Here is a 115,343-nt window from a genome sequence, read left to right on the forward strand (position 1 = left end):
ACATCGTACAAGGAGGATTCGCAGCTGCATCTACAGTTGAGTCTACAAGTGGAGATTCAGACGTAGTAAGTGGTAAGAAAGATGGAAATACTATCACTAGATAATTAGATAGTAGACCTTGAAGAGGTTCGTGAAGCCTCGAAAAACAATATTTCCCATTTTAATGAGAAAATAGGATGGGTTGGAGACCAGTATACAGAAAATGTACGGTGTCAAGTTACAATTCTCAACTATTATTTAGTTGAAAAACTAAATAATAGAAAAAGATGGAAATAGTGTTTTAAAAAGTTTGGCAGCTTATTTCACAATAAAAAGGGGTGTATATATGCACCCTTTTTTTATTTCCATCTTTAAACTTCAAATTTACAAATGTTTATGAATAGCTAAAGCATTTTTTAACCTCGTTTTCACAACAAATTACGGTTTAAAAGTAAAACTTTTGTTGGAGATTTTCCTACTAAAATTGGAATATTTCCAAATAAAGGAATTAATTTTGTAGTATACATTTTTAGAGATAAAAAATGAAACGGTTTAGGTTAAAAGAAAATAGGTCAGCGATGAAAAAGAATAGCTATGAGTACGATGTGGCACTCTCCTTTGCGGGAGAAAATAGGGCTTATGTTGAAGAAGTTGCCAATAGCCTTAAAATTAGAGGAGTAAAAGTGTTTTATGATGCTTTTGAAGAAGCAAGCTTGTGGGGTAAAAACCTTTATGAGTATCTATCAGATATCTATCAGAATAAAGCCAGATATACGGTAATGTTTATATCAGATTTTTACAATGAAAAATTATGGACGAATCATGAAAGAGTTTCAATGCAAGCACGGGCTTTTCAGGAAAGTCGCGAATACATTTTACCTGCAAGATTTGATAATACAGAAATCCCCGGAATCTTAAAAACTGTGGGGTACATTAATCTTAATAATAAGTCACCAGATGAGTTGGCCATTCTAATTGAAAAAAAAATAGCCAGAGATCACAAGTTTTTTCGAAGGAGGTGGTCAAAACTATCAACAATGATAAGTCCAAAGCCCTTCGTTTTCTCTATAAAAATTGTAGATGAAGCTGCCAAAGTGGTAAAAAATGCAAAAGTAGTGTTGGTAGCCGATAATTCTACGTATCTAGAAGGGAATTCTGATGAAAAAGGCTTAGCTCATTTTATAATAAGAACCCGAAAGGTATACACTATACTCATTGCGCATCCCGAATACCCTGCGGTAATGTTTCCTAGTATAAACCCAAAGGAAGACATTGAGATAACTATAGAAAAAACCGAAGGATTTGGTTCTGCAATTATTAACAAAAATGGGCAATTACCCAGTATCACAGGGAAAATTGAACCTGTGCTTACCGGAGACAAAGGGTTTGCGCTATATGCAGATAATATTGCCATTGAAGAAGGAGTTGATCAACCATGTGATTTTGAGTTAAATAAATCTTTATCCTTAGAAGATAATCGGGGAAATATTATACATTTAACCTTTAGATTCTTTCAAGGACGAATTGCTTTGATAGATTACTGTAAACACAAATCAATTTAAACTCAAACTTATCATGCAAAAGATCATCATCTTTTTGGGTCTTGCTTTATTTTGGTCATGCAAACAGCAACCTAAGGAAACGGCAGATACCACTGTTATTAATGCCGTAGAAGAAATTCAAAAACCTAAAAATACCTTTGGTATTGTGATTCATGGTGGTGCAGGAACCATTCTTAAGAAAAATATGACGCCAGAAAAAGAGGCTGCCTATAAAGCTAAATTGGAGGAAGCTATAAAAGTTGGGCATACCATTTTAAAAAATGGAGGTACCAGTCTCGAAGCTATCGAAAAAACTATAAATATCCTTGAAAATTCACCGCTGTTTAATGCCGGTAAAGGAGCGGTTTTCACTGCCGAAGGCACAAACGAGTTAGATGCATCCATAATGGATGGAAGTACTTTAAATGCAGGTGCAGTAGCTGGGGTAAAAACAGTAAAAAACCCTATCAACCTTGCCAAAGAGGTTATGATTAATTCTCCGCATGTTCTTTTGTCGGGATCTGGAGCAGAATTGTTCGCAAAAGAGCAAGGCCTTGAGATTGTTGATCCTTCTTATTTTTTTACTGAAAGTAGAATGAAAGCTCTCGAAAGGGTTAAAGAAAAAGAAACAAATAAAACAGCATCGTTTTATGACCCCATTATAAAAGATTCAAAATTTGGAACTGTAGGCTGTGCCGCGTTAGATAAACACGGTAATCTGGCTGCTGGTACTTCTACGGGAGGAATGACCAATAAAAAGTGGAATCGAATTGGTGACTCACCCATAATTGGAGCAGGAACCTACGCAAATAACGCCACTTGTGCGGTCTCAAGTACAGGTTGGGGAGAATATTTTATTAGAGGTATGGTAGCCTATGATATTTCTGCCATGATGGAGTACAAAGGAATTTCACTTCAAGAGGCTTCAGAAAAAGTCATTCAAGATAAATTAAAGAATCTCGGAGGAACAGGTGGTATTGTAGCTATCGATAATCAAGGGAATGTAGCAATGGAATTTAATACTGCAGGTATGTATCGGGCAACAATGAATGCTGCAGGGGACCTTACTGTAGGGATTTATAAAGAATAATATTAAAAAAAAATAATTTTTAAAAGCTCTGATAATCAGTTTACTGTGTCAGGGCTTTTATTTTTTTTATAAAACTATACGTGTTCATGTTTTTTTGTTCGTCTTAGAGATAATTAAAACAAAAAAATTATGAAACAGTTATTTCTAATCACATTATTAAGTTTTTTGTTTCAGAATTCAATTGGGGCGCAAAACCAATTAATACCCTTAGAAGTTGATCAAAATCCAAATCACGATTTAGCGTTACAATCTATTTCTGAAGATTCTAAACAGGAGATACTACTACAAGGTACAACACTACAAGAAACCTATACCGCTATTGATCCATTAGAGGATAGAAGGCGACGAAGAGCAGAGAGAAAAGAATACCGCTCAAAACGTCGTTTATGGAGGCATCAGGAAGCGATAGAAAGATCGAAAAATACGGTGTATACCTATCATGATAACTTCGGGTTTGCTCCTGGGTTTTATCCAAACACTTTTTATAACAATCGAATATCTGCTCCAGTGGCCATTGGTTTAGGCCTTCTTGATGTAGCACTATGGAGTAGTTGTTTTTGGTAAATACTTCACTTAAATCTAAATAAAATTTCAAAAAAATAGAACTTAAAATATGAGAACAATTAAAATATCACAGTTAGCTTTTTTAGCAATGATCATAGTAATGTCTTCTTCTTGCGCTAGAAAAATTACAAGAGTGGCTCCAGATAGCACCATTGAAGTGAGTGGGAGATGGAATGATACAGATGCACGATTTACAGCCGAAGAAATCACTCATGAATTGATGAACGGAAACTGGGCAAATAACCATGTCTTGAGCAAAGGTAAAAAACCGGTTGTAATCGTAGGGTTGATTCGTAATAAAACTCATGAACATATCGAAAGCGAAACTTTTGTAAAAGACATCGAGAAATCATTAATCGGTACTCAAAAGGCTACAGTAGTACAAGGAGGAAAAATGAGGGAAGAACTTAGAGCCGAAAGAGCAGATCAGCAGAATAATGCTTCTGTTTCAACAGTAAAGAAATTTGGATTGGAAAAAGGAGCAGACTATATGATCCAAGGAAATATCAATTCGATAGTAGACGCTTATAAACGCAACAAAGTAGTGTATTACCAGGTAGATTTAGAGTTGATAGACTTACAGTCTAATGAAAAGGTTTGGATTGGGGATAAGAAAATCAAAAAGTTTGTGAAAAATTAGTTTGTGGGGATGTTTTAATGTTCCGAAGGTGCTTTTGGGGCTCGAAAAAGGGTTACATAGGCAAGAGCCCCAAATCACCTTTGTAAAAACTGGTTTAAATTGTTATAAGCATTTTATTATGAGGCAGGTATGTGTTTTTGTGAGTGTCTTTTCTTTCTTAATACTATTTACAGCATGTGGCACCTATCGCATGAAAACGGATATGTTGCAAGATCAAATCCAACAGAATGATTATGCTAGTGCATTACAAACAGTTGATAACAATAAGTTTTTAAATAAAAAGCGGAACGAATTACTACTATATCTCGAAAAAGGTAAACTAGCGCATCTTAATAACAATTATGTGCTTAGCAATGAATATTTCAATAAAGCAGATGATCTTATAGATCAAAATAGACTTGCACTAGGAGGTAAGGTATTAGGTGTGGTTAGTAACCCAGAACAGGAATTTTATAAAGGAGAAGATTTTGAAAAGGTAGCCATACATTATTATAAAGCCCTAAACTATATCTTCTTACAAGACATCGATGAAGCCTTGGTAGAGGCAAGAAGAATTACGCTTCAACTGCAAAGAATCAATGAAAAATATCCAGCGGGAAAGAAAAACAGATATACCAATGATACATTTGCACTAACCCTTCAAGGATTGCTATATGAATCTTCTGGAGATATCAATAATGCCTTTGTAGCTTATCGTAATGCGATAGATATTTACATAGCAAATGGAGGTGATTATTTTGGGGTTGCTATTCCTCAACAGTTAAAGAAAGATTTCTTTAGAACTGCAGATATCATGGGGTTTGAAAATGAAATAATTCATTATGAAAAGTTACTTGAATTTACATATGAAAGAACAACGCCTAAACCGGCAAATGAGGTAATTGTATTCTGGGAAAATGGATTGGTTCCCTATAAAGATGAAACATCATTTATGTTTACGGTCTTACCAAAGAGTGATACCAATGTGTTTTCTATCTATAATGAAGAGTTGGATCTGTTAATCCCTTTGCCCAACTTATCGAATGATAATAATGACGATTTAGATATTTTTAGAGTGGCGTTTCCCAGATACGTAAAAAGAGAGTCGTTTTACAGGAAAGGGAGTGTACAGATAGATTCTGTGCAATATCCTTTTCAATTAACCGAGAGTTATGAGCATATAGCTTTCAAAACCTTAAAAGACAGAACATATCGCGAAATAGGAAATGTCGCAATACGATTAGCTACTAAAAAGACATCAGAATATATTTTAAAGAACCAGAATGAAGTAGCGGGAACCATTTTGGGTATATTTAACGCTATTACAGAAGGCGCCGATACCAGAAACTGGCAAACCCTTCCAGAACAAATTCATTATACTAGGATACCATTACCTAAAAAACAGCAAAATCTAGAGGTAATTCTGGAGGATAGGTATCAAAACAAAGTCAAGAAGGTAGTACCTGTACCTAATTCTGGAAAACTAAGCTTTACCAGATTGTCAACACCAGAACTACTGTAGGTGTGATATAAGATTCATTCACAAAAACTTTATAATCACTGTTTTCAGGGTAGTCAGAGTCAAAAAAAACCTCTTATTTTGATTTGGGATTAAAATCGTTTGAAGAATTTAATAGGTAATGTATGCAAACTGCTTTCAAAAGTATTGTGGTTTTTTTGTTGGTAATAATAGGCAGCAATATGGCGGCACAAAATAGTGTAGGGATATATAATATGAGTTCTGGGTCTCCAGAGGGAGGAAGTAGCTTAGTCATACTTGAAAATGGGAAATTTGTAATACTATATTTTGGGGGAGCTCAAATAGGGTACTGGAAAAACACTGGGAATAATACCATCTTATTTACCCCTTATAAAGAAGAAAGTAGTTTTCAGGTATACGGAAGGAAAAACAATCTTTTGAAAAATAAGATTAAGATCGCTTTTTTTGGTTTTGAAAACGCTTCAACATTCATAAGTAGCCATACATCCAAGCCAAAGACATTCAAAAGAGTTTTTAATGAAGATGCAAACTGTTTTGCTCCTCTTTATACAAAGGTTTTTGATGCCTATACCAAAGAAATTTATTTTGCGGTTGAGCAAGGGTTAAAAGACCCAGAAGTAGTTAGTTTCGGTACTGAGGGCTATAATGATTTTGTAGCGTATTATATTCCTTCACCCCAAATAGATTCATTTGTTGGTGTTATGAAAGAAGACAAATTATACATAGAAGAAAATGAAGGTGTCGTAAAAAGGGATTTACCCAGTGAAGGTGAAGATATATTGTTTATTAGGGATTTGGCAAATTCTATTGACCAAGTCGAAGATGTCAAAAATTTCAATCCTCAATACAATTCTTTTCAAGCTGAACTACCTTCATATTATGTGTTTGATGAAAGTAAAGGTGCATACATAGATCTTGATGAATATAAGGAAGGTATGGAGCTTGATATAGAGGAATACGATTATGACGATATATCAATTCTATATGAATATAAAAGATGTATCCCAAATATTCGTAAGGCATCTAACATCACAATAGATGAAGGCTCAGTTTTTATAGAAAGATGTGAATAAAATGTAAGCTTTAATTCTTAATCTTAGGAAATAATCCAACAAAACAAAAAAATAGTACTTTTATAAAGTCAACTAAATCCAGTCTTTTATGAGATTATCAAAAATTCTTCTTGGGATACTAGCAGTAACACTCATATTTTCATGTAAAAAGAAAGATGAAGCCGCGATGGCTGTATCCAATGCATCAGAACTAAGTAAATACCATGAATATATTTCTGATATATCTTCTGGCGTTATCTCTGTTCATGATCAGGTTTTTGTAGTGCTTCAAACACCAATCGAAGGTTGGAGCGATAATCAAGAGTTGTCAAAAGATCTTCTTTCTGTATCACCTCGTGTAAGAGGTAAAGTGATTGCTGTAAACAATAGAACTATTTCTTTTCAACCAGAAGAAACCTTCGAAGCAGATACTCAATATACATTTACATTGGATCTAGATGAAATAATAGATGATTTAAAAGAGAACTTAGATGATGAATTTGTTTTTGGTGTTAAAACTATCAAACAACAATTTTCGATTATAACAGATAATTTACAGTCGTATAGTAAAGATTGGCAATACATAGACGGGACCTTGACCACCAGTGACCAACTATCACTTGAGAAAGCAAAACAATTGGTAACAGCATCTCAAAAAGGAAATGCACTCTCTGTAAAATTTGGAGAATCTATAGAAAAAAGTAGGCAGTTTAGTTTTAGAATTGATAGCATTCAACGTTTTGAAGATGATTCTACCATAGAAGTAAAGTGGTCAGGCAAATCTTTTGATATTGATACCGAAGGAGCAGAGGAATTTACAATTCCTGGTAAAAATAATTTTTCTGTGATCAATATTTCTGTAGCGAATGTCGATAATCAATATGTAGAAATTAACTTTTCTGATCCGTTAAAGAAAAACCAGAATTTTAATGGATTAGTAACTATAGGAAGCCAAAAGAAGTTAAAATATACGGTAAACGGAAATGTACTTAAAGTATACCCAAGAAATGAATTAAAAGGCTCTCAGGAGGTGACCATTTTTGAAGGGATACAAAGTACAGATAACTATAGATTAAAAAATACGTATACAGAGAATATATCATTTCAGCAGGCTAAACCCGAAATTAGGTTGTTGCAAAGTGGTGTTATTCTTCCTACATCGAATAACCTGAAATTTAATTTTGAAGCCATCAATCTTAGAGCTGTAGAAGTACAGGTAATTAAAGTATATCAAAATAATGTACTTCAGTTTTTACAGAATAACAATCTAGATGGTTCAAGTAATATAAGAAGCGTAGCAAGGCCTATTGCCAAGAAATTGATTAATCTTCAGGAAAACGCCTCTCTGAATTTGAGCAGGTGGAACGCCTTCGCGATTGATCTCAATGAGCTAATTAATCCAGATCCTGGCGCTATTTATAGAATTGAGCTTAATTATCGCAAGCAATATTCACTATACAAATGTGAAGGAGAAGCTGCCGATGATACTCCTATCGAAGAGCTTACAGATAATTATGATGAAGAAGAAGAATCAAGCTTTTGGGACACTTCACAATATTATTACGACGATTATTATGACTACAATTGGCAAGAAAGAGATAATCCTTGTAGTACTTCGTATTTCAGAGATAAAAAGTTAAGTGCAAACATACTTGCTTCTAATTTGGGAGTGGTGGTAAAAAAAGGCCTAAATCATTCTTATATGGTTACGGTGAATGATATCGTAACAACTAATCCTTTATCTAATGTAAAAGTAACTTTCTACAATTACCAGCAACAGGAAATGGGAGTTGCGACTACAGATGCAGAGGGAATGACTGGTTTCGATGCAGATAGACCAGCATATTTTGCAATTGCCTCTTCAGGGAAACAACAGACTTATGTAAAGCTAAACGATGGTAATGCATTGTCTGTAAGTAAATTCGATGTTGCCGGGGTTCGATTACAGAGAGGAATTAAAGGGTTTATCTTTGGAGAAAGAGGAGTTTGGCGACCAGGAGACACATTATTCTTATCATTTATGTTAAATGATAATGCCAATAAATTGCCTCAAGGGCACCCTGTCAAGTTCGAACTAAGAGACCCTTATGGAAAAGTTACTCATCAGGAAACCAAAACACAAGGAATCAACAATTTTTACAAATTTGTGGTGAATACTTCTGATGAAGCCCCTACGGGAAATTGGTTGGCAAAAGTAATGGTAGGAGGAGCCAGCTTTACCAAATCCTTAAAAATAGAAACTATAAAACCAAATCGATTAAAGATAAAAACCACTTTTGAAGATGAAGTTTTAGAAGCCAATAAGAGTGTTACTGGAAATCTTGAAGCCCTTTGGTTACATGGCGCGGTAGCCAAAAATTTACAAGCAGATATTAACGCGAGATTTAATGCGACAAAAACTAGTTTCAAAAAATTTCCTGGGTATGACTTTGACGATCCTACCAGAAGATTCCGAACCGAGGAGCAACAGGTTTTTCAAGGTAAAATCTCTGGAGAAGGTAAAGCAAGTTTTAGTCTGAAGCCAAAATTACAGAACAAAGCACCAGGTATGTTGAAAGCCGCTTTTATTACCAAAGTGTATGAGAACGGAGGTGATTTTAGTACCGATGTAATTACAAAAAATTATTCCCCTTATAATACATATCTGGGTTTAAGCGCTCCAAAGGGAGATAAGGCAAGAGGAATGTTACTTACCGATACCAAACACAACTTCGATGTGGTTTCTGTTGATGCAAAAGGGAATCCTAAAGCTGTGAAAAATCTTGAGGTATATGTGTATAAGGTAAATTGGAGATGGTGGTGGGATACCTCTGAAGATAATTTGTCTGAATATAATCGAGGGTCATATCATAATGAAGTATTTAAAACGAAAGTGAATACTGGAGCCAATGGAAAAGCCAATTTCACTTTTGAATTGAAATACCCAGAGTGGGGAAGATATTTGGTAAGAGTTGTAGACCCAAATGGAGGACATGCTACCGGAAAAACTATTTATATCGATTGGCCAGGATGGGCAGGAAAATCTCGAAAAAATGATCCTTCTGCTGCCACAATGTTGTTATTTTCAACCGATAAAAATACATATACAGTTGGTGAAAATGCAGTGATTACATTTCCTTCGGGAGAAGGAGGTAGAGCACTAGTTAGTGTGGAGAACGGCACAGAGGTGTTGTCATCTCAATGGGTAACTCCACAAAAAGGAGAGACAAAATTCGAATTGCCTATAATCGATTTGTATACACCCAATGTATACATTAACATCACACTATTACAACCACATGCCAGTACAGCAAATGATTTACCTATACGTTTGTATGGAGTGGTTCCTATCTCGGTAGAAGACCCAAATACCAAGGTACAACCTAAATTAAATATGCCTGATGTATTGAGACCAGAAGAAACAATATCGGTTAAGGTGGGCGAAGAAAATGGAAAAGCAATGACCTATTCGATAGCTATTGTAGATGAAGGGTTGTTAGATCTTACTAGATTTAAAACTCCAAATCCATGGAATAGCTTTTATGCCCGAGAAGCTCTTGGAGTAAAAACCTGGGATATTTATGATGAGGTGTTAGGAGCATATGGCGGTAGTATCAGTCAGATATTTAGTATTGGAGGTGATGCCGAAGCTGGAGGTAGTAAATCGAAGAAAGCCAATAGGTTTAAACCTATGGTGGTATATGATGGACCATACGAATTGAAAGCAGGAGAAACGAAAACGCATAAAATTAAAATTCCGAAATATGTGGGATCTGTGCGTACCATGGTTGTAGCTGCAGATGCACAAAAAGCAGCATACGGAAGCACAGATAAAACTACACCGGTGCGTAAACCGTTAATGGTGTTAACTTCGATACCTAGAAAAATTACTCCGGGAGAAAAAGTAACCATTCCTGTTACTGTATTTGCGATGGAAAAAAAGGTAAAGAATGTAAACGTTACCTTAAAACCAAACAAAGGGTTTACCGTAGTAGGAGATGCCCAAAAACAACTTTCGTTCCCGCAACCCGATGAGAAAATGGCTTATTTTGATATTGAAGTGCTAGAAGGAGCATCAATAACAGAAATAGAGGTGATCGCTTCAGGAAATGGAGAAAAGGCATCATACAAAGTACCTATAGATATTGTTAATCCGAACCCTAAAACGACCGAAGTTACCTCGGTGATTTTAGAACCAAATGGCGAGCAGGAAGTTAGCTTTAATGCCTTTGGAATTGAAGGTAGCAATACTGCTACCATTGAGCTATCATCGTTACCACCAATGAATTTTGAGAGTAGATTAGGGTATCTGATTCGATACCCTCACGGTTGTGTCGAGCAAACTACTTCAGCGGCGTTTCCTCAGCTATATTTGGGAGATGTTTTTGATCTTTCTTCAGAAAAGAAGAATAAAATTCAAAAGAATGTAGAAGCAGCCATCTATAAATTAAAACGATTTATACAACCTAATGGAGGAATGTCATATTGGCCGGGATATTCTAACCCTAATGATTGGGGTACCACCTATGCCGGGCATTTCCTTTTAGAAGCTAATAAGAAAGGGTATGTATTACCGATCGGATTTAAAAGTAATTGGATCAATTATCAGCAGCAACAAGCCAAACGATGGAGAAATGGAAGCAACCATTTGGCACAAGCATATCGATTATATACCTTGGCACTAGCAGGAAGCCCAGATTTATCGTCGATGAACAGGTTGCGGGAAACATCAAACTTATCTAATGATGCCAAATTAAGGTTGGCAGCAGCATACGGTTTGGTAGGCCAAAAAAGTGCAGCCAATCAATTACTTGGCCTTGCCAATATAGATTTCCCATCTAAACGATATAACTATTATACCTATGGTTCTACCAATCGAAATAGAGCAATGGCTTTAGAGACTTTGGTAGCTCTTGATCAAAAAGCAAAAGCGCAGAAAGTAGCTGTAGCTCTGGCCAAAGAATTATCTTCCAAAAGCTGGATGAGTACACAGACTACTTCTTATGCTTTAATGGCTATGGCAAAATATGCAACATATGTGGGAGGAAAAGGCGTGAATGTAAGCTATGTTTTAAATGGAAAATCGTTAACCGCTAACACCCAAAAAACCTTGGGAAGTTCAGGTGATCAAGGTATAAAGAAAGAAAATGTTCTAAAGCTTAAAAACAATAAAGACAATACTATTTTTGTGCAAATCGCAACCAGCGGTATTCTTCCTGTGGGAGAAGAGAAAGTGATTCAAAGTAATCTTAGGGCTGCGGTAGACTATAAAAATAGGGATGGAAGAATAATAGATCCTACGCAACTAACTCAGGGTACCGACTTTGTTGCAGAAGTAACCATTACCAATACAACTGGTTCAAAACTAAAAGATGTTGCGTTAAGTGAAATCTTCCCTTCAGGTTGGGAAATTGTGAATACTAGATTTACAGATTTTGGATCTTTTAGAGCAAACAAAGTTACTCATACCGATATTCGAGATGATCGCGTGAACTTCTATTTTGATCTTAAAGCACGTGAAAGTAAGACGGTAACAATTTTATTAAATGCTTCGTATTTAGGAAAGTATTATTTACCTGGTATACAATGCGAGGCTATGTATGATAATGACTATTTGGTAAGAACCAAAGGTAAATGGGTTGAGGTGGTTAAATAGCTGTTACCATGAAAAAATATATTGTATCCTCAGATAACATACCAAAGGCATCAGAACTACTACAATTGTTTGAACAAACAACATGGGCAAAAAATAGAACCTTAATAGGTGTCGAGTTTTTATTGAGCAATTGTAATAATTATGTTGTAGTTCGAGATGTAGATCATAAATTAATAGGTTTTGGAAGAGCTATTTCTGATGGTGTATATCGTGCTATGCTAGACGATATTGTTGTAGACCAGGAGTATCGTAAACAGGGTATTGGAAAAATAATCGTTGAAGAACTTTTAGTTCAACTAGCAGAGGTAGAACAGGTGTTTTTGAATACGAAACCAGAATTACAAGAATTTTATACCCTTTTTGGTTTTGAAAAATGCAAAGCCTTTACTATGAGTTTGTAAAAAAGATCGTTTTTTTAAGATTAAAATAACAAGGGATATCGTTTTTTTCCATACCATTGCTAAAAGGTAATTTATCAATAGCATGAAGTATTTTATACACTTTTCTGTAGTCATCTTTTTGATTTTAAGCTCTTCTTGCAAACAACAGCCAATATCGGTTAGCAAGGTCACAACGGCACAAAAGAAAATAGATTCAACTCTGGCAGAGAACAAAGCCATAGATTCGTTTATTGCTCCTTATCGCGATCATTTAAATAAGACGTTGGATTCTGTCTTGTGTATTGCAGTAAAAGATCACACAAAAAAAGGAGGATTAGAAAGTACATTAGGCAATTTAATTGCAGATATTTCTTTGCTTCAAACATCTTCGGTTTTCAAGAAAAAATACAGCAAGGATATAGATTTTGTTTTACTAAATCATGGAGGACTACGTGCTCCTATTTTAGAAGGACCCGTCACTGCAAGAACCGCTTTTGAGGTGATGCCCTTTGAAAATGAATTGGTCGTAGCAGAACTATCTTTTGAAAAAGTAAAAGAGCTCACAGTGTATTTGGCACAAAAACAGCGAGCACATCCTATTAGTAATCTTCAGCTAACACTTGATAAAACAACTAAAAAAGCTAAAAATATAAAGGTTGATAAAAAACCTTTGGATCAAGGCAGATCATACTTTGTGTTGACAACAGACTACCTCCAGCAAGGTGGCGATAGTATGAATTTTTTTAAAGACCCTATCGCACTGTATAAAACTGATTATAAATTGCGCAATGCGATGATAGATTATTTTAAATCGGTAGATACTCTTAATACAGCTTTAGATAAAAGAATGTACTATGCAGAATAGAAGAAAATTTTTACAGCAAATGGCTTCTGCTACTGCATTTGCCAGCTTAGGAGGTTTTGGATTAACCTCATGCACAAAATCGGTAACAAAAAGAATTACGATTTTGCATACCAATGATGTACATAGTCAAATAGATCCATTACCTGGGAATCACTATAAATACCCTGGTTTAGGTGGCTTTGCACGAAGAGCCTCTATTATAGAAAGTATTCGAAAAGAAAATCCAAATACATTGCTATTGGATGCAGGAGATATCTTTCAAGGAACACCCTATTTCAATTTTTATGGAGGTGAAATAGAGTTTAAACTGATGTCTAAACTGAACTATGATTTGGCAACCATCGGGAATCATGATTTTGATAATGGTATAGATGGATTGCTTTCACAAATGCCTAATGCGACTTTCGAGTTTGTATCGGCAAACTATGATTTTAAGAATACGGTATTAGATAGTTTTGTGAAACCTTATAAGGTTTTGGAGAAGGATGGAGTAAAGATTGGTGTTTTTGGGTTAGGAATTAAACTTGAAGGGTTAGTAAGCAAAAACTTATATAAAGAAACTCAATATCATGATCCTGTAGAAATAGCTCAGGATATGAGTCGAATTTTGAAGGAAGAAGAACAGTGTGATATAGTCATTTGTTTATCTCATATCGGTTATGATTATAGGAAGAATCCCGATAAGGTTTCTGATGTTAATCTAGCTAAGCGTACAAAGGATATCGACTTAATCATTGGGGGCCATACTCATACATTATTAGCAAAACCTGTAGTTTTTGATAACGCAGTTGGAGAAAAAGTGCTTGTTAATCAGTGTGGTAAGAGTGGAGTTTATATGGGGCAAGTTGACTTTTACCTAGATAACAATGGAGATAAAACTACAAAAGGTAAAACTATTGTAGTTTAAAAGGCCTTTTGCTCAAAGCAATTTAATACACATCAATACTTTATCAGATGATCCTTGAAAAAGCAGTTTTAAATATTAAACCAGGGCAAAGTGAAGTCTTTGAATTAGCTTTTGGGGAAGCCCAAAAAATAATTGTTGCTATGAAAGGATATATCAACCATGATTTACTTAAATGTGTTGAGAAATCAGACACCTACCTATTACTGGTGCAATGGGAAACTATTGAGGATCATGAAATAGGGTTTAGAGAATCACAGCAATATCAAGAATGGAAAAAACTGTTGCATCATTTTTATGAGCCTTTTCCAATAGTATTACATTATACATCAATAGTAGCTACATCTTAATATGCCTCGTACTATTTTTGAAAATATTGTTATTCAAAGATTTGAAAAGGTTACAAGACTAGAGTTTTGTAAATATATGCCTATCCGGTTTTTTGAAATTCTGTTTATAGAAGAAGGCTCTGGTAAATTGGTAATTAACAATCATAAAGTTACCTATGGTGAAAATCAAATATTTATTTTAATTCCTAACGACAAGTACAATTTTGAAATTGAAACGCCTACAACCGTTTCTGCGATTAAGTTTCTCTATAGTTTTTTTAATAATTCCTCTTTAGATGAGAACCACTCGCAACGAAAAGAATGGTTCAAAAAAATAGAAACTATTTTACACAGTGCTAATAGGACATCTCATATTGAAGTAAAATCAAAAACTGACGAAATTAGTATTTACTCATTATTTACCGTATTACTCAATGAGTATAATGATGAACATCTAAAAAGTGAAGTTATTTTAAAATCCACTTTACATACCATTCTACATATTATTTCCAGAAATGTGACCTTTGCCTCTTCTACGGTTTCAGATTCTAAAATTCAGGATATTATTAATTATATTCATTTTCATATTCATGATATAGAAAAACTATCTAAAAAAACATTATCAAGTAAATTTCATATATCAGAGAATTACATAAGCCAGTACTTCAAGAATAAAATGGGTATTGGATTAAAAAAGTATATACTCACCTATAAAATAAAACTGGCTCAGACGCGCCTTAGATATACCGATTCAACAGTTACCGAGATTGCCCATGAATTGGGTTTTACAGACAGTAGTCATCTAGATAAAACCTTTGTTACTTACGAAGGAATAACTGCTGGTGAATATAAAACTAGATTGAAACATCCAGTTTAAACCAATTATCCTCTTTTTTTACTAAATCCTCATTTTTTCTTACCAAAATGTAGGTGTGTCTTAAGAATAACTTTGCACTGTAAAGTTCAATAAACACCTATTATGAGTAATTCACAGGAAGTATTCGAAAGCCATATGAAGGCTGTCAATACACTTAATCCTTCTGTAGTAATAAAGGATTATGATCGCGACGCCATATTTGTTACACCAGAACAAACGTATAGAGGAAGTCGTGAAATTTTAGGTTTCTATAAAGAGTTTCTTCCAAAATTTGAAGGTTTTGAGTTTAAAACCATTAAACAAGAAACCAATGATAGTATTGTCTATTTCGTATGGAATGGACAAAACAAACACATCAATGTACAGTTAGCCGCAGATACTTATATCATTGAAAACGGTAAGATAAAACAACACACATTCGCAGGAATCATAAACTAAATACATAAATTATGGATTATAAAAATTTTCAAACATTCAGCGCAGAACAAAAGGGAGGAATTTTATATGTAACTATTAATTTTGGCCCGGTCAACGTTCAAGGTCAAGAAATGTTGGCAGACTTAAGTAGTCTATGCTTACGATTAGAACGAGATAGAAGTGTTAAAGTAGTTGTTTTTCAATCCTCAAATGATGGGTACTGGGTATGTCACTACGACACCAATTTATTGAGAGATATGTCTCAAGAAGCAGTTCCAAGAAATGAAGTAAAACTACTGGATCTTCAAGCAGTTTTAGAAAGATTAAGTAATGTGCCACAAGCTACCATCGCAAAAATTGAGGGCTTTGCCAGAGGTGGAGGTCATGAAATGGCATTGGCTCTTGACATGCGTTTTGCAGCCCGAGGAAAAGCTAAATTCATGCAAATGGAAGTAGGTATGGGAATCTTACCATGTGGAGGAGGTGCTTCACGTATGGCTAGACAAGCAGGTTTAGGTAAGGCTTTGGAAATTATTCTCGGAGCTAGAGATTGGGATGCAGATGAAGCTGAGAAATTCGGAACGGTAAATAAAGCGCTGGATCCCGATGAGATAGGGGCATATGTTGATGCATTGGCAGAACGTATTGCAAAATTTCCTGCAGAATCCATTGAAGCTTGTAAACGAGCTGTATACGCTTCGATAGATTTACCTATTGCAGAAGCTTTAACCGAAGAGGCTTACCAATTGTATCAGGCAACAAGTAAAACACCCGCGATTAAACGTTTTACAGTAGCAGATGAAAATGGGGCACAATTTGATCATAATAATCAAAAGAATTGGGAAAGTATGTTGATTGACATTCAGGAAATCAATTAAAAGAAAATAAGTCTTTTAAAAGGGTGTTCTTACAAGAATACCCTTTTTTAATGATGCTTCAAAATGTTAAATAGCGCCATTATTAGAGATGTTTTTTAAAATAACCTTTTTAAGATCAGATTTATTTAGTGGTTTATTTACCAAGTCGTTCATGCCGGCTTGCCTGCATTCTTCCTCAACTTCACTTAATTCTGAAGCAGTTAATGCAATAATAGGGGTAGTGGTATTAAACTCTCTAATTTCTAAAGTAGCCTGCATACCGTCTAAAACAGGCATATTAATATCCATAAGAACCAAATCAAACTGGTCTTTTTTTAGTAATTCTACGGCCTCAGATCCATTCTCTGCGATAACGCAGTTGTATCCAATTTTATGAAGCAGCTTTTTGGTTACTATCTGGTTGATTTTATTGTCTTCGGCAAGAAGGATTTTTGAAGTGAAATCTGCTTCGCAATCGTCTTGAATATCATGATCAACATTAGGTTTTACTGTTGGGCTTATTCTTAGATCAAGATCAAAATAGAACTTGGAACCTTTATCTTTACTGCTTTCAAATTGAATACTGCTATTCATAGTTTGCAACAAAGTTTTTACAATAGACAGCCCTAGTCCCGTTCCTTGTTTATTGTCATAAACGCTTCCTACCTGAGAAAATTCTTCAAAAATGTATTCCTGTTGATCTTCGGGAATACCAATACCGGTATCTTCAACCTCGAATCGAATTTTTGCTTTTTTTGCATCTATAGATCGTAGTTGAACACGAAGCCAAATTTTTCCGTTCTCTGTAAACTTAATAGCGTTTCCAATTAAATTCATTAAAATTTCAGAAAGACAAAGGCTATCGATCTCAATAAGTGACGGTATATTTTGGTTATATTCAAGAATGAGTTCATTTCTCTTCTGCGAAGATTGAAATTCAAAAGTTTGCAATATGTTTTTAGATAACGAATGCAAACAGGTAGGGGTTTTTATAATTTCTGTTTTCTCAGAGTCAATTTTGCTTATTTTCAAAACCTTATTAACCAGGTTAAGTAGATAATCTGCCGAAAACTTGAGAGAATTAAACAGTTCCTGATCTTCCTTTGAATTATTTTCCTTTTCTAATAGCAGGGAAGAAATACCGATAACTCCATACAAAGGGGTTCTAAGCTCATGACTAATAGTAGAGATAAATTGGGATTTTATCTTACTTAGTTTTTCGGCCTGTAACTTAGCTTCATTCAATTCTATGTTTTTTAACTCAAGAATGTTGGTAGCTTTTTTCTTTGATTGATACTCTTTGTAGTAAAAAAAAGCGGCTCCCATAAGAAGTAAAAGGCCAAATAAGGATATGTAAATAATAAGCCTGTTGTTTTCATCGATGTTTTGCAATAATGTTTTTTCTCTTTCTGAGGTTTCTAATTTTCTTTCATATTCACCTACCTTGAATCTTATTTTGGCAATTTCTTTATTTTTATCTCTTGCATTTTGAAAGACTTTTATTTCATTTTTTTGCAATTGTTTTAAGTCTTCAATCGCTTTAGAAGGCTCTCCAATATTCTGGTACAGCTCAGATCGATATTGATAAAAGTAGCTTTTGCCTTTTAACCAGTACTTATCTTCATTTTCAAGTAACTTAAAGGTTTTATCGAAATAATATTCGGCCTTTTCAACATCTTTCAGATAGGCAAAGTTTCTAGCTCTTAACAGGTTAAGAGTGCTTATTCCTAGTTGTATACTGTCGGGGATTGTGGCGGCTATACTATCGGCTTCTTTAAGATAAGGAGCTGCTTCATCGTACCTGTCCAGATCCATATAGGTCCAGATTAAATTATGCAGGGCGATTTGATAGTTATTGGTAGGATTAATTTCTTTTCCCAATTCAACGCCTTTTTTATAGTATTTCAGAGCGTTTTCAAAATCTTCATTATCGTCATAGTAAATGTTTGCCAGACCCTGAAAAATATAAGGTAGTAGTTTTTTCGACTTGGTTTTTTTACTGTATTCTAATGCTTTAGACATATTTGTCTTGGCATTTTCATAGTCAATAATCTCATATTGAACGGTTCCCATGATAAAGTATGCATGAGATAAATAATGGTAATGGTTTAGTTCTTGCGCATAGGTAACTGCTTTAAAAGAAAGCTCCAATGCCTCATACATGTTATTTTCTATCCTGTACTGTTGTGCGGTTCTTATTAGCACATCAAGGCTATCAATTCTCTCAAAACTCCGGTCATTCTGAGAAAAGGCCAGTATTGAGAAATTAAAAAGAAGTATACAAAAAGTAATTTTTTTCAACACACGATAGCTTTTGAAATAACAAACATAACCATAGGTCGATATGACATCAAACCAGCTATAAGTCGGTAAAAATTCTAAGTAGAGCCCCTACTTTTTTCCATAAAACCTGAGAAAAAAGCAATAAATAGTTTTTAAGAGGAACTTAAATGTAATGAAATTCTTTGAGTTTTTCCGTAAAATGTAGGAAAAAACGTCAAAAAGAATTGAAAAAATAATACTTTATTTTGCTGGGAATGGTATGAGTTTAGATTAATTTTAGCACTAGTGTATTTTCTATAGGGATAAGTGGTTAAAGATATATTTCTAAAAATAAAAGAATTTGTAAAAAGTCATCCTAAGCGGGTCATGATCACTCTAGTTATCTTGGTCTGGTACTATTTTTCATTACCCAATCCTCTTTTTAAGGATCCCACAGCTACGGTTATAGAGTCCAGAAATGGTGAATTAATAGGAGCCAAAATTGCTAATGATGGTCAATGGCGCTTTCCTCAGACCGATAGTGTTCCACAAAAGTTTAAACAATGCATTGTAGCTTTTGAAGATCAGCAGTTTTTTCGTCATCCAGGCTTTAACCCCGTTGCGATGGGTGAAGCAATGCTAGATAATTTTCAAGCAGGGCGAGTAGTGCGCGGAGGTAGTACGATAACGCAACAAGTTATTAGATTATCAAGAAAAGGAAAAGAGCGAACGTATTTTGAAAAGCTTAAAGAACTCATATTGGCCACGCGATTGGAGCTAGGTGCATCAAAAGAGGAAATCTTGAAATTGTATACTTCTCATGCTCCTTTTGGGGGTAATGTAGTTGGGATTGATATGGCTGCATGGCGTTATTTTGGAGTGCCAGCGTATCAGTTATCATGGGCAGAAAGTGCAACTCTTGCTATTTTACCGAATGCTCCATCATTAATCTATCCTGGTAAAAACCAAGAGAAACTTATAAATAAAAGAAATCGGTTATTGCAAACACTGCTCGAAAAGGGAACTATAGATTCTTTAACCTATAAATTATCAATTCAAGAGACTCCTCCACAAAAACCTTATTTTCTACCACAGTTGGCTCCACATTTGGTAGATAAAGCAGCAAGGCAATTTACAGGTAAAAGATTACAAACCACTATCGATCTAAAATTGCAAAAGCAGGTTAATCAAATTGTAAAACAGCATTACGAAAGCCTATTGCAAAACGAGGTGCATAATATGGCCGTTCTAGTGCTCGATACACGTTCTCGGCAAGTGTTGAGTTATGTTGGTAATAGCCCTACCGATAAAGGACATCAAAAAGATGTAGATATTATACATGCTTCAAGGAGTACAGGGAGTACACTTAAACCTTTGCTTTATGCGGCAATGTTGGATAAAGGAGAATTACTCCCTGAGCAATTGGTCGACGATATTCCTACGGTAATTGCAGGATATACTCCACAGAATTTTGACGAAAGTTATAGTGGTGCAGTACCGGTAAATAGAGCCTTGGCCAGATCCCTTAATGTTCCAGCTGTTCGTTTGTTACAGACATATGGTTTACAGCGTTTCAGAGATGAGATGAATGTGTTCAAAATACAAGGATTACGATACAGTGCAGATCATTATGGTTTGTCTCTTATTGTTGGTGGAGCCGAGGGTAGTTTGTGGGACCTGTGTAAGACCTATGCCGGAATGGTAGGTGTTTTGAATCATTTTGAAGAAACATCTAGTGAATATTTTGATAATGAGTTTGTAGAGCCCACTTATGTACTCGATGAACAAATTAGTTTTGGAAAGAAAAAACAAGAGAAATTGATTTATGGTGCGGGGAGTATCTGGCTTACTTTTGAAGCGATGAAACAGGTAAACAGACCACAGAGTGACGAAGCTTGGGAGTTTTATGATTCTTCAAAAGAAATTGCCTGGAAAACAGGAACCAGTTTTGGGAACCGAGATGCTTGGGCTATAGGAGCGAGTCAAGACTATGTGGTTGGTGTCTGGGTGGGTAATGCCGATGGAGAAGGGCGACCTGAACTAACAGGCTTAAATTCTGCTGCTCCGGTTTTATTTGATGTTTTTAATGTATTACCAAATTCTAAGTGGTTTCCAAGGCCCTATGATGATTTGATAGAGGTTGACGTATGCGTTCAAAGTGGTTTTATTGCTGGAAATGTATGTCCTTCAAAAAAAATGATGATTCCTTTACAGGGGACCAAAACAGGACCCTGTCCCTATCATAAACTTATACATTTAGATCCTTCCGAAGAATACCAGGTAAATTCTTCATGCGAATCTGTAGAAAATATGGTTCATGAACCCTGGTTTGTACTTCCTCCTTTACAAGAATACTTTTATAAGACCAATAATGCAGGGTATAAAACCCTTCCGCCCTATAGACCCGATTGTGTGCAAAAAGAGGAAAACAAAATGGACTTCATATTTCCAAAGGCAAATGCGAAGGTATATTTGCCTAAAGATTTTGATGGAGAAAAGAGCGAAGTGGTTCTTAAAATCGCTCATAATAATCCAAATACCAGAGTATTTTGGTATGTAGATGATCAATTTATAGGGGTTACAAAACGGTTTCACGAAATGCCGATTCAACCTAAGGCTGGTAAACATCTCATTACAGTTTTGGATGAACTTGGAAATGAAATTAAAAGACAAATAGAAGTAAAGGAATAAATCCTGTCAAAGAAATATAGAATAGCTATTTTTTAAAGTTAGTCATTTATGACTAAAAAAGTTGATAACAATATAAAATATTATTACATTTGTTTAAAAAGGAGTACGTGGATACAAAACAAAGAATACTGAATCAGGCTCTTAAAGCCTTCAATAAGTCGGGATATGGTGCGGTAAATCTGTTTGAACTGGCAAAATCTTTAGAAATGAGTCGTGGAAATATGACCTATCATTTTAAAGATAAAGAAGCATTACTGAAAGAGTTGATAGATCAATTATGGGAAAAACTAACAAGCGGAAGAGTTGCTAAAAGCATTCCTTCCTTTCAGAATTTACATCATGATGCCCAGTTATATTATAGATTGCAGCAAGAGTATACCTTTATTTTTCATGACAATCAGGTGTTGATGCACCCTTTGATTGCTAAAAAAATGAAGTCTTTGTGTGAAAAGACAATCAAAGATATTGAAACTGCAATTGCGTTTTCAATTCAGTTAGGGAATATGAAGGTAGAACCAGCTCCTGGAGTTTATAAAAACCTGGCGATTACTTCATGGATGATGATGTTTTTCTGGCGATCACATCAAATGGTAAAACAAGATAAGACCAAAGAAGATGGAGAAAAAGTAATATGGAGTCTCCTATTACCTCACCTTACAGAAAAAGGGTTGGCTTCGTTTAAAAAATTCTTTGGAGAAGATTATTTAACCAATATGGGAGAGGCATTCGATGAGAATATGGATTCTTATTTAACATTTTAACTTTAAATAATGGGTAAATTAAGCATACCAGATTATGGTTCACTTCCTGAATACTTTTATCATTGGGTCAGGGAAAAGCCTAATTACCCTTTTTTAAAACAACCTGAAGGAGCTCTCTGGAAGACTATGACATATCATGAGGCTTGTGATGTTGCCTCTAGAATGGCTAAATGGTTTGAATCGGCTGGGCTACAGAAGGGAGATCATATTGCCATATATTCTAAGAATTGTTATCATTGGATTCTGGCAGATCTTGCTATAATGATTGGGGGCTATGTATCGGTGCCGTTGTATTACAATCTTTCTGCAACGCAATTAGGAAAAGTATTAAAACTATCTGATGCCAAAGCCGTTTTTATAGGAAAGTTAGAAACATGGTCAACTGCTCATGCCGAAGAAATCTCGAATGATATAAAAATCATACGCTTTCCGCATTATAACGGAAATGCACAAATTACACAGGGACAAGTCTGGGATGATATCGTGTTAGATACACCTCCTGTACTAGAAAAGCACATACCTAGCCCGCAAGAACTCTGGACCATACTATTTACGTCTGGAACAACCGGAACTCCGAAAGGGGTGATGCATGTTCATCATACTCCGGTTCAAATTATTAAAGACGACAGTAAAAATGATTGGATTGGTATTGCCAATAATCCTGCACCTCGATTGTTATCTTATCTTCCTTTAAATCATGTTGCAGAAAAAATAGGAGTCTATGCCGTTGCATTAATGCTGGGTGGTACAGTATCGTTTGGAGAAAGTATTGAAACCTTTGCAAAAAATCTGCAAGATACGCAGCCTACTATTTTTTTTGCGGTACCCAGAATTTGGACAAAGTTTTACCTAGCAGTGGTAAATAAATTGTCGCTTAAGACGCAAAAAGTACTATTTCAAATTCCGATTATATCCAGAATTGTAAAGAGAAAAATACGATACGGTTTAGGCCTTTCTAAAGCAAAAGTGGTAGCTACAGGTTCTGCTATTACTCCTACATATTTAAAAGAATGGTATAGTACATTAGGAATTCATCTCATTGAAGCATATGGAATGACAGAGGTATGTGGTTCCATAACCAATACACCAATGCTAGATGCTCCCAAAGACTCTGTAGGAAAGCCAATACCAGGTTGTGAGGTGAAAGTTGATCCTGAAACAGGAGAAGTACTCATGAAATCACCCTACATGATGAAAGGATATTACAAAGATGAAGAGTTAACTCAAAAAGTTTTAAAAAATGGGTGGCTTCATAGTGGAGATAGAGGGCTTTTTGATGAGAATGGTTTCCTAAAAATTATAGGGAGAGTGTCTGATGCTTTTAAGACCAGTAAAGGTAAATTTATTACTCCTAATCCTTTAGAAGAAAAAATAGAAAAGAACGTATTAATCGAGCAAGTATGTATTGCAGGATTGGGTATACCACAACCAATTGCGATCGTTAACCTTTCCGAAGTGGCAACGACAGCCTCCAAAGAAGAAATAGAAGACTCTTTATTAAGTACACTTAGTTCTTTAAATAAAGATCTTGCAAATTACACTAGGGTATCAACCGTAATTATAGATAAAAATATCTGGAATACCGAGAATGCTTTTTTAACTCCCACCCTTAAGATAAGACGTGGAGAAATTGATCAACAATACGGTCAATATTTTCAAGATTGGCATCATAGCATAGAAAACATAGTATGGCATGAGTAAGACAGTACTTATTACAGGAGGATCGAGTGGTATTGGATATTCTATGTCCAGATATTTTGCAAAAGCTGCATATCATTTGCTTTGGGTTTCTCTTTTAGAAGAAGAAATAGAAGCTGCTAAACAAAAATTAAGAAGAGAGTTTACAAATTGCAATGTTGATGCATTGGTGCAGGATCTGTCAAAACCAGAAGCTGCTCAAAATGTCTACAACTGGGTAGTAGAAAACAATTGGAACATAGATACGGTTATTAATAATGCGGGAATAGGTACCTATGGTTTTGTACCAGAGACAAACCTTGAAAAAGAACTTACAATGATCAACCTTAATGTGCGTAATGTATACAATATGACCCGATTTTTTCTTGAAGATATGGTTATAAAAAACGTAGGGACGATTATTAATATTAGTTCCATAAGTTCTTTTCAGCCGTCACCGAAGTTAAGTACTTATGGTGCCACCAAAGCATTTGTAAATCACTTTAGCAGAAGTGTGAATGAAGAGCTTAAGATGAAAGGATCTAAGGTGAAAGTAATTTGTGTTTGTCCTGCGGCAATAAGGGATACCAATTTTAAAACTTCAGGGAATATGGAAAATGTAAAAACGTTTGATGGTATGGTAACTACAACTTCTGAAGAGGTGGCTAAAGATATCTGGAAGGGATACATGAAGAGAAAAGATTTTATAGTGAGTGGTAGAAAAATGAGGTGGTTATATCGAATTTCAGGGTTTATTCCCTATAGAATTCAGCAAATTTTAGTGCGTAAAGAAGTAAAAGAAGTAGCGTAAATGAGAGCATTAGTATCAAATATTAATACCGCAAGTACTTCCTTCAAGGAAAATAAACAAGCGATGCAACAATTGGTTGAAAAACTAAATCTGCATCTTGAAGAAAGTCGTTTTCAGGGGAAAGAAAAATCTATAGACAAAGCTAGAAGTAGGAATAAATTATTGGCCAGGGAACGTATCGAACTTTTGCTGGATAAGGATAGTCCATTCTTAGAATTATTGCCCTTGGCTGGGATGGAAAATAAAAATGGTTTTGGAGCGGGAGGAACCAACGTGTCAGGAATAGGTTTGGTTGAAGGTAAACTATGTATGATTAATTCTAATGTAGGAACAAGAAAAGGAGGCTCTGTAGATTATGCTACGGTATTCAAAGGGTTTAGAATAAGTAAAATTAGTAGAGAATGCAGACTCCCTTCGATAAACCTTGTAGAAAGTGGGGGGGCGAATCTTCCCGATCAGGCCAAAATTTTCAATTATGGAGGTGAGGCGTTTAGAGAGATTACCAGGAGATCAGAAATGGGAATTCCCACCATTTCTGTGGTTTTTGGCAATGCTACTGCTGGAGGTGCTTATGTTCCGGGAATGTCAGATTACGCTATTTTTCAAAAGCAAGCTGCAAAAGTATTTCTTGCTGGACCGCCTTTGGTAAAAATGGCGACCAACGAAGTTGCTACCGACGAAGAACTGGGAGGAGCCGAAATGCATAGTCGCGTTTCAGGGGTTTCAGATTACTTGGCAGAAGACGAGCTAGATGCAATTCGTATTGCAAGAGAAATTATGGAGTTTCTTCCAGAATCAAAACCTCACTTAATACCAGAATTTCCTATAAAAGAACCGCTTTTTTCTGCAGATGAGATTCCAGGAGTAGTTCCTGCAGATATTAAAACTCCTTTTGATGTAAGAGAGTTAATTATGCGAATTACCGATGGTTCTGAGTTTTCCGAATTTAAACCCGAATACGGAAATACGATGGTTTGCGGATGGGCAAAAATTCATGGATACCCCGTTGGGATTTTAGGAAATAACGGAGTTATTTTTTCAGAATCAGCCAATAAAGGAGCGCAGTTTATTCAGTTATCTAATCAAAAGAATATTCCGTTGCTATTCTTGCAAAACACTACCGGTTATATGGTGGGTAAAACTTATGAAGAAGGAGGGATTATTAAAAATGGGGCAAAACTCATCAACGCGGTATCTAATAGTAAAGTGCCTTCTATTACCTTAATGATTGGTTCTTCTTTTGGAGCCGGTAATTATGGAATGAATGGAAGGTCTTATGAACCTAATTTCCTTTTTTCATATCCCAACGCTAAAATTGGTGTAATGGGATCACAACAATTAGCTGGTGTGATGAGAATTATTCAAAAAGCATCGGCCAAGGCAAAAGGGATTCCTTATGACGAAGAACAGGCAAAAATGATAGAGCATATGTTAATAGCAGAAGCAGAAGCAAAATCCTCAGCTTGGTATTCTACTTCAGAGCTGTGGGATGATGGAATAATAGATCCTAAAGAAACCAGAAACTACATGGGTTTTTCTCTGGCGGTTTTATATAACCAAGAAATAAAAGGAACAACAAGTTATGGTGTTTGGAGACACTAAACACATGAAGAATTGAAAAAGAATATGAAGCATATCAATACCATATTAATTGCAAATCGAGGAGAAATTGCTTCGAGAATTATTCGCACCTGTAAAAAAATGGGGATCACTAGTGTAGCGATTTATGCTGATGCCGATCAAACAGCTCCTTTTGTCAAGCAGGCCGATGTTGCAATACATATAGGAGATTCAGAACCTATACAATCCTATCTCGATCAACAAAAAATTATCGCAATTGCCAAAGAAATTGGTGCAGATGCAATACACCCAGGTTATGGCTTTCTCTCTGAGAATGCTTCTTTTGCAAAAAGATGTGATGATGAAGGTATCATATTTATTGGCCCAAAATCAAGTGCCATCGAATCAATGGGATCTAAGGCTAGGGCAAAAGAAATTATACAAAGTTCTGGAGTGCCGATTGTACCAGGTTACAACGGAAGTGATCAATCTAATGCAAATTTAAAAACCGAAGCAAATAAGATTGGGTTCCCAGTTCTTCTAAAAGCCACTGCAGGTGGTGGAGGAAAAGGAATGAGAATTGTATTTAAAGAAAAAGATATAGAATTTGCGATTACCTCTGCCAAACGAGAAGCAAAAAGTGCTTTTGGGAATGATGAATTACTTGTTGAAAAATACATCGAATCAGGACGGCATATTGAGTTTCAGATTTTTGGAGATCAACATGGAAACGTGATTCATCTGTTAGAAAGAGAGTGCTCAATACAACGGAGATATCAAAAAGTCATAGAAGAAAGTCCGTCACCAATAATGACAGAACATCTAAGGGGTACTATGGGTAGTGCTGCCGTTGCAGCGGCCAAGGCCTTAGAATATGATAATGCAGGTACCGTAGAATTTATCTATGACGAAAAAACTGGAGAATTTTACTTCCTCGAAGTAAATACAAGGCTACAGGTAGAGCACCCGGTTACCGAAGAAATCACAGGGTTAGATTTGGTGCAAATGCAAATAGAATCGGCACAGGGGATACCTTTACAACTCAACCAGGATGAGGTGAAAGCAGATGGATATGCTATTGAAGCTCGATTGTATGCCGAAGATGCTGCAAACAATTTTGCTCCAGTTACAGGAACAGTACACACATTTGAATTTCCTCGGGTGGAGGGAATTCGTGTAGAATCTGCCATAGAATCGGGTTCAAAAATCTCTGTGCATTATGACCCAATGATCGCTAAAATTATAGCAAAAGGACCAGACAGGCATACTGCACAAGCAAAGTTGAAGTATTTTTTTCAGCATCTGATATGCCAGGGAACAACTACGAATTTATCTTTTTTGCAAAGACTTTTGGAAGTTGAGGATTTCAAGAATGGGATATATAATACTCATTTTATAGAGGAAAAAATTGACCTTTCTACAATCGACAACATCACAAAAAATCAAAGGTATGAAGCCGCTATCGCGACAACAATATATGATTGGAGTCTTAGAGAAAAAAACAGAAAAGTTTTAAGAGCCATTCCTTCTGGTTGGAGGAATAACTTCTATGAATACCAAACAGAGAAGTATGTTATAGATAACGAAAAAACAGAAATCAAATATCGCTATGTAGGAGATTCTTTTTCATTTTTTGTAGAGGATAAAGAATTTAAAGTGATCATACTCGAAACTGATTTAACTCATATCAGAATTAGTATCGATGGGATACAAAAGAAATATACGATTTCAAAAGCCGACAAGAATTGTTTCATACACTCTTCCTTTTTAGGAAATGTAAAAGTTATACAGGAAGATAGATTTCCGAAGAAAGAAAAAGAAAAAGTAAATGGCGGGTATGAATCTCCAATTCCTTCGCAGGTTGTTAAAGTACATATTGCTCCAGGAGATAAGGTAAAAGAAGGAGACCCTCTCATTGTTATTTCTTCTATGAAAATGGAAAATGTATTGGTTGCCAACGAAAATGGAGTGGTAGAAGATGTGTATGTAGAAGAAGGTCATAACGTAGAAGCAGGATTTTTATTAGTAAAAGTTAACGAACAATAGTCATGAATTTTTTTGATAACGAATTGGTTAAAACAGCACTCGATCAAGACTTTGCTTTTATTAAGATAAAGGTTGAAGATCATGTGCTCACTTTAACTCTGGATCGCCCCGAAAAGAAAAATGCTATACATCCGCATATGGTTCAAGAAATTGCATTTGTGCTGCAGTTTGCTAAGCAAAATAATGCTATTCGAGCTATAATTGTTGATGCAAATGGCAATGTGTTTTGTGCAGGTGCAGATCTTAAAGCATTTATGGGAATGGTAGGTGAATTTGAATCTTCAATTCCGCAGTCAAATCTGGAGATTCTTATCGGAGAACTTTTTCAAAAAGTGCATAAACCGGTTATTACAAAGGTCAAAGGAAATGTGATGGCCGGAGGTTTTTTCTTTCTGACTGGAGCAAATTATGTGGTGTGTGATGAAGAGGTAACTCTTGGTTTACCCGAAGTAAAAAGAGGATTATTCCCTTTTCAAGTCATGGCATCATTGTTAGAGGTTATGCCCAAACGTATAGTCATAGATTGGTGTATCAGAGGATATGATATGCCAGTTAATAAAGCTTTGGATCATGGCTTAGTAACGCATGTAGTTTCTCGAGAAGATTTAGATAAAACAGTAGATGGATTATTGAATACTATCGTTGAAAATTCTCCTACGGCTATCAGACTTGGGTTAGAAGCTCTGGACATGATAAGTGCACAAGAATCTAAACACCAATTTTTGATGCAGATGTTACAAAAAACGGTAAGCTCAAAAGATGGACAAGAGGGTTTATTAGCCTTTAGAGAAAAAAGAAAACCTGTTTGGACAGGGGAATAAGTAAAAAATTAAATTAAAATATGGCTTTTCAAAAGATGATTCTTTCAGCTGCGCTTACAGGGGCAGCAACCAATAGATCGCATTGTCCACATATTCCTTATACTCCAAAAGAGTTAGGACTGGAAGCAAAAAGAGCTGTAGATGCTGGAGCCGCTATTGTTCATATTCATGCAAGAGAAGATAACGGGATGCCAAGTTGGAGAACAGAGGTTTTTGAAGAAATTACAGATGAGGTGCGTAAACACTCACCAAACGTGATTATTAATTATTCTACAGGGGCTATTGGGCTTTCTATCGAAGACAGATTGAAGCATTTGCCAGCTACAAAACCCGATATGGCTGCCTTTAACATGGGAAGTATGAACTATGCTATTTTTTCAAAGAGTGCCAAGCAATTCATTTGGAATGGGGTTTTCGAAAATTCTTTTGATGATATGATCAAGGTAGTAAAAACGATGAATGAACATGAAATCTGCCCAGAAATGGAGTGCTTTGACACAGGGCATATTAGAAATGCAGAACCTTTACGACAAATGGGTTTACTTCCCGATAATGCGTGTTACAGTTTGGTGATGGGGGTGATGGGAGGGATACCAGCTACACCAGAAAATCTTATTCATCAAATAAAGCAAATTCCCAATGGTGCTTTTTGGCAGTCGATAGTCATTAGCCGAAAACAATGGCAACTTTCTGCCATTGCCGCGGCAATGGGTGGTAATTTTAGGGTTGGACTAGAAGACAATTTCTATCTTCCAAATGGTGATATGGCAACTTCAAATGGAGAGTTGGTCGATGCTGGAGCTTCTCTAGCCAGAATGATAGGGCGAGATATCGCAAGTATAGAAGAGGCTAGAGAAATGCTAAATATTCCTAAAAAGGTAAATTCGTAATTATGTTAAGATCAGATACTTTTGTAGACAAGGTAGTATTGGTAACAGGAGGGCGATCAGGAATTGGATTCCAGATCGCAAAAGATTTTCTCAAACTAGGTGCTAAGGTTATTATTTGTTCTCGAAAAGAAGATAAGCTCAAAACTGCTGCAACAGAGCTTGAAGAGTTTGGTAATGTGTCTTACAAGGCGTGTGATATTCGTAAAGTCGAAGATATTCAGGCTTTGGCCAAAATGATAAAAGAAAATCATCAACGATTAGACATTCTTATTAATAATGCAGGAGGACAGTTTCCTGCCTTGGCAGAATACATTAGTGACAAAGGTTGGAATGCGGTGATCAATAACAACCTTAACGGTACATTTCTTATGATTAGAGAAATGGCGAATACCTTTTTTATTCCACAAAAAAATGGAGTTATCGTGAATATTACTGCTGAAGTATACCGTGGTTTTCCAGGAATGGCACATACCGGTGCTGCAAGAGCAGGAGTCGAAAACCTCACAAAATCACTGGCTATGGAGTGGAGTGATTTTAATATTAGAATTAATTGCGTAGCTCCGGGAATTATAGAGTCTAGTGGATTAGATCAATATCCACAACAAATCCAGGATATGTTCGAAGAGGCCGAACGAGCAATTCCCTTAAAGCGTTTCGGGAAGGTTGAAGATGTTTCTAATGCAGTGACCTTTTTGGCAAGTCCAATGGCAGCATACATAACAGGTATTTCATTGTTTGTCGATGGAGCACAGCATCTAGGGTTCGACAAAATGGGCTTGGCCAGAGTACTTAAATCATTTATCTCTTAAACCATGGAAACAAAATCAACAACCGTAAAAGGCGGGGAGTTTCTTATCAGAAGTAGTTTACCAGAATCGGTATTCACACCAGAAGATTATACCGAAGAACATAAAATGCTTCGCGATGCGATTAGAGATTTTATTAATAAAGAAATAGAGCCATTAAAAGAGACTTTCGATAGTAAAGAAGGAACCAAACTAGCACCAGAAATATTGGAAAAACTGGGTGAGCTCGGGTTTTTGGCTATTTCTGCTCCCGAAAGTATTGGTGGTATGGGATGTGATATCAAAACCAATCTAGCTGCGTCTGAAGTAATGTCTGATAGCTTTTCCTTTTCACAAACCTTAGGAGTTCAAAGGGGTTTAGGGGTCAATACAATTTTATTTTATGGGAGTAATGAACAAAAAACAAAGTATCTGGATAAGATCCTTACTGGGAAACTAAAATGTTCCTATTGCCTTACCGAACCTGGAGCTGGCTCTGACGCAAATTCAGGTAAAACTAAAGCTACCCTAAGCGAAGATGGTAAACATTATATCCTTAACGGTCAAAAGATGTGGATTACCAATGCTGGTTTTGCCGATATCTTTTCGGTATTCTGCAAAATTGATGATGATGAAAATCTTTCTTGCTTAATTGTTGAAAAAGAGTGGGGAGTGCAACTAGGTGCTGAAGAGAATAAATTAGGAATACATGGGTCTTCCACTAGACAGGTATTTTTTGAAAATGTAAAAGTCCCGGTAGAAAATTTATTAGGAGAAAGGGACAAGGGCTTCAAGATTGCAATGAATGCCTTAAATATGGGGAGATTAATGATTGGTATAGCGGGATCTGCAATTTCAAAAAGAGCTTTTAATCTGGGAGTACAGTATGCTAACCAGAGAGTGCAATTTAAAAAACCGATTGCCTCTTTTGGAGCGATTCAGGAAAAGATAGCTAAGATGGCTGTGGGTATCTATACGCTAGAGTCTGGTTGGAATCGGCTGGGTGGAGATATGGATGTATTATTGGAAGAATTTAAAAGCAACGGAGGAGTAGATGCTTTAAAAGCTAAACAGCAAGTAGCTCAAGAGTTTGCAGCAGAATGTTCTATTATTAAAGTATTTGGATCTGAGGTAGAACAATTTGTGGTAGATGAAGCTTTGCAGATTCATGGAGGTATGGGGTTCTCTGGTGAAAGTGAGATTTCTATGCATTATAGAAACATAAGAGGGAACAGAATTTATGAAGGAACCAACGAAATTAATAGATTGGTTATTCCAAGTACCATTTTAAAATATGCCATGAAAGGGAAGTTACCTTTAATGCAATTGTCAATGGAAACCTTTCAGGAGGTACAGGCAGGGAATCTTGAACCCATTACAACGCATACAAATTTTCAAGAAACAGCTTCCAGTTTTCTAGAACATTGTAAAAAGGCCTTTTTTCTCATTAGTGGGCAAGCTATACAGAAGTTTCAGCAGGAAATTCAAGAACAGCAACAAGTATTATCAAAGCTTTCAGATATTATTTCTCAAATATATATGTTAGAGTCAGTAATTCTAAGAACACTTAAAACAAAAGAAGAGCATCGAGATATCCCTGAGGCGATTTCAAAACTATTGATGAATGAGTCTGCAGATCGTATAAAAATAGCAGCGAAAGAAGTCACTTTTACTTCGGTAGAAACTGATATGGCAGCCATGACCTTAAAAACAATTGGTAAACTATTGCAGCTTCCGGGGTATGATGTCATTAGTTTACGTAGAAAAGTTGCAACGTATTTTATAAAAGAAAATCAATACAACATCTAAAAAGATCACACATGAATAGCTATTATTTTAATGAAGAACATATACTCTTTAGAGATAGTTTGAGAGCTTTTTTTAAGAAAGAAGTTATTCCAAATATAGACCAATGGGAAGAGGATCGTCGTATCCCCAAAGAGATTTGGAAAAAAATGGGTGAGATGGGATTTCTTGGACTTTCGTATCCCGAAGAATTTGGAGGTGCAAATCTCGATTTTTTCTACGATGTTATCTTTTGCGAAGAAATAGCAAAAGTGTTTTCTGGTGGATTTGCCATAACCCAGGCAGTGGTGCAATACATGTCTGGACCATATATTGTGAAATATGGATCACAAAGACTTAAAGAAAAGTACCTTCCTGGGATCATTTCAGGAGAAAAAATAAGTTGTATCGGTATTTCAGAACCTACGGCAGGATCTGATGTGGCAAATATAAAGACTACGGCAGTTCTAGAAGGAGATTACTACATAGTGAATGGTTCTAAAACATTTATAACCAATGCCGTTTATGGCGATTTTGTTATATGCGTGGTTAAGACTGACCCAAAAGCTGGTCCGGCGGGAGTAAGTTTGTTAATTGTAGATTTAGATAGAGAAGGAGTAAGCAAAACAAAACTAAAAAAATTGGGTTGGCATGCTTCTGATACAGCAGAGCTTGCTTTTGATAATGTGAAAATACCTAAAGAAAACCTGATTGGCGAAGAAGGACAAGGGTTTTATTATCTTATGGGAGGTCTACAAGTAGAACGATTGGCAGGTGCAATTATGGGATATTCTGCTTGTGAAACGGCTATGGAGTATACCCTAAAATACATGTCTGAGCGATCGGCATTTGGTAGACCTATTAATAAGTTTCAGGTGCTGCGACATCGTATGGCACAATTGGCTTCTGAAATTGAGTCATGCAAGCAATTTGTACTATACTGTTCAAAATTGAATGATGATGGAAAATATGCGGTTAAGGAATGTTCAATGGCAAAATTATTGGCCACAGAACTGTCTGATAAAACCATGACCCAGTGTTTACAATCATTTGGGGGATATGGATATATTGAAGATTTTAAGATCGCAAGAATGTTTAGAGATAGTCGTATAGGGACCATTGGTGGAGGCACATCCGAAATTATGCGAGAGATTATTGCCAAGATGATCATTGATGATGTCTCTTACGAAAAAGCAAAACAAAATAATTCGAATACAAATAAAAATAACGTTATGAGTAATTTAGACAGTATCCTGCAAACCATTCAGGAAAAAGCAGCAAAAGCTGACAGCTTAAACAACACACTTAAGTTCAATTTTGGTGACGAACAATTATATATAGATGGTACAGGAGATACCAATGTCGTATCTGCAGAAGATAAGGATGCCGATTGCCAAGTTGATGTGGGGTTTGATGATTTCATGTCACTTATTAAAGGAGAATTGAACCCAATGGCTGCAGTAATGGGAGGGAAAATTAAAATTAAAGGAGATATGGGAGTAGCGATGAAGCTACAATCTCTGTTTTCATAATCCTTTCAGGTGTAGGTTATGGTAACTGATAGCATTCAAACAGAAATTTCTGAAATTGAAAGAATATATAAGAAGCAGGAAACTAACTACAGAATAATAGGGAAGACCAATGCCTCTGAACGTATTCGCAAATTGAAAAAATTTCAAAAGACCATTTTGAAATTTCGAACCGAATTGCGGGAAGCGATGTGGAAAGACTATCATAAACCTGCTGCCGAGGTGGATCTCACAGAGATTTATCCAGTACTTTCTGAAATAAGATTTGCGGTAAAACATATTAAAACATGGATGAAACCCAAGCGTGTGGGAAAACCAATTACCATGCTTGGGTCTTCTTCATGGATTCGGTATGAACCAAAAGGCATGTGTTTAATTATTGCACCTTGGAATTATCCTATGCAACTCCTTTTTGCACCATTGGTTTCTGCAATAGCAGCGGGAAATGCGATTATACTAAAGCCATCAGAATTTATGTCGCATTCTGTAAAAGTAATGAAACGTATCATTGATGAAACTTTTGAAGATAGAGAGGTCGCAATAGTAGAAGGAGGTGCAGAAGTGGCAAAAGTGTTGCTGGATATGAAGTTTAGTCATATCTTCTTTACCGGTGCTCCAGAAATTGGAAAATTGGTAATGGCAGCAGCATCAAAGCATTTGTCTAGCGTTACGCTTGAGCTAGGAGGGAAATCGCCTACGATTATTGATGAGACAGCAGATCTCAAAAATATTATTTCCAGAATAACATGGGCCAAGTTTGTAAACGCTGGTCAAATTTGTATTGCACCAGATTATGTGATCGTACATGAAAGCAAAAAGGAAGAGTTTATAGAAAGATTGACCAATCAGATAAAAAAACATTATGGGCAAACCATTAAAGACTCTCCCGATTATCTTCGGATTATTAATACTAAACATTTTCTTAGACTTAAAGAATATTTAGAAAATTCAATTTACCATGGAGCCAAGGTTGTTTTTGGAGGAACAATGAATGAGGTAGACAATTTTATAGAACCAACGGTAGTAGTAGATGTTCCATTAGATTCTGATCTTATGAAGCATGAAATTTTTGGACCTATACTTCCTGTGATTGTATATAATGATATGAAAGAGGTGATTGAATTAATTAACTCCAAAGAAAAACCTTTATCACTCTACATTTATAGTCGAAGTAAAAAGAATACTCGGTATTTTATTCAAAACACGAGTGCAGGAGGTACTTGTGTTAATATATCTGCAGTGCATGTGGGGAATCCTAATTTACCATTTGGAGGAACTAATCATAGTGGAATTGGAAAATCACGGGGACACTATGGTTTTATTGAATTCACAAATGAAAGAGCAATGTTTAGGCAAAAATTACCAAGCGCTATCGAATTGATGACTCCTCCGTATACTTCGTTTAAGCAAAAGTTAATCGATTGGACACTAAAGTATTTTTAACTTCTATAACTATCTTAGGGGATGCCCTTTGGCCGCCCACCAAGGATGAATTTCGATAACCAATCTACCAGCTTTTACCATGGGATCCAGGTTGGCGAGACTATCGGCCATTTTTTTCGTTGGGGTATTATAAATGGTAATACCACGTATCTCCCCGTCATCTCCAAAAGGTCCAGAAATATCGGCATATCCCTCTTCATACATTCGTCCAAGATGCTCTAAGTGCATTTTTTGTAATTTTTGAGCTTCTTCCTCGTTTTGAGAACGATTAGGTCCTTTTTTTAAAAAAGCAATATAGTACTGCTGCATGAGTATAGTATCTCCCGTCTTTTTATCAGGAAAATCAAAAATCTGATATCCTTCATTTATCAGTTGTGCTTTTATTTCTTTGGTTGACGGTTTTGTTTCTGAAACCGAAGCGGTTTCAGGTTGAGTCTCGGTTTTTTCTTTTGGTTGCTGACAAGCAGTAGTTATCACTAAACAAAACAGAAGGATTGTTTTAGAATTAAAGAAATAATATATGGCTTTCATGATAGAGAAATTAAAGAACACCTTCAAATATAATGATTTGAAGGTGACTCTTTACTATGTATTTTATTTTGCGGTATATACCAACCCAAAGGCTAATCCCGATTCTTTACTATGATTTCTTCCATTTATGGTGGTACCATAACTAGCAGAAACGCCAAGTGTGTGATTATAAACAGGGACATAAAAGTCAAAAGAAAGGTTGGTGTAATCAACCTCAGTTTCAGGAAGAATGCTCGCCCCGCCAGCTTCTCCAAATTCTGGAGTTCCAATATCTAAACCAGACATAGAATCTTGTATATCTAGTTTTGCGTGTAGATATAGAAACTTGTTATAAAAGCCAATTTTTGCACTGTAGAGCATGGCATTAGGAATGTCAAAATAATCACTATCTCTTTGGCTATACCCTAGTTGTACCTCACTAAATATGTTTATAGGCAAGGAATATTGAATAATAGCAGAACCATTAATGGTAGTTGCTTGATTTCCCAAAGAAAGTACACCTGCACCTTCATAATCTCCAACTGGGAAGGTAACACCTGCAGCTCCTCCAAAGGTAATTCTAGATGCGTTTTTAAAACTTTTCTCGAAAACCCGAGCTTTCATAAACATCCCTAAATCCTGAATACCATCTACTTGGGCTACTTGCTGTACCGGATCGAGCGCTCCGTCTTCACTTTCAACTTGTATATATGGTAGGGTAACTGTAGATGACAACCAATCTAAAATAGCATATTGACCGTAAAATGATACAATTGAAGAGGATATTTCTCCAAGTCCGGCAGGATTACCATCAGACAAAGTAGACCCCCTGTAAAACTGATCATAGCTCTTGTAAGAGTAACTGGGGGCGATAGTAAAAGTGTTTTTTTCTGGATAAAAACCATTTACTGGTATTTGAGAAAAGACTGTGAAAAATGGGCATAAGAACATTGTGATCCCTAAAAGGGATCTTTTGAATTTGTGTAACATAATTTTCAAATTTGGTTAATAATAAGTGTGCTTAGACGCCATCGAAATATTAACCTTACACCGTTTTATGTTACGATTTGGTTAACCAAACAAAAAAATATTTTAATAAGAAAAAAACCATTTTTGTAGTACTCGATTACCACAAAATAAATGGGTTTTTACTAAGTTGAGAATTATAATATTTTGCATCGCCAGTTACTTCTTTTCCTAACCAGGTAGGTCTTAAAAACGTTTCGCTTTCCTCTTTTAGTTCTATTTCAGCAATACATAGTCCTTTATTTTCTCCACCAAACTCATCTACTTCAAAGATGTGTTCTCCTGCTTTGACCTCGTATCTTATTTTCTCGATCATTCCGGGTTCGCAAATGAGCAATAATTGTTCTGCATCGGCAACGGTTATTGGTTTTTCCCATTCAAATCTTGAGACTCCACTGGCATTACCAATTCCTTTAACGGTCAGGAAGCCTTGTTCTCCCTTTATTCGTACTCTAACGGTACGCTCGGGATGGGTGTTCAAGAATCCTTGTACAATACGATATTGTTTATGGGACTCACTTTTAAAAAGATCAGACTTTACTAAGAATTTACGTTCTATTTCGACCATGGTGTTAGCATTAAAACTCCCTGTACGACCAGGGAGTATAGCATATTTGTATAGTTATGTTGAAATAGAAATATAAATTATTTTGATTGATTTTCAATAAATTTTTGATTCAACCTAATAAAATCATTGTTTTTGGCTTTCTTGGCAAGTTCCAGAGATTTTTGAGAAGCCAATACAGCTTCTTTCTTTCTGCCTAAATCTGCCAAAATAAGCGCTTCTCGGTATACTTGAAAAAATCTTGCATTTTCTCCTTTTGTTACCTTTTGTATATATTCTAGAGCAGTGTCTAAATCTTTTCCTGCTTCGTGTAAATATAGAGCTGCTTGAAAATAATCGAAATCAGAAGGTCCAGATAGTACTTTGGTGATGTTTTTCATAGTTTTCTCATGAACTTCTACTTGCAAAGGAAGTACAATTTTGGTGCGATCCCAGCTAAATACAAGGGCTGCATTTTGCAATGAGATTTGATCAATATTGATTAAAAACGTTTCTACTACATCGTTTAATTTGATAGCCTTAGCATTAAGTTTCAATATCGGTTCCTGACTTGTATAAGAAGTCCAGTTACCTGATTGGTAAGGATAAAAATAAACTTCCCATTGAGATGCCCCAGGTTTGGTTAGTATGGTATAAGATCCTTTTTTTACTAGTGCATTTAAAATTTTGATATCATCTCCGAAAGTGATTTTTGTGGCTGTATTTGCTCCTGTTCTCCAAAACTCTCCATTGGGTAATAATCCTTGGTTTCCAAAGATTTCACGACCTCTTTTGCTGGGTCTAGAGTACTCGATGTCTATAGTCGTTAACCCCACAGTTTGTGTAGTCTTGGCTTTTGGACTTAGTGCAGGTATGGTTATTTGTGCATTTACAAAAGTCGTAGATAGTATGATGATAAAGATTAGTCTGTACATGTTTTAGATTTAATATGATTACAAATTCGAGAAGTACTCTTTTGGAGTAGATCCCATAAGATCTTTAAACGATTTGTTAAAGGTGGTTTTAGAGTTAAAACCTGCTTCTTGGGCAAGGCCATAAAATGTCATGTTCTTGGCCTTATCGGTTTTTGAAAGCGCAATAAATTCTTTAATTCTATGATAATTCACATATTCAAAGAAATTCATTCCTATACGCTCGTTGAGCAACCTGGCCATTTCTGGATTACTTATACCCAACATTTCTGCAAGTTCAGATTTTAAAAGTTTCCGATTTAGATATGGTTTTTTTTCGTGCATCAATAGCTCCAAAGCTTCTTTGAGATGATCTAGTTCCCGATTGGAAAATTTAGATTGCACATATTTTTTTGAGGTTACCATTGGAGTAACTTTGAAGAGTTCTGGCTCTTTCATGGTGTAAAAGGCAATGAAAAGAATAATAATGACCAAACTCATCCATATCAATTGCCAGCTGAGCTTACTAAAGAATGGAAGCCCAAGAATCCAATTTAGAAACATAACACACCAACAAAACAGGCAAACACCTACTGCAATTAGAAAATTCATAAAAAACCGGGATTTAATACTATAACTTAGTTCATTATGAATGTCTTTTCTAAATTGAAGAAATATTCTTAAACTCAAAATCCAATAGGTTATATTAAAAAGCAGACCTATGGATATGAACCATAAAGCGATTTGCAATTGAGTGCCATTGGTTACACGTTTGTTTAAGACTTCGTCTGATGGTACTATCAAAATTAAAGTGATAAACAAATTGTAAATAATAGCAGGGACATAGTGCAGTAAATCTTTATATGAGAAAGGACGTTTTAGTAAACTTGATCTCGTAAATAGATATATGGTTGCTCCAAAAAGTAAGGTGGCGAATTCTGAAAAAATGACCCAACGATAATTATCTATAAACAGTCCCGATATATAAAAAATACGTCCCGTTAAACCAATAGTTAACACCAATACCAAAAAAACAATATACCTATTAATACTTTTTCTTTTTTGAGGAGAAAACATATAAATAAAGAGTATAAATACGCTTTGAAAATATCCGAAATAGACTAATTGATTTAAGAATAATTGCATAAGGCTATGGGTCTGCTTTTTTTGATTACCTCTTAACAGGTTTAAAGATATAGTTTAATTAAGTACAAATTGATTAAGATGTAATATTCCTGAGTGATTCATGGCTAGGTTTTCTTTATAAAAAGACTCAAATTCTGCTTTGCTATTCCATGCTGTCATTAATAGAATATCTGGGTTATGATAATATCCTGCTGGAGATTTTCCATTGGTTAATTGTAATACAGTATCTCCACCTTTGGCTTTAGATTTTTGTAACCATAATTTCACGAATTTATCAAATGAAGTATCATCTTTTTTCCAATATGCAGTAGCAACAATGTACTTGTCTTTGTTAAATGTAACAGATATGTCATTTGGCATCTCATAGTATGTTAAATAGAAGTGTGACCAAATATCTCTACGTTGAGGATGAAAATCTGGAACTTCTGTTTCGATTTCAGCAATAAATTTTTCGCGGTTTTCCAAATCGTTCCATTTACCCAATGCAAAGTAAGAGGGTTGTATATTTCCTTGGGTAGTTTCTGCAATTTTAAAACCAGGCAAAGGTTGGTACGTTCTTTTAAAAGCCACTGGAAAAGCCGTTTTTCTATATTTTTCAAAGGCTTTCTCTGTTCCTGGTTTTGTCTTTATCAAAAGAATGTCTAGTATTTCCCCTTTCTTTAAACTGATAGATTTAGTGTTCGACTGCGCACAAAGATTTGTAGATACTAGAACCGAAAAAAGGAGTATACTACTAATTTTTAAAAGCTTCATAATTTTTTGATTTTTGAATAAGATTAATTTTCAAACAAAATTAGAAGCTGCTTTGGAAATACAGTTATGACAAGGGCTTATAAAGATACGCATACGGTATGCGAACCAAATTTTATCACTTTTTGGCGACTAATTCTTCAATTTCATCAGAAGGAATTCTTTTTTTAGTAAAATCATTATTTGCTAACCAAATCATGGTTGAAACGATCGTTTCAGGAGAAATAGAACGGTATTTTTTCAATGAACCCAAAAGTATAGGATTCATAACCTTCATGACTTTCTTAAAGAAATATTCTCCTGTTCTTTTTTCATACCTTTTTCCTCCAATAAGAGAAGGCTGTAAAATATGAATTTTGGGAATGTTAAATTCTAGAACTGCATTTTCCATTTCTCCTTTGGTTCGATTATAGAAAATTCGGCTTTCAGAGTTTGCTCCTAAAGCAGAAATTACGATTAAAGCAGAAATAGAATTGGTTGCAGATAATCGAGCTGCACTAACAGGAATGCCATAATCTATTGCATGATACAAATCTTTATCCGGAGTTTTTGAATTGGTCGTTCCAATACAACAAAAAACGTCATCTACTACAAATTGTTCTGCATAATCTCTCAGCTTTAGCATATCTACGATATGTTCTTTTATTTTTGGATGTTGAACCCCAGAACTTTTCCTAGAGAAAAGAATAATCTTATGGTATCGATCATCAATTAGAAGTTTATCTAGTAAAATACCTCCTGTTAATCCAGTAGCTCCTAAAATAATTGCTGTTTTTGACATTTCAATCTCCTTTTATCAAACATTGCCTTTGATTACTTTAAAGATATCATATTTTAGATCACCAATATCCACTATTTTTGTAATGTGGAAGAATTGAACGCACATAGAAAGATTATACATGTTGATATGGATGCTTTTTATGCTTCTGTAGAGCAAATGGACAATCCTGAATTGAAAGGGAAGCCACTAGCCGTTGGAGGAGGGTCAAAAAGAGGCGTAGTAAGTGCTGCAAGTTATGAAGCCAGGGTGTATGGAGTGCGATCTGCTATGCCAGGTTTTAAAGCCAGAAAATTATGTCCAGATTTAATTTTTGTAAAGCCAAGGTTTGACCGCTACAAGGAAATATCTACCCAAATTCGTAAGATCTTTTTCGATTACACCGATTTGGTGGAACCACTATCTCTAGATGAAGCATATCTTGATGTTACCGAAAACAAAAAGGGAAATCCGAGCGCTACTTTAATAGCGCAAGAAATAAGACAACGCATTTTTGATGAGGTAGGTCTTACCGCTTCAGCAGGAATATCTATAAACAAATTTATCGCCAAAGTTGCTAGTGATTACAATAAGCCCAATGGACAAAAAACAGTAAATCCCGAAGAAGTTATTGAGTTTCTCGAAGACTTAGACGTTAAAAAATTCTATGGTGTGGGTAAGGTTACCCAAGCTAAGATGTATGAAATGGGAATCTATTCAGGGAAAGATTTAAAATCAAAATCTGAAGAATTTCTAAATCAACATTTTGGTAAATCTGGAAAACACTATTATCGCATTGTAAGAGGGATTCATTTGAGTGAGGTGAAACCAAATCGAGAACGTAAATCGTTAGCTGCAGAACGAACTTTTAGCGAGAATATCTCTTCAGAAATTTATATGCTAGAGCGTCTAGAAAATATCGCCGAAGAACTTCAAAAACGATTAAAAAGAAGTAAAGTTGCGGGTAGAACGGTGACCTTAAAAATTAAATACAGCGATTTTACCTTACAAACGCGTAGTAAAACGTTACCTTATTTTGTGAGCGATGCAGCTATATTGTTAGAGACTGCCAAAGAATTATTATATCAGGAGAAAATGAAAAACTCAGTACGATTGTTGGGTATTTCACTTTCAAATCTTAACACCGGACAAGAAAAGAAAAAGAAAAAAGAAGAGAAAGAATTTGAAGTGATTCAATTGAGGTTTGAATTTTAAACAATTGATTATAAAAAAGCTCTGAGATTATGGATTTCATCTTTCAGAAAATTGCAGATTTCACAAAACAACCCACGTTAAGTGAATGGTAAATAGGGATTAGATGTTGCACAAAATCTCTGCTGCTTTTTTTAAAGTATCTTCATTTTTGGCAAAGCAAAATCGTAGCACCTTATCATCTTGTTGGTTTAAATTAAAAACAGAAACAGGAATCGAAGCTATTTTATGCTCTTTGGTAAGACGTTCTGCAAAAGTAACATCATTCTCGTCTGTTATTTCTGAATAGTCTAATAATTGAAAATAAGTCCCTGCCGCTGGTATAAACTTGAATCTGGAGTCTTGAAGCAAAGAAAGAAATACATCTCTTTTTTCTTGATAAAACTGGGGAAGGGATAAATAATGTTCTGGGGTTTTTAGATATTCGGCCAACGCATATTGCATAGGGTGGCTACTACAAAACACATTGAACTGATGAACTTTCCTGAATTCTTCCATGAGTTGAGCAGGGGCTAGGCAATATCCCATTTTCCAACCTGTGGTATGAAATGTTTTCCCAAAAGAGGCGGTGATAAACGAGCGCTCTACTAGTCCAGGGAATTTTGCGGCACTCTCATGGGGTTGACCATCAAAAATAATATGCTCATATACCTCGTCACTTAGCAGAATAATATTGGTATCCTTCAGTAATGCTTCCAGTTGTAACATATCATCTTTAGACAAAACAGTACCACTGGGGTTATGAGGTGTGTTAATAATTACCATTTTGGTTTTGGTCGTTATTTTTTGAGCAAATTCAGTCCAGTTTACCTTAAAATCTGGGGCTGACAACTGTATTGGAACAACCGTTCCTCCAAATAATTCTACTGCAGGTTCATAAGAATCATAAGCAGGTTTTACTATAATGACTTCATCTCCGGGATTAATAAAAGCGGCAATAATGGTGAAAATTGCCTGTGTAGCACCCGAAGTAATGGTTACTTCAGATTCTGGATGATACGTACTGCCATAAAGCCTATTACTTTTTTCGGCAATAACCTCTCTTAATGGTATTGTCCCCGCCATAGGAGCATATTGATTATGTCCTTTTTGCATCCCTTTTGTAACTAGATCAATAAGTTCTTGACTGGCATCAAAATTTGGAAAACCTTGAGAAAGATTTAAGGCTTGATGTTCGTTGGCCATTTTGCTCATTACGGTGAAAATGGTAGTAGATATGTTGGGTAATTTGGAATGCATCATTAGAGCTAATTAATCAAGGAAATGGTATATACAAAATAAAGCTATAGTTGTGAAGATGCAAAATTAATATTGAATAGTAGCATTGGATAAAAATACGCAGGCTTTTTAAATACCACTAGCGACCCGAAGGTCGCTAGTTGGTGAAAATGATTGTGGATTAAAAAATATGGCAATACCCTTGAAAACACTTGTCAGACATATCCCCTGTTACTGTCCAACAATCTTGTGATGTAGAACAACGAAGATTCGTTCTGCAAGACCCGCCATTAATTGTTTGTTGTTTTGATTTGTTTAATTTTTCGACGTTTTCGAGTTTTAAAATTTTAGACAACATAATATTTTGTTTTTATGTAAATAAAATTAGCCTACTCTGTTGGTAAGGTTTTCGGCATCCCCTTTCAAAATCAATTGATAACCCAAGTGATTTAGACTTCAATGTATGCTGAAATTGATACCGATAAAAACAGAACTTCCGTAATTCAAGCAAATTACGGAAGTAAAAATGGCATAACTAAATCAATGTGTTTTATTAGAATATATTGTCACAACGATTATGCGTCCAATGTGTCCCCGTATCGGGTTCTGTAACATCACAATCACCGCCTCTTAATAAGTGCATAGAACCTCGATTTATCCTTGTAATTGTTAGTTTTTCAAGGTGTAATGTTTTTTTTTGCTTTGTATTCATGATCAAAAGTTTTAAATACGTTAGTACTGTTTTTTTATAGCTTTTAATTGTTTTTCAAGGTATTTTTTAAAAGCTATAAATCATAAATTCTCTACCGTATTTTAAATGATTTACGGCATTGATTTATTGATTTTGATCATGGTTTATTTTTTTGATGTAGTAGGAAGGGTTTAAACCTGTTTTAGCTTTAAAATGTTTGGTAAAGGACTTGTCGGTTTTATAACCAATTTCTAAAGCGATAGATTTTATCGAAAAAGATCTAAATTTCCTATCATTCTTTAGCCGTTTTAGTACATATTCGATTCGTAGATCGTTTATATAATCATTAAAGCTTTTTGCTTTATGTTCTTTTATGATTTTTGATAAATAGGTGGTATTGGTTTTAACCTTTTTTGCCATTGATCTTAGGTCACATTCGGTATGTAAAAAGTATTCTTGCTTTTCAAGTTTTATTAACCCGTTTAAGATGGATTGCACTTTTTCGTCTGTTATGATAAGATTTTTTGGTGTATGAACTTCTTTGGTTTCAAGTGAGTTTATTTTTGTAATAAGCTGTTGAAATACGACATTATTTTTCTTCTGTTTTTTAATAAACTTGAAAATGAAAACCACCAGCAATACAAACACAAATAAAAGGGAGATAAATGTGTATTCTTTGTATTGTTTTTCTTTTTTCTTTTGATTTTCTAAAGCCATAATTTGCTTTGCGAGTTCTTCTGTGGTTTTATGATGTAATTTACTTACTGTTTTGTTTTTTTCATCTTGAAACTGATCCTGTAATTTGATTAGCTTTTGCAACCAAAATATAGATTCTTCCTTTTTGTCAATAGCTACATAACAATCAATTAATAATCTATAGATTTCTAGTACTCTTATGTTTCTAGAGTCACTTTCTGTTAAAATTGGTTGAATTTTTTCTAGACGCGATATTGCTTGAGTATATAATTGTTCTTTATATAAACAATAGGCAATGAAATAATTAACGTTTAAAATAGATTTCTTTTGTGTTATGTTTTTTTTACTCAAAATTTCTTCTGCCTCATACAAGTTTTTGTGGGCTTTTTCGAGTTCGTTTTTATCGAAATAGACAATTCCTTTTTTGGTATATAAATCAATAGCTCCTATCGAATAATCAATGCGTTCACTCATTTCAATTCCAATATTTGCGTATTTTATCACCGAATCGTATTTCTTTTGGTCAAGATAGATTTCGCTTAATATGGTAAGTAAACTAACATGATTTGTTTTATGATAATAGGAAGATTTTTCTATAAGTTTTAGTGCATTTTTACATACATCTAGAGCTTTGTCCAATTGCCCCATTCTTCGATGAATAATAGATATTCCAGATTGGGCAATAAGTACATGTTTGGTGTTTTTTTTCTTTTTGGCAATGTTTAAAGCTTCGTAATAAGCATCTAGAGATTTTTGATTTTTCCAATCTTTCAGATAAGCGTTTCCTGTTTTGAGATAGAATTTACATAACAAGGAATCGTTGTTAATTTTTCTGGCAAGATGAACACTTTTATTTAGATAGTATATAGATCGGGGGTACTGCTCATTATTATAAAAATGTGTGGCAATATCATAAGTTATCTGTGATAAAATAAAATTGTCATTAGATTTTTGGTATAGTGCTTTTTCATAGATTTTGCCCTGTTCGGGAGAAAAATTCTTAATGTTATTTATCAGTTCCTTGGAGGATTTATTTTTCAAACTATCGGGGACTGATTGGAAGGTATTTGATGCAACAGGATTTGAATAAAGAGCAAATACACTATAAAAACATATGAACAAAATACGTTTTGATCTAAAAATCATTTTATGAAAATGTTGAGTGATTATCAAATGTACTATTTTAAGAAATAAAACCTGATTGAGTTTGTTTCTCCATAAAGCAGTTATTTAATCAAGAATTAGGATTTTTTCATACAAAAAATGTGATTTCGGCAAAAAAATATGTGTTTTTTGTTGAATGTTTACATAGGTACTCAAACGATATAGTAGTGAAACTTAAACAAACTATAAATCCTACTTTAAATTCATTATAAATAAGAGAATAAACATTTCAGAAAGCTTGGCTAAAATGGTGTTGAGCCCTATTTTTGTTGCTCAACTAATTATTAAACATTTTAAATAATGGGTGGATTGATAAAATCTTCAATAGCTAGAAAGGTAGCGATGGCACTTTCGGGACTTTTCTTAGTTTTTTTCTTATTACAACATTTTACTATCAATTTTACTTCAATTTTTAGCGCAGAAACCTTCAATGAGCTATCTCATTTTATGGGTACCAACCCCTTGGTACAATTTGTTTTGCAACCAGTTCTAATCTTTGGAGTAATTTTTCATTTTGTAATGGGATTTATTCTGGAAATTAAAAACAAAAACGCCAGAGCAGTAAAATATGCAAAATATAATGGAGGAGCCAATGCTTCTTGGATGTCTAGAAACATGATTTATTCGGGACTTGTGGTTTTGGCTTTTTTAGGACTTCATTTTTACGATTTTTGGGTTCCTGAAATGGTACACAAGTACGTAGAGTTTGCTCCAGAAGACCCTTCTCGCTATTATCACGAGTTGCTAGAGAAATTCGTAAGCCCGGTTAGAACCGGTTTATATGTGCTTTCTTTTGTGTTCTTGGCACTACATTTATGGCACGGATTTGCATCGTCTTTCCAATCTGTAGGATTTAATAATAAGTATTCTGTTGGTGCGACAAAGTTTGCAAAAGCTTTTGCAATAGCTATTCCATTAGGGTTTATCATTATCGCTGTCGTACTTCATCTTAATCATAATCATTAAAATCCCACTACTATGTCAATTTTAGATTCTAAAATACCTGAAGGTCCACTGGCAGATAAGTGGACAAAACATAAAAATACTATCAACCTGGTAAACCCAGCTAACAAGCGTAATATCGATGTTATCGTGGTTGGAACTGGGCTAGCCGGAGGAAGTGCAGCTGCAACTTTGGCCGAGCTAGGATACAACGTAAAAACATTTTGTTACCAGGACTCTCCTCGACGCGCGCATTCTATTGCAGCGCAAGGTGGAATAAACGCAGCAAAAAATTATCAAGGAGATGGAGACTCTAATTATCGTTTGTTTTATGATACGGTAAAAGGAGGAGATTATAGATCTCGCGAAGCAAACGTATACCGTTTAGCAGAGGTTTCTGGTAATATTATTGACCAGTGTGTAGCTCAGGGAGTTCCTTTTGCAAGAGAATATGGAGGTTTACTAGACAACCGTTCATTCGGAGGAGTATTGGTGTCTCGTACATTTTATGCCAAAGGACAAACAGGGCAACAATTGTTATTGGGAGCTTATTCTGCAATGAACCGTCAGATTAACCGAGGAAAGATTGAGCCTTTTAATCGTCATGAGATGTTGGATCTAGTGAAGGTTGATGGAAAAGCTAGAGGAATTATTGCTCGTAATTTGGTTACCGGTGAGATCGAACGCCACTCTGCGCATGCCGTGGTATTGGCAACAGGAGGATACGGAAATGTATTCTTTTTAAGTACCAATGCGATGGGAAGTAATGTGATGGCCGCGTGGAGAGCTCACCGAAGAGGAGCCTTCTTTGCGAATCCATGTTATACTCAGATTCATCCAACTTGTATTCCAGTATCTGGAGATCATCAGTCAAAATTAACATTGATGTCTGAATCTCTTCGTAATGACGGAAGAATTTGGGTGCCAAAAAGAAAAGAAGATGCCGAGGCTATTCGTGCTGGTAAATTAAAACCAACGCAACTTGCTGAAGAAGAAAGAGATTATTATCTGGAGCGTCGTTATCCGGCATTCGGAAACTTAGTACCTCGTGATGTAGCATCTAGAGCTGCAAAAGAGCGTTGTGATGCTGGTTTTGGAGTGAACAAAACTGGAGAGGCTGTTTATCTTGATTTTGCTTCTGCAATTCAACGTTATGGTCAAGAGAAAGCGTTGACTTCTGGAATAGAAAACCCTTCAAAAGAAGAAATTACAAAACTTGGAGAAGAAGTTATCGAGAATAAATATGGTAATTTGTTCCAGATGTATGAAAAGATTGTAGATGAGAATCCGTACAAAACTCCAATGATGATCTACCCAGCGGTACATTATACCATGGGAGGTTTATGGGTAGACTATAACTTACAAACTACTGTTCCTGGATGTTATGCAGCTGGTGAAGCTAATTTCTCTGACCACGGTGCAAACCGATTAGGAGCGTCTGCATTGATGCAGGGATTAGCAGATGGATATTTCGTATTACCGTATACCATAGGAGATTATCTATCACATGATATTAGAACAGGAAAAATACCTACAGATACTCCTGAGTTTGATGCAGCTGAGAAAGACGCTAAAGACCGAATTCAGAAGTTAATGAGTGGATCTGGAGAACATTCTGTAGATTATTACCACAAGAAATTAGGTAAAATCATGTGGAATAAATGTGGAATGTCTCGTAATGAAAAAGAGCTAAAAGAAGCAATAGACGAAATTTCGGCTTTAAGAGAAGACTTCTGGAAAAATGTAAAAGTTCCGGGAACTGCAGATAGTATGAACCCTGAGTTAGAAAAAGCCGGTAGAGTTGCAGATTTCTTAGAGTTAGGAGAATTGTTTGCCAAAGATGCATTACATAGAAATGAGTCTTGTGGAGGACATTTTAGAGAAGAATCTGTAGAACAGGATGGTGAGCAAAAAGGTGAGGCCCTTAGAGATGATAAAAACTTTAAGTATGTAGCCGCTTGGGAATATAAAGGCGAACCAAAAGATGCAGAGTTGCATAAAGAAGAATTGAACTTCGAAAATATTGAATTAAAAACACGTTCTTATAAATAAAAAAGCTATGAATCTTACACTAAAAATATGGCGTCAAAAAGATGCTAAATCGCAAGGAAAGATGGTAGATTATCAAATATCTGGCATCGAAGGAGACATGTCTTTTTTGGAAATGTTAGACGTGTTAAACGAAGATTTAATAAATAAAGGAGAAGAGCCAGTCGTATTTGATCACGACTGTAGAGAAGGAATTTGTGGTTCTTGTTCTTTGCAAATTAATGGAGAGCCTCATGGGCCAGATCGTTTGATTACTACCTGTCAATTACACATGCGTAAATTTAATGATGGTGATACGATTTATATAGAACCATTTAGAGCTAAGGCATTTCCGGTGGTAAAGGATCTTATGGTAGACCGTAGTGCCTTTGATAGAATTCAACATGCTGGAGGGTATATTTCAGTAAATACTTCAGGAAATACAATAGACGCAAATGCAATTCCTGTGAATAAAGAAAATGCAGATGATGCATTTGCAGCGGCAACTTGTATTGGTTGTGGTGCTTGTGTAGCGGCTTGTAAAAACGCTTCTGCAATGTTATTTACCTCGGCAAAAGTATCGCAATATGCCTTATTGCCACAGGGACAGGTTGAAGCAACAGAGCGTGTATTGGCGATGGTGAATCAAATGGATGAAGAAGGTTTCGGTAACTGTACCAATACAGGTGCATGTGAGATCGAATGCCCAAAAGGAATTTCACTTGAGAACATTGCTCGAATGAACCGAGAGTATCTTAAAGCTAGTGTGAAAGGCTAGTATTTTAAGTTTGAAATAAAGAAAACTCCAAATCTTTTTTGATTTGGAGTTTTTTTATGGTAACATTTCTAAAAATTCCAACATATATTTATAACTAATATTTACATCAAATTAAACTCATGAAAAAGGTAATTTTACTAGTCATTGTTCTTTGTGCTATAAGCTGTTCCAAGCCAGTAGAAAACAATAAAAATCAGTATAAATATCCTATAGCCCCTTCAAGCCCGGTTTCAGAAAATTACTTTGGAACCGAAATATTAGATGAGTATAGAAATCTTGAAAATTTAAAGGATTCGACTGTTCAAAATTGGTTTAAAGAAGAAGGAGAATTTGCAGATGATATTTTGAGTAAAATTTCTGGTAGGGATGAACTGATTAAAAAAATGTTAGCATATGACAACCGAAAGTCTTACGAAGTATCTGATGTAAGAGTTACAGAAAAAAATGAGTATTTCTTTTTAAAACAAGGAGCAGAAGAAGATGTTGCCCGTTTGTTTTATCGTAAAAGTTTTGACAGTGAAGATGAACTGTTATATGACCCTAAAAGCTTTAAACCAGAGACAGGTCATACGTATGTAATCAATTATATAGAACCTAGTTGGGATGGGTCTCATATCGCAGTTGCCATGACTCATAGCGGAGCTGAAATTTCGGAGATGATTATTATTGAAATGGAATCTAAAAAATCGTTGCCGGTAGTAATTGATCATTGTTGGCCTTCAGATGGTGGCGGAGTAAGCTGGTTGCCAGATAATAGCGGATTTATGTATTTACATTATCCTGAAATTGATCCTACTTCAGATAAATTTTTAAAAGATATGAAGTCTGTTCTTTATAAAATAGGGGATGATTCAAAAAAATTGAATGTGCTATTAAGTAGAGAGACACATCCAGAATTAAATCTTTCGCCAGAAGATTTTCCAATAGCCGCTTTACAAGGCAAAGATGACAAGTATTTATTCGGGTACATTGGCGGAGCTACTGCTTATTACGATTGTTATTATGCAGAAATAAAAGATTTATCAGAAAATAAATTGCTTTGGAAACCACTATTCAAAAAAGAAGAAAAGATTAGTGAAGCAATTTTTATGGACCAGGATTTAATATATACTTCATCAAAGAATGCGCCTAATTTTCGTTTGTTAAAGACTTCAATAGTTAATCCTAATTTTGATAACCCTACCGTTTTGGTTGAAGAAAAAGAAAATGAAGTTCTTAATACCTTTGTCTTTACTTCAGATGGGATTTACTATACCACAATTAAAGATGGTGTAAAAGGGAAATTATATAATATAAATAGAGGAGAAGAGACAGCAATAGATTTGCCTGGAGCTTCAGGTAGAGTTAATATTGATGCAAAGGGAGCTGATTTCTCTGAAATATGGATTTCTTCCATGGGATGGAAAAATGATTATATACGCTATAGATATGATGCTGAAAAGAAGAAATTTGAGGAAGCAAATCTGGTTAATCTTGCCGATTACCCTGAGTTTGGCGATTTCGTAATACAGGAAGTTTTAGTTCCAGGACATGATGGTGAAGAAATACCATTATCCATAATTCATAAAAAAGATATAACACTAGAAGGGCAACATCCAACATTATTATTGGGTTATGGGTCTTATGGGATATCCATTCGTCCTTTTTTCTCTCCATCAAGGCTGACTTGGGTTGAAGAAGGCGGAGTGCTTTGTGTTGCTCACGTAAGAGGTGGAGGAGAAAAAGGCGATAAGTGGTATCAAGGAGGTAATAAGACTACTAAACCGAATACATGGAAAGATTTAATTTCATGTACAGAATATATGATCGAAAAGGGGTATACAACCAACAGTAAAACAGTTATACATGGTGGAAGTGCTGGCGGTATTTTAATTGGTAGAGCTATGACCGAGAGACCTGATCTTTTTGCAGTTGCTATACCCGAGGTGGGTATGATGAACCCTTTAAGAAATGAAGTTACTCCCAATGGTCCAAATAATACAAAAGAGTTCGGTGTAAGTACAGATTCTATTCAGTGTAAAGCATTAATAGAAATGGATTCGTATCTACACATACAAAAAGGAGAAAAATATCCAGCTACACTTATTACTACCGGGATGAATGATCCTAGAGTAATCGCATGGCAGCCAGGGAAATTTGCTGCAAAGTTACAGGCTTTAAATAGTTCTGATAAGCCTATCGTTTTTCATGTAGATTATGAGTCTGGGCATGGTATTAATGATACAAAATCAAAAGAATTTGAACAAATTGCAAACGTATTTGCCTTTGCTTTTTGGCAGACAGGTCATGAAAAGTATCAATTTATAGAAGACAATTTGCAATAAGCATTGATCTTAACTTATTATGATGGGACTACTAAAAGTTGTTTTTGGGAAGTCCCATTAGTTGCTTTTTAAAGGTGTACTTTAATTTTTTCATAAGATATTGAGAATCTATAAGTTTCCCTTTCGAAGGAGTTTCAAAATCATAATCTGGTGCGGGAAATCCCATGCTTTCACAAACCTGACCATAATATTTTGCTTTTTCAGGATGATCTGGGTAGCAAGCATTAAGAACTTCATTCCAACAACTAGTCTCGATTATTTTTTTTATAACTCCTATGCAGTCTTCCAGATGAATCAAGTTAACTGGAGCCTTTGGGTTTTTAATATTTTTTCTCTTAGAGAGCATCGTTGCGGGATGGCGATTGGGACCAAATAAACCTGCAAACCTCAAAACGGTGGTAGAAAAGTGAGTGTTTTTTTGCAGCAGATGCTCTGTTTCAATAAGCTGTTTCCCGGCGTTTGAGGTAGCATTTGGCAAGGTTTCATTCGAAGTTACAGGAAATCCTTCTACATCGGCAAAAACTGATGTAGAGCTTATAAAAAGTACGTTTTTGACATTAGATGATTCGATATGTGGAATCAGATTATGTATTTTGCTTACAAAATTCACTTCTGGGTTACGTCTCAAACCCGGTGGAATATTGATGATGAGTATTTCGGTGTTTTTTAAAAAAGCAGAAATATCACCTTCGGGACCAGTTTCTTGTAATGCAATTTGGTGTGCACTAATTCCCTTTTCTTGTAATATGTTAACCCTATTTTCAGTAGTAGTTGAGCCGTTAACCGTAAACCCATTCTCTATAAAGGCTTCTGCCAAAGGTAAGCCTAACCAACCTGTTCCTAGTATTGCTATATTCCTCATTCTTATCCAAAATAATTTTTAAGCATGAATTCCGAAGAAGCATATTTGTTTCGAATATCTTTAATGGATTCTTTTGCACTATCTATTTTTCGTTTCTCCCTATAATATGAGCCGCCAATTCCTCCAAAAAACATAGCCAAAAGATCAATAATTCCCGTGGTTTTGCTTTCTGTACTTAAATCGAGATTAGGAATTTCATTAATGTAATTAAGAATAAATTCATCCTCAATATGATTTAAAAGAAATGTCTTGATTTCATCAGAGTATTGCCCAAATTGTTCTATTTGTTCTAGACTAACTTTTTCTTTGATTAATCTGTCTGCTTGAACTTGAATGTCGGTTACTTGTCGTAAAATTGAATTATTCATTTTCAATAGGTTCTTCGATACCTACAAAAATACTATCTGTTTTCTTTTCCTGGTACTCTGGTACAATAAAACTTTTCTTAATGATTACCGCATCATTCAAAACAAATGGCTTCGGAATCATATTTTCATCTCTTGCGGGTATAGAGAAAAGCTCGTTCTGTAATAGATCATATGAAGATTCGTAGAAGACAAATTCGGGAATAGAATCCTTATGAAATTGCATTTTTAACTCTAAAGGATCGTTTTTACTCACATAATACGTTAATAGGTGTTGTTTCCAACGTTGGGTATAGGCGTTATATGTTTTCCCGTCTGAATATTCAAAATCTGAAGCGGTCACTCCATTTACATACAGAGAATCAAAATTGAATTTTGTTTTAGTATACACATCTATTCGTTTAATTTCTCGTTGTGGTGCCAGACAGGCATCGAGATATCTTAGGTTTCCAACGACCGTATCTCTGCTTATATCTACTCTTGGTACGCGCACTCTCTTTAAGGGAGCATCGTTGGCATAGGCAAAAGACCTTCCGTATTTGCTTTGCAAAGCATTTGCGTTGTAGGTATCTGCAATATTAGACTCTGGAGTGATGTAATTTTTGGTCCATGAATCTAGAAGTTTATCATACGTTGCCCAAACTGCTTTGTTTTTGTCGGTGTCCAGAATATATACCAAACTATTTGGTTTTTGACGCTCTTCGGTAAAATCTGAATTTAGGTGAGCAGATATCAAAAATACTAAGGTAAATACCAATGCAATGTTACCTAATATATTTTTTCTTTTGTAAAAATCAACAACCGGTAATAATGCACCAAATAATAACGTAGTAAGTATTGCAGAAACAAACAAGATTTTAAGTCCTAAAGCTACAGGAAACATCGCGATAAATGGAGCAAGAATAAAAATAGCAGGAAGTGATAGCACTACCATCAGGTATGGATTAGGTTTCTTTTGACGAATGAGTACAAATAAAGAAATCAAACCAAAATATACCAGAATCACAAAATAACTGGCACCTTGTAAATAAAATGCGGCTAATCCTGATAGTACCAACCACATAAATAAAGGAGCAATCATTAAACTTGGTAAATTTTCGGCTTTGCTAAATCGTTTATATACCTTGAAACAAATGGCAATTGATAGGAGTACAAAAATGGTAATATAGGTATGCCCATTATAAGTAAAACCATGTTGTATCTCGTTGTATTGGGGATAAATAATTTTGAGAAGTTCCCAAATACCAAAAGTAAGAAACCCTGCTAGATTCATTACTATAAGCATAGCGGCGAAGCCTCTTAGTACTTCTTTAAAATCTATTCTATACGCAGTCTTGCCATAGAAAATTAATCCGATAAAAAGTACAATAGCAATAATAAGTAGTATAAATATCCAACTAAAAGGATACTTGACCAGGGTAAAGAGCGGAGTGTTAAAATAAATATAGTCCCGATCCGATTTCATGGTACTCAAATCAGATTCTGAAAAATAGGATAGCAATGGCATGAGATAACTCCCTTGATGCTGAAGAGTGCTTAGATCCAGATTTTCCCAAGTATCGTTTGAGGTATGGTAATCAAAATGGTCATCGATAAATGCAAAATTGAATCCTTCGATATCACCTTGCTCCCGAAGTACCGTTAAATCGGTATCATTGGGTAGCATTTTATAGATGCTATAGGCTAGAGAATTGGTCGCAGGATATTTTACTCCGGCTTTAGCAAATTCCTGCATCATTTTACCATTTTTACCGTTGGTTTCTAATAGCATATAAGAGTCACCTCCACTTCCTCGGGCTTCAAAATTAAGAGCTACCCCAACCTCTTTTGCCCAAGGGTGTTTTCTTACAAAAAGATCGGCTCCGTTAAGTCCTAATTCTTCTCCATCGGTGATACAAATAATTATATCATTTTTTGGTGTTTTGTTTGAAGACAAATATGCGCGAACTCCTTCAAGTATGGTTGCAACTCCGCTTCCCGCATCGCTGGCACCAAAGGAAGAATGTTGAGAGCTGTCATAATGGGTCATGAGCAATAAAGCTTTACCCTCAGAACTTCCTTCAATTTTTGCTAATATATTTTGTGGGTAGCTACAGTCGCCAGAATTATGTACAGAGTAGCCTTGTTGAATTTGAGGTTGTAACCCCATTTTTTTTAACTCTCCAACAATATAAGCTTTAACACCTTCATGTCCCTTACTTCCTAAATAGTGTGGCTCTTCAGCAATTTTTTTTACATGTTCTAATGCGCGCAGGGTAGAAAACTCTTGAGGAGGAGTATCTAAGCCGGTAATATTATGTGATTTGCTGGAGTAAAAAGTGTAAAATATAGAAACGAGTAGGAGGAGGAGCGTAAACGTTGAAGAAAATTTTCGCATATGTGTATTGGTTTAGCTAAAGGTAAGAAATTAGCCACAAATATTGAACAATTGTTAAAAGAAATGAGTATTGTCTGCACAAATTCTTGACAAAGTTTTAATTGAAAAGAAATAATTATAAGTATGATAAAAATATTGGGTTGTTTGATTAAGTTTTTGAAAATCACTATATTTAGTAATCACTAAATCACTTAACATTATGGGAATAATCAGTTTTCAAGGGGCACGAGCTAAGACGAAGAAGCAAAATGATACCCCTATAAAAGTTTCAGATTATATGACCAGAGACCTTATTACGTTTAATCCAGACCAATCGGTTATGGAGGTAATTAATACTTTGGTAAAACATAAAATCTCGGGAGGGCCGGTGGTAAATGAAAATAATGAACTTTTAGGAATTATTTCTGAAGGAGATTGTATCAAACAATTAAATGAAAGTCGTTATTATAATATGCCTATCGATGATGCTAAAGTAGAACGTTTTATGGTAAGGGATGTAGATACTATTGATGGTAACTTAAATATATTTGATGCTGCCAATAAGTTTTTACAAACTAAGAGAAGACGCTTTCCAATTTTGGAAGATGGTAAATTAGTGGGGCAAATTAGTCAAAAAGATGTAATGAAAGCGGCACTTCAATTAAACAGCCAACATTGGAGAGATTTATAATTGCTATCCTGTCGTTAAAGCTTTTGGATCATCAGTAATCAATAGTTTGTTTGTTTTATCACCCGATAGATATAAGGTTTTGGAAGAGTAACGATCAAAGTTATGATCAGACTCTTTCCAATTTCCTGTGCCCATTACTGCAATTTCTTCATCAATCTCAATAACTCCCTCGTTGTATCGTAGTGTTTTGTTTAAACCAAAAAAACCTTCACTACTTTCCTGATGTTGATTTAAGTAGTGTTCTAAGTTTTGCGAGGCATCGTTAAGAAATCCAGACCTTTTCTTCACGTCTTTTACAAGATAGGTGAGTTTATGTGAACCATTAGTATGAATAATCGCTTTTTCTTGTAAAGACTGTAGCGCAAAGTCGATATATTTTTCTTCTTTTATAATCGTTTTCCAAGAAGAACTTTTTCCGGTGTTCACTTTTTTCTCGACTTTAATTTGATAATATACACAACTTCTCTTGCTGATAGGTGAGACCAATGTAGTATCTAAGGCTATGGCTTTACCGAAGAGTTTTGCATACTCATTTTCTTTGATAGAGGCAATACGTTTAACAGGGACTTTTTTTAAGTTTCTAAGTATTTTGTTTCTATCATTAAAGTAATATGAAATTACTATTATTGCCAGAACTATCAGGATAAAAATCAATATGAAAAACAAATTGTCATCCATTGGTATTGTAACTAAAGAGAATCCTTCAACCATATTGCTTAGTTTCTTTTTACCAGAGCGTAAAAATCATTCTCCAAAGGTAAGTAACCCTGATCATAAACAAAATAATAGGTGTTCCCAGTTTTGGTAACATAAATACTGGTAAAATGTTGAAAGTCGAACCCTTTGGCAAATAATTTTGCCTTAGTAGTTTTGGTTTTTTCATTAGGGTTTAACTCCTCAAGAATACGATAGTTCTTTCGTAACCTGTTGTTGATGTTGCGAATTAAGTTTTTGCTATCCTTGTTTAATTGATTGTTGAACGAATTCCTACAGTAGTCACTGCAAAATCGTTTGTCTGCACGACCAATAATTTTATTTCCACAAACAGGGCATTCTTTAGTCATGAATTATTTTCTTTTGTAATTGAATTTTACCTCGTCACTGAAGCCATCTTTATTATGCACGACAACATAAAGGTTTATTTCATTATCGCTAATTTTTTCAAAAGTAAACTCGTCAAAATATACTCGATCTTTCTCGACTTTTACCAGCTTAAAATCTACAGTTTCATCTTTCTTTTCCCAGCCTTTAAAATCTCCATGAAAATGCTTGAGCTGTAATAGTAAAGTGTTGTTATTTTCGGTAATGCCGCCTACTTCATAGAACTGTATTTCATTATCTACAACCAACTTAAAAGAAAACATCATAGAATTACCCAAGGGATCACTCCAAATTTCTTCGGTTGTACCACCAAAGGCTTCTCCTCGCCAATATCCGCTAATCCATGAGATCTCCTGTAAAGAAGCTTTAGGAGAGTTCATACCGTCGGTAAACTTCAAGACATTCGAAGGGTTATTCTGAGCAAAAGTTGTCGAAATAGACAGGACAAGAAGGAGATATATGTATGGTAACCTCATGACTAAGATTTTATAATTGAGAAAGATACGATAAATATTCGTTTACAAACGATTAATAAGAATGTCAAAAGAAAATATCCTGAGCTAGCCTGAAGGTATTGGCATGTGCTTCTATAATAGTTTTTATATCTGGAGAGTAACCACCCCCCATAGAGCACATCACAGGGATTTTTAAATCTTTACAGGTTTGCAGCACAAATCTATCTCTTTCTTTACATCCTTCTAAGGAGCATCCTAGTTTTCCTAATTTGTCTGTAGATAGAATATCTACCCCGCACAGGTAATAAATAAAATCAGGTTGTTGTTTTTGGATAAGCTTGGGCAGCGTGTCTTTTAAAATAGTAAGGTACTCGGTATCATCGATATCGTTGGGTAATGCAATATCTAAATCAGAAATCTCCTTTTTAAAAGGATAATTTTTTGCTCCGTGCATTGAAAATGTAAACACATTTGGGTCATCACCAAAAATCTCGGCAGTCCCATTACCTTGATGTACATCTAAATCAACAATTAAAATTTTTGTAGCTAGTTTGTTTTGCAATATATATCTGGCCCCAATGGCTTGGTCGTTTAGTAAACAAAATGCCTCTCCTCGGTCGGTATATGCATGATGCGTACCTCCCGCAATATTCATGGCAATACCATTTTGCAACGCATATTCTGATGCTTTAATAGTTCCATCTGCAATGATCACTTCGCGATCTACCAATTCTTTAGACAAAGGGAATCCAATTTTTCTGGCTGCTTTTGGATCCAAGGTAAGTTCGATAAGTTCATTAAAGTATGCTTGGGTGTGTACTGCCAAAATTGGTTGAGTGCTGGGGACCTTGGGAGTGAAAAAATTATCTTCTACACATGTGCCTTCATACAATAGTTGCTTTGGAAGCAATTCGTACTTGATCATTGGGAACCGATGTTTTTCGGGCAAGGGATGAGTGTAAATAGAATGATACGCTATTTTGAGCATTTGGTCGATAGCAATAATAAATTCATCAAAGCACGAACGAAGATACTATCTTTTTTGATATTGAGGGGATTTAAGTTTACGTTGAGATAAATTTTGATGTAATACCATATCTTTACCCCAACAAATTCCTCTTTCATGAAAAACGATCCGTATTCGGCATTACGATATCAAGAATTCAGTGTGTTTTTAGTACTTCGTTTTTCTCTGGTCATGGCTTGGACCATGCAGTTTATCGTTATAGAATGGCAAGTCTATAGTATTACAAAAGATCCCCTTTCTTTGGGAATCATAGGCCTTATGGAAGTGATTCCTGCAGTGTCTTTGGCTTTATTTGCTGGACATATTGTTGATCAAAAAGAAAAGAGAAATCTACTTCGTATCTGTATCTTAGGGTTTTTAAGCATTAGTTTAGGTTTGTTTTTTTTAACCTCACCCGGTATTACTACTTCTTTTAAACAATCTACTATCTTGGTTGGGATTTATGTTCTAGTATTTTGTGGGGGAGTGGTTCGAGCATTTTTGGGGCCAACTATTTTTTCTCTTTTGGCGTTGTTGGTTCCCAAGAAAGTATATCCCAATGCTGCTACCTGGAGCAGCTCGACTTGGCAAATTGGCGCTGTGCTAGGACCAGCTTTAGCAGGTTTTGCCATAAATCTAATCGGTGTAAATTGGGCTATGTTGGTCATTGTAGGGTGGGCGACATTTGCTTTTGTTTGCTTGATGAGAATTCCTAAAAAACCAATTATGAATCCCAATATTGGTGAACCTGTATTAAAAAGTTTAAAAGAAGGGATTCAATTTGTTTTTAAGACCAAAGCAGTACTAGGAGCGCTTACTTTGGACATGGTAGCTGTTCTTTTTGGAGGTGCAGTAGCATTATTGCCAGTTTTTGCACAAGATATTCTTAAAGTAGGACCTCAGGGATTTGGAGTTTTAAGAGCAGCTCCTGCTGTTGGAGCATTTATCATTATGTTTACTACCGCCTATTTCCCAATTAATAAAAATGCAGGAAAAAAACTGTTGTTGGCTGTTTTTGGATTTGGAGTATGTATTATCGTATTTGGATTATCTTCTGTTTTTTGGATATCGGTAGTAGCACTATTTTTTAGTGGTGTAACAGATGGTATATCAATGGTGGTGCGACAAACGATATTGCAACTTAAAACGCCAGATCATATGAGAGGAAGAGTATCTTCGGTAAATTCAATATTTGTAGGCTCCTCAAATGAGTTAGGTGCTTTCGAAAGTGGTATTACTGCCAAATACATGGGTACGGTAACCGCAGTGGTATTTGGAGGGAGTATGACCTTGCTTACGGTGATTCTTACCTCAGTAATTTCCCCAGCGTTTAGGAAACTTGATCTTAGAAAAGATATTGAAGTTGATGAAGAATCAAAATCCCCAGTAACAGAGTGATTTTTAGAAGCTAGTATTCATAAGTTCTTAAATAATATTTATGGTGCTTTGGATAGTGATATCCATAAATCAATTGATTATTAAACCTGAAGATGGTTTCAGTATTTTCATCAAAAATCTGGTCCCTTAATCCTTTAATTTTATCAAAAGCATTTTTTTGTACTTCTCCTTGAATATGTTTAAAATCGTTATCAAATAAGCATTTTATATACGTAGACTTTGAACTTTCATAGCTTTTGTATGCGCTAAAAAAAGGAGTTTCGTATACAAGGTTTAGTCCAGGAAAATTAAACCCAGTGAGACCTGGTGAACTCAAAGCGATATATTCTTTTATTCCTCCAAGGGTAATTTCTGTACTATCATTGCGATGGTATACCGATACCGACACATTTGCAGAGGTTATCTTTCTTAAGAACTTTCGCGTCTTTTCCATTTCTCTATAATTAGTATAACTTCCTCCTTCTTGAATTATAGGTGTGTTCTTAAAGTTTATAGGGTCATTTTGTGTAAGTTGTATTTCTTTAATCAATTCTTTTGAAGAAATATCGGTAATCATAAACTTCATTCTCTCTTTGGAAGCAATTAGTTGATATAAATTACCTTTTGATATGAAAGAATTTGATTTGATACCATTATCATTGGACAATTCTACTTTTTTAAAGTTATCAACCTCGGCAATAGACGAATCTAAGGATAGGGTAATTATTTGCGAAAGTTTTTGCCCTTTATCAAGTACTATATGAGCTTTATTTTTACTAATAAAAAGCTTTGCTGGACTCGAAGTCTTTTCTAAAGAATTAGGAATAGAGGCTTCAATATAATCGATTTTTAATTTTCCCGGATCTAGTGCATTAACTTTATGAAGCAGTGCTTCATATAAGGAAACTTCTTTATTTTTCTTATTATAGAAAATTTCATCTGATAAGTCATATTCAATACTCTGCATTGATCCGTCATTTTCCAATTTATGAATGAACAATTTTGATGTGTCTTTTTCAATGGTTGCCACATAAATTTGATTTCTATACTTAAAAGTAAGTATATACTGATCATAGTTAACCGCCAAATTCTCAATTATGTTAACCGTTTTTTCAGATGAATTGATCTTTAGAAGACCAAACTTTTTAGATATTTCATTATTAAGTAAAAAGATATATTCGTTTTCAGAAGAATTTACACCCTCGATTATGTTTTTTAATTTCGATTTAGGTCTGGGAAATGTTGTTTCATTGATCAATTCAAATTTTTGATTATAATTCTTCAGGTATATGTTTTTTTTGTCCGAAATAAATAATGATAGTTTATTAGATTCAACATTAGTAATTGGAACAACATCTCTGTTTTTCTTTAGTTCTATGTCACTGAATGCCACAATTTTTTGAGCAAGTAAAGGTTGAGCACAGAAAAAAAGTAGAGCAAAAATTAAAATGAGCTTATTCATTGTTTGTGATTATGTTTTATCGAAGATCTGGAATATGGACTTAAAAAAAACGCTTTCTGTACAAAAACATGCATCTTCATAGAATGAAGATACTGGCCTAAGTGTAAACTTGTGTTCGAATGTAAGCAATTTGTATATCTTGTCTTCTGTATCGAAATAGCCATAGTGCATTTTAGCTTTATGTATAAAAATGTTAAGGATGTATTGGTTAGTCCTCAAACTTTCTAAGAAAATACTTCTTTTTTAGAGATTCATAATATCCATAGACATAATGCCCATTGTATTTAAAAACTGTTTCTGCTTTTTTATTGAGAACCTCTTTCGAGAAATCTTTTATTTTATCAAATGCATTGGGAGATAGTTCTCCATCTATATGAGACATGTTGCTATCAAATAAGCAAATAATTCGGGTAGATTTCGATGAAGAATAACTAGCGTAAGCATAATATGTTGGTGTCATCATTGAGGTTGCAACGGCGGTCATAACACCTCCAATCGCCCCAAAGCCCATCATAGGATATGCATAAGAAGTTTGTTGTACTCCTCCTAAAGTTACATTAATATCATTACCTCTATGATAAACAGAAATACCCATATTTCCAGCTGCAATTTTTCGTAGGAATTTTTGGGTTTTTTCCATTTCTCTATAGTTTACATAGTATCCTCCTTCCTGAATTATTGGAGAATTTTTGAAAGAAATAGAATCTTCTTTTTGTAATGAAAATGATTTAATCAGCTCTTTAGAGTTGAGGTCTTTTACCGTAAATTTCATCTCTCCCTTAAGTCCAATAATTTGATACAATCTGTTTTTTGAAATCAAAGAATTTGATTTGGTAAAGGATTTATTAGTTTCAGAAGCACTTAGTAATTGTACTTTTTCAAAGTTGTTAACTTCGAAATTAGAATCACTCTCCAAGTTAAAAGTAATGAGCTGAGTATATTTATGGCCATTATCTATGGTTAGAATAAGGTTTTCTTTTTGTTGGTATAGCTTTACTAGTTTGGAAGTAGATTCTAAAGCATTTGGTATATCTTCTTTTATATGTTCAATACCAAAAGTTGATCTTGTTGCTCCATTGTTGGAAACAATAAATGATTTGTATAAGGATATTTTCTTGTCAAATTTATCGAAGAACTCCTCACTGGTTAAATCGTAGGTCAAAGTTTTTGCTTTTCCGTCTCTACTAATTTTATGAATATTTACTTTAGAAGTTTTACGAAAAACCGTTAAAACACAAATTTGATTTTTATAGGTAAAGGTTTTTAAATAATATTCTTTATCAGATAAAAACGATGTTGGAATTACTTTTATTTCCTGCTGGTGGGTATTGATTTTTAATAGTTCAAACTTCTTTCTGGTGTCATTAGATAGCAGAAATAAATACTCTTCTTTACTAGGGTGTACTTTTTCTAAGAATTTTTTTATTTGAGATTTTGGTCTCTCAAATTTTTGCTGGTCAATTACTTTGAATTCTTTATCGAATTTATTGAAATGAATATTTTTTCTATCAATTATAAATAGAGATAAATCATTTGTAAGCGTATCGATGATCGGAATGGACTCTCTTCGTTCGCTTAAACTTGATTTTAGTGCTAATTCATTTTCTGAAAGTAATTCTTGTGATTGTACCGATTGCACAAAAAAAGAGATCAATAAAAGTGTAAAAATAATCTTACTCATTAATATGTTTTCCTAATTAATGTAATGACAGGGTGATTTGTTACCTTTTTAGGCTTAATTTATTACAGCTCCTGGATTAATGCCGTCTTCGTCAGGATTTAAGAATACTAATTTACCTTCGGGAGTTTCTGTCATTAAAATCATACCTTCACTCTCTACACCACGTAGTTTTCTGGGAGCAAGATTAACGAGTACAGTTACTTTTTTACCCACAATTTCTTCTGGAGTAAAATGTTCTGCTATTCCAGATACTATTGTTCTTGTGTTTATACCTGTATCTACTTTAAGTACCAATAACTTTTTGGCTTTTGGCATTTTTTCGGCTTCTACTATCGTTCCAACACGTATATCCAATTTAGTGAAATCTTCAAACGTAGCAGTTTCTTTTTGTGGTTCAACAGTTTTGTTTTCGGCTTCGTTCGCTTTTTTGGTAGCTTCCAATTTCTCCAATTGTTTTTGAATTTCTTTGTCTTCTACTTTTGAGAATAATAGTTCTCCTTTTTGGATTTGATGATCTGCTGGAAGCAATACTTCTTTTTCAGAAACATCATTCCACGATACATCAGATTGAGCTAGAATATTTTTCAGCTTCGTACTGGTAAATGGTAAAAATGGTTCGCATAATGTCGCTAACGCAGAAGCAATTTGCAAGGCTACATACATTACTGTTTTAGTGCGTTCTTCGTCAGTTTTAATAAGTTTCCAGGGTTCCTCATCTGCCAAATATTTGTTCCCCAGACGAGCAACATTCATTAGCTCTTGACTTGCTTCTCTAAACCTATATCGTTCTATTGAACTTGAGATAACGGCTGGATAAGCTTTAAGTTCTTTTAATGTTTGCTCATCTACTTCAGAAAATGCATCAGGTGTTGGAACCACGCCATTGTAATATTTATGTGTAAGTACTACAACTCTATTGATAAAATTACCAAAGATGGCTACTAGTTCATTGTTGTTGCGAGCTTGATAGTCTTTCCAGGTAAAATCGTTGTCTTTGGTTTCAGGAGCATTGGCTGTAAGTACATACCGAAGTACGTCTTGCTTGTCTGGGAATTCTTCTAAATATTCATGTAACCAAACCGCCCAATTTTTGGAAGTAGATAATTTATTTCCTTCCAGATTTAAAAACTCATTGGCGGGCACGTTTTCTGGCAGTACATAACTCCCCTCGGCTTTCAACATACTTGGGAAGATAATACAATGAAAAACGATATTGTCTTTACCTATAAAATGCACAAGCTTCGTGTTTACATCTTTCCAATAAGGTTCCCAATCTTTCCCTTCTCGCTCTGCCCATTCTTTGGTAGAGGAGATATATCCAATGGGAGCATCAAACCATACGTATAATACTTTTCCTTCAGCTCCTTCTACAGGAACCGGGATTCCCCAATCTAAATCACGAGTAACCGCACGCGGTCTTAATCCATCATCGATCCAGGATTTAATTTGCCCGTAAACATTAGTTTTCCAGTCTTTTTTATGCCCTTTTAGAATCCATTCTTTCAAAAAATCTTCATATTGATTTAAAGGTAGAAACCAATGTTTCGTTTGCTTTAAAATGGGTTCTGCACCCGATATGGTGGATTTAGGATTTATTAAATCTGTTGCATTAAGTGAGCTACCACAGTTTTCACATTGATCACCATAGGCTTCTTCATAACCACATTTCGGACAAGTTCCTGTTACAAAACGATCTGCCAAAAATTGGTCGGCTTCTGGGTCGTATAATTGTTCAGAAGTTTCTTCAATAAATTTACCGTCCTCGTACATTTTTTTGAAAAACTCTGAAGCGGTATCATGATGAATAGGGGCAGAGGTTCTCGAGTAATTGTCGAATGAAATACCAAAATCTGCAAATGACTTTTTGATGATAGCATGGTACTTATCAATAATTACCTGAGGTGAAACGCCTTCCTTTTTTGCACGCATAGGAATGGCGGCTCCATGCTCATCACTACCACAGATAAAGGCAACATCGTTACCGGTAATTCTAAGGTATCGTGAATAAATATCGGCCGGAACATAAACTCCTGCCAAATGACCAATATGAATGGGTCCGTTGGTATATGGTAAAGCTGCCGTAATGGTGTATCTTCCCTGTGTGCTCATAACTTAAAAATAAGGCACAAAGGTAATAAAAACAGGCACAAAAAAACCTGTCAGAAACCTCATTTGTTTTTGAAGAATACTGACAGGAATATATACTTGTTTTTTATGATATTACTATCGACTTACTGAAATTGCCGTTATTGGTCTGAATTTGATATACATATGGACCAGTACTCAATCGAGTATTGGCAGATTCTTTTACATTTACTACCATATTCACGCCTTCCATAAGCATTTCATTTGCCAATGTTGCTACTTTTTGACCCACTACATTGTAAAGTGTTACTTCAATATGAGTGGTTTGCGGACTTACAATATTAATATAAGTCTGACTGTCGCTATATGTAGGTATATGGGCTAAGCTCTCACCATCTGTAGGTATGCCAGGGTTAGTGCCAGAACAGTTGAATCCTAAATCAAGAGATTCAAAAGGGCCTCCGTTGGTATCTAGTAATGCTCTACCCACCATAGCTTCGTCTACACACAACCAATCTTTCATTACGGTAGCATATACACGTCTAAAATCGGTAGTGTTGGTAACATTTCCTCCTCGAGTAAGATCATTTAAATCTGGGTGTTCTCCTACAAAACCACTTCCGTTAAGCCCGGTTCCAAAGAACATGGTTGGTGCAGCAGTACCATGGTCGGTACCTAAAGATCCATTTTCTCTAAACCTACGCCCAAATTCAGACATCGTCATTGAAAGTACTCTGTCATCCCATCCTGCAGCAGTTAAATCTGCATAGAAATTACTTATCGCTTCAGAGAATGAAGTAAGTAATTGTTGGTGTCGTTGAATTTGATTATTATGTGTATCGAAACCTCCAAGAGTAACTAAATACACTTTTGTCCCCAAACCTCCTTTAATTAATCGCGAAATGATACTAAACTGCCTTCCTAAACTGTCATCTAGGTAGCCTCCAAAATCTGTTGATCTTTCATAGGCAGCACTAATAACTTCTGCATAATTAAACGTTGTGTTTGTTGCTTCTCTAAGGAATCTTAATTTGTCTCCGTAGGTGCAATTTTCATCAATGTCGTCTAGATTATAGAAAGTCTCGTTTTCTATAATTTGAAGTAATCTTCTGGGGTCAGAAACCGCAAAAGAATAATCACTTTCAGTCCCTTTAAAAACTAAATTTCCAATACTTCCAATCTGAATAGATGGAGGACTTGCCGGTGGATTGAAAAAATAGTCAGGATATATCTCACTAAAATATCTCCCCATAAAACCGGTACGATCATCTTCTACCAAGTTGGTGTTGGCATAAATATCAGAACCTTTAAAGTGAGATAGTGAGGAGTTTTCATAACCAACGCCATGCACTACTTTCATTTTACCATCTCCCCAAACACCTTCAAGTTTGTTCATGGGCTTAGGCATAGCAAAATCGTCATTTAGCGAAATAAATTCACTAGGAGGGATACGTATGAGTGGTCGCGCATTGGCATAAATATCATAGTCGTACACGGGTATAATGGTGTTAAAGCCATCATTACCTCCTTGAAGTCTTACTAAAATTAAAATTTTATCAGTTTCAGCTTGACTTAATGCCATAGATAAAGGCGATGGCTTAGAAACTGAGAGTGGAGTATTGGCCAGCATCATCGATCCTCCTCCTACAAGTCCTAAGGCTTGTAAAAAAGACCGGCGATTCCAATTCTTATGTTCATCGGTATTACAATTACCGTTTTTGTCTAGTTTTATATTTGAATGGTGGTGATTATTGCACATAGTAATTTTATTTAAGTTGAAATTCGGGGATGTCTACGATGTAGTTCAGGAAGGCATAAAACTGTTCTGCCACTTCCTGGCGATCTAATGACCATCTAGCCGGAGCAACGGCATCTGGTTCGTAGTAACTAGGTGGAAAGGCATCTATATCCCTAAATACACCTGAAATTTCATTAAAAATTACTGTGTCCTCCATTCCACGAGGGAAAAAGTAATTCACCAAGGCGCGCACCACAATATCTACTTCGGGTCCGCTTAAGGTGGTTTGCAGATTTCCATCGGCAGCAGTACCAATAGGTAACCCTACCACGAAATCTCTAAACTGTTGCTGGTTTTCACTCCAAGCTCTATTCACTAAAAATCGAGCACTTTCCCAGCGACCAATGAGTAAATCTGGGCTTATCCAGTCTTCGTCTCCCTGCCATCCTTCTACGTCAATTGGATTAAGTACATCCTGCCCCAATATTCTTACTGTACCTCTTATGTAGTCATTTACATCGGTGTTGGTAAGAGTAAAACCTAATTCATTGTAGAAACATATTAGTAAATCACAAGGACTTTTAATTACAGCACCTATAGCTTCCTGATTAAAAAAGTGTTGACTTTTTAGCAGTTGTCTTAGTACTGGAGCAATTTCAAAATTATTAGCAATAAAGGTTTGTGCCATTTGTGCTACAATTGCGTCGCTACACGTTGGGCTCACAAAATATGCATATAATTTTGAACATATAAAGGTTGCTACTTGAGAGGCTCTTTCCTGAAAGAGAATATTGATCACATCATCATATCCCCAGTTTCCGGTTTGCCCAAAAATAGTTTTGGTATCATTGCTAAATTGTCCAGGGTTGAACAAAATATCACCCCAAGGGATATCATTGGTATCAACATATCCTGTAAGTGCTTTTGACGTTTCCTGAATATCATCTTCATCATAGCCATTGTCTACACCCAAAGAGAAAAGTTCATATAATTCTCGAGCATAATTTTCATTAGGCCTGTCTCTAATATTTTCATCACCATTAAGGTATACCAACATAGCATTAGAGATTCCTATGTCATATACAAAATCTCTAAAATTACCCAATGCATGTAGTTGCAAAAGACTATAATATTGGGTTTGGTATGCGGGACTTCTATAGGTGTCATCTTCAGTTACGAAATGATTACTCCAAAATAGGGTCAAACGATCTCGAACTCTATTCTGAATTAAATCATTAACCATTTGATTTTTACCTTCTCTACGGTAAAATCCAAGATCATTATCGGGGTTAGCATCTTCGGCAGCTTCAAACTGATCACGATTCCAGGTGCTCCAAATAGGAGGGGGCGTGGTGTTTAATGCTATAGCTTGGTCGATTAAAGAATCTACAAGAGCAGAAGGGTCGTTTTGAGCAAGTGCTGCCAAAACCTCTGCTTTGGAAGCTCCAAAACCGGCTCTGCGATACAAATGATTTATTTTTGATACGTTCCAAGGGTTCTCTGGAGAAGGTACATAAACGTCCAAGGAATCTAAATTACACGAAGTATCAGATATCATAGGCATATAGGGTTTAATAGTAAGTTGAGGGACAAATTCAACACAATATAATAGATAATAACGAAAGTATTTGTTAATTAGTATCATAATTTTGAAATTTTAAGACATGTTTAAACCCGATTTCCTTAAGGAAGGGGATAAAATAGCTATCGTTTCTACCGCCAGAAAGATTGATATGCGCGAAATTCAGGATTCTGTAGAGATCATAAAAAGATGGGGTTTAATACCGATAATAGGTTCAACAATTGGTTTGAAATATGATCAATTTGCAGGGAGTGATCAGGAGCGATTGGTAGATTTTCAGAATATGCTCGATACCCCCGAAATAAAAGCAATATGGTGCGCTAGGGGAGGATATGGTACCGTTAGGATCGTAGATCAAATTGATTTTTCAAGATTTGTAAAATATCCTAAATGGGTAATAGGTTATTCTGATATCACTGTGTTACATTCACATATTCATAATCTTGATGTAGCTACTATACATGCTGCTATGCCAGTAGATTTTCATAAAGGGACAAGGGTTGCTATTCAGGCTTTTAAAGATTGTATTTTCGGGAAAAGTTCTGGTTACAATATATCCTCTTCAAAGAAAAATATAGCAGGAGAAGCAAAAGGGCAACTTGTTGGAGGTAATTTATCAATGCTATATTCAATGTGTGGTTCTCCCTCGGCAATAGATACGACTGGGAAGATATTATGCATCGAGGATCTTGATGAGTATTTATATCATATTGATCGTATGCTCCAAAACCTTAAAAGAAATGGATATTTTGAAAATCTTGCAGGTCTAATTGTTGGTGGAATGACCAAAATGCACGATAATAATATATCTTTTGGAAAAAAACCGAAACGAATCATTCTTGATATTGTAAAAGATTACAATTTTCCGGTGGCTTTTAAGTTCCCTATGGGGCATCTTGAAGATAATCGACCCTTAATTTTGGGAGCAGAGGCCTTTTTGAAGGTTACTGATACACAAACGCAATTAGAATATTTGTAGCTATGGCTCAACATAACGAATTAGGTAATAAAGGAGAGCAGTTGGCTGTTGAATTTCTGAAAAGAAAAGGTTACGAGATTCTGGAGCGAAATTATCGCTATCAAAAATCTGAAGTCGATATTATTGCAAAAATAAATGAGGTTCTGGTAGCTATTGAAGTAAAAACAAGAAGTACTCCAGACTTTGGTAATCCTCAAGATTTTGTGAAACCCAAACAGATACAATCTGTGGTAAAAGCACTAGATCAATATATCACCGAGAACGATCTAGATGTAGAGGTGAGATTTGATATTGTTGCCATTATTCAAAATACTTTGGGAACACAAATAGAACATCTAGAAGATGCTTTTTATCATTTTTGATACTACCTTTATGAAAAAATAATTGTGGAATATCGACAACTAGGTAATTCAGATATTAGCATAAGTGCTTTATCCTTTGGAGGTATGTCTTTGGATTATCAAAATCCAAATGCAATCTCTCTACTTCATAAAGCCATAGATTACGGGGTGAACTTTTTTGATACTTCAGATTTGTATGATCAGGGTCAAAACGAAATTTTGCTGGGAAATGCGTTAAAAGCGCATAGACATAAGGTGTCGATTGCGACCAAAGTTGGGAATAAATGGCGAAGCGATGGCAGTGGTTGGGATTGGAATCCTCGCAAAAATTATATTCTTACTGCCGTTCATAAAAGTTTACAACGACTGCAAACAGATTATATAGATTTGTATCAGTTGCACGGGGGAACCATTGATGATCCTATCGATGAAATTATTGATGCTTTTGAAACCCTTAAGAAACAAGGTGAAATACGATATTATGGTATTTCGTCTATACGGCCCAATGTGATTCGTGAATATGTCGAAAAATCGAATATCACCAGTGTAATGATGCAATACAGTCTTCTGGACCGAAGACCAGAGGAGAAGTGTCTCTCGTTACTGCAAAAAAATAATATAGGCGTATTGGCAAGAGGTACTGTTGCTAAAGGGTTGTTAGCAGGAAAATCAGCCAAAGAATACCTAAGTCATTCTGTATCACAAGTAGAAAAAAGTGTAGAATGTCTAAAAACGGTAACCGGAGCCTCAAAAACACTTTCGCAAACCGCTATGCAATATGTTTTGAAACATCATGGGGTAAGTTCTGCGGTTATGGGGTTGCGAACCGAAAATCAAGTGATAGATAGTTTGCATAACTTTCCAGAAAAAGAACTCTCTCAACAAGAATATGAGATATTACAAAACAGCAATAATGCATACCTTTATGAGCATCATAGGTAATGTTAAATAGGTGCGGTTATATCCATTCGGTCGAAAAAGTGCCTCATTAATATAGTTTTGTATGCTACTTAGCTTTTTAGGAATGATATCTTTTGAGTTTTTAGACCTTATACTTTTTCTGGGTATTAGTCAGGGCATTTTTTTGGCGATCACTATACAAGTATTGCAACACAAAAACAAAGCTGCAAATACTATACTTTCTCTTATTTTAATAATGGCAGTGATCATGTTACTTGGGAGAATGATCTATTTTAGGTTTTTGGATGTAGTGCTGTTTCGTTGGACCGTTCTTATCGATACGGTAATTTTTATATTTGGTCCACTTTGCTATGTGTATTTACGCCGTCTTGCCTTTTCTAATAATGATAAGTATCGATTGCCATGGTATCATTTTGCTCCGGCGTTGCTGCAAATTTTATTTTTCCTCTACGGAATGACTTTTAGTGTCGAAGATTACAAAGAAAGTATTAATTCTGGAGTTTTTAATATTCCTTTTTTTATCATCGAAGGATCTGGGATTTTATTAAACATATACTACTGGTTTTTAAATATTAATCTTATTAAGAAATATAAAAAAGAAGAAAAACATCGAGTCTCATATCGACAACATTTGGTTTCTTTTTTGGTGTTTTTTCAAATATCTATAGGCGTTTTTTTACTGGTGTGGGGTATCAGTTTTATCGCCTCTAAGTTTTTTGCATATTCGCTATACCCTATAGGTTATGATGCATTATGGGCAGGAATCTGTATTTTTATTTTTGTAATTGGGTACTATAGTTTAAAGGAACCTGAATTGTTTAGAATTCCCTTGAAGGCTACATCAGAAAAAGCAAAAAACAATCAGCCCAGATTGCCTGAAGCAGAAATTGAAAAGCTTAAACAAGGTTTGCGCTATGTCTTGGAAGTAGAAAAAATCTTTTTAAAAAGCGATCTTACTCTAAGAGATTTGTCTGAACGGTTGAACACCTCTACACATAATGTATCATGGTATCTTAATCAGGTTACAAAAACTAGTTTTTATGATTATATCAACCATTTTAGAATTAAAGAGTTTTTGAAAAAAATTGAAAATAACGAACATCGGTATCATACTATTTTGGCACTTGCAATGGATGTTGGATTCAATTCAAAATCTACTTTTAATAAAGCCTTTAAACTGGAGACGAATGATACACCAAGTAACTATATTAAAAAAAGGCTAAAAGTGGCCTGAAAAAGGTTCGAGTCGATCCAAGGCGTCGATTTTTATGCTGTTTGTGAGATACTTTCGAACAGAATTTAAAAATCACGATATGAAAACAGCAATCAAAAATTTAAGAACTTATGCTATACTTTTTTTTATAGCAACCGGAGTGTCATTCATCTGTGTTTCATGCCATGGTGATGGTATAGATCCAGATCCAGAAGTAGAAACTATAGTTTCAGATTTTGCAGGAAACGATGCCGTTACGGTAGATAGAAGAGGAAATGTATATGTTTCTGAGTATGGACAATTTGTAAATACGGGGGGTAATGGAACCAGAGTATTTAAAATCTCTAAGCAAGGAGATGTTTCTGAATTTATTACAGGTTTGTCGGGGCCATTAGGGAATGCTATCGATACCTATGGTAATTTCTATGTGAATAACGATAATAATACTGCCAGAGGAGATGTGCTCAAAGTTGCTCCAGACGGAACAAAAACGGTGTTGGCTACGATAGAAGGCTGGCCAACAGGATTAGCTTTAGATCATGATAACAATGTTTACGTTTCTAATTTCATTACACCTACGGTACATAAAATTACACCAGAAGGAGAGGTAAGTGTTTATGCCAATGATTCGCGATTGGCAGGGGGAGTAGGAATTGATTTTGATCGTAATGGGAATTTGGTAGTTGGAAATTTTGCAACCGCAGATATTTTATCAATTACACCTAATGGAGAAGTTTCATTAATAGCAAATATTCCTAATGTCGTTGTTAACGGTTTTGGGATAGGATATATTACTGTGGTTAGAAATTCTGTTTTTGCTACCGGAATTGCAGTAAATAAAATATTTAGAGTAACTCTAGATGGTCAGGTTGAGGAGTTTGCAGGAACTGGAGACGCTGCAGTTGTAGATGGACCCGCTGCTGAAGCTTCATTTAATGGTCCTAATGGTATTACATCTGATCTTTATGGTAAAGCACTTTACATTTCCGAGTTTGGAGGTGCCGGAGCGGTGCGCAAAATCTCATTGAGATAGGCTAATTCAAAAATTGTTGAGTTGTGAATTTAAAAGACCGGGGTTTCCCCGGTCTTTTTACTGTCTCGCTTTTTGATGTTTGAAATACTGCTCGCTATTCTGTTTGTATAAACAATTTTGCAATTGCATATACATTCTCAAATAAATCTGAAGAAGATCCATTTTTATTTGCAAGCATCGATATTGATAAATTATGTTCTGGAAATAAAGCTAATAACGATATAGACCCGTTGGCAATACCCCCATGATGCCAGATGGTTATTTTTTTACCATCGTTGAAAATATCTTTGGTATTGTTTCTCCAACCAATGGCATATTCTTGCTCATTAACTTCTCCATTATCCAGAGTAACTGGTTTAATAAGCATTGCTCTGGTTTCATTATCGAACAATTGATGATTTAAAAAAGCATTGCCTATTTTAACCAAATCAGTTGGTGTAGCCAAAAAGCCTCCTCCGGCCCATTTATTACTATTGTTAACTTTGTAAACTTCTTGGTATTCACTACCAGATACTTCATAAAACTTAGCAGTGTTTTTTGGTAATATTGAAGTTTCTACAACAATATTCATCGCGTTTATTGGTTCAAATACATGTTGTTGCATAAATTCGGGGAAAGTAGTTTTTGAGGCTCCTTCGATCATAGCGCTTAAGAGGGTGTAATTGAAACTGCTATAGCTAAAACCTTTTCCTGAGTCAAATAGTAGTTTGTCACTATTAAAGATCTCTACACCTTGTTGCACTGTTGTATATTCGTCATTGTTATAGTATTCCCAAATAGGAAAACAAAAGCAGGCGCCATAATTTCTTATTCCCGAGGTATGGGAAGCTAGTTGTTTTAAGGAAATGTCTGACAAATGACCCTTTGCATAAGAAACAAAATCTTTAACTTTACTATTAAGACTCAGTTTATTGTTCTGAAGCAATACGCCTACTCCCAAAGAAGTAACTGCTTTAGATGTGCTCCCAATTCTAAATTTGGTATCAAGACTTGCCCGAGTGTTTTCTTCTATGTCTTCATATCCAATAGCATTGGCCCATGCAATTTTACCATGTTGTCCTACTGCAATAGATACCGCAGGAGACTTTAATCGTTGATGAATAATTTTGAGTACACTATCAGCCTCTTTTGAAACCTCTTCTTGATGATCAATTATAGGTTTAAAAGATGTTGTAGTTGGCATTGTATTCCAACCTGCAGCGTAGGCAAAAATTGGTTCAAAAAAGAAATAGCAAATGGATATTATTAGAACAAATACGATAGAAATATATACTTTTTTCATTTTAAAGGTGTTTAGAATTGGACACAGGAAATGCCTTATTGAACGTATATTCAATATATGTAGCAAATGTTTTTAAAAGAGGTGGTTAATGTTATTCGAGATCGATTTCTTTCTGTTTTGCTTTCAACATTTCAGATACCTTATACAATAAAATTACTTCCATAATAATAGTGGGTGTAAGAAAAAATAGTCCAAGAAGTGATAAGACAATAGTAATCATAAACCCGTAGGAAATAAGTTCAAATACTCCGGTTACGGTTGCTAAGGTTCCCAGTGCATTTTGCAAACGAAGTATAGAAATTCCGAATAAAATTCCAATTACACCATAGGTTATAGCTTGGGCTCCTAGAACGAATTCAAAGTCTAGTTCCCCAACATATAATGAAGCAATGTCATAGATGTAAAACAAACAACCAATGAATATGAGTATGAATGCAGTTATACGCAGTAAGTAGTTTTTTAAGATCTTACCGGTGAGAACGAATCCGCGAATAAACAAAATTATTGAAGCTAAAATCAATAATTTAAGCAGAATGTAGACGGCGTTATGAACGACCATTTCTTCTTGTTGATACCGAAGATAATCGATAGCGACTTCAGCAAAACCTAAGAAAAAATAGATAATTCCACTTATCCAGGCTATGGAAAGTTGACGATTCAAAAAACCAGCTTCTTTGCTGTCATCGACATCTAGGAGAAAGATTTTTTTAAATTCTTTGGTTACTCTTGAGTTCGAAGTTTGAATCTGATTGAGATCATAATCGAGTGCCGACAAAATCGTTTTTACAGTATAACTTCTGGGAGTTACCTCTCCGGCTTCAATTCGTTGTATAGTTCTTACACTGATATTACATTTTTCGACCAGTTCTTCTTGAGTAAATCCTTTAGATTTTCTGAGTTCGGATATTTTTAAACCTAATTCTGGCTGTTTCATAATGCTTAAGTTTTTAGTTTGATTCTGGTGATCACTAGAACTTGTATTCATTTTCTTCAGCAATATTAGTTTTCAGAATTAGTTTCTCAAATTTTTTGACTCGTCTTTAACCCGACATTTACCCGACAAACCTTATAACAAAGGGGCTCAGGCAAATTTAATGGTTGTATAATTGAATGGGGAATATACTAATAATTCTACGGAATGAACTATTATTTTTTGGGATGAAGTAAGGGCAAAGTATTTTTTTAATCGAATATATCTTTAGTTTTTTAATGAGATTGTTGTAACTGGATGAAGTAAAAGATCATTTATGCGCATGCACGAATAGGAATGGTCTTGAGATAACTTTTTACTTCAATAAACATGGCTTGTTTACTTAAAGTGTCGTCTATGTTATTGAAACAATGATATCCAAAAGAATAGTTCATAGAGAATTCGTCTATATCGATAAGTTCTGGATTGTTTTTGTAGTTCTCCAATTCCTCAGTAAATCGTCTTTTTAGATTCGAGTAATTGATCGCATACAGTTTATCGTTGTTTATATTGTTTATAAGCTGATGGACTTTATGATTTAGCTTGGTTAACTGTTTCCAGGTGCCTTTCAAAAAACTGAATTCTTCTCTTTTCTGCATGGTTTTAGGAGCTTTTATTGTTATAATTTTTGTCGAAATTAAAAACAAACTATTACATCAAAAGATATCTAACGACGGAATGCTAAAGTTTTTCGATGAATTGCAGTTTTCTGTGGTTGAACGGTTTTTGTTGCAATTTATAGATATTTTTCAGAATATAAAACACTAAAAATAAAGATGTTTCCTACTTTTTTGTGTATGAATTTTACTATGCTAGCTTAAAGAATCCCACGTTTAACGGCGCATTTATTAGAGAAAAGGGTTGTGCTTCTTAAAATGGGGTATTATTTAGGTTAAAGTGTTTTTAGAAAATTGGTAACTTCAGATAGATAAGTTTCTTTTTGATCTAACCATCCGTAATGTCCACAATCATCCAGAAGTATTAATTTGGAATTAGAAAATGTTTGATGTGCTTTTAATGCAGTTTTCTCATCAATAATATCTTGCTTACCTTGAATAATTAGAACTGGTTTTTTGTAGGTGGATAGAGCAGGAATACAGTTGTATTGTATTTTACGTAAATCCTGAAATACCAAAGCATTTATAACTTGATTACCCTGTGTAAGTCGCTCGGCAATAACTGGCACATGTTCCTTATTTACTACATAGGCTGGAGCCAAAGCTTTGCCTCGTTGTAAACGGGCATGGTATGTTGTGTCTCCTTGGTTTATTTTTTGCGTCCATTGTTGTAGACTTTCGGTTTCATTTTTGGATAGTTTAGAAGAAATGTTTTGACCAACATAATTTAATAGTTCCAAATCTAATCCTCCCGAGGCCGATAAAACCATTCCATTAGTCACATAGGGGTATTTTGATGCATAATATGAAGCTAACATGCCTCCAAAAGAATGCCCCATGACAGTCCACTCAGAAATATTAAGGTATTTTCTTAAAGCTTCAATGTCATTGACCATAAGATCCATGGTAATGGTTTCTGAATTAATTGTTGGTAATTCAGAGTATCCGGTGCCTCTTTGATCGTAAATAATGGTTTTATGATTTTTGGCTAGAAGCTTGGCAATAGACCGAAAACCTCTACTGTTCATGCCAGGGCCTCCATTAATAATTAATATTGGAGCTCCTTCGCCATAAGTTTCATAATACATTTTGGAATGCTCAAGAGGTACAAATTTTCCATTTTGTCCAAATAGTATTCCACTATTTACTAGGGAGAAAATCAATATTGCCAATTTGTTTCTCATGCTTCAGCTGTTTTATTTTCTGGTGCTAAGGGCTGTAAAACTTTTAGCGCTTTGTCCACAGATTTTATGTTTTCAAAGGTTAGTAACAATCGTAAACCGTTGCGAGTTTGTTTCTCTTTCATTTTACAAACTCCAGGGTTTTTCTGAACAAACTGTAGGACTCTAGTAAAGCTAGAGCTTTGATAAAAATTAGATTGTTGGTCACTAATAAAATAGCCTATTAACTTATTTTGTTTGAGGATAATTTTCTCCAGACCAATACTGGTAGCAATCCATTTTATTCGTACAGAGTTTAATAGATCAATAGCTTGACCTGGGAGTTCACCAAAGCGATCTACTAATCGTTTTTCATATCCCTGTAACCCTTCTTCATCCTTAACGGTATTAAGTTCGGTGTATAGGTTAAGGCGTTCGGTAATATTATTGATATAATCATCTGGGAACAGTAGTTCAAAATCGGTGTCTATCTGGGTGTCTTTTAGGTATACTTTCTCTTCAGAGTCGTCTGTATATAGGTCTTTAAACTCGTTTTCCTTAAGCTCTTCAATAGCTTCATTTAAGATTTTCTGATAGGTATCAAAACCTATTTCGTTAATAAATCCACTTTGTTCGCCCCCTAACAAATCTCCTGCTCCTCGTATTTCAAGATCTTTCATGGCTATGTTAAAACCGCTACCAAGCTCAGAAAACTGCTCTAGAGCTGTAATACGTTTTCGTGCATCTTCGGTCATTGCAGAATAAGGAGGGGTAATAAAATAACAGAAGGCTTTTTTATTACTTCGCCCAACACGACCTCGCATCTGGTGTAGATCTGAAAGTCCAAAATTATTGGCGTTGTTAATAAAAATAGTATTGGCATTTGGTACATCTAATCCACTTTCTACGATTGTTGTAGAGACCAATACATCAAACTCTCCACTCATAAAAGAAAGCATTAAGCTTTCAAGTTTTTTGCCTTCCATTTGGCCATGACCTACACCTACCTTAGCATCGGGTACAAGGCGTTGAATCATACCCGCTACTTCTTTAATGTTTTCGATACGGTTATGTATAAAAAACACCTGTCCGCCACGTTGTATTTCGTAGCTTACCGCATCTCGTATAGTCTCTTCTGTAAATCGAATTACCTGGGTGTCTATAGGGTATCGGTTTGGAGGTGGAGTGGTGATGGTTGATAGATCACGAGCGGCCATTAAACTAAACTGTAACGTTCGGGGAATTGGTGTAGCTGTTAGAGTTAGTGTATCTACATTTTCCTTGATAGTTTTGAGCTTATCTTTTACCGATACTCCAAACTTTTGCTCTTCGTCAATTACGAGTAACCCAAGATCTTTAAACTTTACATTCTTATTAACCAGTTGGTGCGTCCCTATAATGATGTCTACTTTTCCGGCAGCCAGATCTTCGAGAGTTTCTCTTTTCTGTTTTGCAGTTCGAAAACGATTTAAATAGTCTACTGTAACAGGAAAATCTTTTAAGCGTTCCCGAAAAGTTTTAGCATGCTGAAAAGCCAGAATTGTAGTGGGTACCAAAACGGCCACTTGTTTACCGTTATCTACTGCTTTAAAAGCGGCGCGAATAGCAACTTCAGTTTTACCAAAACCAACATCACCACAAATTAAACGATCCATAGGCCGTTCACTCTCCATATCTGCTTTCACAGCTTCGGTAGCAGAACTTTGATCGGGTGTATCCTCATAAATAAAAGAAGCTTCCAACTCATGTTGCAAATAACTGTCTGGAGCATATTGAAACCCTTTTTGTAGTTTTCTTTTGGCGTATAACTGTATTAAATTAAAAGCTATATGCTTAACACGAGCTTTGGTTTTTTGCTTAAGATTTTTCCAGGCTTTAGAACCAAGCTTATAGATTTGCGGTGCCTTACCGTCTTTGCCATTAAACTTTGAAATTTTATGAAGAGAGTGAATGCTCAGATATAGCACATCACGTTCGCCGTAAATGAGCTTTATAGCTTCTTGTTTTTTACCATCGACATCGATTTTCTGTAATCCGCCAAACTTTCCAATTCCATGGTCGATGTGAGTCACATAATCGCCTACTTCAAGATTGGTGAGTTCTTTAAGTGTAATGGCTTGTTTTTTGGCATACCCGTTTTTAAGATTGAATTTGTGATATCGTTCAAAGATCTGGTGATCGGTATAGCAAGCAATTTTTTGATCGTGATCTATAAAACCTTGAAAAGCAGAAAAAACAATGGTCTCATATTGCTTTACATTAAGATCGGCATCATCAAAAATATCATGAAAACGTTTGGCTTGCTGTTCGCTTACACAAAAAATATAGTTTTTATACCCCTCTTCATAATTTTCGTTCAGGTTCTCAATAAGCAAATTGAATTGTTTATTGAACGAGGGTTGCGGCTTGGTAGTTAATTTTACGGTATAATCTGCCTTGGTAAGTGGGCGATTTCCAATTTCCACCAATGTGAAATCTAATAATTGCTTTTTTATAAGGTCTGAAGTAGCAAATAGCTCCTCGGGAGTACTATGTTTAATTTCTTCTGAAAGTGTCTGAAAAGCTTGATGTGCTTTTTCAAAATTTTTATCGATTCTTGCAGAAAGTAGATCAATATCTTTGGTAAAAACTGCGGTCTTAGAGGGAATATATTTTAAAAAGCTTTCTCTTGTTTCCTGAAGGGCTTTGTTTTCTACATTAGGAATAATAGTTATTTTTTTGATTTGTTCTGTAGATAGCTGGGTTTCTACATCAAAAGTTCTAATACTATCTACTTCATCTCCAAAAAACTCAATACGATAAGGTTCGTCATTACTGAAAGAAAATACATCTACAATTCCACCACGAACTGAAAATTCACCAGGTTCTGTTACAAAATCTACCCGTTGAAATTGATATTCAAATAATACCTCATTCACAAAGTCAAGAGATAGGGTGTCGTTGATCGCAATTTTTAAGGTGTTTTTTTCAAGTTCTTTTCGCGTTACTACTTTTTCAAATAGCGCATCGGGGTAGGTAATAATGAGGGCTGGTTTTTTTCTGGAATTGATACGATTTAGTACTTCTGCTCTAAGTAGAACATTGGCATTATCGGTTTCTTCAATTTGGTAGGGTCTACGGTAACTACCAGGATAAAAAAGTACATTTTTATCTCCTAAAAGTTGCTCTAGGTCATTAAGGTAATATGCAGCTTCTTCCTTATCATTAAAAACACAAAGAAAAGGTAATTCGGTTTTTTGAAAAGCACTTGCGATATGAAAAGATAAAGCAGAACCTATGAGACCCTGAAGATGTACTTTATTTTGAGAATGGGCAATAGCGTTCCCTAGTTTCTGCTGTTGCAGAGACTGTTCAACAATTTGCGAGATTACAGATACACTCACGAGGCGAAATTTTTAAAGGCAAAGATAAGTGCTCTCTTAATTTCTTACAAGAGCAATATTTTTCTAAGCGAAAAGAGATGCAAACCTATTAAAATCATCTTCGGTATTATATAAATGGGGTGAAACACGTATAGCGTTTCCGCGATAGGATACAATAATATTTTCCTGCTTTAATTTAGTTTTCACTTTGTCTATATTGATATGAGAGGGTAAATAAATACCGAACAAGTGGTTGCTCCTATGTGTTTCATTTTCAATATAACAGCCGAGTTCTTGAAGTCGTGTAATTGCTTTTTTGGAAATTTGTCTTGTGTAGTTTTGAATATTTTCTGGTGTCCATTTCAATAATTGGTCTATAGCATCAATGAGCATAGGTGTAAGGACAAAATTACTAGATTCTCCTACCGAAAATCGCGCTGCTTTTACCTGATATCGATCCTCATATTGGGTAAGGTTGTTAAAATCCTCACTGTTATGTCTATTCATCCAATTATGTTCTATAGGAGTGCCTTGGTGGTACGCCTCTCCATAATATGCCATGCCAATCGCATAAGGACCTAACATCCATTTATAACCTCCACATACCAATGCATCAACATCTACCTCTTGAATAGAAAAGGGGAGTGCTCCAATGCTTTGTGTACCATCTATGACCAAAAGCGCATGTACTGCTTTTGTTTTTTCTCGTATTGCTTTAAGGTCATACAAAGTGCCATCTGCCCAATGCACATTTGCCATCGCAACCACTGCGGTTTTTGATGTAATGGCACTGAGAATAGCTTCATTCCATTGTTGCCCTCGTTGATTAAATTCAGCAGGAGGAGTAATCGTCTTAATAACTGCTCCATGATCTTTGGCAACATCTTGCCACACATAAAAATTACTGGGAAACTGCTCGTCTACCAATATGATTTCATCCCCTTTTTTCAAGGGAGTATTCTTTGCTGCGTTAGCTATACCATAGGATACAGATGGTATGATTGCAGTATTTCGATAGTCTAGAGCATCAATTAATGAAGCGAAACGTTGCTTAAGCACGGTTCTTTGATCAAAAAAGTGTTCAGGTAAGATTTCGTTAGGTCTTGCTTTTCGCAGTACACTTCGAGTTCCGATTTCTGTAACCGATTTTAACTGAGGAGACATGTAAGCACAATTGAGATAAGTAATGTCTTGAGGAAGATCGAACAAGTTTTTTTGATGTTGCATGTAAAAATTTTAAAAGTACAATGTAAATCATACTAAGGTAATAGGGGGTTAAAACTATCTTAATTTGAAAAAAACAAATAGGAAATACAGATTTCTGTATGGGGATGGCAAACTCATGATATAGCTTTGTCTTAATTCTTTGAGGTAGTAAAAGTAGATTTTAACATTTGAAATTGCCTCAGTATCAAAAAATGAAACTGTTGTGTTTTAATATTGCACCGAGTTAGTCAAGCTCGTTTTACAAAGAGTTTGTGTTTAGGTTGTGAATCATGAGGGGTTAAGTTTTTACGGGTAGGCACCAAAAGAGAAAAATTCTCTTCTTATCCCCCATAGATTCGCAAGCTACATTTCTAAAAAAAACAAAAGCTATACGGGGCGGTATAGCTTCAGTTCATGACGATATGCGATCTTGGGGATCTGTATGTTTAAGTATTTTGTTTTTAAGGAGTTAAAAACTATACTGTTTTGTTACATCTACGGGATAAAAGTACTATCCAAAAAAGAGAATTTCTTAGTGTGATAGTTCAAATACTTTTCGTAATCGACCAATCCATATAACTATATCGATGAGTGGTAATTTGTGATATTATCCATCGATATATGGTAATAGTTTGCTATCATTTTTACATAAAAAGCCTCGGTATATAGGTTTCCAAGGCTTTTGTGTTGTAAATAATAAGGAAGGAAAGGCTAATTCCTATTTTTTAAAATCCCACATGTATAGTCGTAATAACCTGAATGATATTACACTATCATTTAAAACCTTTGAAAAAAAGCATATTTAAAAAGCCAGTTTTAATATCTAAAACTGGCTTTTTGTGTTTTTGCAACCAAGCAGAAACTATGCGTTTCATGATATGTTGTTTATCTATGAATAGCATTTGACGAAGATGAAGGTAGTTCTTTAATAAATTCAAGAATAACCTTTAGATTAACACGAAATAATTGTTTGATAAACCTGTTCATAATTGCTTTTATTATAGAACGCATTACTCTTTTATATCCCTACCCCCTGTATATCATAAAAAAAGCATAATGATATATTTTAAAAGGAGTAGAGTTTAGTTATATTTGCGGCAAATTAAACAAAAGTACATGATGTCAATATCTGATTTATTTGATAGTGGGTTCCAGAAACGAAATCAGGACCATTTTGCAGCAATCGTAAGAGTAGCTATGAGTGACGGTGTAATTACAGACGAAGAAAGAGCTTTCTTAGATCGATTAGCACGTAACCTTGATATTTCTGAAAGCGATTATAAAGCCATTGTAAAAGATTATAGTTCACATCCTATCAATCCTCCGGTAGATTATGATCGAAGACTAGAACGATTATTTGATTTGGCGAGAATGGTATATGCAGATAATATTAAAGGTGATGATCAGGTTATATTGTTAGAAAAACTAAGTATTGGTCTTGGTTTTAATCCCGATAATGCTAAGTATGTAGTTGATAAAGCATTGCGTTTAGTCGATAATGGTGCAGATGGAGATATTTTTGCAGATGAAATAAAGAATATGAACAGATAATTATTATAATTATCTGTTGGACCTATAACAAAAAGGCTGCCTAATCGGCAGCCTTTTTTGCAATCTGTTTAGTGATTTTATAAAGTAATTCTTCTTGTTCAAAGGGCTTAGCGATAAAGTCATCCATACCCGATCGCAAGCATTTGTCACGAGCATGTTCATCGGCTTTCCCCGAAAAACCAATGATAGGAACTTCAGAAATGTATTTATCGCCGTAATTATTTCGTATCATATGAGTAGTTTGGAAACCATCATGTTTTGAAACGTTAAGATCCATAATTACTAAATCATAAGTGCGGCGTTCTATATAGTTAATAGCTTCTTCGCCATTTATAGCGATATCGACAAAGAATGTACCTTGAGAAATCAATATTTTCATGACTAAATATTGAGTAATTTCCTCGTCCTCAACCACCAAAATCCTGAACTTTTTCTTACCCGCAGGTAGCTTGTATTTTTTCTTTTTACGCTCAGTAGCGGCCTTTTTTGTAACTTCAAATTTAAACGGAAGCTTAATAATAAAAGTAGTTCCCTTTTCGGGTGTACTACTTACTTTTATTTCTCCGTTAAGAAGATCGACTAGGTTTTTTACAATAGCCAATCCTAAACCAGTTCCTGTAATTTGTTTATCGGTATCGAACCGGGTAAAACGGTCAAAAAGATGTGGAATATTTTCCTCCTGAATACCAAATCCGCTATCTTCTATTTTAAAAGTTAAGCTTAATTTATTCGTGCGCTGGTAATTCTTAGAGATCGAAAATGATACTTTACCTTCTTCGGTGAATTTAAAAGCATTGTTGAGTACGTTATTCAGAATCTGAAATACTCTGGTGCGATCACCGATAAGATATTCTTGTATGGCGTCATCTATTTGTGTTTCGAAAATGATACCATTTTCTTCGGCCACCTTTTGGTAAGATTCTTTAAAGCCATCGATAAGTTCTCCAAAAGAGAATCGTTCTTCTACTACTTTGAGTGTACCTGACTCAATTTTTGAAATATCTAGCATGTCATCTATTAGAGCATTGAGGTGTTTACTTTCTCTTTTGATGATTCTGGATAACTCTTCTTGCTCAAAAGTAAGTTTCGTTTTTTCCAGAACTTCAATAAACCCCAGAATACTGGTGAGAGGTGTTCTTATCTCATGGTTGATATTAGCGATAAAACTGTTTTTGAACTCCTCTTTCTCTAGTAGATATTTATTTTTTAATTCAAGCTTTTTACTTAGTAAAATAGATTCGTTTTTTTGCTGTGCAAATTGATTAAGTTCATTATACTTTTCTGTATAATCGTACAGAATAATGGTGATTTCTTTGCCTTGAAATACTATCGAAACATCACAAATACGTTCGTCATCTGTTATGTCATTCTCCAAATGGATACACGGAAAATTAAGAGCCGACTGTTCACCAGGTTCTTCTGTAAAACTTCTTAAGATCTCAAAAAAGGGATGAGCTTCATAAATCGAATTTCCTTTTTTCCAGTTAAATAAAGAAGTGTCGGTTTCAAGAATAACTCCATCTTGAGATATTTTGATAACCTGAGTTTTTTGGTGAAACTGTAGCTGTTCAATATAATTTTCCATAATTCTCAGACCGTAATTTCTTCAGCAAGATTAGTTAAAAAGTCTTGTACATTTTTGTTGGTTTTGGCACTGGTTAGCACATCAAATGGAATCTCGAGTTCTTTTAGACGCGCCGTAGTATTTTTTTCATTTACCAAATCTAGTTTGTTACCCAATACTTTAATAAGTACTTTTTTATAGTTTGATCGTAGATATTCTAAATCCTTATTGAGGTTTTTGTACGTTTCTTCTCGGGTAAGATCAAATACATAAATAAAAGAGTGAGAGCCCAATAAGTAAGATTTTCTTGTGTCTTCTACAGAGTCTGAATGACCTTCGGTATCCCACATGATCATCGATAGTTCCCTACCATCAGGCAGAGTAACCACTTTTTTCTTTATTTGAACTCCTAGTGTAACTTTATATTCTTCTGAAAATTCGTTGTCGACAAAACGTCTGAATAATGACGTTTTTCCAACACCGAAGTGTCCTAAAAGCACTACTTTTTTAGACAATGTCATCTGCGAAATATTTTTTTAATTTTTTAGTAAAAAGGCTACTGTTATCTAGTTCTCTTCTAGAAATGTGTTGTTGAGCGAAGTCCAGAATTTGATCTTCCAAGACTTCTTTAAACATCATAGAGTAAGCACCAGAAATTACAGCTGCAATGTAATAAGAATAAAAATTTTGAATATGGATTGTATATAATTCATATTCGATTAATTCTAAATTTTGATCTCCTCCCTGAAAAGCATCTTCAACAAAACTCTTAATTGCCGTAAGCATCCCAGCGATCATTTCCTTATCAATAGTTCCTTCAGAAAGAGGACTATAGTCTGTAATTAGTATTCCAGAGTCCTTTTCAATTACGAACATTTGTATTAAACGTGGTTTAGAATATTCGGATAACGCAAGGTCACCTTCTGTTACTCCGTGAGCTCTTGCTTTTGTTCTTCTGAACCAACTCTTGAATGAAAATGCTTTTCGGGTTTGACGGCTTATGTTTTCACTAAGTAATCGCATTTCATGAGCGATATACTTTTTGATCATTTTACCTATAATGGGAAATAAGGCTTCTACAACGGCATCTTGAGAATTTTTAATTTCTTCTTTAAGCGCTTCTGTAATAGTTGGTCCCAGGGTTTTGGGGATTTCTTCTACAAATTCCTCAAGTTTGTCATCAATAATAGGGTCTACTTTATAAGAAAGTTCCTGTTTTTGATGTACTATTTTGCTGAGTTCTTCAACTTTTCGAGCTATGGAATCGGCGTATTCTTTTTCTTCTGTAAGAAGAAGTTCTTTAAGAAGTTTAAGTTTATCCTGCTCTTCCATATTCAAGGATAGATGGGATTACTTTTGTTTGATGTTTTCACCCAACTTAATTAGTAGATCTCCCAAAGATGTTTTGTCTACTTTCTTAGCATCTAATGCCTCTGCCTTATCTGCTAAATTGTCTTCTAGCTCGGTAATCCTAATGTTGATATCTGTACTAAGATTATCAATAGCTTGATTTAACTCTTTGCGAGTGTCTTCAATAAAATCTTCTAATTCTTTCTTTTTTATAGTGATGTCTTTTTTTACCTGCTCAAACTCTGAGTTATATGCGGCAATGTTATCACCAAAAATAAGATTTTTGATCGCTTCAATTTTTGATGAAGGATCATTAGCGATGTCCTCTTTAACAGCTTTATTCTCTTTGGCCATTTTGGGTCGGTTTAATAGTTTTTGATTAAACTTTACGTAAAATTAACATAAATACGTTAAAAACAAGGGTTAATGCCCGATAAAGTTGGTTTATCAGAAATCGTGCCCTTTTTTTAAAAAAGACTATGTGTAACGTTTTCGTCTATAATTCGGGATAAACTAACCAGGGGTTTGGTTATAAATATACGATTATTATTCTTTGATATCTATAAGCTGTATCACTTATGATTCTTGACTGGCCATAAATGATTCAACTTTATCTACCATATTCTTACTACCGCATACAAAAGGAGTTCGTTCATGCAGTTGCGTAGGCTTTATGTCTAAGATTCTTCTAAAACCATCACTGGCTTTTCCTCCTGCTTGCTCTGCAATAAATGCCATTGGGTTACATTCGTATAACAAGCGTAATTTTCCGTTAGGTGATTTTGCAGTACTTGGATAAAGATAAACTCCTCCTTTTATCATATTACGATGAATATCACTAACCAAAGAACCAATATATCTCGATGTGTATGGGCGATCTTCTTTTTCTTCCTGGCAATATTTAATGTAATCTTTAACTCCCTGTGGAAAATGAACATAATTTCCTTCATTTACAGAATATATATTTCCGTCTTCTGGGAATTGCATGTTTGGATGTGATAAATAGTAGGTTCCTAATGCTGGGTTCAGTGTAAAACCATTCACACCATTCCCTGTAGTGTAAACTAGCATGGTTGAGGTTCCATAAATGATATACCCTGCAGCAACCTGTAGGTTTCCAGGCTGTAAAAAGTCTTCTAGCGTAACTGGGGTTCCTGCGGGAGTTACTCTTCGGTAAATAGAAAAAATAGTACCCACAGATACATTAACATCAATATTTGAACTACCATCAAGAGGGTCCATAAGAACAATATAATTATTGCGATGATCGTTTTTTTGACCTTTTATAGTAATGAATTCGTCATTTTCTTCAGAGGCAATTCCACATACAATCTCTCGGTTTGTCAAGGTATTGATAAAAGTTTCATTAGCCAGAACATCTAACTTTTGTTGATCTTCTCCTTGAACATTTGTTTCTCCAATTGCTCCGGTAATGTCGACTAATCCAGCTTTGTTTACTTCATGATTCACCATTTTTGCTGCTAGTCGTATCGAGTTTATCAATCGAGACAGTTCCCCACTGGCATAAGGAAAGTCTTTCTGATTTTCAATGATAAATTCTCCTAAGGTTTGGTTCTTTCTAGTCATTTATGGTGAATTTTATTTGATGCAAAAGTATTATTTTTTAGATAACTATAACGTTTTCGAACGATCAAATTATGAAACACTTCGTTGAATTGTTAAATACTAAATGGTTGACGTATAAGATTAAAAAATTATGCTGTTTCTGCTACATATTTTATAGTTTTGATAAACTTTTTTCTGATGGACTACATTATAAGAGATGCACAGGCTAATGATATGGCTCAAGTACTTGACCTAATACAAGAATTGGCAAATTTTGAAAATGAACCCGATGCGGTAGAAGTAACAGCTCAAGATTTGGTAAGAGAAGGTTTTGGTGATCGCCCACTTTTTCATTGTTTCGTTGCCGAAACTCAGAATGGAATAGTAGGAATAGCACTGGTATACTTTAGATTTTCTACCTGGAAAGGAAGAACAGTGCATTTGGAAGACCTTATCGTTAAAGAATCGATGCGAGGTACGGGTATAGGAATGGCATTGTATAAAGAAGTAATGCAGTATGCCAAAGAAAAAGGGGTAAAACGAGTAGAGTGGAATGTCCTGGATTGGAATACCCATGCTGTAGATTTTTATATAAGAAGTGGAGCAAAAATTCTTGACGACTGGAGGGTGGTGCAGATGGATGAACAGGGGCTACAGTCTTTTGTAAGTGAAAATTAAAAAACACATGAGAGTTTTTAAGTTTGGGGGAGCCTCTGTTAAAGATGCTAATGCGGTAAGAAATGTTGCAAGAGTGCTTAAAAAAACAGGGTGTCAGGAGCTAGTTGTTGTGATCTCTGCGATGGGAAAAACCACTAATGCGCTCGAGAAAATTGTTGATTCCTATTTGCAAAATGATTCGGATTTGAAAGAACGTATTGAGTATTTGTATCAATACCACCTTACTATTTTAAAAGAATTGTTTGAGAATGAACAACATTCTATCTACACTAAAGTAAGAGATTTGTTTTCAGATTTATCGACTACCCTAGATAGAAATAAATCTAGGCAATACGACTATATCTATGATCAGATAGTATGTTATGGAGAACTTGTTTCGACCACCATTATTAGTGCCTACCTTAATGAAAACGAATTAATTAATGACTGGTTAGACGCACGCGAACTTATTAAAACCGATGCTTCTTATCGAGATGCCGAAGTAGATTGGGAACGAACCCAACGAATTATTTTAGATAAAATAAACACAAATGGGCTTACTATTACACAAGGTTTTATAGGCTCTGATACCAATAATTTTACCACTACCCTTGGCAGGGAAGGAAGTGATTATACTGCAGGTATTTTTGCATATTGTCTTGGTGCTGATAGTGTGAGTATTTGGAAAGATGTTCCTGGAGTTTTAAATGGAGATCCAAGAGTTTTTGAAGATACCCAATTGTTGACTCATGTTTCTTATAGTGAAGCTATAGAATTAGCATTTTATGGAGCTTCTGTAATACATCCCAAAACTATTCAACCTTTACAGCGCAAAGAAATTCCATTGTTTGTAAGGTCATTTTTAAACCCAGACACTCCAGGTACTTCAGTGAAAAAGGGACAACCCCTGGAGCCTTATATACCTTGCTTTATCGTTAAAAAAGATCAAATCTTATTGTCATTATCATCACTTGATTTTTCATTCATTGTTGAAGAGAATATTAGTGAGTTATTTGGTTTGTTCCATAAGCATCATATCAAGGTAGATCTTATTCAAAATTCAGCAATTAGTTTTTCAGTTTGTCTCGACGACAAATTTGACCAATTTATAGGATTGTTACCGCAACTTAAAGCAAAATTTAGAGTTAGTTATAATACAGGAGTTTCGTTATTTACCATAAGACACTTTACCGAAGAAGCTATTGGTTCATTAGAAAAAAATAAAGAAATTTTGCTAAAGCAAATTACAAGGGAGACGTATCAAATGGTCGCAAAATAATGAAATCACCAATTCATGGATTTTGCTATATTTGCAGTTAGCGCAAATTGTATTTAATGCCCATAATCACAGCAAAAGAAATAGCCAGAGGGCTCAAATTAGATAAACTCGGTTTTATAGGTACCTTTTTAGGCTGGCTAGTTCTTAAAATTACCAGACTATCAAAGGTAAATAGGCAGTACGATAAAATTAGCCACCTCAAAGATCAGGAGTTTTTAACCAAGGCATTAGAGATTCACGGGGCTAAATATGAGATTCCGGAAGAAGATTTAAGACGGTTACCAAAAGATGGTGCTTTTATTACTATCTCTAATCATCCGTTGGGAGGGCTAGATGGTATTGTTTTGTTAAAGTTACTGGTAGAACATAGATCAGATTATAAAATCATTGCTAATTTCTTATTGCATAACCTTATTCCATTAAAACCCTATATAATGCCTGTAAATCCTTTTGAAGATAGAAAGGAGGCTAAGTCTAGTCATAAAGGTATTAAAGAAGCTATTTTGCACCTTAGGGAAGGGAAACCTTTGGGTATTTTTCCTGCTGGTGAAGTATCTACCATTAAAGATGGAAAGAATTATGTAGACAAAACCTGGGAGGATAGTGCTATGCGATTGGTTCAAAAGGCAAAAGTCCCAGTGATTCCTATTTATTTTCATGCGCGCAATAGCGGTCTGTTTTATCGATTGGCATCTATAAGCGATACCCTTAGAACAGCCAAATTACCTAGTGAGCTTTTTTCACAAGAAAATAAAGTGATTAAAGTAAGGATAGGAAACCCAATATCGGTAAAAGACCAGGAAGAACATACAGAGTTAGATAATTTTACCAATTTTCTTAGGAAAAAGACGTACATGTTAGCCAATCCTTATGAGAAAAAGACCTTAAGAGAATCTATCCCAAGGAATTTAAAACTTCCAAAGTCTCCAAAAGAAATTGCTGGTGAAGGAAATACTCAGGTGATTGAGACAGAACTTCAGTTTTGTCGCGATAATGATAAGAGACTTTTGATGAGTAAGAACTATGAGGTATTTCTGGCTCAGAAAAAGGATATTCCCAATATTTTAAACGAAATAGGAAGACTTAGGGAAATCACTTTTAGAGAAATAGGAGAAGGAACTAATAACCCAATTGATCTTGATGAATTTGATAAGTACTATCACCATATGTTTTTGTGGGATAACGGCGCCAAAAGGTTGGTAGGAGCTTATCGCATGGGAATGGGATCAAAAATTTATGCAAGTTTTGGAATCGATGGATTTTATCTTCAGGACTTATTTCGATTCGAACCCGAATTGCATAAAATGATGAGCCAGTCTATTGAAATGGGGAGAGCGTTTATCATTAAAGAATATCAGCAAAGACCTATGCCATTGTTTTTATTATGGAAAGGTATTGTACATTGTACACTGCGTTTTCCCGAGCATAAGTATTTGATTGGTGGGGTAAGTATAAGCAATCGATTTAGTAATTTTTCGAAGTCTTTGATGATAGAATTTATGAAATCTCATTACTATGATCCATATGTGGCACAATATGTGAGGCCTAAGAAAGAGTTCAAGGTGAAGCTAAAGGATGCCGATAAGGATTTTGTATTTGATGAAAGTAAAAGTGATCTCAATAAGTTTGATAAAATTATTGATGAAGTAGAACCAGGGAGTCTTCGTATTCCTGTATTGATTAAAAAATACATTAAACAAAATGCTAAAGTGGTAGCTTTTAATGTGGATCCATTATTTAATAATGCGGTCGATGGGTTAATGTATATTCGCATTGCCGATTTACCCGACAGTACAGTGAAGCCTGTTATGGAGGAGTTTCAAGCAGAGCTGGAACAGAAATATTTTAAAAATGGGGATAAATAACCTTTCGATTAAAAACTACATCACCTTACTTCTTTTCTTAACACACTTTTTTTTATATTCTCAAGAACAAATCCAAGGAATTGTCTACGATAAGTTAACTGAAAAACCTCTAGTTGGAGTAACCGTTTATTTAGATGGTACAACAAACGGTACAGTGACAAATACAAAAGGAGAATTCTCTCTCATTATAAATCAAATGCCTTCAGAAAAACTGATTGTATCCTATTTGGGATATCAAACGGTAGTGCTAGATCATCAAATGATTCTTGAGAAACAATATGAAAAAGTTTTTCTTGGTGAACAAACCGAAGAGTTAGGCGAGGTTGTACTATCAAAAGATACATGGAGTAGAAGACGGAAGATGAGGTACTTTAAAAAGTACTTTTTGGGAGATTTAGCAATTCAGGAGAAATGTAAGATTATCAATGAAAAAGATATTAAATTACAATATAACCCAGAAGAAAATGTGTTGTTTGCCAGTGCTTCTGTTCCTTTAAAAATTCGAAATAAGTTATTAGGATATGAAATATCATATACTTTATTCGATTTTGAATTACAATTTACGAATGATCCAGAAAATGGTAAGCAAAGGCGTATCAGTTATGTTTCAGGAACATCTTTTTTTAAAGAGCTTAGAAAAGAACCGTCAAAAAAACATATTGAAAACAGAGCCTCATATTATAAAGGTTCTGGTTTACATTTTATGAGGGCCCTTATTACCAAAACATTGGAAGAGAATAAGTTTAGGATTTTTGACGATAGAGTTGCCGGAGATTCTTTTGATTTTTTTAAAATAATTTACCAAAAAGGAGGGTTGGTAAAGGTTGAATTGGTGTTTAACAAAACAAAAGTAATCTACGATCAAAAACTTACCACCCAAATGTGGGTGCCCAAAGGCTATTTTTTGGTAGACAAATTTGGAAATCATTCACCTCCCAATAGTATAGTGTATGATGGGCACATGGCTAGTCTTAAAATTGGAGCCTTATTACCTCTAGATTATGCCTTAGTTAATAATCTGAATTAAAGAGTTTGACTATAAGAGTGATCACCTAAAAACTTGAGGTAAGAGCAAAGTAACGAGGCTATTTATAGTTTTTTTGTGTTGTTTGTCGATTAACCATAGTTTTTTTGCGGTTTCATTTGCTCTCTTTCCTTTCCGATATATGTAAATTAGTACTCTAAACAACATTTATGGTGCTGCAATACGTTTATTTTGGGATAGCCTTTGTTGGTATTTTGATCTTTCTTTTTTTAATGAAAAAGTTGTTTGCCTGGTTAAAAACCAAGGTGAATCGCTTAGAGTATAATATCTTTTTCGGCAGTGCCAAGTTTTCTCAGTTTTTTAGATTTATCACTCCAAGGCGAGAACGACATATTCTTACTTTTTTACTTAGGTTAGTGCGTATCTCTATCACAATTACCTTCCTGGTATTTTATCTCCCTTTCTTGTTTAGTCTAATGCCACAAACCAAAGAGTATGCAGATATTGTATTGGGTTACATCAAAAAGCCATTATTGTTTTTATATGATGGGCTTGTTGGGTTTATTCCTAATCTGTTTTTTATTCTGGTCATCTTTTTTGTGACGAAATATTTGTTGAAATTTTTAAAATATGTAACAGCCGAACTGGAGCGAGAAGCTGTACGACTAGACGGTTTTCATGCAGATTGGGCTCGACCTACATTCAACTTACTTCGTGTATTTATTATTGCATTTGCTCTTATTATAGTATTTCCTTATATCCCTGGATCTGATTCTCCGGCATTCAAAGGGTTGTCTATTTTCTTTGGGGTTCTGTTCTCTCTGGGTTCAACATCGGCAATATCAAATATTGTTGCAGGCGTGGTAATCACCTATATGCGCCCCTTTAAGGTTGGAGATCGAGTAGAGATAGGAAATACGATTGGCGATGTAACCGAAAGAAGTCTTTTGGTTACTAGAATTCGTACGGTTAAAAATCTGGATGTAACTATCCCAAATTCTTCTATTTTGGGAAACCATATCATTAATTTCACAAAAAATGCTGCCGAAGATGTTGGTATTATCTTGCATACTTCTGTTACTATTGGATACGATGTGCCAAGTAATGACGTTATAAAAGCACTCATAGCAGGTGCCAAGAAAACCGAAATGATACTTGAGACGCCTACACCCTTTGTTTTGGTAAAAAATCTAGATGATTTCTATGTGAATTATGAAATCAATGTATATACCAAAAATCCCGAAAAATCAGCATTGATTTATTCAATGCTTCATGAAAATATTAAAAATGAGCTTCATGCCGCGGGTATAGAAATTTTATCCCCACATTATCATGCGGTAAGAGATGGGAATGTGCTAACTGTACCACCCGAAAATGTCCCTGAAGGTTATATCCAACCTGGATTTAAATTTGAAAACAAAAGTTGATTTTTAGATAATACATATCTACAAATGAATTTATAATTTTAAACATAAACACTAATATTAAAAATCGCACAAATGTTACTATCGATGTTACAAGTAGACGCAGAGCAAGGAATAGAAAAAGCACAAGAATGGATGAATTATGGTATTGATTTGGCCAAAGAGTTTGGACCAAAAATTATTACAGCAATTCTCATTTATATCATTGGTTCTTGGGTGATCAAACGTATAACCAAAGGACTTACCAAAGTGTTTGCCAAAAGTAAATATGATGAATCCCTACAAAAGTTTTTATTAAACCTTGTATCGTGGGCACTTAAAATATTCTTGATTATCATAGTAATATCAAGATTAGGAGTAGATGTAACCACATTTGCTGCAGTTATAGCAGCGGCTGGTTTGGCCATTGGTATGGCATTACAAGGTTCACTAGCAAATTTTGCTGGAGGAGTTTTGATTATGATTTTTAAACCATACAAGATAGGAGACCTTATTGAAGCGCAAGGAGTATTGGGAGTGGTAAAGGAGATAGAAATTTTCACTACCAAATTAACAACCCCACAAAATAAATTAGCTATCGTACCGAATGGTACTATGGCCAATGGAAATATTATAAATTATACTGCCGAAGGATTAATGCGTGTAGATCTTACGATAGGAGTAGGGTATGATGAAGATATTAAAAAGACAAAAGAGGTACTTCTTAAAGTGTTAACTGACAATGACAAAGTATTGAAAGAACCTGCTCCTTCGGTAAATGTAGAGGGCCTAGGTGAGAGCTCTGTAGATTTTGCGGTACGACCATTTTGTAAACCTGAACATTACTGGGATGTGTACTTCGCGACTCTTGAGAATACTAAATTAGCTCTAGATGCTGCTGGTATTGAAATACCTTACCCACACTCTGTAGAAATACAAAAACAAGGATAGTATTGCTGATACAGATTATAATACTACAAAAGGCTGTCTTCTAGAAGACAGCCTTTTTTATGTTTAAGAAATTGAAGAAGTCACATTTTGTTCAACGAAATTCTTACAATATTCTTTAATTTGGTTCCTTGTTTTGGTAAAAGCCGCATGAATTTCTTCTTCAGTCCCCTCTACTTTTGATGGGTCAAAAAAGTTGTAGTGTAACCGTTCTGCCTTACCGGGAAAAAAAGGACATCTTTCTTTTGCGTTATCACATACAGTAAGTATATACTCAAATTTGATGTTAAGATATTCATCCAGGTTATTTGATGTATGATTCGAAATATCAATGCCATCTTCTTTCATAATGGCAATTGCTCTGGGGTTAACTCCATGGGTTTCTACACCGGCACTGTAAATTGTTGCATGTCCGCCTGCAAAATGTTTTAAATAGCCTTCGGCCATTTGACTACGGCAAGAATTACCTGTGCATAGCACTAAAATATTCATAATATGGTTTTTGTGGTTATAAAATTAATTTGCTTCGTCTTTCTAAAATAGTATTATCATGCCAGACCCCATTTAGTCTTCCTACTTTTTCTCGATATCCAATTTCTCTAAATCCTACAGCTTTGTGCAACGCTATACTAGCTTTATTCTGGCGAAAAATACCGGCTTGTAACGTCCAGAATCCTTGCGCTTCACTCTCGTCTATTAATCGAGATAAAAGTAATTTACCGATTCCTAAATTTCTAAATTTTGAAGTTATATAAATGCTAACTTCTGCTACGCCTTGATACACTTTTCGTTTAGAAGTAGGGGATAGGGCCGCCCAACCCATGACTTGATTCTCTTTCATGGCCTTAAACCTACAAGGTTTTATATGAGATGCATCCCAGTCCTGCCAACTAGGAACTTTGGTTTCGAAAGTGGCAATTCCTGTAGCAATTCCTTCTTGATAAATGGCTGCGATTTCTGACCAATCGTTTTCAGAAAAAGATACTATTTCTATGGGAGCACTCATTTAGCAACACCCACTTCCTGGGGCACATGCATTCGCTACACTTGCTTCTGCAGTTTCTGGCACTCCGCAGGTTTCTTTTGCCTTACAATCTGTAGCTTCAACGCCAAGTTTTACAATAAGTTGCCCTTCTTTTACTACAAAACCTGTGATAAGTAGCTGTGCTGTATGAAACATGGCATTTCCATATTCCATTTTAACGGGAGCGTCCATTTCATACGACTTCATCTTACCTACTTTTCTTAGGATACCCAAAGCTTTATAAGCACTCATATAGTCTGCTTTACCTAGCTCCATAGGGCTTTCCCAAAGCTGAATAACGGTCTCCTTCCAAGAGTCGGTTTGTGCACCACAGTCTACAGATTCGACGGTGATATGTTTTACCTCGGTGATGTGGTAATTGGTGCCTACCAACATTCCTGGTGCGTATTCAAATAATAAAGATTTACCTTGATGTTCTGCCAATAACGTTATGAATTCTGATGTCGTCATATCTATTGTTTTTAGTGTTGTTGCTGGTTAGCAACAGTTATGCTTTGTTTTATTAAAAAATGAATTTAAGGATTCCTGTAGCTCGTTCCATCGATCAAGGTCAATACAATAGCACATACTTTTACCTTCTATTTCTCCTTTTAAAAGACCAATACTTTTGAGTTCTTTAAGATGTTGTGAAATAGTAGCTTGTGCCAGGCCAATTTCATCGACAAGATCATTGCATATGCAAGAGTTTTGAGTGCTAATGTGTTGCAGAATAGCAATTCTTGCAGGATGCCCAAGTACTTTGAAAAATTGAGCCAGCTCATTTTGTCTTTGATCGAATATTTGTGATTTTGTAATTCCCATTATTCATTTATATATCGCAATATTACGATAATAATAAATTAATAAAAAGTCAGAAGTAAGTTTTCTGACTTTTTTAACTTTTTAGAACCAGGGTTTTTTACCCGCCTGATAGGTTTGGTAAAACTCTTCATCCGATTTGGTAAGGTACATGATACCTTCTATGATTCCTACGATCCAAGAAATTGAAGAAGTAATACCACAGGTAAAGATTCCTAATAAACCTAAAATTAGCATAATTACACCTTCTTTGGTATATCCTAGAACAAACTTGTGAATTCCCAGACTTCCTAAAACGATTCCTAGAATTCCGGCAAGCATCTTTTTGTTTTCACTAGAACTAAATACCTCCTTGGCATCTTCAGCAAATTCTTTGGCCGTTTCTTTTACAGTTTCTGCGGCTTCTTCTGCTCCTTTTTTAAGGTCATCCCCTAGATTGTTGTTTTCTTCGCTCATGTTGTTTAATTAATTGATTAACTTCATGAAAAATACAAAAAAAATGTTTCCAATAATGATTCGACTATAAAAAAGCTTTATCTATGGGTTCCCAAAGTTCAATTTTATTTCCTTCAGGATCGATAATCCATCCAAATTTGCCATATTCATATTCCTCAACTTCACCTACCACAGTAACACCTTCTTTTTTAAGTACCTCTAACAGTTCTATTAGATTTTCAACCCGAAAGTTCATCATAAATTCTTTTTTGCTTGGAGCAAAATAAGTGGTGTCGTCCTTAAAGGGACTCCATTGGGTAGAGCAATCGTTCCCTTCTTTATCTTTCCACCAAAACGTACAACCATAATCATCTACCGGTAGCCCGAGATGTTTACCATACCATTCTTTAATTGCTTTTGGGTCTTTGGTTTTGAAGAAAAACCCTCCTAGTCCTGTTACTCTTTTATCCATAACATTATTTCTTTTTTACATTGGTTTCATAGATCTCTATCCATTCTTGAACGCTCATTTTGGCAGCCAATTCTCCTATAAGATCTAGTGGAATTTGGTCTATCTTTTTAAAACGAATGCAGCTTTTACCCATGTCCAGTTTCGTTTTCATGTGTTTTGGATATTCACCTACAAACCAGTCCATAAGCTCTTTCTTGGCATAGATACCGCTATGATATACCGCAATAAAATTCTTTTGTGAAGCAATGTTCATAAACGGAAGTGGTAACTTAGGGTCGCAATGATATCCTTCGGGGTACATACTGTGAGGTACTACATAACCGATCATACCGTAACTTATCTCTTCAGAAAATCCTTCGGGTAGATTTTTTTTAATGATCTTTCTTAATTCGGTCATTATCGGTTGCCGCTCTTCGGGGATCGCAGCGATGTATTCATCTGGAGTATTGGCTTTATATTGCATTGTTCTATGTTTTTTGATTAGTTCTGAATTGGTTTTCGTTGTAGTACTAATGCTGAGATAAGTGAAATGATGAATCCTATAATAAATACGGTAGCTGCCATTAGCAAAAAGCTAAAAAATGTATTGGAGAACATTTCTTTTTGCGCTTCCAGTTTTTCATATTCAACCTTAAAGTCAGCTTCAGATAGTGTTTGACGAAGTTCTTCTACATAATGGCTATAGTACTCTGTCATAAAATCTGGATTAATGTATTTTATATAAATTACATCCAGGATTCCAAATGCGAGAGCTGCTATAAGGGAAATCAAAACTCCGATAAGTAATGCTTTTCCGAAGGAAACAGTTCCATTATTTTCTTTGTCTCTAAAATGCTTAATTCCGAAGAATACAAAAAGTAATGATACCACCATACCGGTATACCCGATAACTTCTTGTATAGAATAATCTAAATTTTTTCCCAGAAACCAGCCCGCTAGTGCCAAAACGCAAATAGTAATTGCACTGTAAATTCCGTAACGTATAACTGTGTTTTTCATGTGTTTATTGTATTGTTTTTTAATGGTCACATGTAACCTTTGATGTTAAAAATAATCATTTCCTTGTGTGTTAATAATTATATTTAACATGTCGGTTTCATCTCTTTAAAAGTTTGATCCAAAAGTAGATTTATCTCGATAATTAGTACTCATACTAAAGTATGAATTGTATACGACTTTGGTATGATTTAGCCGTTATTGCTCAATAATTTGAAGTTTTTTGGCGATTTGTATGGCTTGTGTTCTACGTTTTGCATTTAACTTTACCAAAACATTAGATACATGTGTTTTTATGGTACTTTCTGAAACGAACAATTTATTTGCAATTTCTTTATTAGACAATCCAGAGGCAATTTCACATAAAACCTCATATTCTCTTTTGCTTAGACCTAACTCTTCGATTTTTTGCAGATCGATCTCTGCAGAAGTTTGCTGCCCCTGATGTATTACTCTTTTGTTGATGATAGCACCAACAATAAAAAAAACTATGGCGATAACAGCAATTACAATTTCTATAGAAGCACTACCAGTAAACAAACTATACTTGCTTATTTGAAATAACAAAAGCAAAGCAATAATTAAAGTTGCAAAAATGAATATCGTTTTCCTCACCCTATAAATTTAGAAAAACTCTGTTTATTTTGATAAGATATTGATTTCTTGCTGAAGATTAGATTTGGCATTTTCCTCATATTGCATAAAAAAATGTTCAGTTTTAAAAATACGAGGCATATGAAGAAAGTGATGTAACATTTTAAGTCTACCAGGATTATATAGTTTCGACGGGTAATATTTATATTCTTTTCTGATGTTTTTATAGTAGGTTTCATAGCTGTTCCAGTCACTTCCTAAAATTGCCAGGTCGGCATCAGTAAATAAGTTGATGTCGTTATTTTCTGAAACCTGATGCCCTTTGGTAGCTACTATCATCTTCCGGCAATGTGCAATTCTTGATTCATCTAGATTTAATTCGATTAAAACCTTTCTTGCCTTTACAGCGCTTTGTTCTTCATTGTTTTGTTTAAGGATGTTATAGACAAAATCATGATAAAACAATGCAAATAGCATGATGTCCCAGTCTTTGGTTTGATCTTTTATTGGTATTAGATTTTGATAAATATGATCTAAATGAGTGAGGTTGTGATAATATCGCTTTTTGGTAGAATGATGCTTTTCTACAGCCTTCCACAGAGCAGTACTATGTACCTGATCATTGGTGTAGTTAGAGACTAATGCTATGAATATATCTTTTAGCAAAACTGAGCTTTAATTTTATCTACAATAGTCTGGGCCAATTTTTCTTTAGACTCTACTGTCCAACCTGCAACATGGGGAGTCAACAATACATTATTCATACCCATAAGCTCTTGAAAAGCCTTGGGCATTGTTGTAGTGTTCGAAAAAAGATTTTCGAAAGATGATTTTTCATATTCCAAAACGTCTAGTCCTGCACCTAGAATTTTTTTGTTTTGCAATGCTTCAACAAGATCCGAAGTGACTACACTTTTTCCTCTGGCTGTGTTGATGAGCCAGAATGGTTTTTTAAACTTGTTGATGAACTCTTTATTGACCATCCCTATCGTTTTGGGAGTCTCTGGAGTATGCAGACTTAGAATATCGGTTTTTTCGAAAAACTCATCGAGTTCAACTTGAGTAGCATCACTATTTTCAACATCTTCGAGAATGTCATAACAAATTACTTCAACGGTAAACCCTCTTAGTTTTCGAGCAAAAGCCCGCCCCATGTTTCCGTAGCCAATAATTCCCACTGTTTTTCCGTCTAGCTCAAGTCCGCGATGGGCTTCGCGTAACCATTTTCCATCAATAACACTGTTATGAGCTTGATTTAACTTGTTAAATAATGATAAAATCATTCCCAGCGCATGCTCACCTACGGCATTACGATTTCCTTCGGGAGCATTAAATAGTTCGATCCCTTGTTGAGAAGCATATTCGATATCTATATTTTCTAATCCTGCTCCAACTCGACCTATAAACTTTAGGTTCTTAGCTTTGTCCAAAAACACCTTGTCTATTGCAAAGCGACTACGAATTATAATACCATCATATTGGTCAATCTTACTTTCAATTTCGATCTTAGATGAAGTGTAATCTTCGTCATTTTGAAAGCCTACTTCTTTAAGTTGATTAATGAGTAAAGGGTGATTTGTATCGAGGTGGAGAATCTTCATTATCGGTGTTGTTAAGATGCAAAAATACTTAATATACAAGCTTCGGATATAATAACGAGAGATGTTCTTATAATTTTTGAAAAATTTAAGATTTTCCTGTTTTCATTGGGTTTTGGTACATACATAAATACGTAGGGTTACCTATATCATCATCTAGGGTAGATATTTAGTTTTGCCGCGTAAATAAGTTTTCTGAAAAACCCCTTAATAAATGAAAAAACAACTACCCTTTACTTTTTTAATATTCTGTGTTTCCACTTCGTCAATGTTTGCACAAAATCAATTTTTTAATGGTGATGTAATTGCAAAAGGTTCCTTGCAAATTGGGGGCAATGCTTCAAATGGATATAGTTTCGGGTTTGACACTTTTGTAATGAGTGAGGACAACCTCAGGATGTATTTTGAAGATACTTCTTCAAGTGCTTCTTTCCCAGGGAATGACTGGCGATTTACGTTTAATGATAGCAGTAATGGAGGAGATAATTATTTCTCAATAGATGATGCAACCGGAGGTAAGAAACCGTTTAGAATAGATGCTGGCGCTCCTAATAATGCGTTTTACATGGCAGATAATGGAAATATTGGTATAGGAACTAATAACCCAGGAAATATAGAGTTATACATAGCCGATGGAGATACACCCACTATGCGCTTAGCACAAAGTGGTGGAGGGTATGGTACACAGTTATGGGATGTAGCTGGAAACGAAACTAACTTTTTTATTAGAGATGTTACAAATGGGAGTAAACTACCTTTCAAGATTGAGCCCAATACGCCTAGTAACACCATGGCACTAGGAGAAGATGGTAATGTAGGTATTGGATTTAGTGGGAACACATTTCCGAACATTAACTCTGATGCTTCTTTGCATCTAAATGCTTCCGATAAAGGACTTTTGATCAATAGAATGACTACAGATCAACGTACTACCTTTGGTGCAAGTTTGGATGCCAACGAAAATGGAATGATGGTCTATGACAATGAGGAAAACAAATTATATTTATGGAATGGCACAGCATGGGTTACCGATACCGATGCTCAAGATTTGGAACTTTCGAGCAATACACTTAGTCTAACTAATGATGCGACCACGGTCGACCTCTCAAAGTACTTAGACAATACAGATGATCAAACGATAGACGTTTTTGAACTCGATGGAAATACACTGGAGTTATCGTTAGAAAGAGATGGAGAAGCAGTAAAGACTGTAGATCTTTCAAGTTATTTAGACAATACCGATGCCCAAGAATTATCCTTAACCAGTGATGAGCTTAGTATTTCTGGAGGGACCAATACTATAGATCTATCGGGGTACTTAGATAATACTGATGCACAGGACCTTGATCTTTCTGGTAATGTATTAACTTTAAGTAACGATGCTACTTCTGTAGATCTTTCTGGCTATTTAGATAATACCGATGCACAAGATCTTGACCTTTCTGGTAATGTATTAACTTTGAGTAACGATGCTACTTCTGTAGATCTTTCAGATTATTTAGATAATACCGATAGCCAAGAACTTTCTTTAGCTACAAATACCTTGCGTATTTCTGGCGGGACCAATACTATTGATCTATCGGCCTATTTAGACAATACCGATGCGCAAACTTTAACCCTTACCCATACAGATTTAAGCATTTCTGGAGGTAATAGTATTGATTTATCCTCGCTAAAAGATGGTACAGGAACCGATAATCAAAATTTAACAAGTGCTGTCTTAAACGGTAGTGAACTTACCATAGAAATTGAAAATGGTAGTGCTGTAACTGTAAATCTCAATCCTATAGTGGCTTCTTTGGAGAACGAACTTGTAAATACTCAACAAGAAGTTGAAGATTTAATAGCAGAAAATAAGGCTCAACAAACTGTAATAGACGAATTAATTGCTCGTATAGAGGCATTGGAACAAAATACGACCGGAGTTCAAAACCCAACAACCAGATCAAATATTCCTGTATTGTATCAAAATATTCCGAATCCATTCAATGAAACATCTAGGATACGATATTACTTGCCAGAAGGAACGGTAAATGCCTCTATCGTATTTAGTACAATGACAGGACAGGTATTTTCGAAGGTTGCCTTAACTCAAACTGGAGAAGGAGAACTAAATATTACCAGCGAAGGGTTGGCTCAAGGAACTTATTTCTTCACTCTATATGTTGGAGGAACAAAAATTGATACCAAGAAAATGGTGATTAAATAATACCATAATCATCATTTATATCCCATACTATGGCAGAAGGGGCCATAGTAGATTTGTTTACATCTCAAAACCACCCACATCGTTGGGTGGTTTTATTTATTATATTATTAGGTAATTTTGTAGTTATGAAAATGTATATACCCCTCATTTTTTTATTTTCTATATCTCTTGTAGCTCAGGACGCTGATACGACGCTTGTGGGTCTTCAAAAACAAGTAGAGTTAGCTTCAGAAGATACCACCAAAGCAAAGGCACTATTGCAATTAGGAGAATATCAATTAAAAAGAGATTTCAGTCAGGCAGAAAGTCATTTTATTAAAGGCTTATCTCTGGTAAATGGTAAAACGCAAAGTGAATTATATCACTTCAGAGCTGCTTTTTATGTGCAATTGGGAGTTGTGAATCGAAGAAAAGCCGATTATCCAACAGCAATTGCCTATTATGTAGATGCTTTGCGATACTACGAGAAAATGAAAGATTCTTCCAAATCTGCAGATGTATATCATAATATGGCACTCGTATATCGATATCAAAAGGAACACCGCAAGGCAATTGAAAATTACAAAAAAGCGATACTGCTCAAAGAAAAGGTAAAAGATACTTTTGGAATGGGAGCTGGGTACAATATGCTGGGGGTTTCTTATCGACAGAATAAACAACTAGATTCTGCATTGATCTGTTATCAAAAGGCAAAGGAGTATTTTACCTTGATCAATAGCAAAGAAGATTTACATGGAGTATATGGAAATCTAGCTGTATTGTATAGTATGCAAAAACAATATGATCGGTCGATTGCTTTGAAGTTGGCTAATTTGAATTACTACAAAAGGATAGGAAAGCAACTTTCAATTTGTGTAGAATACTATAATCTCGCAAGTGATTATATAAAAATAAAACAATGGGAAAAAGCTATTAAATATACCGATTCTTCTTTGCAGGTTGGTTTAGATGAGGGTTTTACAGAAAGAGTTTCAGTTTCTTTCAGGCGGAAGAGTTTTGTATATGCCAAGATGGGTAATTATAAGGAAGCTCATGAAAACTACCGAAAGTATAAAAAGTACAATGATACTATTTTTAATATCCAGAATGCCAAAAAAATGCAGGCTCTTGAATTGAACTATCAATTTGAAAAAGAGAAACAGGCAGATAGCCTTCAATTTCTGCAAGAAAAAAGAGAAGTGGAGCTGGTAGCCAAATCAGAAGCTAGTAAAAAGAAATTATATCTGGTTTTAGTATTTGTTACTCTTATCGGAGGTACGATAATAGGTGTTCTTATGCGACGGAACTATGTGCAACGCGCTAAAATTGCTCAAGCTACGCACGACGCCGAAAAGAAAATTTTGGACCAGGAAATTAATATCAAAGAAGAAAATATAAAGCGATTGATTGCCGACAATAGTATGCGGTTAGCTTTTAAAGAAGAACTTTTAGATAAAATCAAAACCGAAGTAATAGGTGCAAAACCCGAAAACATACAAAAGACTTTAACTTCTTTAACCACACAGTTGAAGCTTCAAATAGATACCGAAAATAAACTATCGGGACTGCAAGAAAAGATCAATTATATCAACAAGAGTTTTGATGAGAAATTACAGAAATTGTATCCAGAACTTACTAGCGGAGAACGAGAAGTGTGTGCCTTACTTCGACTAAATCTTTCTATAAAAGAAATCATGACAATTCGTAATGTTTCTTCAGATTCTGTGAAATCGATGCGCCGTCGAATTCGTAAAAAGATGAATATCTCCTCAGATATCGAAATTGAAAAATTTATCCAAAACCTGGGGGAGTAGATTTCGTACGTAACCTTACGTATTTTATCTCCAAAAAAGGAGATTGACACATTTTGACACCAGGATATTTTGGAGTCCCAGATGTCTGTAAATACTATTGTATAAAATCCCTTTTATATGATTGCACCTTTACTTGTATTTACCATTTTTGACTTTAGCGTTACTTTGTTGATTATTGCTCTGGTAGGCATTGGATATTTACAATTTAAAAACTACATGTATCGATCGACAGTGAAAAAACTGAAGGAAGCTAATTTAATATTGGAACAAAAATTAACGGTTAAAGAAGAAGAACTTAAGAAGTATAGGTTAGATAGAAATAGACAATCACTTTTGCATGAAAATATTGTTCACAAGCTCAAAGAAGAAGTTGTAAATACAATAAATTCTGAGGAAGCTCAAAAATTATGCTTACTAACTGCACAATTGCAATTTCAGATTGCTTATGAAAAAAGGTTGTCAGAAGCTCCACAAAAAATAAGAGAAGTAAACCCAAGTTTTGAGAGTAAATTGGAAATCGTATACCCAGAACTCACCAATAATGAGCGCGAAGTATGCACGTTATTTCTTCTTAAACTGTCGATTGGGGAGATTATGAAAATCAGAAATATGTCTCTGGAAGTAATAGAATCCATGTGCAACCAAATTCGTTCTAAAATGAATATCCCTTCTGGAATAAGATTGGAACAATTTATTCAGGAGTTAGCTTAAAAGTGTAATTGGTTTTTTCAGTATAATTATCTATACGTAGTCCTACGTATTTGAAGGGAGTGAATAGAAATGACACCTTTTGACACCGTCAAAATCATCTTGCGATCAGCACTTTACAGTATTATTGCAAAAAATCAAAAACCCCTTATGCATGAAAAAAGTACTACTTTATTTTGTTTTTATGACTTTTGGTTTTGCAATACAGGCGCAATACACTGCGATTCCTGATGCAAATTTTGAAAATGCCTTAGCAGTGTATGATGATATTGCAAATGATGGACAAGTGCCTACTACCAATATTATATCACTGACCTCTTTAGATGTTTCCAATAGTAATATTTCAGACCTTACCGGGATCGAAAGCTTTGTGGCCTTAGAGACACTTTTAATCCATGATAATAATATTTCTACATTAGATGTAAGTGATTTAGTAAATCTCATTACATTAAGAGTTACTCGAAATCAATTAACTACGTTAGACTTAAGTCAACATCCAGTATTGGAAACATTAATTGCCGATAGTAATGATCTTACTACACTACAAATAAGCTCTACAGTATTAAAATATCTTCAGGTATTTAATAATAGCTTGGTAGATATTAATCTTAACAACTTCGTTTTGTTAGAACAATTATTTGTTGGGAGAAATGATCTTACTCGTCTCGATGTAAGTAATAACCCTTCTTTGTTTAGAATTGAGTTTCCCCGAACCCACATTACAACTTTAGATGTTTCATCGCTATCTGGGTTACGGTTCTTAATTGGATTTGATAGTGACCTGCGGTTTGTGAATGTTAAAAACGGAAATAATACGGCAATAGAAGACCTTCAATTACAGAACAATCCGAATTTACAATGTATTCAAGTAGATAATGAAGCTGATGCCAATGCTGGAGCAGGAAACTATGCGGCGTGGCAAATAGATGCCGCTACATCAGCATATGCCGATCAATGTTTTACGAGTGTTCCCGATGATAATTTTGAACAGGCATTGATAGACGCTGGATACGATTCAGGGACTTTGGATAATGTAGTGCCTACAGCAAATATTGTTAGCGTAGAGCGTTTTGTAGCAGGTTCTGGAGGACAATTGTTTAATAGAGGGATAGTTAATTTTACAGGCATAGAGGATTTTGTAGCTTTAATACAACTCTCTAGTACTGGTAACCCCGCTACTTCAATAGATTTAAGTGAAAATACGAATTTAGAAATCATAGGGTTAAATGGTACAACATTGTCAAGTTTAGATCTTAGCGCTAACCTAAAGTTATCTCGTGTTAGCATTATTGATACTCAATTACAGACATTGGACCTGGGAACGAATACAGTTTTAAGTACGCTCTCTATAGATAGCCCTCTAACTGGTTTGGATGTGAGTGCGAATACTGCTTTGATGGGGTTATCGATTAGCAATAGTCAATTATCAAACTTAGATGTTTCTAACAATGTTGCTTTAACAAGGTTGTCTTTGGATACAGCTCCACTTGCAGCCATCGATCTAAGTGCGAATACATCCCTTACCGATCTAACCATAAATAATAGCGCTTTGGGAAGTCTGGATGTAAGTGCAAATACAGTCTTAGATTATTTAGAATGTATGAACAATCAATTAACTCAATTAGATGTTAGTAACAATACCTTATTAGAAGAACTGTATTTTTCGGATAATCAAATCTCTTCACTAGATGTAAGCGCTAATATTACTCTGGAATATCTCTACGGAAATAATAATAATCTTACCAATTTGGATTTGAGTTCGAATACTGTATTGGAAGAACTAGAAGTAAAAAATAACCAATTAACGCTATTAAATCTTAAGAACAGCAACAACCTTAGTACGCTATCTTACGTTTCAGTACTTATGAATACAAATCTTACATGTATCGAGGTCGATGATGAAACCGCTGCTAATGCTGGAACAGGGAATTATAGAAGTTGGGATAAGGATGCCACGGCTTCTTATGCAGAAATATGCACAGACTGTGGGATCGATGGAGATGTGCGAATTGCATCGCAAGTAGAATTGGATGCTTTTTTAGCACAACTTGGAAGTTGTAAAACCATTAACGGAAGCCTTATCATACGTAATTCGAATGATATTACTGATCTTTCTGGATTAGCTGGTGTTGAGGTAATCAATGGAAAATTGGTATTAGGAGATAATGATTTGTTACCTAATTTGACTGGATTACATAATCTTAGAACACTTACCGATGGTATTGCTTTCTTTCGTAATGATGTACTTACAGATATTACTGCTCTTTCGGGGATTGTTGATCCAATAGCCAATTTTTCTATTTCAGATAATCCATTGTTAACAGATATTTCTTCGATAATGAATATAACAGTGACAGAATTATTACGTGTAGACGATCAAGCATTGACTCATCCATTGGTTTTCCCCAATGTAACTACACTTACGGGGGCTAATACCTTCAATAGTTCTGGTCCAGGATCTCTAATTTTTACAGATGTTGTGACTTCTACGATCAGTGTGCCTAACCTCACGATGGTCGAAAACTTTTTTACCTTGAGGAATGTAGATGCAGGTACCGTGTCTCTTCCTATGTTGGTGAGCACAGGAAGAAGCTTCAATTTGTTCAATGTAAATAGTACAACTCTCAATTTTGATGCAGTGCAAAGTCTGGGGAGTTTTACCATTGATGAAACACAGCTTACCGACCTATCAGATTTTGGTACTGTAACTGCTATCGGGAGCAGTATTAACATTTTGAGAAATCCAAACCTTACTACATTAGAAGCATTAAGCAATGTTGCTACCACAACCGATGTTTTTCTGAATGTTAGTGATAATGATGTCCTGGTCAATTTAGACGGGCTAGATTTTATATCTGGAGCAACAGAGTTTTTGGTGCTAGAGAGAAACACAGCACTGTCGAATATAGATGCACTGAAATCAGTAACCTCTACAAGATATTTTAGGATAATAGATAATACAGTACTTGCAAATGTAAGTGGGTTGCAAAACCTAACAGAAATCACCGAAACCGATATGAGTCCGTTCTTGCAATCTACAATTTCGGGTAACGCTATCACTTCCTTAAATCTTACAGATTTAAGGACAGTGGGTAATCAATTAAATATTATAGAAACAGGGGTTACTAATTTCTGCGGATTGTACAGTTACGTAGCTGATGGTGATGGACAAACCACTTTAAATCTTACGGGCAGTTCTTTTACCATAGGAGATATTCTAAATTGTGAAAATGTAGCTCCAACAATTACTTTGATTGGAGCTAATCCTCAAGTGATTGAGGCCGGTAGTAGCTATATTGAACTGGGGGCTACTGCTGATGATGGTAGTACAGTAGTAATTAATGCTTCGGCAGTAAATACCAATATAGTTGGGAGTTATGAAGTAACTTATAATGCCACTAATGCTTCTGGTATGGCCTCGGCAATAGAAGTAACCCGAACAGTTGATGTATTGGACATTACTGCACCAGTAATTACGTTAATTGGAGATAATCCCCAAGAGATAAGCTTAGGAGCTGGGTATACAGAGCTAGGAGCCACTGCCGATGATGGTACCGCAGTCGTGATCGATGCTACCGATTTTGTAGATGCTGTGGGGAGCTATACCATTCGATATAATGCTACAGATGCCTCTGGGAATAGGGCTACTGAAATTACCAGAACAGTCAATGTGATAGACACCTGTCCATTATCCAACCTGTCAGCAAATAATTTTGCGATCACAGCGGCTAGTGAAACTTGCGTAGATAAAGATAATGGTATAATCAACATTACTGCTACTGCGGCATTAGATTATACCACTACGATTAACGATGTCGATTATAGTTTTACATCATCTTTAGAAGTAGGAGATTTACCTCCAGGAACCTATCCAATTTGTATTGGTGTAGCTGGTTTTGCAAATTGTGAGCAGTGTTTTGAAGTCGTAATTGCAGATGAAGAGAGTTTAGAAGGGAAAACAGAATTGATTACGCAACCAGGAATGGCAAAAGTTCGTGTTGAAGTAACGACAGGTACAGGACCCTATACGGCAACCATCAATAATGAGGTAGTAGGAGTATATACCACAAAGAACTTTCTGGTAGATGTAGTGCATGGAGATACGTTGGAGGTTTCTTCTAGCTTAGATTGTGAAGGGAAGTTATTGTCTAACGTAAGTTTGTTTGATCAGGTAAGTATCACTCCTAATCCAACTCGCAGTAATGTAACACTTACGCTTCCGAATAGCAAAGCACAAACGATCAATGTAACGCTATATAATGGTCTGGGAGTTCAAGTTTCTTCAAAGAAGTATAGTATTATTTCAGGACAAGTATTACTACCAATGGAACAATTACCACAAGGGATTTACTTTGTAAAGCTTGAAGAAGGAGGCACCTTTAAAATTGTAAAACAATAAAAAGAACATGATGAAAAGTATAAAGAGATATATCGTTTTATTGAGTATTGCAATGGTATTGTCCTGTAGTGGTGATGATGATGGAGGTACTCCTTTTTTTACACAGAATAGTGCTCCTACAGTTCCTAGTTTAGTATTTCCTACCAATAATTTGACCTGTACGAGTATTGATTTAGAATTGGTATGGGGATCGTCTACAGATATTGATGATGATGCGATACGTTATGAGATTGAAATAGCAGAAGTGTCCAATTTTAGTACCATTACATTTACAGCCATTACAACGGCGATAAGTGAGGTATTTGACCTTGAGAAAGGAATTACCTATTACTGGCGTGTACGAGCTATAGATAGTAAGGATAATGCAAGCGAGTACTCAGCTACACAATCTTTTTTTACTGAGCCCGAAGCGACAATAAATGCACTTCCAGGAATACCAGAGTTGGGGATTCCGGCCTTAGGGTCGAGGTTATCGGGGAGCTTGGTTACCCTTACGTGGAGTGCCACAGATAGTGATGACGATGCACTATCGTATGATCTGTACTTTGGAGATACAAATCCTCCAGTCTTGTTTGCTGAAAACATTGCTGTAAATACCTTCGATGTATCGGTATCTCCGGGCACAGCTTATTACTGGCGTATAGTGGTTAGGGATAACCACCAGAGTGCTACCATTGGCCCGGTGTGGAACTTTAGAACAGAATAGCTGTTGTCAGAAGAGTAACGATTACGGAGGTAAGGGGCCGTAATACGTTTTTTCAAGAAAACCATTCAATGAGTTGAGTGGTTTTTCTGGTTTTAGGAAAGTTGTACACTTTGTTTTTAAATACATTCTGAAAAATATATCCAAATTTATAAGTAAGTTTGTTTGTAATGAAACTTCGCATACCCCTTTTCTTGTTTTTGATTTCTGTAATTAGTGTTGCTCAGGAAGCAGATACAACATTGGTGCGTTTACAAAAAGAAGTGAAATCAGCTTCAACAGATTCTGTGAAAATTAATGCTTTAATTGATTTGAGTTCGCACCAAATGGGAGGAACTTTAAGTCATGCTGAGAACTCCTTGAAGGAAGCCTTATTACTCATAAAAAATCATAAAAATGGTATAAACCAACGTCAGTTAGGAGCGGCGTATATACAAATGGGTGTGCTCAATCGTCGCAAGGCTTTTCATACAAAAGCTATAGATTATTATTTAAAAGCTTTAGAGATTTTTAAAACGTATAATGATTCTTTATTAATTTCAGATGTTTATCATAATCTGGGTATGGCCTATAGGCATCGAAAGAATCATGATAAAGCCATAGCGTTTTATAAAAAATCAATTGAAATAAAAAAAAATATTAAAGATACTCACGGTCTTGGAGCTGGATATAATATGATGGGAGTATCCTATAGACAAAGCAATAAATTAGATTCTGCTCTGGTATGTTATGATAAGGCTAAGCGCCTTTTTGTATCTATTAAAAGTGTAGATAACTTACAAAGAGTTAATAATAATTTAGGGGCTTTATTTAGGGAGAAAGGAAATTATAAAGAAGCACTTCGTTTAGGAAAAGAAAGTGTTGCCTATGCTAAACGCTTAAACAAGCAATTTTCTTTATGTACGGCTTATTACAATCTTTCTACGCTATATAAAAGGATGGAAGATTTCCAGTCCTCATTACAGTATGCAGATTCTTCACTGGTTATTGCAGAAAAAGAACGATTTAGAGATCGAATTGCTTTGGGATACCGAAGAAAAAGCTTTTTGCACCATAAGATGAATAATTATAAGCAAGCGTATTTTGATTATCGAATCTTTAATAGGCATTCAGATTCTATTTTCAATATTGATAACATAAAAAAAATACAGGCTTTAGAATTAAACCATAAATTCAATCAGGAAAAACTAGCCGATAGCTTAGCATTTGCGCAAGAAAAAAGGCAAGTAGCTTTACTAGCCAAAGCAGAGGCTTCAAAAAAGTGGTTGTATTTTGCGTTGTTTTTACTTACTGCAATTGCCGCTTTGGTAATAGGTTTTTTGACGAGAAGAAATTATAAAAATAAGGCTCGTATATTAACAGAAAAGCTTGAAAAAGAACAAGCTCAAAAAGCATTGTTGGATACCAAAGTGAAAGCCAGCGAAGAAGAAACAAAGAGACTTATTGCCGATAATAGCATGCGTTTAGAGTTTAAACAAGATTTTCTCAATCGCTTAAAAAATGAAATTGCACCGGAGGCTTCAGATACGGTGAAAAAAGCGATCAATGCACTTACCGCAGAACTAGAAGTGCAAATCAAAACCGAAGGAAAACTATCGGGATTACAATCCAAAATCGATGAGGTAAATAAAGGTTTTGATGCCAAACTTCGAGAGTTGTATCCGGCGCTTACCAAATCTGAACGCGAAATGTGTGCTTTATTGCGCCTTAATCTTTCCATAAAAGAAATCATGACCGTTCGCAATGCTTCTATAGATTCTGTCAAATCTACGCGTTATCGTATTCGCAAAAAACTAGGACTTTCTTCGGGAGAAGAGTTGGAAAAATTCATTCAAAATATCAGCTAGATTATATACGTAGCCCTACGTAAATTACCATAAATAAAGGGGTTTGCCACTTTTTGCCACCGTTAAAATTTTCTTAAAGAAGGTTTTGGTGTTTATTTTGTCCTCAGTTTGAAGAAGATCGTTTTTGATCGCTTTGAATAGCTTATAAATTCAAAAGCCCCTTGTATGAAAACAAAACTACTCTTTTCGTTTTTCTCCTTATTTACCTTTGTCTTAATTGCTCAGGAAACCTATGTGCCCGATGATGCTTTTGAAGCTTTTTTGGAAGCCAATAGCATGGGTAATGGGATTGCCAATGATGATATGGTATTTACTTCAAGAATAGAAGGTGTTACTGATTTAGATATTTCAGGATTAAGTATCAGTGATGCGACGGGTATTGAAGATTTTATAGCACTACAAAATCTGAACTGTTTTAATAACGCATTGTCTAACATTGACCTTTCACAGAATGTAGCATTACAAATTCTAGCTATAGGCAGAAATAACCTTAATAGTCTAGATCTTTCACAAAATACAGCATTAACTTTTGTAAGTTGTTTACGAAACCAAATTACAAGCTTAAATGTTTCCCAGAATACGATGTTGGAAAGTTTGTATTGTAGTAATAATCAGCTCAACAACCTTGATGTTACTAACAATCCAGCATTAAAAATTCTATCCTGTTATAGCAATTCGTTAGAAAGTTTGGATGTAACGCAAAATTCGTTGTTAGAAGACTTAGATTGTGTCGATAATGATCTAACGAGTTTAGATGTTTCTCAAAATACAGAGTTGTTAGAACTGCAAGCCTACGAGAATGAGTTGACTAGTTTAGATGTTAGCAATAATGTGAAGCTTGTAGAACTGTTTGTCGAAAGTAATCAAATTACCAGTTTAGATCTTTCTAAAAATGTATTGATCGAAGATGTATCCTGTGCATTTAATCAGCTTACCTATTTAAATCTTCGAAATGGAAATAATACGAATTTCAACAATAATGATTTCGATATTCGTAACAATCCAGGATTGACTTGTGTAACGGTTGATGATATTACATATGCTGATGCAAACTTCACAAGAAAAGATGTACAAACAGAGTTTAAGCTATTCTGTTCTGAAACCTATGTGCCCGATGATAATTTTGAAGCGTATCTAGAAACCCATAATGAAACAGGAGGAGTAGTTTCCGTAGGTGATCCAACAAGTATGGGGAACGGTATTGCCAATGATGATTATGTGGGAACAGAAAGAATTCAAAATATTATTACGTTAAACATCTCCAATCAAGGAATTACAAATCTTGCTGGTTTAGAGGGTTTTGCAAGTTTAGAACAGTTGCGAGCATTTGATAATATTATTACTTCAGGAAGTTTAGATGTAACGGCAAATACAAACTTAACAGAAATCTATTGCTCAGACATGGGATTGAATACTGTTAATGTTTCTGGATTAACAAAATTGCAGCGTCTTGAATTTCGTAATAATAACCTATCTAATATTGATGTGAGTTCGAACTCAAACTTAAATTATTTTAATATTGATGGGAATAATTTTACAACAGTCGATGTAAGTGTGAATACTTCTTTATCAGATTTAAGAATTAGAGACAATGTTGTATTTTCTACAATAGATATAACGAACAATACAAACTTAATTAGCTTGTATTTAGGAGGAAATTCCTTAAGAACTTTAGATGTGTCAAATAATACATTATTAGAAACAATTAGCGTTGGTGAGAATCAATTAACAACAATCGATGTGAGTGGGTTAGGCAACTTAACCGATTTATTCGTCGAAGATATGCCAATGTTTACTTCACTAGATGTGACTAGCAATGCAAATCTTGAAGACATTGGAGTTAGTAATACTGGTTTATCTGTTTTAGATGTAAGCACAAACACCAAGTTAATTGAGGTGTATGTAAACAATACAGCTATAGAAGTGTTAGATTTTAGTGCAAGTCCTGATATTGAATATATCGAGTGTCAAAATGGACAATTAACTTCGTTAAATCTTAAAAATGGTAATAACAGTAGCGATATAGAATTATATGCTACCGGAAATGCGAATTTATTTTGTATCCAAGTCGATGACCCTACAGCCAGCTACTTGTCAGGCTGGGAGAAAGATGCAACGGCAAGTTTTAGTGATGATTGTAATTGGACCTATGTGCCCGATGATAGGTTTGAGGATTATTTAGAAACACATGATGCTGATAATAACAATGTAGCTGTTGGAGATCCAACTAGTATGGGAAACGGAATTGCTAACGACAATTTTGTGAAAACAGCAAATATTGAAAATGTTACTGATCTATTTATTGGATTTCAAGGAGTTACAGATGTAACTGGTTTAGAAGATTTCTCCGCACTAGAAGTCGTGT

The 115,343-nt window shown here is 35.2% G+C and carries 97 protein-coding genes (1 of these 97 running past the window's edge); 52 read left to right on the forward strand and 45 right to left on the reverse strand.

The genetic code is table 11. The annotated features are described in order from the left end of the window. Nucleotides 1–557 precede the first annotated feature (557 nt). From M0D21_RS19165 to M0D21_RS19230, 14 genes are all read left to right on the forward strand, one after another. On the forward strand, nt 558–1,541 hold the full coding sequence (locus M0D21_RS19165; protein ID WP_248332481.1) for a toll/interleukin-1 receptor domain-containing protein: 984 nt from the start codon (nt 558–560) through the stop codon (nt 1,539–1,541). A gap of 13 nt (nt 1,542–1,554) precedes the next feature. Beyond that, nucleotides 1,555–2,610 carry an isoaspartyl peptidase/L-asparaginase family protein gene (locus tag M0D21_RS19170; RefSeq protein WP_248332483.1) on the forward strand — a complete coding sequence of 352 codons (1,056 nt, stop codon included), beginning with the start codon at nt 1,555–1,557 and terminating at the stop codon, nt 2,608–2,610. 129 nt (nt 2,611–2,739) lie between these two features. After that, nucleotides 2,740–3,174 (forward strand): hypothetical protein, encoded by a 435-nt coding sequence (locus tag M0D21_RS19175; protein ID WP_248332485.1) that lies wholly within the window; start codon nt 2,740–2,742, stop codon nt 3,172–3,174. Nucleotides 3,175–3,223: 49 nt separating this feature from the next. Continuing rightward, entirely contained in the window at nt 3,224–3,814 is a 591-nt protein-coding gene (locus M0D21_RS19180) for a penicillin-binding protein activator LpoB (protein WP_248332487.1), read from the forward strand. 118 nt (nt 3,815–3,932) lie between these two features. Continuing rightward, a complete protein-coding gene (locus M0D21_RS19185) occupies nt 3,933–5,315 on the forward strand; it encodes a COG3014 family protein (protein ID WP_248332489.1) in 1,383 nt (460 codons plus the stop codon). Nucleotides 5,316–5,437: 122 nt separating this feature from the next. Beyond that, complete coding sequence (locus M0D21_RS19190) at nt 5,438–6,367, forward strand: hypothetical protein (protein WP_248332491.1); 930 nt, start codon at nt 5,438–5,440, stop codon at nt 6,365–6,367. Nucleotides 6,368–6,455: 88 nt separating this feature from the next. Further along, nucleotides 6,456–11,981, forward strand: coding sequence for an alpha-2-macroglobulin family protein (locus tag M0D21_RS19195; protein ID WP_248332494.1), 5,526 nt, complete (start codon nt 6,456–6,458; stop codon nt 11,979–11,981). An 8-nt stretch (nt 11,982–11,989) separates the two neighbouring features. Then, entirely contained in the window at nt 11,990–12,382 is a 393-nt protein-coding gene (locus M0D21_RS19200) for a GNAT family N-acetyltransferase (RefSeq protein WP_248332496.1), read from the forward strand. An 82-nt stretch (nt 12,383–12,464) separates the two neighbouring features. Further along, nucleotides 12,465–13,226 carry a 5'-nucleotidase C-terminal domain-containing protein gene (locus M0D21_RS19205; protein ID WP_248332497.1) on the forward strand — a complete coding sequence of 254 codons (762 nt, stop codon included), beginning with the start codon at nt 12,465–12,467 and terminating at the stop codon, nt 13,224–13,226. Continuing rightward, the gene (locus M0D21_RS19210; protein WP_248332500.1) at nt 13,216–14,133 is read left to right on the forward strand and encodes a bifunctional metallophosphatase/5'-nucleotidase; all 918 of its coding nucleotides are present in this window, start codon (nt 13,216–13,218) and stop codon (nt 14,131–14,133) included. Before M0D21_RS19205 ends, M0D21_RS19210 begins: the two co-directional genes overlap by 11 nt. 47 nt (nt 14,134–14,180) lie before the next feature. Then, entirely contained in the window at nt 14,181–14,480 is a 300-nt protein-coding gene (locus tag M0D21_RS19215) for an antibiotic biosynthesis monooxygenase family protein (RefSeq protein WP_248332502.1), read from the forward strand. A 1-nt stretch (nt 14,481) separates the two neighbouring features. Next, nucleotides 14,482–15,336 (forward strand): AraC family transcriptional regulator, encoded by an 855-nt coding sequence (locus tag M0D21_RS19220; RefSeq protein ID WP_248332504.1) that lies wholly within the window; start codon nt 14,482–14,484, stop codon nt 15,334–15,336. Between the two features lie 102 nt (nt 15,337–15,438). After that, nucleotides 15,439–15,774, forward strand: a complete 336-nt coding sequence (locus M0D21_RS19225) for a nuclear transport factor 2 family protein (protein ID WP_248332506.1) — start codon at nt 15,439–15,441, stop codon at nt 15,772–15,774. Nucleotides 15,775–15,785: 11 nt separating this feature from the next. Further along, the gene (locus M0D21_RS19230; protein ID WP_248332508.1) at nt 15,786–16,631 is read left to right on the forward strand and encodes an enoyl-CoA hydratase/isomerase family protein; all 846 of its coding nucleotides are present in this window, start codon (nt 15,786–15,788) and stop codon (nt 16,629–16,631) included. A gap of 66 nt (nt 16,632–16,697) precedes the next feature. On the opposite strand, the gene M0D21_RS19235 is transcribed toward M0D21_RS19230, so the two are convergent. Next, nucleotides 16,698–18,911: a response regulator gene (locus tag M0D21_RS19235; RefSeq protein ID WP_248332510.1), complete on the reverse strand. Its 2,214-nt coding sequence runs from the start codon at nt 18,909–18,911 to the stop codon at nt 16,698–16,700. A 348-nt stretch (nt 18,912–19,259) separates the two neighbouring features. Between M0D21_RS19235 and pbpC the strand changes: the two genes are divergently transcribed. From pbpC to M0D21_RS19300, 12 genes are all read left to right on the forward strand, one after another. Then, nucleotides 19,260–21,563: a penicillin-binding protein 1C gene (gene pbpC / locus M0D21_RS19240; RefSeq protein WP_248332512.1), complete on the forward strand. Its 2,304-nt coding sequence runs from the start codon at nt 19,260–19,262 to the stop codon at nt 21,561–21,563. A 107-nt stretch (nt 21,564–21,670) separates the two neighbouring features. Continuing rightward, nucleotides 21,671–22,324, forward strand: a complete 654-nt coding sequence (locus M0D21_RS19245; RefSeq protein ID WP_248332514.1) for a TetR/AcrR family transcriptional regulator — start codon at nt 21,671–21,673, stop codon at nt 22,322–22,324. 9 nt (nt 22,325–22,333) lie between these two features. After that, entirely contained in the window at nt 22,334–24,025 is a 1,692-nt protein-coding gene (locus M0D21_RS19250; protein WP_248332516.1) for an AMP-binding protein, read from the forward strand. Next, nucleotides 24,018–24,812 (forward strand): SDR family NAD(P)-dependent oxidoreductase, encoded by a 795-nt coding sequence (locus M0D21_RS19255; RefSeq protein WP_248332519.1) that lies wholly within the window; start codon nt 24,018–24,020, stop codon nt 24,810–24,812. Before M0D21_RS19250 ends, M0D21_RS19255 begins: the two co-directional genes overlap by 8 nt. After that, complete coding sequence (locus M0D21_RS19260; protein WP_248332521.1) at nt 24,813–26,414, forward strand: acyl-CoA carboxylase subunit beta; 1,602 nt, start codon at nt 24,813–24,815, stop codon at nt 26,412–26,414. It abuts the gene before it with no gap. 12 nt (nt 26,415–26,426) lie between these two features. After that, nucleotides 26,427–28,418 carry an acetyl/propionyl/methylcrotonyl-CoA carboxylase subunit alpha gene (locus tag M0D21_RS19265; protein ID WP_248332523.1) on the forward strand — a complete coding sequence of 664 codons (1,992 nt, stop codon included), beginning with the start codon at nt 26,427–26,429 and terminating at the stop codon, nt 28,416–28,418. A gap of 2 nt (nt 28,419–28,420) precedes the next feature. Beyond that, the gene (locus M0D21_RS19270) at nt 28,421–29,239 is read left to right on the forward strand and encodes an enoyl-CoA hydratase-related protein (RefSeq protein ID WP_248332525.1); all 819 of its coding nucleotides are present in this window, start codon (nt 28,421–28,423) and stop codon (nt 29,237–29,239) included. Between the two features lie 20 nt (nt 29,240–29,259). Beyond that, nucleotides 29,260–30,129 (forward strand): BKACE family enzyme, encoded by an 870-nt coding sequence (locus tag M0D21_RS19275; protein ID WP_248332527.1) that lies wholly within the window; start codon nt 29,260–29,262, stop codon nt 30,127–30,129. A gap of 2 nt (nt 30,130–30,131) precedes the next feature. Further along, nucleotides 30,132–30,938, forward strand: a complete 807-nt coding sequence (locus tag M0D21_RS19280) for an SDR family oxidoreductase (protein WP_248332529.1) — start codon at nt 30,132–30,134, stop codon at nt 30,936–30,938. Nucleotides 30,939–30,941: 3 nt separating this feature from the next. Continuing rightward, entirely contained in the window at nt 30,942–32,723 is a 1,782-nt protein-coding gene (locus M0D21_RS19285; protein WP_248332531.1) for an acyl-CoA dehydrogenase family protein, read from the forward strand. Nucleotides 32,724–32,734: 11 nt separating this feature from the next. Next, nucleotides 32,735–34,231 carry an acyl-CoA dehydrogenase family protein gene (locus tag M0D21_RS19290; protein ID WP_317250700.1) on the forward strand — a complete coding sequence of 499 codons (1,497 nt, stop codon included), beginning with the start codon at nt 32,735–32,737 and terminating at the stop codon, nt 34,229–34,231. Between the two features lie 18 nt (nt 34,232–34,249). Continuing rightward, nucleotides 34,250–35,671, forward strand: a complete 1,422-nt coding sequence (locus M0D21_RS19300) for an aldehyde dehydrogenase family protein (protein WP_248332533.1) — start codon at nt 34,250–34,252, stop codon at nt 35,669–35,671. A 9-nt stretch (nt 35,672–35,680) separates the two neighbouring features. Here M0D21_RS19300 and M0D21_RS19305 read toward each other — a convergent pair whose 3' ends face one another. From M0D21_RS19305 to M0D21_RS19335, 7 genes are all read right to left on the reverse strand, one after another. Continuing rightward, nucleotides 35,681–36,202 (reverse strand): YciI family protein, encoded by a 522-nt coding sequence (locus M0D21_RS19305; protein ID WP_248332535.1) that lies wholly within the window; start codon nt 36,200–36,202, stop codon nt 35,681–35,683. 63 nt (nt 36,203–36,265) lie between these two features. Beyond that, nucleotides 36,266–37,171: a hypothetical protein gene (locus M0D21_RS19310; RefSeq protein WP_248332537.1), complete on the reverse strand. Its 906-nt coding sequence runs from the start codon at nt 37,169–37,171 to the stop codon at nt 36,266–36,268. Between the two features lie 136 nt (nt 37,172–37,307). Beyond that, nucleotides 37,308–37,775 carry a CYTH domain-containing protein gene (locus M0D21_RS19315; RefSeq protein WP_248332539.1) on the reverse strand — a complete coding sequence of 156 codons (468 nt, stop codon included), beginning with the start codon at nt 37,773–37,775 and terminating at the stop codon, nt 37,308–37,310. 77 nt (nt 37,776–37,852) lie between these two features. Then, a complete protein-coding gene (locus tag M0D21_RS19320) occupies nt 37,853–38,686 on the reverse strand; it encodes a DUF2911 domain-containing protein (RefSeq protein WP_248332541.1) in 834 nt (277 codons plus the stop codon). 18 nt (nt 38,687–38,704) lie between these two features. Continuing rightward, nucleotides 38,705–39,808, reverse strand: a complete 1,104-nt coding sequence (locus tag M0D21_RS19325; RefSeq protein WP_248332543.1) for an AraC family transcriptional regulator — start codon at nt 39,806–39,808, stop codon at nt 38,705–38,707. Nucleotides 39,809–39,862: 54 nt separating this feature from the next. After that, the gene (locus tag M0D21_RS19330; protein ID WP_248332545.1) at nt 39,863–40,561 is read right to left on the reverse strand and encodes a hypothetical protein; all 699 of its coding nucleotides are present in this window, start codon (nt 40,559–40,561) and stop codon (nt 39,863–39,865) included. A gap of 115 nt (nt 40,562–40,676) precedes the next feature. Next, the gene (locus tag M0D21_RS19335) at nt 40,677–41,339 is read right to left on the reverse strand and encodes a Rossmann-fold NAD(P)-binding domain-containing protein (protein WP_248332547.1); all 663 of its coding nucleotides are present in this window, start codon (nt 41,337–41,339) and stop codon (nt 40,677–40,679) included. An 84-nt stretch (nt 41,340–41,423) separates the two neighbouring features. Here M0D21_RS19335 and dinB point away from each other — a divergent pair, with 84 nt between their 5' ends. After that, nucleotides 41,424–42,530, forward strand: a complete 1,107-nt coding sequence (gene dinB, locus M0D21_RS19340; protein WP_317250703.1) for a DNA polymerase IV — start codon at nt 41,424–41,426, stop codon at nt 42,528–42,530. 99 nt (nt 42,531–42,629) lie between these two features. Here dinB and M0D21_RS19345 read toward each other — a convergent pair whose 3' ends face one another. The 3 genes from M0D21_RS19345 to M0D21_RS19355 form a co-directional block, all read right to left on the reverse strand. Beyond that, the gene (locus M0D21_RS19345; RefSeq protein ID WP_248332548.1) at nt 42,630–43,769 is read right to left on the reverse strand and encodes a methionine aminotransferase; all 1,140 of its coding nucleotides are present in this window, start codon (nt 43,767–43,769) and stop codon (nt 42,630–42,632) included. Nucleotides 43,770–44,298: 529 nt separating this feature from the next. Further along, the gene (locus M0D21_RS19350) at nt 44,299–44,457 is read right to left on the reverse strand and encodes a hypothetical protein (RefSeq protein WP_248332550.1); all 159 of its coding nucleotides are present in this window, start codon (nt 44,455–44,457) and stop codon (nt 44,299–44,301) included. Between the two features lie 123 nt (nt 44,458–44,580). Further along, nucleotides 44,581–46,173, reverse strand: coding sequence for a helix-turn-helix domain-containing protein (locus M0D21_RS19355; protein ID WP_248332551.1), 1,593 nt, complete (start codon nt 46,171–46,173; stop codon nt 44,581–44,583). Nucleotides 46,174–46,596: 423 nt separating this feature from the next. Here M0D21_RS19355 and M0D21_RS19360 point away from each other — a divergent pair, with 423 nt between their 5' ends. The 4 genes from M0D21_RS19360 to M0D21_RS19375 all read left to right on the forward strand — a co-directional run bounded on the left by M0D21_RS19360 (nt 46,597) and on the right by M0D21_RS19375 (nt 52,368). Then, nucleotides 46,597–47,262, forward strand: a complete 666-nt coding sequence (locus M0D21_RS19360; RefSeq protein ID WP_248332552.1) for a succinate dehydrogenase cytochrome b subunit — start codon at nt 46,597–46,599, stop codon at nt 47,260–47,262. A gap of 12 nt (nt 47,263–47,274) precedes the next feature. Beyond that, nucleotides 47,275–49,290, forward strand: coding sequence for a fumarate reductase/succinate dehydrogenase flavoprotein subunit (locus tag M0D21_RS19365; protein WP_248332553.1), 2,016 nt, complete (start codon nt 47,275–47,277; stop codon nt 49,288–49,290). A gap of 7 nt (nt 49,291–49,297) precedes the next feature. Beyond that, nucleotides 49,298–50,044 carry a succinate dehydrogenase/fumarate reductase iron-sulfur subunit gene (locus M0D21_RS19370; RefSeq protein ID WP_248332554.1) on the forward strand — a complete coding sequence of 249 codons (747 nt, stop codon included), beginning with the start codon at nt 49,298–49,300 and terminating at the stop codon, nt 50,042–50,044. Nucleotides 50,045–50,163: 119 nt separating this feature from the next. Continuing rightward, complete coding sequence (locus tag M0D21_RS19375; RefSeq protein ID WP_248332555.1) at nt 50,164–52,368, forward strand: prolyl oligopeptidase family serine peptidase; 2,205 nt, start codon at nt 50,164–50,166, stop codon at nt 52,366–52,368. A gap of 31 nt (nt 52,369–52,399) precedes the next feature. On the opposite strand, the gene M0D21_RS19380 is transcribed toward M0D21_RS19375, so the two are convergent. Genes M0D21_RS19380 through M0D21_RS19390 form a run of 3 tightly spaced genes read right to left on the reverse strand, consistent with a single transcriptional unit; the run spans nt 52,400 to nt 55,972 of the window. Beyond that, nucleotides 52,400–53,230: an NAD-dependent epimerase/dehydratase family protein gene (locus M0D21_RS19380; RefSeq protein ID WP_248332556.1), complete on the reverse strand. Its 831-nt coding sequence runs from the start codon at nt 53,228–53,230 to the stop codon at nt 52,400–52,402. A gap of 2 nt (nt 53,231–53,232) precedes the next feature. Further along, nucleotides 53,233–53,598, reverse strand: coding sequence for a hypothetical protein (locus M0D21_RS19385; protein ID WP_248332558.1), 366 nt, complete (start codon nt 53,596–53,598; stop codon nt 53,233–53,235). Further along, on the reverse strand, nt 53,591–55,972 hold the full coding sequence (locus M0D21_RS19390; RefSeq protein WP_248332560.1) for a M28 family peptidase: 2,382 nt from the start codon (nt 55,970–55,972) through the stop codon (nt 53,591–53,593). The genes M0D21_RS19385 and M0D21_RS19390 overlap by 8 nt, the downstream gene beginning before the upstream one ends. Nucleotides 55,973–56,171: 199 nt before the next feature. Between M0D21_RS19390 and M0D21_RS19395 the strand changes: the two genes are divergently transcribed. Further along, nucleotides 56,172–56,642, forward strand: coding sequence for a CBS domain-containing protein (locus tag M0D21_RS19395; RefSeq protein WP_248332562.1), 471 nt, complete (start codon nt 56,172–56,174; stop codon nt 56,640–56,642). A gap of 3 nt (nt 56,643–56,645) precedes the next feature. Here M0D21_RS19395 and M0D21_RS19400 read toward each other — a convergent pair whose 3' ends face one another. From M0D21_RS19400 to M0D21_RS19415, 4 genes are all read right to left on the reverse strand, one after another. Continuing rightward, nucleotides 56,646–57,353: a hypothetical protein gene (locus M0D21_RS19400; protein ID WP_248332564.1), complete on the reverse strand. Its 708-nt coding sequence runs from the start codon at nt 57,351–57,353 to the stop codon at nt 56,646–56,648. Between the two features lie 5 nt (nt 57,354–57,358). Next, nucleotides 57,359–57,706 carry a DUF2116 family Zn-ribbon domain-containing protein gene (locus M0D21_RS19405; protein WP_248332566.1) on the reverse strand — a complete coding sequence of 116 codons (348 nt, stop codon included), beginning with the start codon at nt 57,704–57,706 and terminating at the stop codon, nt 57,359–57,361. Between the two features lie 3 nt (nt 57,707–57,709). Beyond that, nucleotides 57,710–58,219: a DUF6265 family protein gene (locus tag M0D21_RS19410; RefSeq protein ID WP_248332568.1), complete on the reverse strand. Its 510-nt coding sequence runs from the start codon at nt 58,217–58,219 to the stop codon at nt 57,710–57,712. Between the two features lie 64 nt (nt 58,220–58,283). Then, nucleotides 58,284–59,186, reverse strand: a complete 903-nt coding sequence (locus tag M0D21_RS19415; RefSeq protein ID WP_248332570.1) for a histone deacetylase family protein — start codon at nt 59,184–59,186, stop codon at nt 58,284–58,286. Between the two features lie 135 nt (nt 59,187–59,321). Here M0D21_RS19415 and M0D21_RS19420 point away from each other — a divergent pair, with 135 nt between their 5' ends. Beyond that, nucleotides 59,322–60,602 (forward strand): MFS transporter, encoded by a 1,281-nt coding sequence (locus M0D21_RS19420; RefSeq protein WP_248332572.1) that lies wholly within the window; start codon nt 59,322–59,324, stop codon nt 60,600–60,602. Nucleotides 60,603–60,612: 10 nt separating this feature from the next. On the opposite strand, the gene M0D21_RS19425 is transcribed toward M0D21_RS19420, so the two are convergent. The 5 genes from M0D21_RS19425 to M0D21_RS19445 form a co-directional block, all read right to left on the reverse strand. Further along, on the reverse strand, nt 60,613–62,043 hold the full coding sequence (locus M0D21_RS19425; RefSeq protein WP_248332574.1) for a hypothetical protein: 1,431 nt from the start codon (nt 62,041–62,043) through the stop codon (nt 60,613–60,615). Nucleotides 62,044–62,251: 208 nt separating this feature from the next. Then, on the reverse strand, nt 62,252–63,724 hold the full coding sequence (locus M0D21_RS19430; RefSeq protein WP_248332576.1) for a hypothetical protein: 1,473 nt from the start codon (nt 63,722–63,724) through the stop codon (nt 62,252–62,254). Between the two features lie 54 nt (nt 63,725–63,778). Continuing rightward, nucleotides 63,779–65,833 (reverse strand): methionine--tRNA ligase, encoded by a 2,055-nt coding sequence (metG, locus tag M0D21_RS19435; RefSeq protein ID WP_248332578.1) that lies wholly within the window; start codon nt 65,831–65,833, stop codon nt 63,779–63,781. A 103-nt stretch (nt 65,834–65,936) separates the two neighbouring features. Then, on the reverse strand, nt 65,937–67,568 hold the full coding sequence (locus M0D21_RS19440) for a DUF1501 domain-containing protein (RefSeq protein ID WP_248332580.1): 1,632 nt from the start codon (nt 67,566–67,568) through the stop codon (nt 65,937–65,939). A gap of 7 nt (nt 67,569–67,575) precedes the next feature. Next, a complete protein-coding gene (locus M0D21_RS19445; RefSeq protein ID WP_248332583.1) occupies nt 67,576–69,192 on the reverse strand; it encodes a DUF1800 domain-containing protein in 1,617 nt (538 codons plus the stop codon). Between the two features lie 19 nt (nt 69,193–69,211). Here M0D21_RS19445 and M0D21_RS19450 point away from each other — a divergent pair, with 19 nt between their 5' ends. The 5 genes from M0D21_RS19450 to M0D21_RS19470 all read left to right on the forward strand — a co-directional run bounded on the left by M0D21_RS19450 (nt 69,212) and on the right by M0D21_RS19470 (nt 73,616). Further along, nucleotides 69,212–70,108: a S66 peptidase family protein gene (locus M0D21_RS19450; RefSeq protein WP_248332586.1), complete on the forward strand. Its 897-nt coding sequence runs from the start codon at nt 69,212–69,214 to the stop codon at nt 70,106–70,108. A 2-nt stretch (nt 70,109–70,110) separates the two neighbouring features. Then, nucleotides 70,111–70,470, forward strand: a complete 360-nt coding sequence (locus tag M0D21_RS19455; protein ID WP_248332588.1) for a YraN family protein — start codon at nt 70,111–70,113, stop codon at nt 70,468–70,470. Nucleotides 70,471–70,494: 24 nt separating this feature from the next. Beyond that, nucleotides 70,495–71,391, forward strand: a complete 897-nt coding sequence (locus M0D21_RS19460; RefSeq protein ID WP_248332590.1) for an aldo/keto reductase — start codon at nt 70,495–70,497, stop codon at nt 71,389–71,391. 61 nt (nt 71,392–71,452) lie between these two features. Further along, the gene (locus M0D21_RS19465) at nt 71,453–72,604 is read left to right on the forward strand and encodes a helix-turn-helix domain-containing protein (protein ID WP_248332591.1); all 1,152 of its coding nucleotides are present in this window, start codon (nt 71,453–71,455) and stop codon (nt 72,602–72,604) included. Between the two features lie 79 nt (nt 72,605–72,683). Then, a complete protein-coding gene (locus M0D21_RS19470; protein ID WP_248332593.1) occupies nt 72,684–73,616 on the forward strand; it encodes an NHL repeat-containing protein in 933 nt (310 codons plus the stop codon). A 94-nt stretch (nt 73,617–73,710) separates the two neighbouring features. Here the strand turns inward: M0D21_RS19470 and M0D21_RS19475 are convergent, their stop codons facing one another. The 6 genes from M0D21_RS19475 to M0D21_RS19500 all read right to left on the reverse strand — a co-directional run bounded on the left by M0D21_RS19475 (nt 73,711) and on the right by M0D21_RS19500 (nt 82,234). Continuing rightward, nucleotides 73,711–74,898, reverse strand: a complete 1,188-nt coding sequence (locus tag M0D21_RS19475; protein WP_248332595.1) for a serine hydrolase domain-containing protein — start codon at nt 74,896–74,898, stop codon at nt 73,711–73,713. 91 nt (nt 74,899–74,989) lie between these two features. Next, on the reverse strand, nt 74,990–75,832 hold the full coding sequence (locus M0D21_RS19480; RefSeq protein WP_248332596.1) for a helix-turn-helix domain-containing protein: 843 nt from the start codon (nt 75,830–75,832) through the stop codon (nt 74,990–74,992). 311 nt (nt 75,833–76,143) lie between these two features. After that, entirely contained in the window at nt 76,144–76,467 is a 324-nt protein-coding gene (locus M0D21_RS19485; RefSeq protein WP_248332598.1) for a hypothetical protein, read from the reverse strand. Nucleotides 76,468–76,760: 293 nt separating this feature from the next. Next, nucleotides 76,761–77,669, reverse strand: a complete 909-nt coding sequence (locus M0D21_RS19490; RefSeq protein ID WP_248332600.1) for an alpha/beta fold hydrolase — start codon at nt 77,667–77,669, stop codon at nt 76,761–76,763. After that, nucleotides 77,666–81,028 (reverse strand): transcription-repair coupling factor, encoded by a 3,363-nt coding sequence (mfd, locus tag M0D21_RS19495; RefSeq protein WP_248332602.1) that lies wholly within the window; start codon nt 81,026–81,028, stop codon nt 77,666–77,668. Before mfd ends, M0D21_RS19490 begins: the two co-directional genes overlap by 4 nt. 63 nt (nt 81,029–81,091) lie before the next feature. After that, on the reverse strand, nt 81,092–82,234 hold the full coding sequence (locus tag M0D21_RS19500) for an aminotransferase class V-fold PLP-dependent enzyme (RefSeq protein ID WP_248332604.1): 1,143 nt from the start codon (nt 82,232–82,234) through the stop codon (nt 81,092–81,094). Between the two features lie 1,098 nt (nt 82,235–83,332). Here M0D21_RS19500 and M0D21_RS19505 point away from each other — a divergent pair. After that, nucleotides 83,333–83,764, forward strand: coding sequence for a TerB family tellurite resistance protein (locus M0D21_RS19505; protein WP_248332713.1), 432 nt, complete (start codon nt 83,333–83,335; stop codon nt 83,762–83,764). 40 nt (nt 83,765–83,804) lie between these two features. Here M0D21_RS19505 and M0D21_RS19510 read toward each other — a convergent pair whose 3' ends face one another. From M0D21_RS19510 to fbp, 5 genes are all read right to left on the reverse strand, one after another. After that, entirely contained in the window at nt 83,805–85,349 is a 1,545-nt protein-coding gene (locus M0D21_RS19510; RefSeq protein ID WP_248332605.1) for an ATP-binding response regulator, read from the reverse strand. A 5-nt stretch (nt 85,350–85,354) separates the two neighbouring features. Then, complete coding sequence (locus M0D21_RS19515) at nt 85,355–85,849, reverse strand: Rab family GTPase (RefSeq protein ID WP_248332607.1); 495 nt, start codon at nt 85,847–85,849, stop codon at nt 85,355–85,357. After that, nucleotides 85,836–86,660 carry a cell envelope biogenesis protein OmpA gene (locus M0D21_RS19520; RefSeq protein ID WP_248332609.1) on the reverse strand — a complete coding sequence of 275 codons (825 nt, stop codon included), beginning with the start codon at nt 86,658–86,660 and terminating at the stop codon, nt 85,836–85,838. Before M0D21_RS19520 ends, M0D21_RS19515 begins: the two co-directional genes overlap by 14 nt. A gap of 18 nt (nt 86,661–86,678) precedes the next feature. Then, entirely contained in the window at nt 86,679–87,032 is a 354-nt protein-coding gene (locus M0D21_RS19525) for a fructose 1,6-bisphosphatase (RefSeq protein WP_248332611.1), read from the reverse strand. A 222-nt stretch (nt 87,033–87,254) separates the two neighbouring features. Next, the gene (gene fbp / locus M0D21_RS19530; protein ID WP_248332613.1) at nt 87,255–88,265 is read right to left on the reverse strand and encodes a class 1 fructose-bisphosphatase; all 1,011 of its coding nucleotides are present in this window, start codon (nt 88,263–88,265) and stop codon (nt 87,255–87,257) included. Between the two features lie 177 nt (nt 88,266–88,442). Between fbp and M0D21_RS19535 the strand changes: the two genes are divergently transcribed. The 6 genes from M0D21_RS19535 to M0D21_RS19560 all read left to right on the forward strand — a co-directional run bounded on the left by M0D21_RS19535 (nt 88,443) and on the right by M0D21_RS19560 (nt 95,384). Next, entirely contained in the window at nt 88,443–88,922 is a 480-nt protein-coding gene (locus M0D21_RS19535) for a GNAT family N-acetyltransferase (protein ID WP_248332615.1), read from the forward strand. 7 nt (nt 88,923–88,929) lie between these two features. Beyond that, nucleotides 88,930–90,180 (forward strand): aspartate kinase, encoded by a 1,251-nt coding sequence (locus M0D21_RS19540; RefSeq protein WP_248332617.1) that lies wholly within the window; start codon nt 88,930–88,932, stop codon nt 90,178–90,180. A gap of 56 nt (nt 90,181–90,236) precedes the next feature. Beyond that, complete coding sequence (locus tag M0D21_RS19545; protein WP_248332619.1) at nt 90,237–92,045, forward strand: GNAT family N-acyltransferase; 1,809 nt, start codon at nt 90,237–90,239, stop codon at nt 92,043–92,045. After that, entirely contained in the window at nt 92,032–93,072 is a 1,041-nt protein-coding gene (locus tag M0D21_RS19550; protein ID WP_248332621.1) for a carboxypeptidase-like regulatory domain-containing protein, read from the forward strand. The genes M0D21_RS19545 and M0D21_RS19550 overlap by 14 nt, the downstream gene beginning before the upstream one ends. A gap of 230 nt (nt 93,073–93,302) precedes the next feature. Continuing rightward, nucleotides 93,303–94,457, forward strand: a complete 1,155-nt coding sequence (locus M0D21_RS19555) for a mechanosensitive ion channel family protein (protein WP_248332623.1) — start codon at nt 93,303–93,305, stop codon at nt 94,455–94,457. Between the two features lie 84 nt (nt 94,458–94,541). Next, nucleotides 94,542–95,384, forward strand: coding sequence for a mechanosensitive ion channel family protein (locus M0D21_RS19560; RefSeq protein WP_248332625.1), 843 nt, complete (start codon nt 94,542–94,544; stop codon nt 95,382–95,384). Nucleotides 95,385–95,447: 63 nt separating this feature from the next. On the opposite strand, the gene M0D21_RS19565 is transcribed toward M0D21_RS19560, so the two are convergent. The 11 genes from M0D21_RS19565 to M0D21_RS19615 form a co-directional block, all read right to left on the reverse strand. Beyond that, nucleotides 95,448–95,873, reverse strand: coding sequence for an arsenate reductase ArsC (locus M0D21_RS19565; RefSeq protein ID WP_262922145.1), 426 nt, complete (start codon nt 95,871–95,873; stop codon nt 95,448–95,450). 16 nt (nt 95,874–95,889) lie between these two features. Then, complete coding sequence (locus M0D21_RS19570; protein WP_248332626.1) at nt 95,890–96,387, reverse strand: GNAT family N-acetyltransferase; 498 nt, start codon at nt 96,385–96,387, stop codon at nt 95,890–95,892. Continuing rightward, a complete protein-coding gene (locus M0D21_RS19575; RefSeq protein WP_248332627.1) occupies nt 96,388–96,876 on the reverse strand; it encodes a DUF6428 family protein in 489 nt (162 codons plus the stop codon). A gap of 27 nt (nt 96,877–96,903) precedes the next feature. Then, nucleotides 96,904–97,227, reverse strand: coding sequence for an ArsR/SmtB family transcription factor (locus M0D21_RS19580; RefSeq protein ID WP_248332628.1), 324 nt, complete (start codon nt 97,225–97,227; stop codon nt 96,904–96,906). An 81-nt stretch (nt 97,228–97,308) separates the two neighbouring features. Beyond that, nucleotides 97,309–97,680 (reverse strand): TM2 domain-containing protein, encoded by a 372-nt coding sequence (locus tag M0D21_RS19585; RefSeq protein ID WP_248332632.1) that lies wholly within the window; start codon nt 97,678–97,680, stop codon nt 97,309–97,311. Nucleotides 97,681–97,744: 64 nt separating this feature from the next. Continuing rightward, on the reverse strand, nt 97,745–98,131 hold the full coding sequence (locus tag M0D21_RS19590; protein WP_248332634.1) for a VOC family protein: 387 nt from the start codon (nt 98,129–98,131) through the stop codon (nt 97,745–97,747). 4 nt (nt 98,132–98,135) lie between these two features. Continuing rightward, nucleotides 98,136–98,594, reverse strand: coding sequence for a DUF1801 domain-containing protein (locus M0D21_RS19595; RefSeq protein ID WP_248332636.1), 459 nt, complete (start codon nt 98,592–98,594; stop codon nt 98,136–98,138). Nucleotides 98,595–98,611: 17 nt separating this feature from the next. Further along, nucleotides 98,612–99,130: a DUF4199 domain-containing protein gene (locus tag M0D21_RS19600; protein WP_248332637.1), complete on the reverse strand. Its 519-nt coding sequence runs from the start codon at nt 99,128–99,130 to the stop codon at nt 98,612–98,614. Nucleotides 99,131–99,325: 195 nt separating this feature from the next. Further along, a complete protein-coding gene (locus M0D21_RS23085) occupies nt 99,326–99,742 on the reverse strand; it encodes a response regulator transcription factor (RefSeq protein WP_317250717.1) in 417 nt (138 codons plus the stop codon). 24 nt (nt 99,743–99,766) lie between these two features. After that, nucleotides 99,767–100,387 (reverse strand): HD domain-containing protein, encoded by a 621-nt coding sequence (locus M0D21_RS19610; RefSeq protein WP_248332639.1) that lies wholly within the window; start codon nt 100,385–100,387, stop codon nt 99,767–99,769. Beyond that, on the reverse strand, nt 100,381–101,322 hold the full coding sequence (locus M0D21_RS19615) for a 2-hydroxyacid dehydrogenase (protein ID WP_248332641.1): 942 nt from the start codon (nt 101,320–101,322) through the stop codon (nt 100,381–100,383). Before M0D21_RS19615 ends, M0D21_RS19610 begins: the two co-directional genes overlap by 7 nt. A 211-nt stretch (nt 101,323–101,533) precedes the next feature. Between M0D21_RS19615 and M0D21_RS19620 the strand changes: the two genes are divergently transcribed. The 7 genes from M0D21_RS19620 to M0D21_RS19650 form a co-directional block, all read left to right on the forward strand. Then, on the forward strand, nt 101,534–103,528 hold the full coding sequence (locus M0D21_RS19620) for a T9SS type A sorting domain-containing protein (protein WP_248332643.1): 1,995 nt from the start codon (nt 101,534–101,536) through the stop codon (nt 103,526–103,528). Nucleotides 103,529–103,557: 29 nt separating this feature from the next. Further along, nucleotides 103,558–105,321, forward strand: a complete 1,764-nt coding sequence (locus M0D21_RS19625; RefSeq protein WP_248332646.1) for a tetratricopeptide repeat protein — start codon at nt 103,558–103,560, stop codon at nt 105,319–105,321. Between the two features lie 117 nt (nt 105,322–105,438). Then, entirely contained in the window at nt 105,439–106,032 is a 594-nt protein-coding gene (locus M0D21_RS19630) for a helix-turn-helix transcriptional regulator (RefSeq protein ID WP_248332648.1), read from the forward strand. A 151-nt stretch (nt 106,033–106,183) separates the two neighbouring features. Continuing rightward, nucleotides 106,184–110,428, forward strand: a complete 4,245-nt coding sequence (locus M0D21_RS19635; RefSeq protein ID WP_248332650.1) for an immunoglobulin-like domain-containing protein — start codon at nt 106,184–106,186, stop codon at nt 110,426–110,428. Nucleotides 110,429–110,435: 7 nt separating this feature from the next. After that, complete coding sequence (locus M0D21_RS19640) at nt 110,436–111,134, forward strand: fibronectin type III domain-containing protein (RefSeq protein WP_248332652.1); 699 nt, start codon at nt 110,436–110,438, stop codon at nt 111,132–111,134. A 167-nt stretch (nt 111,135–111,301) separates the two neighbouring features. Beyond that, nucleotides 111,302–112,978 carry a tetratricopeptide repeat protein gene (locus tag M0D21_RS19645; RefSeq protein ID WP_248332654.1) on the forward strand — a complete coding sequence of 559 codons (1,677 nt, stop codon included), beginning with the start codon at nt 111,302–111,304 and terminating at the stop codon, nt 112,976–112,978. A 165-nt stretch (nt 112,979–113,143) separates the two neighbouring features. Further along, nucleotides 113,144–115,343 carry the start of an immunoglobulin-like domain-containing protein gene (locus M0D21_RS19650; protein WP_248332656.1) on the forward strand. The gene runs 4,382 nt beyond the window's last position, so only the first 2,200 of its 6,582 coding nucleotides appear in the window; its start codon is at nt 113,144–113,146; its stop codon lies off the right edge, out of view.

This window comes from Aquimarina acroporae (assembly GCF_023195925.1).
Taxonomy (GTDB): domain Bacteria; phylum Bacteroidota; class Bacteroidia; order Flavobacteriales; family Flavobacteriaceae; genus Aquimarina; species Aquimarina acroporae.

What these genes read in the sequence shown, in the direction of transcription:
- M0D21_RS19165 (WP_248332481.1), top strand. Translation starts at nt 558, where the DNA reads ATGAAAAAGAATAGCTATGAGTACGATGTGGCACTCTCCTTTGCGGGA.
- M0D21_RS19170 (WP_248332483.1), top strand. Translation starts at nt 1,555, where the DNA reads ATGCAAAAGATCATCATCTTTTTGGGTCTTGCTTTATTTTGGTCATGC.
- M0D21_RS19175 (WP_248332485.1), top strand. Translation starts at nt 2,740, where the DNA reads ATGAAACAGTTATTTCTAATCACATTATTAAGTTTTTTGTTTCAGAAT.
- M0D21_RS19180 (WP_248332487.1), top strand. Translation starts at nt 3,224, where the DNA reads ATGAGAACAATTAAAATATCACAGTTAGCTTTTTTAGCAATGATCATA.
- M0D21_RS19185 (WP_248332489.1), top strand. Translation starts at nt 3,933, where the DNA reads ATGAGGCAGGTATGTGTTTTTGTGAGTGTCTTTTCTTTCTTAATACTA.
- M0D21_RS19190 (WP_248332491.1), top strand. Translation starts at nt 5,438, where the DNA reads ATGCAAACTGCTTTCAAAAGTATTGTGGTTTTTTTGTTGGTAATAATA.
- M0D21_RS19195 (WP_248332494.1), top strand. Translation starts at nt 6,456, where the DNA reads ATGAGATTATCAAAAATTCTTCTTGGGATACTAGCAGTAACACTCATA.
- M0D21_RS19200 (WP_248332496.1), top strand. Translation starts at nt 11,990, where the DNA reads ATGAAAAAATATATTGTATCCTCAGATAACATACCAAAGGCATCAGAA.
- M0D21_RS19205 (WP_248332497.1), top strand. Translation starts at nt 12,465, where the DNA reads ATGAAGTATTTTATACACTTTTCTGTAGTCATCTTTTTGATTTTAAGC.
- M0D21_RS19210 (WP_248332500.1), top strand. Translation starts at nt 13,216, where the DNA reads ATGCAGAATAGAAGAAAATTTTTACAGCAAATGGCTTCTGCTACTGCA.
- M0D21_RS19215 (WP_248332502.1), top strand. Translation starts at nt 14,181, where the DNA reads ATGATCCTTGAAAAAGCAGTTTTAAATATTAAACCAGGGCAAAGTGAA.
- M0D21_RS19220 (WP_248332504.1), top strand. Translation starts at nt 14,482, where the DNA reads ATGCCTCGTACTATTTTTGAAAATATTGTTATTCAAAGATTTGAAAAG.
- M0D21_RS19225 (WP_248332506.1), top strand. Translation starts at nt 15,439, where the DNA reads ATGAGTAATTCACAGGAAGTATTCGAAAGCCATATGAAGGCTGTCAAT.
- M0D21_RS19230 (WP_248332508.1), top strand. Translation starts at nt 15,786, where the DNA reads ATGGATTATAAAAATTTTCAAACATTCAGCGCAGAACAAAAGGGAGGA.
- pbpC (WP_248332512.1), top strand. Translation starts at nt 19,260, where the DNA reads ATGATCACTCTAGTTATCTTGGTCTGGTACTATTTTTCATTACCCAAT.
- M0D21_RS19250 (WP_248332516.1), top strand. Translation starts at nt 22,334, where the DNA reads ATGGGTAAATTAAGCATACCAGATTATGGTTCACTTCCTGAATACTTT.
- M0D21_RS19255 (WP_248332519.1), top strand. Translation starts at nt 24,018, where the DNA reads ATGAGTAAGACAGTACTTATTACAGGAGGATCGAGTGGTATTGGATAT.
- M0D21_RS19260 (WP_248332521.1), top strand. Translation starts at nt 24,813, where the DNA reads ATGAGAGCATTAGTATCAAATATTAATACCGCAAGTACTTCCTTCAAG.
- M0D21_RS19270 (WP_248332525.1), top strand. Translation starts at nt 28,421, where the DNA reads ATGAATTTTTTTGATAACGAATTGGTTAAAACAGCACTCGATCAAGAC.
- M0D21_RS19275 (WP_248332527.1), top strand. Translation starts at nt 29,260, where the DNA reads ATGGCTTTTCAAAAGATGATTCTTTCAGCTGCGCTTACAGGGGCAGCA.
- M0D21_RS19280 (WP_248332529.1), top strand. Translation starts at nt 30,132, where the DNA reads ATGTTAAGATCAGATACTTTTGTAGACAAGGTAGTATTGGTAACAGGA.
- M0D21_RS19285 (WP_248332531.1), top strand. Translation starts at nt 30,942, where the DNA reads ATGGAAACAAAATCAACAACCGTAAAAGGCGGGGAGTTTCTTATCAGA.
- M0D21_RS19290 (WP_317250700.1), top strand. Translation starts at nt 32,735, where the DNA reads ATGAATAGCTATTATTTTAATGAAGAACATATACTCTTTAGAGATAGT.
- M0D21_RS19300 (WP_248332533.1), top strand. Translation starts at nt 34,250, where the DNA reads ATGGTAACTGATAGCATTCAAACAGAAATTTCTGAAATTGAAAGAATA.
- M0D21_RS19305 (WP_248332535.1), bottom strand. Translation starts at nt 36,202, where the DNA reads ATGAAAGCCATATATTATTTCTTTAATTCTAAAACAATCCTTCTGTTT.
- M0D21_RS19310 (WP_248332537.1), bottom strand. Translation starts at nt 37,171, where the DNA reads ATGTTACACAAATTCAAAAGATCCCTTTTAGGGATCACAATGTTCTTA.
- M0D21_RS19315 (WP_248332539.1), bottom strand. Translation starts at nt 37,775, where the DNA reads ATGGTCGAAATAGAACGTAAATTCTTAGTAAAGTCTGATCTTTTTAAA.
- M0D21_RS19320 (WP_248332541.1), bottom strand. Translation starts at nt 38,686, where the DNA reads ATGTACAGACTAATCTTTATCATCATACTATCTACGACTTTTGTAAAT.
- M0D21_RS19325 (WP_248332543.1), bottom strand. Translation starts at nt 39,808, where the DNA reads ATGCAATTATTCTTAAATCAATTAGTCTATTTCGGATATTTTCAAAGC.
- M0D21_RS19330 (WP_248332545.1), bottom strand. Translation starts at nt 40,561, where the DNA reads ATGAAGCTTTTAAAAATTAGTAGTATACTCCTTTTTTCGGTTCTAGTA.
- M0D21_RS19335 (WP_248332547.1), bottom strand. Translation starts at nt 41,339, where the DNA reads ATGTCAAAAACAGCAATTATTTTAGGAGCTACTGGATTAACAGGAGGT.
- M0D21_RS19345 (WP_248332548.1), bottom strand. Translation starts at nt 43,769, where the DNA reads ATGATGCATTCCAAATTACCCAACATATCTACTACCATTTTCACCGTA.
- M0D21_RS19350 (WP_248332550.1), bottom strand. Translation starts at nt 44,457, where the DNA reads ATGAATACAAAGCAAAAAAAAACATTACACCTTGAAAAACTAACAATT.
- M0D21_RS19360 (WP_248332552.1), top strand. Translation starts at nt 46,597, where the DNA reads ATGGGTGGATTGATAAAATCTTCAATAGCTAGAAAGGTAGCGATGGCA.
- M0D21_RS19365 (WP_248332553.1), top strand. Translation starts at nt 47,275, where the DNA reads ATGTCAATTTTAGATTCTAAAATACCTGAAGGTCCACTGGCAGATAAG.
- M0D21_RS19370 (WP_248332554.1), top strand. Translation starts at nt 49,298, where the DNA reads ATGAATCTTACACTAAAAATATGGCGTCAAAAAGATGCTAAATCGCAA.
- M0D21_RS19375 (WP_248332555.1), top strand. Translation starts at nt 50,164, where the DNA reads ATGAAAAAGGTAATTTTACTAGTCATTGTTCTTTGTGCTATAAGCTGT.
- M0D21_RS19380 (WP_248332556.1), bottom strand. Translation starts at nt 53,230, where the DNA reads ATGAGGAATATAGCAATACTAGGAACAGGTTGGTTAGGCTTACCTTTG.
- M0D21_RS19385 (WP_248332558.1), bottom strand. Translation starts at nt 53,598, where the DNA reads ATGAATAATTCAATTTTACGACAAGTAACCGACATTCAAGTTCAAGCA.
- M0D21_RS19390 (WP_248332560.1), bottom strand. Translation starts at nt 55,972, where the DNA reads ATGCGAAAATTTTCTTCAACGTTTACGCTCCTCCTCCTACTCGTTTCT.
- M0D21_RS19395 (WP_248332562.1), top strand. Translation starts at nt 56,172, where the DNA reads ATGGGAATAATCAGTTTTCAAGGGGCACGAGCTAAGACGAAGAAGCAA.
- M0D21_RS19400 (WP_248332564.1), bottom strand. Translation starts at nt 57,353, where the DNA reads ATGGTTGAAGGATTCTCTTTAGTTACAATACCAATGGATGACAATTTG.
- M0D21_RS19405 (WP_248332566.1), bottom strand. Translation starts at nt 57,706, where the DNA reads ATGACTAAAGAATGCCCTGTTTGTGGAAATAAAATTATTGGTCGTGCA.
- M0D21_RS19410 (WP_248332568.1), bottom strand. Translation starts at nt 58,219, where the DNA reads ATGAGGTTACCATACATATATCTCCTTCTTGTCCTGTCTATTTCGACA.
- M0D21_RS19415 (WP_248332570.1), bottom strand. Translation starts at nt 59,186, where the DNA reads ATGCTCAAAATAGCGTATCATTCTATTTACACTCATCCCTTGCCCGAA.
- M0D21_RS19420 (WP_248332572.1), top strand. Translation starts at nt 59,322, where the DNA reads ATGAAAAACGATCCGTATTCGGCATTACGATATCAAGAATTCAGTGTG.
- M0D21_RS19425 (WP_248332574.1), bottom strand. Translation starts at nt 62,043, where the DNA reads ATGAATAAGCTCATTTTAATTTTTGCTCTACTTTTTTTCTGTGCTCAA.
- M0D21_RS19430 (WP_248332576.1), bottom strand. Translation starts at nt 63,724, where the DNA reads ATGAGTAAGATTATTTTTACACTTTTATTGATCTCTTTTTTTGTGCAA.
- metG (WP_248332578.1), bottom strand. Translation starts at nt 65,833, where the DNA reads ATGAGCACACAGGGAAGATACACCATTACGGCAGCTTTACCATATACC.
- M0D21_RS19440 (WP_248332580.1), bottom strand. Translation starts at nt 67,568, where the DNA reads ATGTGCAATAATCACCACCATTCAAATATAAAACTAGACAAAAACGGT.
- M0D21_RS19445 (WP_248332583.1), bottom strand. Translation starts at nt 69,192, where the DNA reads ATGATACTAATTAACAAATACTTTCGTTATTATCTATTATATTGTGTT.
- M0D21_RS19450 (WP_248332586.1), top strand. Translation starts at nt 69,212, where the DNA reads ATGTTTAAACCCGATTTCCTTAAGGAAGGGGATAAAATAGCTATCGTT.
- M0D21_RS19455 (WP_248332588.1), top strand. Translation starts at nt 70,111, where the DNA reads ATGGCTCAACATAACGAATTAGGTAATAAAGGAGAGCAGTTGGCTGTT.
- M0D21_RS19465 (WP_248332591.1), top strand. Translation starts at nt 71,453, where the DNA reads ATGCTACTTAGCTTTTTAGGAATGATATCTTTTGAGTTTTTAGACCTT.
- M0D21_RS19470 (WP_248332593.1), top strand. Translation starts at nt 72,684, where the DNA reads ATGAAAACAGCAATCAAAAATTTAAGAACTTATGCTATACTTTTTTTT.
- M0D21_RS19475 (WP_248332595.1), bottom strand. Translation starts at nt 74,898, where the DNA reads ATGAAAAAAGTATATATTTCTATCGTATTTGTTCTAATAATATCCATT.
- M0D21_RS19480 (WP_248332596.1), bottom strand. Translation starts at nt 75,832, where the DNA reads ATGAAACAGCCAGAATTAGGTTTAAAAATATCCGAACTCAGAAAATCT.
- M0D21_RS19485 (WP_248332598.1), bottom strand. Translation starts at nt 76,467, where the DNA reads ATGCAGAAAAGAGAAGAATTCAGTTTTTTGAAAGGCACCTGGAAACAG.
- M0D21_RS19490 (WP_248332600.1), bottom strand. Translation starts at nt 77,669, where the DNA reads ATGAGAAACAAATTGGCAATATTGATTTTCTCCCTAGTAAATAGTGGA.
- M0D21_RS19500 (WP_248332604.1), bottom strand. Translation starts at nt 82,234, where the DNA reads ATGCAACATCAAAAAAACTTGTTCGATCTTCCTCAAGACATTACTTAT.
- M0D21_RS19505 (WP_248332713.1), top strand. Translation starts at nt 83,333, where the DNA reads ATGTCAATATCTGATTTATTTGATAGTGGGTTCCAGAAACGAAATCAG.
- M0D21_RS19510 (WP_248332605.1), bottom strand. Translation starts at nt 85,349, where the DNA reads ATGGAAAATTATATTGAACAGCTACAGTTTCACCAAAAAACTCAGGTT.
- M0D21_RS19515 (WP_248332607.1), bottom strand. Translation starts at nt 85,849, where the DNA reads ATGACATTGTCTAAAAAAGTAGTGCTTTTAGGACACTTCGGTGTTGGA.
- M0D21_RS19520 (WP_248332609.1), bottom strand. Translation starts at nt 86,660, where the DNA reads ATGGAAGAGCAGGATAAACTTAAACTTCTTAAAGAACTTCTTCTTACA.
- M0D21_RS19525 (WP_248332611.1), bottom strand. Translation starts at nt 87,032, where the DNA reads ATGGCCAAAGAGAATAAAGCTGTTAAAGAGGACATCGCTAATGATCCT.
- fbp (WP_248332613.1), bottom strand. Translation starts at nt 88,265, where the DNA reads ATGACTAGAAAGAACCAAACCTTAGGAGAATTTATCATTGAAAATCAG.
- M0D21_RS19535 (WP_248332615.1), top strand. Translation starts at nt 88,443, where the DNA reads ATGGACTACATTATAAGAGATGCACAGGCTAATGATATGGCTCAAGTA.
- M0D21_RS19540 (WP_248332617.1), top strand. Translation starts at nt 88,930, where the DNA reads ATGAGAGTTTTTAAGTTTGGGGGAGCCTCTGTTAAAGATGCTAATGCG.
- M0D21_RS19545 (WP_248332619.1), top strand. Translation starts at nt 90,237, where the DNA reads ATGCCCATAATCACAGCAAAAGAAATAGCCAGAGGGCTCAAATTAGAT.
- M0D21_RS19550 (WP_248332621.1), top strand. Translation starts at nt 92,032, where the DNA reads ATGGGGATAAATAACCTTTCGATTAAAAACTACATCACCTTACTTCTT.
- M0D21_RS19555 (WP_248332623.1), top strand. Translation starts at nt 93,303, where the DNA reads ATGAAAAAGTTGTTTGCCTGGTTAAAAACCAAGGTGAATCGCTTAGAG.
- M0D21_RS19560 (WP_248332625.1), top strand. Translation starts at nt 94,542, where the DNA reads ATGTTACAAGTAGACGCAGAGCAAGGAATAGAAAAAGCACAAGAATGG.
- M0D21_RS19565 (WP_262922145.1), bottom strand. Translation starts at nt 95,873, where the DNA reads ATGAATATTTTAGTGCTATGCACAGGTAATTCTTGCCGTAGTCAAATG.
- M0D21_RS19570 (WP_248332626.1), bottom strand. Translation starts at nt 96,387, where the DNA reads ATGAGTGCTCCCATAGAAATAGTATCTTTTTCTGAAAACGATTGGTCA.
- M0D21_RS19575 (WP_248332627.1), bottom strand. Translation starts at nt 96,876, where the DNA reads ATGACGACATCAGAATTCATAACGTTATTGGCAGAACATCAAGGTAAA.
- M0D21_RS19580 (WP_248332628.1), bottom strand. Translation starts at nt 97,227, where the DNA reads ATGGGAATTACAAAATCACAAATATTCGATCAAAGACAAAATGAGCTG.
- M0D21_RS19585 (WP_248332632.1), bottom strand. Translation starts at nt 97,680, where the DNA reads ATGAGCGAAGAAAACAACAATCTAGGGGATGACCTTAAAAAAGGAGCA.
- M0D21_RS19590 (WP_248332634.1), bottom strand. Translation starts at nt 98,131, where the DNA reads ATGGATAAAAGAGTAACAGGACTAGGAGGGTTTTTCTTCAAAACCAAA.
- M0D21_RS19595 (WP_248332636.1), bottom strand. Translation starts at nt 98,594, where the DNA reads ATGCAATATAAAGCCAATACTCCAGATGAATACATCGCTGCGATCCCC.
- M0D21_RS19600 (WP_248332637.1), bottom strand. Translation starts at nt 99,130, where the DNA reads ATGAAAAACACAGTTATACGTTACGGAATTTACAGTGCAATTACTATT.
- M0D21_RS19615 (WP_248332641.1), bottom strand. Translation starts at nt 101,322, where the DNA reads ATGAAGATTCTCCACCTCGATACAAATCACCCTTTACTCATTAATCAA.
- M0D21_RS19620 (WP_248332643.1), top strand. Translation starts at nt 101,534, where the DNA reads ATGAAAAAACAACTACCCTTTACTTTTTTAATATTCTGTGTTTCCACT.
- M0D21_RS19625 (WP_248332646.1), top strand. Translation starts at nt 103,558, where the DNA reads ATGGCAGAAGGGGCCATAGTAGATTTGTTTACATCTCAAAACCACCCA.
- M0D21_RS19630 (WP_248332648.1), top strand. Translation starts at nt 105,439, where the DNA reads ATGATTGCACCTTTACTTGTATTTACCATTTTTGACTTTAGCGTTACT.
- M0D21_RS19635 (WP_248332650.1), top strand. Translation starts at nt 106,184, where the DNA reads ATGAAAAAAGTACTACTTTATTTTGTTTTTATGACTTTTGGTTTTGCA.
- M0D21_RS19640 (WP_248332652.1), top strand. Translation starts at nt 110,436, where the DNA reads ATGATGAAAAGTATAAAGAGATATATCGTTTTATTGAGTATTGCAATG.
- M0D21_RS19645 (WP_248332654.1), top strand. Translation starts at nt 111,302, where the DNA reads ATGAAACTTCGCATACCCCTTTTCTTGTTTTTGATTTCTGTAATTAGT.